Source organism: Amycolatopsis sp. GA6-003, from assembly GCF_046267895.1.
GTDB lineage: Bacteria > Actinomycetota > Actinomycetes > Mycobacteriales > Pseudonocardiaceae > Amycolatopsis.
The window spans coordinates 6,705,197-6,819,751 of the sequence record NZ_CP176499.1 but is presented as its reverse complement, the minus strand read 5'-3'; the positions used below and the strand labels follow the sequence as shown (position 1 = coordinate 6,819,751).

Genomic DNA, 114,555 nt, shown 5'->3' with positions numbered 1-114,555 from the left:
GGATCGCGATCCGGTCGGCGAGGTGTTCGGCCTCGTCCAGGTACTGCGTGGTGAGCAGCACCGTCGCCCCCTGTTCGGCGAGCTCCTCGACCGCGCGCCAAACGTCGTTGCGCGCCTGCGGGTCGAGCCCCGTCGTCGGCTCGTCGAGAAAAATGACCTGCGGGTTCCCGATCAGGCTCATCGCGAGGTCGAGACGACGGCGCATGCCGCCGGAGTACGTCGAGACCTTCCGCGCCCCGGCCTCGGTCAGCGCGAACCGCTCCAGCAGGCCGTCCGCGATCTCGCCGGGGTTCTTGAGGTGCCGCAGTCTGGCGACCAGCACCAGATTCTCGCGCCCGGTAAGGATTTCGTCGACCGCGGCGAACTGCCCGGTGAGGCTGATCGACTCGCGCACCTCCGCCCCCTGGGTCGCCACCGCGAACCCGTTGACCTCCGCCTCCCCCGCGTCGGCCTTGAGCAAGGTGGACAGAATCCGCACGACCGTGGTCTTGCCCGCCCCGTTGGACCCGAGCAGCGCGAAAATACTGCCGCGCGCCACCTCGAATTCAACGCCGCGCAGCACTTCCAGCTTGCCGTAGGATTTCCGCAGCCCCCGCACCCGGATCGCCGGCGCCGTCATGCCGCACCGCCCACCGCGCGGTCGATCGATTCGGTCAGCCGCGCCCGTTCCCGGGAAATCCAGTTCCCCTCGGGATAACTGCGGAGAAACTCCTCGGCGAATTCGACCGGCTCGCCGCCGACGATTTCCCGGACCGTCGTCCCGTTCGCCACGCTCTGCTCGAACAGGTCGATCAGATCGTCCAGCATCCGCAGATGCCCCTCCGCGGTGCCGGGCCCGAAGTACTGCACGTACCGGTGCAGCGCCTTGATCGCCGCCCGGTGATCCGGCGGCAGCTCCTCGACGCGGGCCTTGTACCGCCGGTACCGCTTTTTGTCCTCCAGCGGCCCGGTGACCACTTCCAGATAATGCAGATACCGGCTCTTTCCTTCATTCCCCATGTTCGATCCCCTCCTTGCGCAGCTGTTCGAGCCGGTCCGAGAGAAACCGCCAGTTCCGCCAGAACTCGTCGAGACTCGCCCTCCCTGAGGCGTTCAACGTGTACACCTTCCGCGGCGGCCCTTTTTCGGACGGCACTTTCTCGACGTCGACGAGCCCGCGCTGCTCGATCCGCACGAGCAACGCGTAAACGGTGCCCTCGGCGAGATCGGTGAACCCCCGTTCGCGCAACCAGGAGGTGATCTCGTACCCGTAGGCGGACCGCCAGGCAAGGATCGCGAGGACGATGCCCTCCAAGGTCCCCTTGAGCATCTCCGTCGCCTGCTTGCCCATCGAACGCCCTTTAGCTAGTCAGCGTTGCTGAGTACCAGTAGATAGTATCACTGACTACCGGCGACAGGGAGGGGCAAACGAGGAGAAGAGTCGAAACCGGATGAGCGAGCGGACTGGGAAGGTCAGCGAACCCCTTGTCTCGCACCAGGAACCCGCGCGGGTTCAGAACCCGCCGGGCAAGGCATCCGTACCGCTGAGGTTCAGGGCAGCTCGCGCCAGCGCAGGTCGCCCCAGCCGGCCGAGGTGACGTCGGCCAGTTCGGCCCAGCGGGTCGTGCCGGGACGGACGTGCGTGTCCGGGCCGATGGACCACTCGGGGGCTTCCGGCTCGACGTGGTCGAACTCCTCGACGCTGGCCGGGGTCCGCCACACCGCGGTGCAGGAATCGCACATCAGCACGACCTTGCCGTGCTCGGTGACGAGGGGGCGAATCAAGCCCTGATCCCAGAACGACGGACATTCGACCAGCCACATCGCGTCACCACCGCCTCGCGCCTCGAAAACCGCTGCGTCCGAGTGAGGCCGCAGCCTTTCGACAGCACAACACCGCTCAGTGAACGATCCGCTACCCCCATGCCAACTCGGCCGGAACAGGCGCGGACGACCCCTCTCCGCAACAGCCGGGAGGCCATCTCGAGGGCTGGACCCCATCACCGCGAAGACAACCGTCCGCAGGCCGACAGCGCAGGCACAGCTCAGCGAACCGAAGCAGCGGACCTCACTTGCCCAGCGCCTCCCGGCAAGCCGCCACCGCGGCGAGATCCGCCTCCGGGCCCCGGGCCCGGGCAGGCAGCAGCGCCAGCACCGAGGACTCCCCCGCCCGCACCACCGGATGGATCCGCGCGGCCTTGGCCAGCAGCTGCGACGGTCCCGTCTCCACCAGAACCCGCTGCCCCTCCGCCGAGAGCGGCGAATCCGCGCCCAGCAGCGTGCCCAGCGCGGGCCAGAACCGCACCGGTTCGACGGGGTGGGAAGCCCAGTACGAAGGGTCCGTCGCCTCGGTGTCGGTGAGCAGGCGGCCGGTGTAGCCCGAGACCATCGGGATTTTCGGCGGCGAAGGCTGTGCCGCGGCCACCGACGGGAGGCACCGGGCGGCGGCCTCGGCCAGGGCGGGGCTGTGGAAGGCCGACGTCGCGGGGACGGGCAGGCAGGTCCGGCCGTCGGCGCGCAACTTCGCCGCGGCCTCCGCCAACGGCGCTGCCGGGCCGGAGAGGATCAGCTGCCGGGGAGCGTTGATCGCACCGATCACTACCTCGTCGGTCAGGACCTCGGCGACGTCGTCGACCGTCGCGGCCACCGCCAGCATTCCGCCGGCCGGGGCGGACGCCAGTTCCTGCACTCGACGCCACATCAGCTCCGCGGCAGCCGGGACTTCGAAGACCCCGGCCAGGGTCGCCGCGGCTACCTCGCCGACGCTGTGGCCCAGCAGCGCGGCTGGCCGCACTCCCCACGAAAGGATCATCCGGCCCAGCGCGTGCCCGACGGTGAAGAGCAGGATTTGCGAGCGGGTCACGTGGTCCAGCGGGACGGCGGGCGAGTCGGTCAGCCAGTCGGCGCGGACTGCGGCGCCGTCGGGGCCCAGCGCCGCGAAGACCTCGTCCGCCGCGGCGGTGAAGACTTCGTCGTGCCCGTACAGGCCGGCGGCCATCCGCACGTGCTGCGAGCCTTGCCCCGGGAACAGCAGTGCGACCTCGGTCATGGAACGAAACTCCCTCCGCCCGGAAACAACCGGATCGTCCGGCACGGCGGTCGACGGCTGCTCGACCCCCGCTGGACCGGCAGGTCGAGCCCGTTCCCACAGGCTGTCGAGAGCCCGCCGGAAGGCTGGCCGGCATGAGATTCGACGGGCTGTACCTCGCCGGGCTCGGGAGCTGGCTGCCCCCGGCGACGACGACCGCCGAAGCGGTGCGGAGCGGGCAGTGCTCGGCCGAGACGGCGCGCAAAAGCGAGATGGAATCGGTCCTCGTCGCCCCGGAAGGGATCGCGCCGCCGGAGATGGCGGCCCGGGCCGCGCGGGTCGCCCTCGACCGGTCCGGGGTGGCGCGCGGCGACATCGCGGTGCTGCTGCACGCGACGTTGTTCCACCAGGGCTACGACCTGTGGTCGCCGGCCGCGTACGTCCAGCGGGCGGCGGTCGGCGGGACCTGTCCGGCGATCGAGGTGCGGCAGGTTTCCAACGGCGGCATGGCGGCATTGGACCTCGCGGCCAGTTACCTCCTGGCGGACCCGGCGCGCCAAGCCGCGCTGATCACCGCGGCGGATCGCTTCGACGGTCCCGATTTCGACCGCTGGCACAGCGATCCGGGCACCGCGTACGCCGACGGCGGGACGGCGCTGGTGCTCTCCAGCGTGCGCGGGTTCGCGCGGTTGCGCAGCCTGGCGGTGGTCAGCGGGCCGGAGCTGGAAGGCATGCACCGTGCGGGGGCGGCGTTCGGCGAAGTCGAGATGAGTGCCCGGCAGCTGGTCGATCTGGACGCGCACAAACGATCATACGTGTCCGAGGCCGGAATGGCACAGACGCTCTCGGCCATTCTCGACGGACAGCGCGAGGCGTTGAAACGCGCGCTGAGCGACGCCGAGCTGGAACTGTCCGATGTGGACCGATTGGTGCTGCCGCATTTCGGGCGGCGCCGGCTGGTGTCGAATTACCTGCGGCACATGGACGTTCCGCTGGAGCGGACCACGTGGGACTTCGACAGCAAGATCGGCCATCTCGGGGCCGGCGACCAGATCGTCAGCCTGGAACACCTGGTGCGGACCGGCGGGTTGCGGCCGGGACAGACGTGTCTGCTGATGGGCGTCGGCGCGGGATTCTCGTGGAGCAGCGCGGTGATCGAGCTGCTCGAAACACCCCGCTGGACTGACTAAAGCCGTGCGGGGAACCCCGAGGGAAGCTGGTTCCCTCGGGGTTCCCCGCACCGACTTTCAGCTACTCGACGATGGCGACCGCGCGAGCCCACCCGGCGCCGGCTCCGGCCAGTTTCACCGGGAAGCACGACAGCGTGAACCCGTGCGCCCGCGGCAGTTCGGCCAGGTTCGCCAGGCGTTCGATCTGGCAGTACTCCCGGTCGCGGCCGCGCATGTGCGCCGGCCACAGCACCGATTTGTCGCCGGTCCGCTGGTAGGTCTCGATGATGTGGGTGAACGGCGCGTCAAGGCTGAACGCGTCGGTGCCGATCACCCGGACCCCGAAGTCCAGCAACAGATCCAGCCCGGACTGGTCGAGGCCGACGAACTCGGTGAAGTACTTCGGCGTGCCGGCGTGCTGGTCGGCTCCGGTGTGGAGCAGGACGATGTCCAGTTCCTTCGGCTGGTAGTCCACTCGGGACAGTTCGGCGCGCACGTCGTCCGCCGTGATGACGCCCGGCGCGCGGCCGGTGAAGTCCAGGACCACGGCGGGACGGTGGAACCAGTCGACCGGCATCTGGTCGATCGTGCGCGGGGCCGAGCCGTACGACGTGGCGTCGCCGTAGTGCGCCGGCGCGTCGATGTGCGTGCCGGTGTGCGTGGTCAGCGACACCGTGTCGTTGGTCAGGAACTCGGCGTCCCGCAGCACTTCCGGGTCGAGTTCCATGCCGAAGTGCTCGCGCATTTCCGACACCAGGTGCTTGGCCCCGTCCTGGGCGGACATGGTGACCAGCGACAGCGGCTCGGGTTCCCAGCCCTGCGGGTCGATCGGCGAGGACAGGTCAATCAGCTGCAACGGAGTTCTCCTTGTCGTCAGGACCGCAGGCCGAGGCCGCCGTCCGCGGTGATCACCTGGCCGTGGATCCAGCTGGCTTCCGGCGCGCTCAGCAGCGCGACGACGTCGGCGACGTCGGCGGGCGTGCTCAGCCGGCCGGCCGGCGTCCGGGCAGCCAGCACCTGCACCATCTCGGGCTGGGTGGTCTCGTCGCCCTTGTCCAGCTTCGCGGTCGTGACGGCGTTGACCGTGATGCCGCGCGGGGCCAGTTCGACCGCCAGGTAGCGCACTAGCGATTCGAGCGCGGCCTTCGCGACGCCCAGCGCGACATAGCGCGGGATGACCCGCTGCGCGCCGGAGCTGGAAACGGCGAGCACGCGGCTGCCCGGTTTCAGCTGGTCGAGAAGCGCGGGAACCAAGCGCAGCAAGGGATCCACCGCGGTAGCCACGTCGGCGTGCAGGTCGGCGACCGAAGCCCCGGCGGCGGGCATCGGATGCCACGACGCGGCGTTGTGCACCAAGACGTCCAGGCCGCGACCGGCCGCCGAAACCGCGGCGGCCAGCTGTGCCGCACCGTCCTCAGTGGACGGATCGGCCCGGATCAAGGACGCCGAACCGGGCAATCCCTCAAGGCTCGCGAGCGCGGCCTTGGCAGCTTCGTCGTCGTGGGCGTAGTCGAGCAGCACGTGCGCGCCGCTCGCGCAGAATTTGCGGGCGATGGCCAGCCCCAGCCCCTTGGTGGCGCCGACTACCAGCACGCTGCGGCCGGCCAGCCCGAGATCGCTCACGCCGACGCCTCGGACACCGTCGAGTACAGGTCCGCTTCGACGTCCACCAGCTCGGCGAACTTCTTCACGTGCGCCTGGAATTCCGGGCTGGTCACGACGGCCTTGTGCGCGTTCGCGTCGACCCACTGGCCAATGTTCAGATACACCTTGGGATCGCGCAGCGACCGCACCATCTGGTAGGCGACGAACCCGGGCTGCGCGGCCATGTACTGCGCGTGCTCGGTGAAGACCTTCTCGAACTCTTCCGGCTCGCCCTTGACGGTGAACTTGCTGATGAACGTGACCACGGTATCGGCTCCTAGCAGTGCGGTTCCGGGATTCTGGCTGCCGCGCACGGAGGACAGCGCCTCGCGCAGCTCGCGGCGGACGAGCTTGCCGTTGGGCGAACGCGGGATCGCCCTGGTCAGCTCGACGTGCTCAACGTGCTTGTAATACGGCTGGGCGGCGTTGACCTCCTCGACGATCCCGGCGGCCCGCGGCACCCACTCGTCGCCGGCCGGGACGATCAGCGCGGCCGCCACCGCGCCGGCGAACTCGTCCGGCTGGTCGACCACCGCGCAGTCGGCCACGCCGGGGTGGCGCAGCAGCTCGGCCTCGATTTCGGTGGGCGAGATCAGCCAGTTGTCGCGTTTGAAGACGTCCTTGATGCGGTCGACCAGGAACAGGTACCCGTCGTCGTCCAGCCAGCCGACGTCGCCGGTCGGCAGCCAGCCGTCCGCGCCGATGCCGTCGCCGTCCGGGCGGCCGAGGTAGCCGCGCATCACCTGCGGGCCGCGTACCTCGACCTCGCCGCGTTCGCCTGCCGGCAGCGGTTGCCGAGTCGACAGATCGACAACGCGCACCTCGGTGTCGCGCACGACCTGGCCGACCGAACCCGGACGGGGCGCGGCCGGGCCGTCCGACAGCACCAGCGGAGCGGTTTCGGCGAGGCCGTAACCCTGCACGACCGGGATGCCGAACTGCGCGCGCAGCGTTTCCGCGTGTACCGGCGACAGCGCCGAACCGCCGGACAGGATGACCTCGCAGCCGGGCAGCTTGAGGTCCGCCAGCCGCGGGTCGGTGGCGAGCCGGGCCAAGCGGAACGGCATCGAGTAGTAATGCGTAACCCCGGCCGCGAGCGGGATCGTGGCGACCGGATCCGGTACCAGGCAGAGCACCTGGGTGGCTCCGGCGAGCAACGCGGAGTTCAGGTGCATCGGGTGGTAGCTGGGCAGGTGGTTGAAGGTCACCGACGTTCCGGTCACGCCGTGTGCCTCGGCGACCTGCACCGCGTTGACCGCGATGTTGCGGTGGGTGAGCCGTACGCCCTTCGACTGTCCGGTGGTGCCGCTGGTGAAGTGGATGCACGCGACCGCGTCCGGATCCAGCTTCACCGGCGCGCCGGCCGGGCCAGCCGCCAGCGCCGCGACCGAATTCGCCCGGTCCGGATTCCCGAAGCACAGCAGGTGTTCCGGCGTCGCGGAGGCGCGAGCGACCGCCGCGGTCATCGAATCGTTCAGCACCGCGGCCGCGGCGGAAGATTCGGTCAGCACCCGGCCGAGATCGCCTTCCCGCAGCAGCGGGCTCAGCGGCAGCACGACGTTTCCGCTGCGCAGCGTGCCGTAGTAGGCGATCGCGAACTCCGGGTGCAGCACCGAGGACAGCGCGACGACCGAACCCGCCGACCCGATCCGATCCGCCAGCGCGGCGGCGAACCCGGACGCGGCACGGTCGAGTTCGGCGAACGTCAACGCCGTCTCGCCGAGCCGCACCGCGACCTGGTCCGGGCTGTTCTCCGCAAGGATGCGCAGCGCGTCCGGGAGCAGCGGTGTGTCCGGCAGCGACGCGACCGGGAGGACACCGTCAGCCATTGGCGCGTTCCTCCGCCCAAGCCTTGGCGAGGTTCAGCGTCGCGGTGCTGTTGGTGCCCAGCGCATTGCGCACGAACGCCTTCGCGTCCTCGACCGTCTTTCCTTCGCCGAGGATCTTCTCCACCGCGTCCCGCTTGATCACCACGGTGTGCTCCGAAGTGGCCCGCACTCCGCCCTCTGGCCGCGGCACGATCGTCCAGAGTCCGTTGTGGACAGTCATCAGCGCGGGCAGCACCTGCTGCTTGTACGCGATGGCGTGTTCGTCGTCGAAGCACACGCGCACCGACTTCGTGGTGTGCACGGCGCCGGTCGCGGTCTTCGTGTCCATCTCCATGACCTGCAGGCCCGGCGTCTCCTCGGTCAGGTCGAGGCGCTGGACGTGCGGCAGCCGCTCCGGCCACAGGTCCGACCGGTAGAGGAACTCGTAGACCGCCGCCGCGTCCGCGTCGATGTCGACGCTGTCGGCGAACACCGTGGTGAGTTCTTCCGTCTCGGCAAGGCTTTCCGCGATGCCGCGCAGGTTCTCCAGCTCGTGCTCGCTGTTGCGGTCGACCGCCTTGCTCACCCACTCGACGTTCTCCGGCAGGTCGCGCACCGCGCTGAACGCGTGTTCCAGCACGACCGTGCACGAGTCCGGCCCGCCGGGCTGGATGTTCCACGCGCCGGTCATCGACGCGACCGGATGCTGCGAAACCTCCTGGCGGAAGTCGATGCGCAGGCCGTCCTCGTCGAGGTCGCGGCGCGAGGTCCAGGTTTTGGGCTCGCCGTTCGCGGTGGCCCACAGCCGGATCCGCTCGGTGGTGCCGTCGCGTTCGAGCTGGCGCGCGTGGACGGTCGGTCCGAAGTAGACCGGCCAGCGGGTCACGTCGGCGAGCAGCGCGTACACGGCCGAGGCGGGCGCGGCGATGTCGATCTTGTGTTCGGTCTCGTAGATCCGCAGTGGTGCAGCCACGTGCTCGGTCCTCTCAGTAGTTGCCAAGCCCGCCGCAGACGTTGATCGCCTGCCCGGTCATGGACGCCGCGGTGTCGGTGACGAGGTAGCCGACGAGGCCCGCCACCTCCTCCGGAGTGGAGTACCGGCCGAGCGGGATCTTCGCGGTGAACTTCTCCAGCACGGCTTCCTCGGTGGTGTTCCACGCCGCCGCGTACCGGCCGCGGATCGCCTGCGCCATCGGGGTTTCCACGTAGCCGGGGCACACCGCGTTGACCGTCACCCCGGTCTTGCCCAGTTCGAACCCGAGCGCCTTGGTGAAGCCGACGACACCGTGCTTCGACGCCGAGTACGGCGCGCCGAGCACCACGCCCTGCTTGCCCGCGGTGGACGCGATGTTGATCACCCGGCCCTTGTCCTTGGCCAGCATGCCGCCCTTGGTGAGCACCTCGCGGGTCATCAGGAACACGCTGTTGAGGTTCGTGTTGATCACGTCGAACCACAGCTCGTCCGGGATTTCCGCGGTCGGCCCGCCGCCGCTGCGGCCCGCGTTGTTGACCAGGACGTCGATCGGGCCGTACCGGTCCACCGCGGCCGCGACGAGCGCCTGGATGTCGTCCTTCTCCCGGACGTCGCAGGTGCTGCCGTCCACGTCCAGTCCCTCGGCGCGCAGGTCCCGCACCGTCTCGTCGACGGATTCCCTGGTGCGGGCGCAGAAGTACACCTGGTAGCCCTGCTGAGCCAGCGATCGGGTCACCGCGAGCCCGATCCCGCTGGTGCCGCCGGTGACCAGCGCTACGCCCCGGCTCTGTTCGGTCATCGTGTCCCTCCTGGGTTGCTCGGCGCGCGGAACAGGTCCGCGCGCACGTCGCGCGGGCGAGCTCCGAACGCGACGAGATTGAGGATCTTGCGGAAGATCGGGGTGTGCGGCAGCAGCTTCGCGACCACCGGCCGCACGGCGTCCACGATCCGGCCGGACGACAGCATTCCCTTGTTCTGCCTCGACTGGAGCGTGAACACGGTGTCCACCGCCGCGCGTCGCTCGGCCTCGAAGCGGGCCAGCGCGGCGGGCCGGTTGTCTTTCGCGGCTACGGCGGCGACCAGCTCGGGGTGCAGCGCGACGGCGTCCGCGATGGCCAGGTTGATGCCCTGCGCGCCGATCGGGCTGTGCGTGTGCGCGGCGTCGCCGATGAGCACGAGGCCCGGCCGGACCCATTCCCGCGCGCGGCCGGAGAAGACGTCCAACGGGGACAGCTCGGACAGCGCGGTCACCTGCTCGCGGATCAGGTCCGCGTGCTGCGGGACGGCGGCGACCAGCTGTTCCCGGACGTGCTCGATGCCCTTGGCGGCCACTGTTTTGTAGCTGCCCTTCGCCAGCGTCCAGCCGATCTGGACGCGGTCCGGATAGGAATCGTGCACCAGCACCGGATCGGCGGCGGTGCGATGGATGCGGACCGCGCCGGCCCGCCGGTCCGGGGCGAGCAGCTTGAACCACACGACGTCGTGCTCGAATTTCTCGAACTTGTCGTAGCCGATCCCGGCGAGCGAACGAGTCTTCGAGTACCGGCCGTCCGCGGCGACCACCCAGCGGGCCCGCACCCGCGTCTCGCCTTCACCGGAGCCGCAGCGTATCCCGGTCACCGCGCCGTTCTCCTCCAGCAACGCCCGCGTCGAGCAGCCGCTGAGCAGCCGGAAGCCCGGCGTCGCCTGGCATTCGTCGAGCAGCCGCTCCAGCAGGAGCCGCTGCGGCACGCTGAGCAAATGGTCGTACGGCGCGGGAAGCGTCGCGTAGTCGATGTCCAGCAGCGTGCGGTCTCCTTGCACCAGCTGGAAATGCCGCATCGGATAACCGCCGAGACCGGCGAGGACGCCGAGCTGGTCCAGCGTGCGCAACGCGCCGGGCTGGATGATCTCGCCGCGGTACTCGCGGTCCAGCGACGCGCTGCGCTCCGCGACGACGACGTCCACTCCGGACCGCGCGAGCAGCAGCGCCAGCACCAGACCCGCCGGTCCGCCACCGGACACGCACACGTCCGCTTCGATCTCGCGCACTCGATCCCTCCCGCTGTCGCACCGCCTCGGCACACCCTCCAGCGGCCCGGTCCAAAACGGCTCGACGGCCAGTCGGCCGTCCCGCGCGAGTGGTCCACGAGGGGACTTTGAGCCGGCCGCGCGACTGTCGGACAACACGCGGCCGACGAGGAGGAAACGGTGCCGACAACCGCGCACCCGCGGGTGGGAATGGAGCTGTACCACCAGATCCAGGCCTTCTACGCCAAGCAGATGCAGCTGATGGACGACGGCGAGGTGGAACCGTGGGCGCAGACGTTCACTGAGGACGCCACGATCGCGAACAACGCCAATCCGGCTCCGGCCTCCGGGCGGGAGCTGATCTTGAAGGTGGCCCGGAAGCTAGCCGCGGACGTTGCTTCGCGCGGGGTTCAGCATCGGCATTGGACCGGGATGCTGGTGGTCACCGAGGACAGTGCGGACCAGGTGCGGACGCAGCTTTACGCGATGGTCGCGGAGATTCCCGCTGGGGGCGAGGCGCGGTTGTGGCGTTCCACCTTCTGCCGGGACACGCTCGTTCGCGGGGCCGGCGGGTGGCAGGTTTCGAATCGCGTGGTGACGCATGACGATATTCAGGATTCTCGAGCGGAGGAACAGGCGTGACTGTGTCGGGCGAGTTGTATCAGGAGATTCAGCAGTATTACGCGTGGCAGATGCAGTTGCTCGACCAGGCTCGCACTGACGAGTGGGCGGAGACGTTTACCGAGGACGGGGTATTCGCGGCCAATGCCGCTCCGGCGCCGGTCAAGGGGCGGGCGGCGATTGCGGCTGCGGCGGCGGCTACGCATCGGCAGCTGGCTGAAGTGCATGAGTTGCGGCGGCATTGGCTGGGGATGCTGACTGTTTCCCCTGGGGCGAATGAGGATGAGCTGCAGACTCGGTGTTATGCGTTGATTATTGCTACGCGTAAGGGTGGGGAGCCGCGGATTCACTGCAGTACGTTGTGTGAGGATCAGTTGGTGCGGGTCGGAGATACCTGGCAGGTTAAGCACCGGGCGGTGTCTCGGGACGATATTCGCTGAACCGGCCTTCGGCCGGAAAAAGAGAGTTGCGCTGGGGCACCCCGAAGCCCAAGTGTGACTACGCGCGGAGAGGCTTGTCAAGGCTGGAAAGAGTACCTTGACAAGCCTCTCCGCGCGTGTGTTGGCTTCGTATCGGGGTGCGGGGGAGGTGTGGGTGCCTCGATGGGGTGTGTCTGTTGCCGTTGGTCCGGGGTTTAGCGGGTCATGTCCGAGCCGCCGTTTACCGAGACTACTGTGCCTGCGATGTAGGCCGCTTCTTTGCTGGTGAAGAAGGCCACTAGGGCTGCTACGTCTTCTGGTTCCGCTGCGCGGCCTGCTGGGATTCGCTTTTCGAAAGCGGAGAACCAGTCCGGTGGGGCCTCGCCTACGGCGTCGGTTCGGGTCAGGCCTGGGGAGACTACGTTCGCTACGACGCCGTGCGGGGCGCCTTCTCTTGCGGCGAACTTCGCGTAGGAGATCAGTGCGGACTTTGCCGCCGCGTGTGCGACCACGTCTGCTCCGACCGGGCCCTTGCTGGCTTCCGCGGCCAGGTAGACGAGGCGTCCGTAGCCCTGGTCCTTCATCAGCTGCCACACCGCGCGGGTGGGGTGGAAGGCCGCGGCCAGCTCGTCGTTCACCTTCGTGGAGAAGGTTTCCCACGGGATTTCCGCTATCGAGCCTTGCGCGAGGCCGACGTTCGCGTTGCAGACCAGCGCGTCCACTCGGCCGTAGGCTTCGACCGTCGCGTCCACCAGCGCTTGCGCGCCCTCGGCGGTGCGGACGTCGGCTCCTACCGCGATCGCTTCGCCGCCTGCCGTGGTGATGGCTTCCGCCGCTTCTTCCGCGGCCTCTTTGGACGTCAGGTAGTTGATCACCACCTGGTCGCCTCGTGCGGCCAGCCGTTCCGCGATGCCGCGGCCGATTCCGCGTGCCGCGCCGGTTACCACCGCGACGCGGCGTACCTGGTCTTCCACCCGCTGCTCCTCGGTTTCGGGCTCCCGGCTTCTCCGGGGGTGCCGTTTCCGCCAATCTATCCGCTGAAACCGTTGCCGCGACACCGCCTTCAGAGATCTTCGAGAACCTTTTGAACGGCGGCGGCGAGCATCGGACGACTGACCGAAACGGCGGAGGAGACTGACCCGGATGTCCGACGATCTCGCGCGCGCCCGCACGCCGCAGCTGGAGCTGATGAATCTCATCATCGGCGACTGGAAAGCCCGTGCCGTCTGCACGGCCGCCGAACTCGGCTGGCCCGACCGGCTCGCCGGCGGGCCCCGTACCGCGGCTCAGGTGGCCGCCGACTCCGGCACGGATCCCGTTGCCACCCAACGATTCCTGCGGTACCTTGCCGCACTCGGCGTGTTCCGCGAGGAGGACGGCGCGTTCGCCCTGACCGAACTCGGCGAGCTGTTGCGCAGCGACCGGGAAGACTCGCTGCGGCCGTACACGCTCATCGCGGGCTCCGAATTCCATCGCGCCTGGACTGACGTCGCCTCCGCCGTACGAACCGGACAAAATGCTTTCGAAGGCGCATTTCACTCTAGCTTCTTCGAGTATCTTTCGGCGAACCCCGAAAGGCAAAAGCTGTTCGACCGGGCGATGGCGGGCAATACGGCGTTGTTCGACGCGGTCCCCGGCGCCTACGACTTCGGTGCGCACCAGCGCTTTGTCGACGTCGGCGGCGGCAGCGGCGAACTGGCGGTGCGGCTGCTCGCCGCGCATCCACGCCTGCGGGGCACGGTCTACGACGCCGAACAGTCCGCGGAGAACGCGAAAAAGGCCATCGCGGACGCTGGCCTCACCGACCGGTGCGAGGTGGCGTCCGGGGACTTCCTGGAGTCCGTTCCCGAGGGCGGCGACGTCTATCTGCTCGCTCGAGTGCTGGTGAACTGGCCGGACGAGGACTGCGTCCGGATCCTGGCGAACTGCGCGGCCGCGGCCGCTCCGGGTGCGCGGCTGCTGCTGGTGGAACGCGTGTCCGGGCCGGGCGTGGACAACGCTTTGCTGCTGTCCCACGACACCTTGATGTACGTGCTCTTCGGCGGGGGCGGGATCCGCTCCAGCGCGGAAGTGACCCGGCTGCTCGAGGAAGCCGGGTTCGCGCTGGACGCGATCACTCCGCTGCCGCAGGAGTTCTCGCTGATCTCCGCCACCCGCCGAAGCTGAACGCCCCGGCCCGGGAACGCGTCAGGAAACCTCAGCCGCGCGCCGTTCCCGGGCCGGTACCACCACCAGCACGACAATCGCCGCCAGCACCGCGGCACCAGCGGCGGCGAGAGCCGTCGTCCGCATCGCGACCGTGAACGCGTCCGCGCCCGCGGCGAACAGCTCGGTGCCTTGGTTCCCGCCAAGCGCCGCCGCGGCGGCCTTCGTCGCTTCGATCGAATCGCCCGCCGCGACGCGCGACTGCGCCGGCAGCACTGACAACGCAGGCTCGACCCCGTTGCGGTACACGACAGTCAGCAGCGAACCCAGCACCGCGATGCCGATCGCACCGCCGATGCTGCGGCCCATGTTCGTCAGCGCCGAACCGACGCCCGCGCGCTCGCGCGGCACCGCCGACATGATCGTGGTGGTCGCCGGCGGCATCACGTTGGCCATCGCCAGACCGACCAGGAAGTCGGCGACGAACACCGGCCACAGCGGGCTGTTCTGGTCCAGCAGCGCGAAAATCGCCACGCCGATGGCGAGCAGCAGCAAGCCGCCGACGAGCACGTTCTTGGCCCCGAACTTCGCCGACAGCGCCGCCGAACGCGGCGAGAACACCGCCAGGGCCAGCGCCAGCGGAAGAATCGCCAGGCCGGTCATCAGCGGGCTCACGCCGAGCACGCTCTGCAGGTAGAAAATCAGGAAGAACGGCACGCCGAAGTTCACGAAGAACGCCAGCGTCACCGCGCTGGTCGCACCGGCGACGCGGCGGTCCGACACCAGCCGCAGATCCAGCGCGGGGGCCGCGGACCGCAGTTCCACCAGGATGAACACGACCAGCAGCAGCACGCCGAGCACCAGCGGGACGTACACCCGCGGATCGGCGACCGTGGCCAGGTTGCCCGCCTGGATGATTCCGTACACCAGCGCGGTGCTCCACGCGACCGACAGCACCACGCCGGGCACGTCGAGCTTGCGCGCGGTCGAAGTGGACTCCGGGACCAGCAGCACGGTCAGCACGATCGCGGCCAGTACGATCGGGCCGTTCACCAGGAAAATCGAGCCCCACCAAGCGAACTGGATGAGCACGCCGCCGAGCACCGGGGCCACCACGGCCGCGATGCCGGCGGCGGACACCCAGTACCCGATGGCGCGCGGGCGCTCCTTGTCGCCGAACACGTGCGAGATGGTCGCGAGCGTGGTCGGCGGGATCGCCGCGCCGCCCGCGCCCATCACGACGCGCCACAGCACCAGTTCGCCCGGGGAGTGCGCGAACGCCGCCAGCACGCTGGAAACGCCGAACACCACGAGCCCGATCAGGAGCACCTTCCGGTGCCCGAGCCGGTCCCCCAGCACGCCCCACGCCAGCAGCAGACCGGCGTAGACGAGCGTGAACCCGTTGACCACCCACTGCAGCTCGTCCGCGGACGCGCCGAGCCCGTCGACCGGATCGGCGAGCGCGCGGAAGGCGATCGTCACGATCGTCGCGTCCAGCACGGTGAGCAGAAAGGACGTCAGCAGCACCGCGAGGATCGCCCAGCGGCGCGGGTTCAGGGCAGGCTCGGACACCTGTCCTCCTTCGGAAGGCTTCGGCGGAATTCCCCTTACACCGCGGAACCGAGCCTGCTGTTCACCAGCTCGACCAGAGCGCGCGGCGTGTCGATGTCGACCACCGTTTCGTCCGGCAGCTCGACCCCGTAGTCGCGCTGGAGCATACTCGCGGTCTCCATCAGCGCGAGCGAGTCATAGCCCAATTCGGCGAACGGAATGTCGCGCGCGTCGGTGGTTTGTGCCATTTCGTCGCTCTCGCCGGCACAGCGGCGGATGATCTCCATCAGGTCTTCGTAGGTCAGCTCGCGCATGATCGCTCCTCCTGCCGCACGAAGGCGGCTATCGGTAGTTTTTCTTGCTGGACAAGGCTTTGCGGTTCGGCCGTTCGGGTGATCTTGAAACCGGCTCGCTCACACTCCGCGCAGCACCAGCGCGGCGTTGTGCCCGCCGATGCCGCGGGCGAGGACGACCGCGGCCCGCACCGGCGTTTCCCGCGCGGCACCGGTGACCAGGTCGATCCCGTGCTCCGGCACCGGATCCGAGACATTCGGCGTCGGCGGCACCACGCCGTGCCGGATCGCCAGCGCCGCGCACGCGACGTCCAATCCGGCCCCGCCCGCGGCCAGCCGGCCGACCCCGGCCTTGGGCGCGGTGACCGGGACCCCGCGTTCGCCGAACACCGCGCCGATCGCTTCGGCTTCCTCGCGGTCGAGCTTCGGATCCCCGGCCGCGTCGGCGAAAACGACGTCCACCTCGGCGGCCGAAAGGCCCGCGTCCGACAGGGCGAGTTCGATCGCCCGCCGCAGTCCCGGCGGACGGCCGCTGCCCGGTTTCGGGTCGAAAGTGGACGCATACCCGGCGATCTCGGCGTACGGCGGCTGCCGGTCCCGCGACGATTCCGCCGGTTCCAGCACGAGCACCGCGCCGCCCTCGCCGGGCACATACCCGGCGGCGGACCGGTCGAACGGCAGATACGCCCTCGCCGGTTCGCTGCTCTTGCTCAGCCGCCCGGAGGTCAACATCGCCGCCCAGCCCCACGGGCACAGCGCGCTGTCGATGCCGCCGGCCAACGCGACCGCGGTCCCGGAACGCACCGCGCGCCGGGCCTTTCCGATCGCGTCCAGTCCCCCGGCCTGTTCGGACACCACCACCGCACCCGGGCCGCGCATGCCGTGCCGGATGGAGATCTGCCCGGTGTTGACCGCGTAGAACCACGCGAACGACTGGTACGCGCTGACGTATTTGCCGCCCTTGCTCCACATGTTCTGCAGCTCGCGCTGGCCGAACTCGTAGCCGCCCGCCGAACTGGCGGTGATCACCGCGAGGTCGAACCCGTCGTGCTCCTCCGGGTCGACTCCCGCGTCGGCCAGCGCCCATTCCGCGCCCACGAGCGACATTCGAGTGGAGTGGTCGGTCTGCGGCAGCAACCGGCTCGGCAGGATGCCCTTCGCGCTGAACCCGGCGACCTCGCCGGCGAGCGTGCTCGGGTACCCCGAGGCGTCGAACCGGGTCACCGGACCGATTCCGCTGGCCCCTTCGAGCGTGGCTTCCCAGAACTGCTTGACCCCGCTTCCGGTCGGCGCGAGCACGCCGAGCCCGGTGATCACCGCGTTCATGCCGGACCGCCGACGTTGCCCGCGAGCACCATGGCGCTCTGGAAACCGCCGAACCCGGAGCCGACCGTCAGCACCGTGTCCACCTTGGCTTCTCGCGCCACCAAAGGAATGTAGTCCAAGTCCAGCTCCGGATCGGGTTCGGTGAGGTTGGCCGTGGGCGGCAGCAGCCCGTCGCGCATGGCGAGCAGGCTGGCGGCGATCTCGATCGAGCCGATCGCGCCGAGCGAATGCCCGACCATCGACTTGATCGAACTCACCGGGACGCGATAAGCGTGTTCTCCCAGCGAGTTCTTGAACGCCTGCGTCTCGTGCCGGTCGTTCTGCTTCGTGCCCGAGCCGTGCGCGTTGACGTAGCCGATCGACTCCGCCGGCACCCGCGCCTGGCCCATCGCCTGCCGGATCGCCTCGGTCATTTCCACGCCGTCCGAGCGCAGCCCGGTCATGTGGTAGGCGTTGCAGCGCGTGGCGAATCCGGCGATTTCGCCGTAGATCCGGGCGCCGCGGGCGAGCGCCCGGCCCAGTTCCTCCACCACGAACACCGCCGCGCCCTCGCCGAGGACGAACCCGTTGCGGGTGTTGTCGAACGGCCGCGACGCCGTCGCCGCCTCGTCGTTGCGCGGCGAGGTCGCCTTGATCGCGTCGAAGCACGCCACGGTGATCGGCGAGATCGGCGCGTCCGAACCGCCCGCGAGGACGACGTCCGCGCTGCCCTCGGCGATCAGGTCCCGCGCGTGGCCCACCGAGTCCAATCCGGACGTGCACCCGGTCGAGATGACCTGCACCGGACCTTCCGCGCCCGCCTCCCAGGCCACCTCCTTGGCCATCGAACTCGGCACGAAGTGGTCGAACAGATGCGGCACCGCGTACTCCGCGTCGACCTCCCACTTCCGGCCGCCGTCGCTCACCACGACGTACTCGCGTTCGAGGCTCATCGTCGCGCCGACCGCGCTGCCGATCGACACGCCGGTCCGGTACGGGTCCACATCGGACGGTGCGAGCCCGGCGTCGGCCATCGCCTCCCGCGCGCACACCACCGCGAACTGCGTCACCCGGTCCATCCGGCGCACCTGCTGCGGACCCAGCCCGGCCGCCTCCGGGTCGAAATCGCATTCGGCGGCGATCTGCGAGCGGAACTGGGAGGCGTCGAAAAAGGACACCGGCCGGGTGGCGGTCCGCCCGCCCGACACCATGTCCCAGAACGGTTCGCGCCCCGGTTTCCCCGGAGCCACCACACCTATCCCGGTGATCACCGCCCGGCGCGGACCTCCGCCGCCGTGCCGCGCCGGCACTCCCGCTGCCCCGGGGTGCCCTGCACTCGTACTCACTCCGTCTGCACCTGCCCTTCGCGCTCCGAGCGCCCGACGTCGCTGAAATCGAGTCTGGGCCCGGAGTGTCCAAGACGGATCGAAGCGGGGTCGAACGCGCTCCAGCCGGATTCGACCGGAACGACAGCGGATCGGCCCCGCCCCGGAGGTCAGCCCGTGGCGACCGCGGCTTCGCGTGCCGCGAGCTCGGCTTCCCTTGCCAGCAGGCGGCCCGCGAACGACGGAAGCCGGGGAACGCGGTACACCGCGTCCGAAACGGACGGACGCAAAATGTCTACATTGGACTCAGCGGCGCGGTACCGGTGCGGGCCCGAACCGCCGCGTTCGCCGATTTCCTCGGCCAGCCCGGCGGATTCGAGGTCCTCGAGCACTTCGCGCACCAGTTCTCCAGGGCGGCCAAGGATCTTGACCGCGTCCGGCACGGTGAACTCGTCGATGCTCGCCAGCCGCCGGAACGCCTCCTGCGCCGGTCCGCACAACGTCCGGTAACTCGCCCGGACGCTCGCGTCGACCGTGCCTTCCCCGCACGGCAACCGAAGCACCGCACCGGGATCGCGGGACAACCGCTCGTGCATCCGGCGCAACGACCAGGTCGGCCGGTAAGCCAGATACCCGCCGACCGCCGCGACGGCCAGCGGCAGCCTGCCGCACATCCGCACCAGCGCGCTCGCGCAGTCGAGGTCCTCCAGCATCCGCCGCCGTCCGATGAACTGGCCGAGCAGCTCCAGCGATTCGTTGACCGTCAGCGGCGGCAGATGCACCGGCGCGACCACGCCGCGCAAGTACAGCCGCCGTCTGCTCGCGACCAGCAGCAGGCTGCCCGGACCGCTGGGGCGCAACAGATCCACTTCGGACGACCGGGCGGCGTCGTCCACGACGACCAGCAGCCGCCGGGTGGCGGTGTAGTCGCGGTAGACGTTCACCAGCTCGGACATCGACGGCGACGGCGACAGCGGAACGCCGCACGCGCGCAGGCAGCCGGCGAGCACGTCGGCCATCGTCTCCTCGCCGCGGTGCACCGGAGTCAGCGACGCGAAGATCTGCCCGTCCGGGAACGTCGCGCGGACCCGGTGCGCGACGTGCACGAGCAGCGAGGTCTTGCCCGCGCCCGGCCCGCCGGTGATCTCCACGACGGCGCTGCCGCCGGTGAGCTTGGTGCGCGCGGCGGAACATCGCCGCACCAGCTCGCGGATCTCTTCTTCCCGGCCGACGAAATCGGGCACGTCCGACGGCAGGTGATTCGGGCCGCACGCCTCGGGCAGCGCCGGCCGCAGCGGGACCAGGTCACCCTCCGCATCCGGGCGCACCACGGAAACCACTTCGACGACACTGCTCTCAGTCACGGTGCCGTTGTCGTCGATACTCCGGACGACTGCATCCGCAGTCCGCTCGATTTGCCCGTTCTGTTTCGTTTGCCCGTTGTCTAGACCAGTTGTGGCCTCACTCACACTCCCGCCGCGCGGGACCGGAAGGGTGAGCGCGGGATCGTCCACCAGGATCTGCTGGTGCACCGAACGCAGCGTCGCCGACGGCTCGATGCCCAGCTGCGCGATGAAATCGCTGCGCACCCGGTGGTAGACGTCGAGCGCCTCGACCCGGCGGCCGCAGCGGTAGAGCGCGACCATCAGCTTCGCCGAATACGCCTCGTGGGTCGGATTCGCCTTGACCACCCCGGCCAGCTCGTCCACCACGCGGCGGTGCCGTCCCAGCGCCAGCTCGGCCTCGAACCGCAGGTCGAGCGCGGCTTTGCGGCTTTCCTCCAGCTGGGTCGCCCGCGCGGCGAGGGTCGGGCCGAGGGGAAGATCGGACAGCGCGGCCCCGCGCCACAGCGCGAGCGCCTGCCTGGCCAGTTCGGCGCAGGCTTCGAGGTCGCCGGCGTCGTGCCGGTCGCGGGCCTGGTCGAGCAGCGCCGAATAGCGCACCGCGTCGACCACGTCCGCCCGCGGCACCTGCAGTTCGTACCCGTGCGGACGGGTCAGCAGTACGGTCGCGCCCTCCTCGGCCGATCCGGCCAGCCGCAGCGACTTGCGCAGCTGGTAGACGTAGGTCTGCAACGTCGTGGCCGCGCTCGCCGGAGGGTTGTTCTCCCACAGCTCCTCGACGAACTGCTCGAAGTGCACCGCCCGGTTGGCGTTCAGCGCGAGCATGGCCAGCACGGTGCGGAGCTTCGGCGCGGACGGCGTCTTGCTCACCCCGTCCGCGCGCACGGCCAGCGGTCCCAATATCGCGATCTGCATCCGACCCCCAGATACCTGCCGAAAGAGCACGCCAGGCAGCGGCCTCGCGTGCTTCGCTTTCCCCCAGTGAGACGCCAGCGACGCTAGCAGAGAAACGGCTTCCTGATGCCGGGTGCGAAAAACTTAACGTCCGCCTGATACTTCTGCGAACTGCCCGTTCGTATTGCCGTTGGCGGCCGAACACAGGAACACTGCCAGTTGTGCGACATCACCCGGACAGCTCAATCGGCCACTGGGCGTGATGGCTCGCTCGCGCTCCAGCATCTCCTCCGGAACCTGTTGCGCAACACGGGGAGTAACGGTCAGGCCAGGCAGAATGGTGTTGACCAGCACTCCGTCGCGGCCGACGTCCCAGGCGAGGCTCGTGGCGAAACCGTGCAATGCGGACTTCACCGCACCATAAGCCTCGCGGCCCGGCTTGCCCGCGGTCGCCGCGCGCGACGAAATAAATGCGATCCGTCCCCATTTCTTCTCGCGCATACCGGGCAGCACCTTCGCCACCGTGTGGAACACCGGCGCGATATTCACATTGAGGAACGAAACGCAATCCTCCGTAGGTAGTTCTTCGAACAATTTTCCCGGCTTGCGCAGCGCGCCCGGACTGATCGCATTCGCGACCAGCACGTCCACCGGGCCCCAGTGCTCCCGCACGGCCTCGACCGCCGCGTCCACACTGGCCAGATCGGCCAGGTCGTAGTGCACCGCGAAGCCGCGGTCCGGACCGCATTCGCGCGCGACTTCTTCGGCCGCCTCGCGGTTGGCCCGGTAGGTCACCGCGACCTTGGCCCCTTCGGCGGCGAACGTGCGCGCGAGTTCGGCCCCGATCCCGCCGCTGCCGCCGGTCACCAGCACGACCTTGCCGGTCAGCCCCAGATCCACCTTCGCTCCTCGATGTTCTCTCAGTAGTGAGCGCGGCGAAGGTCCGGGAGGGGAACCCGCACGGAATCAGCTTCCCTCAGGATTCCCGTCCCGGACTTCCGCGCGGCCGTCGGACAGGGTCAGACAGAAAGGTGCGCGTGCCGCAGCACGGCGCGCACGACGGCGGCGGACATCCGGTCGCCGCGGTCGGCCACGTAGCCGTCCGGACGCGTCAGGATCCAGCCCGTCGCCGAAAGGCCGAGCGCCCGCCGCAACGCGCCGTCGGCGTCCGGCAGGTCCCCGCCCGGCCCCGCCACCTGCGGCACCAGCCAGCCGCCCAAGGACGGCAAGTCTTCTCGCGGGGCGTCCGGGCCGAGCACGAGCGTCCAGCCCGGTTCCCGCAGTTGCGCCAGCAAGGCCTGCCACGCCGGGGTTTCCGCCTCCGCACCGGTGACGGCCGACAGCCGTTCGCCCGGTCGCGGGCCCGGTCCGGCCGGGGCGGAACCGCCGCCGTAGGACAGGCCCAGCGCGGACATCCCGCCCATGATCTTGCGTTCCAGCTTGCCGCGCAGCACCGAAACGTTCCGCAGCACGCCGAACGCCACCGGCAGGACCGCGGCGACGTACGGATTTTTCAGCTGTACCAGGAAAGTCGCCTTCTTCGTGGTACGCAGCAGCTCCGCGCCCACCGGCACCCGCTCGCGCGAGTAGCTGTCGAGCAGCTGCTCGTCGGCATGCCCGTCGATGACCATCGCCAGCTTCCACGCGAGGTTGTACGCGTCCTGGATGCCGGTGTTCATGCCCTGGCCGGACGCCGGGCTGTGCACGTGCGCGGCGTCGCCGGCGACCAGACAGCGGCCGGACCGCATCGCCGGCACCATCCGCTGCTGGATGGAGAACACCGAAACCCACGTCGGCGGCGAAACCACGGTCGGCACGCCGGTCGCCGCGGACACCTTCTCCGAGAACCGCCGCGCTACCACCGCGTCGTCGCCGGAGCCGGAGTACTCGACGTCGCGAGTGTCGAGCAGCCGCCATTTGCCCTCGTCCGGGAACGGCACCATCATCACCGACCCACCCGGCGTCCGGATGAGATGGATGCTGTCGCGCGGCAACACGGTATCCGCCTGCGCGTCGGCGATCAGCCAAGTCTCCGACGAGTCGCCCTCGAGCTTCAGCCCCAGCTTCTTGCGCACCGCGCTGTGCCCGCCGTCGCAGCCGACCAGCCAGTCCGCCGTGGTCTCCTCGACCTCGCCCTCGCGTTCGAGCCGGACCTGGACGCCGTCCCCAGTGTCGGTGAAGTCCGCCAGCGCGACGCCCCACTCGACCTCGACGCCCTGTTTGGCCAGCGCGGTCCGCAGCACCTCCTCGGTGATGACCTGGTCGACCATCAACGTGAACGGCAACCGCGTCGGCAGCCGCGAGTAGTCCGCCCGGAGCCCGACCATTCGCTTGCCGCGCAGGTGAATGGTGAACGCGCGCACCTGCTGCCCGCGCGGCAGGAGATCGTCGAGCACGCCCATCTGGTCGTAGATTTCCAGCGAACGGGGATGCGTCGCCAGCGCCCGGCTGGTCACCGCCGGACCGGCCGCCCGGTCGACGATCCGCACCCGCACGCCGCGCCGGGCCAGTTCGTGCGCCGCGGTCAGCCCGACCGGACCGGCCCCGACGACCAGCGCCTGCGTGCTCACGGTTTCACCGCGACCACAACGGTGTCGTTGCCGCGCGGCAAGGTCGTGGCGGCACGGAATTCCAGCCCGGCCTCGTCCAGCCACTCGCGCAGCTGCGGCACGGTGTACTCGGAACCGCCGTCGGTGATCAGGCCGACGTTGATGCTGCCGATCAGGCTGCGCAGGTCCGGGTTCTCCGCGTCGAGGATCTGGTCGTACACCACGACCGCGCCCCCGCTCGGAATCGCGTTTTTGGCCCGCACCAACAGTTCCACGCGACGCTTCGGGTCCCAGTCGTGCAGCACGTGGCCGAACACGACCACGTCGGTCTCCGGCAGCGGCGTCTCGAAGAAGTCGCCGGCGTGGAACGTGACCCGGTCCGCGACGCCCAGCTCCGCCATCAGCTCGTCGAAGTGCGGTTCGATCGGCGGCAGCTCGAACACGCCGCCATGCAGATGCGGATGCGCCAGGCACAGCTGCGCCGCGACATTGCCGCGCGCGCCGCCGACGTCAACGAAGCTCTTGTACTCCGCCCAGTCCACGTGCTCGGCCAGCTGCGGCGCGACCAACGCGTTGTTCGCGTCCATGTGCACCAGGAAAGCCTTGGCGCGCACCGGATCCTCGTACAGTTTGGCGAACGCGCCGTGCCCGCCGATGTCCGCCTTCGGCTCGCCGTCGCGCAGCGCCTCGGACAACTTGCCCCACATCGCGTAGTGCCGCTCCGACGTCGTGCGGACCCGGGCGCCGAGGTAGCCGCTCCCGGACGCGCCCGGCACCAGCACCTCCGCGGCCGCCGGGGAGTTGCTGAACTTCTCGCCGTCGCGCTCCAGCAGCCCGAGCGCGGCGAGCGCCTGGACGAAATCGCCGGTGAACCGCTGGTGCAGCCCGAGTTCCTGGCGGATCTCGCCGATCGTCCTCGGCGCGGCCGCCAGCAGTTCGAACACGCCCAGCTCGACCGCGCTGTGCAGGATCTTCGACTGGGTGAACAGCATGTTGAGGCGGGCGATCGCCTGCGCGTCCACGGTGGTGTGGGCAGTCATCCCGGGCCGTACCTGCCTTCCGTTTCTGTGGTCCGCGGGCACGACAGCCGCGGAAAACCTCGTGTGCGGCGATGCTTCCGGCCGGGTCTCGAAGGGCCCTCGACACGCTCTCGACCTCCGCCGACGCCCCGCTCAGGCCGTCTCCGGCACCGTCCAAGACCGCTCGGCGAGCGCTGAATCCCCAGCACAGCGCGTATGGCCGCGAACCCGCGCGGCGCCTCAGGCTTGTCCGGACTGAAGACAGGCATGGACACATGGGGAGCACCGGGATGGATGTCGAGTACGACGTGGTGATCGTGGGCGGCGGCCCGGTCGGGCTGATGCTCGCGAGCGAACTCGGGCTGCGGCCCGGCCGGGTGCTCGTGCTGGAGCGGCTCGCCGAGCCGAGCGGGCAGTCCCGCGCGCTCGGCCTGCACTCGCGCACCGTCGAGGTGCTCGACCAGCGCGGCCTGCTGCCCCGGTTCAGCGAGGGCGCGCCGGTGTGGCCGAAGGGGCATTTCGCCGGCATGCGGCTGCTCGATCTCAGCAAGCTCAACGGACGGCACACCTACGCGCTGATGGTCCCGCAGTCGCGCACCGAGGCGATCCTCGAAGAGCGGGCGCGGGAACTGAACGTCGAGATCCGCCGCGGGCACCGGCTCACCGACCTGGAGAACGGGCCCGACGCGGTGGTCGCCACGGTGACCGGCCCGGACGGCGAATACCGGATCCGCTCCCGCTACCTCGTCGGCTGCGACGGCGGCAGCAGCCTGGTCCGCAAGCTGGCCGGCATCGATTTCCCCGGCACCGCCTCCAACATCGACGCGATGCTCGCCGACGTCCACCTCGACCAGGTGCCCGACGGCCCGCACCTGGCCCGCTGCAAGGGCGGCGTGTTCGGCACGGTTCCGCTCGGCGGCGACCTCTACCGCGTCGTGTCGGTCGAGTTCCGCCCGCCTACCGCGCACCGCGACGACCCGGTCGAACTGGAGGAACTCGCCGCCTCGGTCAAGCGGGTCACCGACCAGGAACTGCAGATGCGGGACCCGGTGTGGCTGTCGCGCTTCGGCGACGCGACCCGGCAGGCCGCGCAGTACCGCAAGGGCAGGGTCATGCTCGCCGGCGACGCCGCGCACGTGCACTTCCCGGCCGGCGGCCAGGGCCTCAACACCGGCATCCAGGACGTGGTGAACCTCGGCTGGAAGCTCGCCTCGGTCGTCAACGGCGGCCCCGAGGACCTGCTCGACACCTACCACGACGAACGCCATCCGGTCGGCGCGCGCGTCTGCTTCAACACCCAGGCCCAGCTCGCGCTGATGGACCCGCGCCCGGAGATCGGCCCGCTGCGCGAGCTGTTCGGGACCCTGATGGAGTTCGAGGAGGTCAACCGCTACCTCGCGGAGATGATCACCGCGCTCGACGTGCGCTACCCGGTCTTCCCCGCCTCCGACCACCCGCTGGCCGGGACCCGGGTCCCGGAGTGGTCGGTCGTCGTGGACGGGGCCGCGACGACCACGGTGAAGCTGCTGCACTCCGGCCGCGGCGTGCTCGTCGACCTCACCGACGGCCCCGCCGTCGCCCGCACCGCCGCGCCCTGGCTCGACCGGCTCGACCTCGTTTCCGGCTCCCCGTGCACCAGCGACGTCCCCGCCGCGTTCCTGCTGCGCCCGGACGGGCACCTCGCCTGGCTGGCCGAAAGCCCGGACACCGACCCCGCCGACCTGCGCGAGGCGCTGCGCGCGTGGTTCGGACCGGCACCCGTGCGCTCGCTGCCCGCCACGGCGAGCTGACCCCGGCCGCGCCGCGAGGGCCGAAGCCGCGGCCGCGGTGCGCGTGCGGCAGCCGCGCCGGGGCCGTGCTGTGGCCGTGCTGTGGTCGAGATCACCCCAAACCGGCCGGAGTGACGGCATTCGGCCCTTGCGACGCGTACGGTGGTCCCTGCTGTCTGTCAGGCTGGGCCTCTCAACCGATCCAGACAATGACCTGTCTCACGAGCGTCCAGGTGGCGTGTTTCAGGCCACCGGCAGGGGACTAGCCTGGCGGTCAGCAGATGCTTGTGATATCGGATCGAGAATGGATAGAGGCGAGAGCCAGCCGTGGCCAGCAGCAGTCCCGCATCGCAGTTCGGTGCCAATGAGTGGCTCGTCGAAGAAATGTACGAGCGGTTTCTCGCGGACCCCCAGTCGGTAGACGCCGCCTGGCACGATTTCTTCGCCGACTACAAGCCCACTCCGGGCGGCAACGGCACGCAGGCGGAAGGAAACGGGGAAGCCAAGACCGCCCCCGCCGCCAAGCCCGCCGCGCCGGCCGCGAAGTCCCCGGCGGCTCCGGCCGCCAAGGCCGCGCCCGCACCGGCGGCCAAGGCCCCGGCCGCCAAGCCCGCCCCGGCCGCGAAGCCGGCGGCCTCCGCGCCCGCCAAGACCGCTCCGGCGAAGGACGCCGAACCGGAGTCCAAGCAGCTGCGCGGCGCCGCGGCGGCGATCGCCAAGAACATGGACGCCTCGCTTTCCGTGCCCACCGCGACCAGCGTGCGCGCGGTCCCGGCGAAGCTGATGGCGGACAACCGCATCGTCATCAACAACCACCTCAAGCGCACCCGCGGCGGCAAGATCTCCTTCACGCACCTCATCGGCTACGCCATGGTGCGGGCGCTGAAGGACTTCCCGAACATGAACCGGCACTACCAGCTGATCGACGGGAAGCCGTTCGCGGTCACGCCGGAACACGTGAACTTCGGCCTCGCCATCGACATGAAGGGCAAGGACGACTCCCGCACGCTCGTCGTGGCCTCCATCAAGGCCACCGAGAACATGACGTTCATGCAGTTCTGGCAGGCCTACGAGGAAATCGTCAAGAAGGCCCGCACGAACAAGCTCACCGCGGACGACTTCGCGGGCACCACCATCTCGCTCACCAACCCGGGCGGCATCGGCACCAACCACTCGGTGCCGCGGCTGCAGGCAGGCCAGGGCGCGATCATCGGCGTCGGCGCGATGCAGTACCCGGCGGCGTTCGAGGGCACCAGCGAGAAGACCCTCGTCGACCTCGCGGTCAGCAAGATCATGACGCTGACCTCGACGTATGACCACCGCATCATCCAGGGCGCGGAGTCCGGCGAGTTCCTGAAGCGCATTCACGAACTGCTGCTCGGCGAGGACGGCTTCTACGACGACGTCTTCACCAGCCTGCGGCTGCCGTACGAGCCGATCCGCTGGGTCGCCGACATCCCGGACGGCCCGGTCGACAAGACCGCGCGCGTCATGGAGCTGATCGAGGCGTTCCGGATGCGCGGCCACCTGATGGCCGACACCGACCCGCTGAACTACCGCCAGCGCAGCCACCACGACCTGGACGTGCTCAGCCACGGCCTGACCCTGTGGGACCTCGACCGCGAGTTCGCCGTCGGCGACTTCTCCAGCCGCGAGCGGATGAAGCTGCGCGACATCCTCGGCGTGCTGCGCGACTCCTACTGCCGCACGGTCGGCGTGGAGTACACGCACATCCTCGACCCCGAGGAGCGGCGCTGGATCCAGGAGCGCGTCGAGGTCCGGCACAGCAAGCCGGAACCGTCGGTGCAGAAGTACATCCTGTCGAAGCTCAACGCCGCCGAGGCGTTCGAGACCTTCCTGCAGACCAAGTACGTCGGCCAGCGGCGGTTCTCGCTGGAAGGCGGCGAGACCCTGGTCCCGCTGCTGGACACGGTGCTCGACAAGGCCGCCGAGGCCGAACTCGACGAGGTCGTCATCGGCATGCCGCACCGCGGCAGGCTCAACGTGCTGGCGAACATCGTCGGCAAGCCGATCAGCCAGATCTTCCAGGAGTTCGAGGGCAACCTCGACCCGGGCCAGGCGCACGGCTCCGGCGACGTGAAGTACCACCTGGGAGCCGAGGGCAAGTACTTCCGGATGTTCGGCGACGGCGAGACCCGGGTGTCGCTGGCGTCCAACCCGTCGCACCTGGAGACCGTCGACCCGGTGCTCGAGGGCATCGTCCGCGCCAAGCAGGACGTCCTCGACAAGGGCGGCGAGGGCTACACCGTGCTGCCGGTCCTGATGCACGGCGACGCGGCCTTCGCGGGCCAGGGCGTCGTGGCCGAGACCCTGAACCTGGCGCTGCTGCGCGGCTACCGCACCGGCGGCACCGTGCACGTGGTCGTCAACAACCAGGTCGGCTTCACCACCGCGCCGGAGCACTCGCGGTCCAGCCAGTACGCCACCGACGTCGCGAAGATGATCGGCGCGCCGGTCTTCCACGTGAACGGCGACGACCCGGAGGCCGCGCACTGGGTCGCGAAGCTGGCGGTCGACTACCGCCAGGCGTTCCACAAGGACGTCGTGATCGACCTGATCTGCTACCGCCGCCGCGGCCACAACGAGGGCGACGACCCGTCGATGACGCAGCCGGCGATGTACGACATCATCGACACGAAGCGTTCGGTCCGGAAGATCTACACCGAATCGCTGATCGGCCGGGGCGACATCTCCGTCGAAGAGGCCGAGGCCGCGCTGCGCGACTTCTCCAGCCAGCTCGAGCACGTCTTCAACGAGGTGCGAGAACTGGAGAAGCACCCGGCGAAAGCGAGCCCGTCGGTCGAGGGCGAACAGCAGATCCCGGCGAAGGTCACCACCGCCGTGTCGCGCGAGGTCGTCGAGAAGATCGGCGACGCGTTCGTCAACCTGCCCGAGGGCTTCACCCCGCACCCGCGGGTCAAGCCGGTCATGGAGCGCAGGCACAAGATGTCGCGCGAGGGCGGCGTCGACTGGGCGTTCGGCGAACTGCTCGCGTTCGGGTCGCTGGCGCTGGAAGGCCGTCTCGTGCGGCTGTCCGGCCAGGACTCCCGGCGCGGCACCTTCACCCAGCGGCACTCGGTGTTCATCGACCGCAAGAACGGCCAGGAGTACTCGCCGCTGCAGCACCTGGCCGAGGGCCAGGGCCGCGTGATGATCTACGACTCGGCGCTGTCGGAGTACGCGGCGGTCGGCTTCGAGTACGGCTACTCGGTGGCGAACTCCGACGCGCTGGTGATGTGGGAAGCGCAGTTCGGCGACTTCGTCAACGGCGCGCAGACCGTGATCGACGAGTACATCTCCTCCGGCGAGGCCAAGTGGGGCCAGCGCTCGGACGTCGTGCTGCTGCTGCCGCACGGCCACGAGGGCCAGGGCCCGGACCACACGTCCGGCCGGATCGAGCGGTTCCTGTCGCTGTGCGCGGAAGCGTCGATGACCGTCGCGGTCCCGTCGACCCCGGCGAACTACTTCCACCTGCTGCGCAGGCACGCCCTCGACGGCATCCAGCGCCCGCTGATCGTCTTCACCCCGAAGTCGATGCTGCGCAACAAGGCGGCGACCTCGGCCGTCGAGGACTTCACCGGCCAGAGCCGCTTCATGTCGGTGATCGACGACGCCACTCAGGACCCGGCGAAGATCCGCAAGGTGCTGCTCACCTCGGGCAAGCTCTACTGGGAACTGGTGGCCGAACGCGAAAAGCGCGGCGCGGACGACGTCGCCATCGTGCGGATCGAGCAGTACTACCCGCTGCCGAAGAAGAAGCTGCTGGCCGCGGTGGAGCGCTACTCGAACGCGCAGAACATCACCTGGGTCCAGGAGGAGCCGGAAAACCAGGGCGCGTGGCCGTTCTTCGGCCTCAACCTGCCCCGGAAGTTCCCGGAGTTCTTCACCGGACTGGACGTGGTGGCGCGCCGCCCGATGGCCGCCCCGTCGGCCGGTTCGTCCAAGGTGCACGAGGTCGAGCAGAAGGCGCTGATCGCCAAGGCGTTCGACTGATCCTCGTTACCACCGGAGGCCGCCGCGGGAGTCATTCCCGCGGCGGCCTTCGCCGTGGTGGGGGTCGTGGCGCCGGTTCTAACCGGCAACGCCGCTCACGACCCCCTCCACCCGAAACACCGCGATCCGCCCCGCAGCCTCCGCCACCCCGTCCGGCGTCGGCGACTCCGCCAACCCCGTAGTCACGTACCGCCGCCCCACGCTCGGCGGCCCGCTCGCGACCACCTCCCGCAACACCGGCCCCCGCTCCGCGACCGGCAGCTCCGCGAACCGCACCCGCCGCGACCGCCGTCCCCGGGACAGCGTTCCCTCCCCGGCCGCGCGCACGTTCGCCACCCAGGCCGCCTTCGGGAACGCCTGGATCAGGTACTCCTCGCCCTGGACTTTCAATACTGCCAACGGAAACGTCCGCGGCTCGCCGCTGCGCCGTCCGGCGACGGTGAGCAGCTCCATCGGCCCGAACGCGAGCCCCGCGCGCTGCAGGGCGGTGATGACCCGGTTGATCGTGTTGACCTTGCGCCGGTATCCGGCTGCCTTGGCGTCCATGCCTCGAGCATACGCCAACTCGTACGAGTTTCATATTTTTTGAAAGCCATAGCTATACCCTCCGGGTATGCCCGGGGTGCCGGAACGGCAGTGGCGGCGCCGTCGCCGGACCCAGTTCACTGGGTGCCAAACACCCGAGGAGGGCTCGAGTGCACTACGACGTCGTCGTAGTCGGAGGCGGTGCTGGGGGTATCGCCTCCGCGGCCGGGGCGGCGCGGTCCGGGGCACGGGTGCTGCTGGTCGAGCAGTACCCGTACCTGGGGGGTGCGGCGACGATCAGTTCCGTGCTGACCCTCTGCGGATTCTTCGACCAGACCGGCGAACAGGTCGTCGCGGGCGTCGGCGAGGAGGTGCTGCAGCGGCTGCGCAGGCGCGGCGCCTACGAAGAAAAGACGATGGGCTGGACCGGCAACAAGATCGTCTTGCTCGACCTGGAAACCACCAAACTGGTCTACGACGAACTCGCCGCGGACGCGGGCGTGGACGTCCTCCTCCACACGAAACTCGTCGGCGCGAAGCGAACCCACGGCGTCGTCACCGAGGTCGGCCTGCACCATCGGGGCGGCCTCGAACGAGTCACCGCCGGCGCGTTCATCGACGCCAGCGGCGACGGCGCGCTCCTGGCCGCCGCTGGGGCCGCCGTCCGCGTCGCCCCGCTGAGCGAGCGGCAAACCAGCACGCTCGTCTGCCGCTTCTCCGGCGTCCCCGAAGACGCCGACCTCTCCCGCGAGGGGCTGCGCGCCGCGATCGCCGCGTACCAACGGGAAACCGGCGTCCAGCTGCCCCGCGATTACGGCATCGCCGTGCATCTTCCGTTGACCCGCAACGTCATCGCGCTCCTGGTGGACGAACAAACCGACGTCCTGGACGCCGCCTCGCTCAGCCGCGACGAAGCCAGCGCGCGCCGGCAAGCGTGGCAATACCTCGACGCACTGCGCAAACACCTGCCTGGCTGGTCGTCGGCCCGCCTTGAAGAAACCGGCCCCCAGCTGGGCATCCGCGAAGGCCGCCACCTGGTCGGCCGCGAACAGCTCACCGGCCGCGACGTGCGGACCGCCCGCAAACGCCCCGACGCGTCGATCGGCCGTTGCGGCTGGCCGATCGAAGACCACGCGGGCCCCGGCGTCACCCGCTACGAACCCATCGCCGGCCGAGGCTGGTACGACCTCCCCTACGGCGCGATCTGCTCCGCCGACACCCCGAACCTGTGGGCGGTCGGCCGCTTGACCAGCTCCGACGACGACGCGTACGCCTCAGTCCGCGTCATGGGCACCGCCTTCGCGACCGGCCACGCGGCGGGGATCGCCGCCGCCCAGTACGTCGGCGGCCGGGCCCACGACGTCCGCGCGATCCGCACCGAACTGCACCGGCAGGACGCTCTGGCTTGACCCGCACCGCCGGCAACGGGAACCTTCCCTGATCGTCTTCCCGGCCGAAGGAGCCCCCATGCCGAGCCGTTATCGCTGGGTCGTCCTGCTGCTCTGCTGGGCGGTGTTCACGATGACCTCGGTCGACCGGTCGACCTGGGGCCCGGCGTCCTCCGCGGTCAGCGATTCGCTCGGCGTCCCGCTCGCCGCGCTCGGGATTTTCGCCACCTGCTACTACATCGGCTACGTCGTCTCCAACACCGCGGGCGGCTTCCTCTCGGATTGGCTCGGCAGCCGCGCGGTCCTGGGCCTCAGCTCGCTGGTCGCCGGCGCGCTGATGGCGGGATTCGGCTCCACCACCTCCATCGCGTGGGGCTTGGTGCTGCAGGCTTTCCTGGGCCTCTTCGCGGGCGTCGACTTCTCGGCCGGGCTGAAGCTGATCACCACATGGTTCCGCCCCGAGGAGCACGGCTTAGCGAGCGGCATCTTCATGACCGCGACGTCGCTGGGCACGGTGGTAGCCAACGCCGTCGTGCCCACTCTGGTGAAAAACAGCGGCTGGCCAGTGTCGTACCACCTGTTCGGCGGCGTGACTGCCGCACTCGGCCTGTTGTGCCTGGCCTTCCTCCGCAACGGCACTGCCTCCGCGTCCACCGGCCGCGCTCTGCCGAACCCGCGCCCGCTCTTCCGCAACCGCGATTTACTTCTGCTGGGCTTGGCCGGTTTCGGCGGCCTGTGGGGCACCTACGGTTTCGTCACGTGGTCCAACACCCTGATGATCCGCGGCGAACACATCGACCCCGTACGAGCGGGCGTAGTCCTGGTGATCTTCTCCGGCACGGCGGTGGTGATCAAACCGCTGATCGGCTGGCTCACCGACAAAATCGGGCTGGGCAGGCGAATCCCCATCATCGCGGTCCTGATTCTCTTCGGCGCCGCGCTGCTGGTCTTCGGTTCCCTGAGCAGTTACGGCGCTTTCCTAGTGGTAGCCCCGATTCTCGGCATCGGCGCCTACGCCTACAGCCCGCTGACCGCCGCCATGATCCCCGCCCTGACCGGCACCCGGCTGACCGGTTCCGCCGCCGGCGCGGTGAACGCGTTCTGGCAACTGGGCAGCGTTGTCGTCCCCGCCGTGGTGGGCCTGGTCTTCCACGCGACCGGCTCGTTCTACTCAGCGTTCCTCACCCTGGCCGTAGGACCGCTCGTCGGCGCGGCCGTCCTCTTCTTCATGCGAGACGACCGCCCGGCGCGGGTCGCTCCGCGGGCAGCCACCGCTTGATCAGGGTGTTCCCGCGGGCACCCGGGCAGTGAACCCGCCGACGACGATGTCCACCGGACTGCACCGCGTCGAATTTCATTTCCCCTCAGACAGCCGCTCAGGGAAACTGGACGCATGCAGATCCGCCAGTCGACCGCCGACGACGCACCCGCCATCCACGCCTTGCACACCGCCGCGTTCCGCGTCCACAACCCGGACGTCACCGGCGAAATGCCGGAAGCGAAACTGGTCACCGAACTCACCGCCGACGGCGATCTGCTCCCCGCCCTCTCGCTGGTCGCGGTCCGCGACGGCGAAGTGATCGGCCACGCCTGCTCCAGCCCAGGCCGCCTCGGCGACGACGCGGAATCCGCCATCGGCTTCGGCCCGCTGGGCGTGCACCCCGGCCACCAGCGCAGCGGCGCGGGCTCCGCCCTGGTCCACGCCACGATCGGCGCCGCCAACGCACTCGGCTACAGCCTGATCATCCTCCTGGGCGACCCCGGCTACTACTCCCGCTTCGGCTTCGTACTGGCCGACACGCTGGGCATCACGCCGCCGGTACCGGAGTGGAAACCGCACTTCCAGGCCCTCCGGCTGGCCGCGTACCACCCGGGAAACCAAGGAGAATTCCGCTACTCCGCCGCTTTCGATCGGCTTTGAGCGAGGCGAGCGGCCAAACCACTCACGAGGATTTCAACCCGTTCCTCCGCAAAAACTCCTCAGCGACATCCTTCGCATTCCGCTTCTCATCCGTGTACTGCACGTTCAACTCAGTCAGCTGTTCCGTAGTCAACGCCGCCGAAACCCGGTTCAGCGCCGCCGTCTCGGCGGTGTTCAACGTGCCTCGGGCCACCAGCGGCACGATGTTCTGCGCCGGGAACATGTGCTTGTCGTCCTCCAGCGGCACGAAGCCGTTCGACGCGATAGTCGCCGAGGTGCTGAACAAATCCGCCACCTGCACCTCGCCCGATTTCAGGGCCGCCACCGTGACCGGGCCGCCGGTGTCCGTGGTGCGGATTTCCTTGAATTCGCATCCGTACAGCTGCTTGATCCGGTCCTTCCAGCGGGTGCTCCACTGGCCCGGCCCGCCCATCACCAAGTCTTTGCAGCGGGGTCCTAGATCGGAGAACGTCTTCACCCCGGTGGCCGCGAGTTCCTTGCCCACCACCAGCAAATCCTTGTCCTGCGCGGGCGACTGGTCGAGGACCTCGAAACCGCCCGGGATCTTTTGCTTGAGCTGCGCGTAAACATCCTCCGAAGTAGTCGCCGCGGTATTCTTGTCGAAGTAGCGCAGCAAATTCCCGGAGTAATCCGGCACCACCGACAAAGACTTGTCCTGCAACGCTTTCACCACGACTTCGCGACTGCCCACCGGCGGTCGCACCGTCACGTTGTGCGCGCCGACATTCCGCAGTGCCCCGGCGTAAATCTGGGCCAGCAAAGAACTTTCCCCGACATCGGACGCACCGATGATGATATCGCCGGTACTCCCGCCCTCGCCGCCGCCGGACAGCGGGTTTCCGCAGGCCGACGCCAGCAGCGCCAGCCCGGCCACCACAATCCCCCACCGCTTCACGCCGCTCCTCCCGCCGCCGCTGCCCGGCCGGACGCCGCCTGTGCGGCCAGCCGGACTCCCTTGGGCACCAAGGCCCGCTGCGCCGCGGCGAGCAGCAGGTCGACCACGATCGCCAGCAGCGCGGTGAGAATCGCGCCAGCGACGACCTCGGTGTAGTCCAAAATGGCCAGTCCGTCGAGCAGGAACCGGCCGAGGCCGCCGAGACCGACGTACGCGGCCACCGCGGCGGTCGCGATCAGCTGCAGCACAGCGTTGCGAATTCCGCCCAGCACCAACGGAAGCGCGATCGGCACCTCGACCTGCCACAGCCGTTGCCAGCCGGTCATTCCGATGCCCTGCGCGGCGTCCACGACGTCGTGTTCGGCCGCCTGCAAACCGGCGTACGTGCCCGCCAGCACCGGCGGGATCGCCAGCACCACCAGGCCGATGATCGTCGCCGTGGTGCTTTCGGTGAAGAGCAGGAACAGGAACGTGACGAGCCCGAGCGTCGGCAGCGCGCGGATCGCGTTGCCCGCACCGACGAGCACGACGCCGCCGCGGCCGGTGTGGCCGACGAACAGTCCGATCGGGATCGCCAGCACCAGCGCGATGACCAGCGCCAGCGCGATGTACCCGACGTGCTGGGCGAGCCGGGCGAGGATGCCTCCCGGGCCCTGCCAGTGCGCGGCGGTGGTGAACCACGCGAAAACGTCGCCGATCATCCCGCCACCTCCTCGGCCGGCGCGCGGCCCGCTCTCTCCCAGGGCGTCAGCAGATTGCGCAGCAGCACCAGCAGCAGGTCGACGAGCAATGCGAGCAGCATCGTCAGCACGATCCCGACGACGATCGGCGAGAAGTACTCCCGCTGGAATCCGTCGGTGAACAGCACGCCGAGCGCCCCGGTCCCGATCAGCGCGCCGACGCTGACCAGGCTGATGTTGCTCACCGACGCCACCCGGACCCCGGCCGCCAGCACCGGCACCGCGAGCGGCAGTTCGACGCTGAAAAACCGGCGCGGCGAGCGGTACCCGATCGCGGTGGCGGCCGCGACGATGTGCGGCGGCACGGCTTCCAGCGCGTCGAGCACCGGGCGCACCAGCAGCGCGGTGGTGTAGATGGTCAGCGCGACGAGCACGTTGACGCTGTCGAGAATCTTCGTGCCGATCAGGCCGGGAATAACCACGAAAAGCGCCAGCGACGGGATCGTGTACAGCAGATTCCCCACCACCAGCAGCACGCTGCGCGCGGGCCGCCAGCGATGTCCGAGCCAGCCGAGCAGGATCGCCAGCACGATGCCCGCGACCAGCGGCACCAGCGCGAGATAGATGTTGTCGAGCAGGTTGGCGAGGATTTCGCCGCGGTTGCTGGAACTCGACAGGTACCGGCCGAGTTCGCCGAAGAAGTCGCCCATCAGGACGCCTGCGGGGAGGCCTCGATCACATCCAGCACCTGGTGCGCGACCACCGTCCCGAGCACGCGGTTCTCGTCGTCCACCACGACGCCGAGGCTGGCCGGCGACGACAGCGCCGCGTCGAGCGCCCCGCGGATGGGCGTGCCCTGCACGTACAGCGAACCGCCTGCCACGAGGTCGGTTTCCGCCAACGGGCCGTCCACAGTGGAGCCCGGCGGCAGCCAGCCGCGCGGCTGCTTCTCGTCGTTCACCGCGAGCAGCCAGCCCTCCGACGGACCGTCGACCTTGCTGCCGAGGTCGATCGTGCGAGCCGGCGACACCTCGACGCCGCTGCCCGGAAGGAACGAAAGCCCGCGATACCCGCGGTCGCGGCCGACGAACGACGCGACGAAGTCGTCCACCGGATGCCGCAGCACGTCGGCCGGCGTGCCGTACTGCGCGAGCTTCCCGCCGACGCGCAGCACCGCGACCTTGTCCCCGAGCCGCACCGCCTCGTCGATGTCGTGCGTGACGAACACGATTGTCTTGCCCAGCTGGGATTGCAGCCGCAGCAGCTCGTCCTGCAGTCCTTCGCGGACCACCGGGTCGACCGCGGAGAACGGCTCGTCCATCAGCAGCACCGGCGAATCCGCGGCGAGCGCCCGGGCGACGCCGACGCGCTGCTGCTGCCCGCCGGACAGCTGCGCCGGGTACCGCTTCCCGAGTTCCGCGGGCAGACCGACCGTCTCGAGCAGCTCGGCCGCGCGGGCGCGCGCTTTCCGTTTGTCCCATCCGGACAGCAGCGGCACGGTCGCGACGTTGTCGAGCACTGTCCGGTGTGGAAAGAGCCCCGCGTGCTGGATCACGTAACCGATGCCGCGGCGCAGCACCGCCGGATCGCCTTCGCTGACGTCCTTGCCGTCCAGCAGCACGGTGCCCGACGTCGGCTCGACCATCCGGTTGATCATCCGCAGCGAGGTCGTCTTGCCGCACCCGGACGGGCCGACGAACACCGTGATCGTGCCGTCTTCCACGGTCAGCGAGAGGCCGTCGACCGCGACCGTGCCGTCCGGATAGCGCTTGACGACGTCTCGGAATTCGATGGTCACAGACTTCTCCCCACGTCCGGTACAGAGTCCGACGGTAGCCGACTCGCGCGGCCTTGGCAGCCTGTCCCGCAGGGTGGCCTACTACTCTCGGACCCCGTGACCGCCCTAGACGACGTCCTCGCCGCACACGGCGCCGCCGTCCGCCCGCTCTACGAAGTGCTCACCCTGCTGCGCAGCGGTTCGTACGAGCTGGCCGACCTGGTGCGCCTCACCGCCGCCCCTCGGCGAAGCGTCGAAGACCTCCTGTCGGCCCTGGAATCGGACCTGGAACGCTCCCCGGCCGGCGTCCGGATCGCCCCGGATTCGCGGTCCGCCTACGCGGCGTACTCCTTGCCCGCCCTGCCCGATCCCCTCGACGCGGCAGTCGCCGCCCAACCGGCCTTGCTCACCATGCTGGCCGAACGCATCGCCGCCGTCCCGCCGCCGCTGGCCGCGCTGGACCACGTGCAAGCGACCCCGGAGACGGTGCTGCGCCGCGCGTTGTGGCTGAACTCCCGCTACGACCTCCGCCGCGGCAAGGTCCTCTTCCTGGGGGACCACGATCTGACGTCGCTGGCCGTGCGCGCGGTGTGCCCGGAGGCCGATCTGTCCGTAGTGGACCTCGACGAACGCGTTCTGTCCTACCTGGACACCACCGGCGAACGCGGCATCTTCACCGCACACGCGGATCTGCGCGTCGGCCTGCCCCCGGCCCTGACCGGCAAAGCGGACCTGGTCTTCAGCGACCCGCCCTACACGCCGGAAGGAATGGGCCTCTTCGCCGCCCGCGCGGTGCAGGCTTTGCGGGAGCCCACCGAGGGCCGGATCCTGCTGGCCTACGGCTATAGCCCGCGCCACCCCGCCCTGGGCGCGCAGGTACAGCGTTCTCTGGCGACCCTGGGCCTGACCTTCGAGGCGATCCTCCCGGACTTCAACCGCTACACCGGCGCCCAGGCAATCGGCAGCGCGGCGGATCTGTACGTCTGCCAGCCGACCGCGAAGGCGAAGAAATCCTTCGCCCGCAAGGCAAGCTCCGCGATCTACACGCACGGCCCGCAATCCGTCGAATCGGCCGGCACCAAACCGGGCTTGTTCGCCGCCGCCAGGGAACTCGCCTCCGAAGGCGGCCTGGCACTGGAAACCCGCCCGGTAGGCTGGGCCACGTCCGCCCCGGAGGGCGACGCGGTCGCGATGGACCTCTCCGCCGACCCCGGCCCGTGGCTGCTGCGAACCCTGCTGGGCACGAACGCCCGCCGCCTGGCGCTGCTGCTGCCGAACAACCACCCAGACCTCGCCGACGCCGCCGCACAGTCGTCGCTCACCTCGCTGGTAGCGGACAAGTACCGCCTCCGCCTGCTGCGCAGCACCCCGGACAACCGCCACGCGATCGTTGTCGCCGACCTGGTGGACCACCCGTCAGAACTGCTCACCCGCGCCCACGCCCGCCTGGCGAACGCGGCTTTGCAGGTCCCGGAAGACTTGGCGGACCTGCGCCTGGTGGACGTCCCCCGGCACCGGCTGGCGGAGCTGCTTCCAGGCTGATCCCTCCCGCGTTCGCGGGGTGCCCGAGTGCAAGTTCTCGCGCCGCCGACCAGCGCAACCGCTTCTGGCTCGCCGACTCAGACCCTCGCGCGCTCACCGCCCCTGGCCAACGGCCGTGGGGGGAACCTCACGGGCATCTGGTATTTCCCCGTAACCACCTGCACCACGACATGATCCGTCCCAGCACTGAAATGCTCCCCCAGCCGACGAACAACCACACCCCGTACCCACGCAATCCGATCTTCATAAGCACCCCCGCGGCGACCAGGAAATGGACCGGAAAGTCCAAAAAAGCCCACAAAGAAAGGGCCCCCCAGCACAAGCCAGAGAGCCCTTCCCGGCAAAACCTCAGCCAGTGACACCGTCCTGCTCAGCCGCCTTCGCCACCGCGGCCGCCACCTCGGGCGCGACCCGCGGGTCCAGCGGGCTGGGCACGATCCGGTCCGGCCCCAGGTCGTCCGAAGCCACCGCCACGATCGCCTCCGCGGCGGCCAGCTTCATGTTCTCCGTGATCGCCCGGGCCCCCGCGTCCAGCGCGCCGCGGAACACGCCCGGGAACGCCAGCACGTTGTTGATCTGGTTCGGGAAGTCGCTCCGCCCGGTCGCCACGATGGCCGCGTGCTGGGCGGCGACCGCCGGGTGCACCTCCGGGTCCGGATTGGACAGCGCGAACACGATCGAGTCATCCGCCATCGTCGACAGCAGCGACGGGTCGATCGTCGCCCCGGACAGCCCGAGGAACACGTCCGCCCCGCGCAGCGCCTCGGCGAGACCGCCGGTGAGCCCGGCCTTGTTCGTGGTCTCCACCAGCTGCCGCTTGATCGGGTTCAGGTCGTCGCGTCCGGCGTGCACGATGCCGCGCGAGTCGAGCACCGTCACGTCCGCGACGCCGGCCGCGAGCAGGATCTTCGCGCAGGCCACGCCCGCCGCGCCGGCCCCGGACACCACGACCCGCTCGCCGGCGATGTCGCGGTCGAGCACCAGGTTCGCGCCGCGCAGGGCGGCGAGGGTGACGATCGCGGTGCCGTGCTGGTCGTCGTGCATGACCGGGCAGTCCAGCGCTTCCTTGAGCTTGTCCTCCAGCTCGAAGCAGCGCGGCGCGGAGACGTCCTCGAGGTTGACCGCGCCGAACGACGGGCGCAGCCGGACCAGGGTCTCGACGATCTCGTCGACGTCGGTCGTGTCGAGCACCAGCGGGATCGAGTCCAGCCCGCCGAAGGTCTTGAAGAGGACCGATTTGCCCTCCATGACCGGCAGCGACGCGCTCGCGCCGATGTCCCCGAGGCCGAGCACCGCGGTGCCGTCGCTGACCACTGCCACGAGCCGGTCCGCCCAGGTGTACCGCTTCGCCTTGGCCGCGTCCTCGGCGATCGCGCGGCTCACCTTCGCCACGCCGGGCGTGTAGGCGATCGAGAGGTCGCGCGGGTCGGAGATCGGCCGGGTCGCCGCCACGGAGAGCTTGCCGCCCTCGTGCCCGGCGAAGATCTCGGCGTCGGTCACGGCCGCGACGGTGCTGGCCTGGTCGGTCATCGGGGTTCCTGTCGTAGGAATGACGGAAGCGGGCGGATGGGTCTGGGTCATCGAACGTACTCCTGGGACTGCGAGCGGGGGACCACCTGGTCGACGGGTGCGAACGCGCGCGTCGAGAGTGGGAACTCGTCCTCCGGACGGCAGCCCAGCGCGGTAGCGCCGGCCTGTCGGCGAGGCGTCTGCGCGGCCATCCGATCCGTGGGGTGTGGCGATGGCCGCCGACGCTGCGGTCCGTCAATCATGACAGGCCCCCGGTCGGGCCCGACCCCTCGGTGCGGCTCATGTCACAGATTCGCGATTCCCAAGACGTCCGTCCGGTTTCGGAAGCAGTTCCGTTCCGGGTCCGGAAAACGCACTCGATAGGGTGGCCGCCATGGACTTCCGCCCGCTCAAGGTCTCCGGCGCTTTCGAGTTCGTCCCGCGCGTCTTCCCCGACGAACGCGGACTGTTCGTCGCGCCGTTCCAGGAGGAGGCGATGATTCGCGCGGCCGGGCATCCGCTGCGGGTCGCGCAGACGAACCACAGCGTTTCCCGCGCCGGCTCGATTCGCGGCGTGCACTTCGCCGACACTCCGCCGGGCCAGGCGAAGTACGTCTATTGCCCGGGCGGGTCGCTGCTGGACGTGGTGGTGGACCTGCGCGTCGGGTCGCCGACGTTCGGCGAATGGGACGCAGTGCGGCTCGACTCGGCCGAATTCCGCGCGGTGTACGTGGCCGAAGGAATCGGGCACGCCTTCATCGCGCTGGAGGACAACACCGTGATGGCGTATCTGTGCTCGGAGCCGTACAACCCGGCAGGCGAGCACGGCGTCAACCCGCTCGACCCGGCACTGGACCTGCCGTGGCCCGCCGATCTGGCACCCATTGTGTCCGAAAAGGACAAAGCGGCGCCGACCCTGGCCGAAGCGCTCGACCAGGGCCTGCTGCCGTCCTATGCCGATTGCGTGGCGTACTACGAAAAGCTGCGGTCAGCGCACCGCTAGGCGCGCACGCCGTCCTCGGCGATGACCCGTTCGATATTGCGCTCGGCCAGCGCGGTGATCGTCACGAACGGGTTCACGCCGGTGCTGCCCGGAATCAGCGAGCCGTCCGTCACGTACAGATTCCGGTACCCCTTCACCCGGCCGTAGTTGTCGGTCGCGGCGCCGAGCACCAATCCGCCGAGCGGGTGGTAGGTGAAGCGGTTCTCGAACGCCCGCGTGTCGCCGAAGAGGTCGTAGCGGTAGATCGTGGAGTTCGCCTTGTTGATCCGGTCGAACAGCGATTTCGCCGCGTCGATCGACGGCTGCCCCTGATCCGTCGTCCACTGCAGTTTCGCCGAATCGCTCGCGGCGTCGTAGGTGAAGTGGCCGCGTTCGGGGTTCTTGGTGATCGCCAGGTACAGGCTCGCCCACGTTTCGAGCCCGGCAGGCACCGGCGCGATCTCGGCGAACACCGGATGCGTCGGGTTGTCCCAGTCGTCGATGCCGAGCGCGGGCATTCCCGCCTCCAGGCTGCCGGTGGTGTCCCACACGTGGTTGGCGCGGCCGAGCATCACGTTCCCGTTGGTGCCCCACCCCTGCCCGACGGCCTCGGACAGCCGCGGCAGCCGTCCGGTGTCGCGGGCGCGCACCAGCAGTTCGGTCGAGCCGAGGCTGCCCGCGCCGAGGAACAGGTACTTCGTGGACAGATGCTTGGTGGAGAGCACATTGCCGAGCGCGTCGGACTCGCGCACGACGAGCGTGTACGTGCCGTCCGGCTGCTGGATGATCTCGCGGACCTCGTGCAGCGTCTGGATGGTCACGTGCCCGGTGCCGAGCGCGGCGGCGAGATACGTCTTGTCCAGCGAGCGTTTGCCGTGGTTGTTGCCGTAGATGACCTCGGACGCCAGCGCCGAGCGTTCGACCGTGCCGGCCTCTTCCTTCTTCAGGTACTCGAAGTCGTAGACGCTCGGCACGAACGTGGTCTTCAGGCCGGTTTTCTGCGCGGCTTTCCGGGAAACGCGCGCGAACTGGTAGGACTGGCAGGTCTCGAACCAGTCCGGGTCGATGTGGTTGACGCCGAGGCCGGCGTTGGCGCGCGGGTAGTACTTGCCGTACATCTCGTCGGCGTCCACCTGCGGCAGGATTTCCTCGAAGTACGAACGCTTCGGCTGCACCGCCATCGCACCGTTCACCAGCGACCCGCCGCCGACGCCGCGGCCGACGTACACCGACATCCCGCCGTAGTTCACCCGGTCCAGCACCCCGGCGTACGGATCGATGTCGTGGTTCGCGACGTCCAGCCACAGGAACGACGCCAGCGGCGCTTCAGTGCGCTTCTTGAACCACATCGACCGCCGGTCGGGCTTCAGCATGTCGCAGAAGACCTTGCCGTCCGGGCCCGGTTCGTTCCACAGCTGGCCCATTTCGAGCATCACCGTGGGCACGCCCGCCTCGCCGAGCCGCAGCGCGGTGACCGCCGCGCCGTACCCGGTGCCGATCACCACCGCGGGCGAATAGTCCGGCAGCTTCGCCACGGTCGCGGCGCGCGCGGAGGTCGCCGAAATGCTGGTCAGTCCAAGGGCCGCGGCGGAGTTCAGCGCGGCGAGGCCGAGAAATCGGCGACGGTTGAGGGAGGCCATGCCCGGCATGCTGACGCGGTGCCGCACACCCTGGCAAGGTTAAAACGAACGCAATTCGCATTTGCCCAGTAAACGGTGTTAAGTTTCACTCGGCCGGGGTAACGGGACGTCCGGCTTTCGCCGGTCAGGCGGCTTTCCGGGGAGTGACCCACACCGTGATCGTCGCGGTGACCACCTCGGTCCCGCGGGCGTCCACGATCCGCACCGGGACCGGAAGATCGAATCCCTTGTCTCCGAACTCGGGGATCTCCGGCAATTCGGCGATCGCCCGCAGTCCCGTTCCGGCTTTCGCGACGTAACTCACTTCCATGCCCTTGGGCAGCCACCGGTGCGTGGCCGGGACAGTGGCCTCGGCCAGCATGCCCATCGCGATCTCGGCGAGGTTGCAGGCGGCGATCGCGTGGAAGGTCCGGATGTGGTTGTGCACACCCCACCACTTCGGCGCGGTCACCGAGCAGTGGCCGGGACGGATCTCCCGGATGCTGGGCAGCACGGTGCCGAAGTAGGGCACGCGCAGGCACATCGCGGCGGAAAACAGCTGCTTGCCGCCCGGTTTGCCGGCCAGCTTGCGCCACAGCCCGTACGTCGACGGCGTACCCATCGGCACCTCCCAGGTGAAGTTACTCCCCAGTAGCCAAGCACACGACGAGCCTGCCGGGCAAACCCGCCCCGGCTATATTCGGCCGCGTGGCACATCGGCTCTTTCTTCTCCGGCACGGCCAGACCGAATGGTCGTCGAACGGCAAGCACACCGGGCGCACCGACATCCCGCTGACCCCGGCGGGCGAGGAACAGGCGCGCGCGGCGGGCGGCACCCTGCGGACCCTGCTCGGCGGACCCGGGCTGGTGCTGTCCAGCCCGCGCGGCCGCGCGCTGCGGACGGCGGAACTCGCCGGCCTGCGCGTGGACGAGGTCACCGAGGACCTGGCCGAATGGGACTACGGCGACTTCGAAGGCGTCACCACGCCGGAAATCCGCGAGACGGTTCCGGACTGGACGGTGTGGACGCATCCGGTGCCCGGCGGCGAAAGCGCGGCGGACGTGCAGGCACGCGCGGACAAGGTGCTCGACCGGGCCCGCCGCGAGATCGAGAACGGCGACGTCGTCCTGGTCGGGCACGGGCACTTCAGCCGCGTGCTCGTCGCGCGCTGGCTCGGCCTTCCCGGCGCCTCGGGTGTCCACTTCGGACTGGACCCGGCCGGGCTCGCGGTGCTCGGCGACGAGCGCGGCGAACCGCAAATCGAGCACCTGAACCTGCTGCCCGCGTTGGAGGGATGAAGTGACCGACCCCCGCGTACGGCGGATCCGGCCGGAAGACGTCGACGCCGTCGTGGAGCTCGTCTACGCGCTGGCCGAGTACGAACGCGCTCCGCAGGAATGCCATCTGACTTCCGAGCAGCTGCACGGCGCGCTGTTCGGCGAGGCCCCGGCGCTGTTCGGGCACGTGGCCGAAGTGGACGGTGAGATCGCCGGATTCACCTTGTGGTTCTTGAACTTCTCGACTTGGCGCGGCACGCACGGGATCTATCTGGAAGACCTGTACGTGCGCGAGGAACAGCGCGGTTCGGGCCTCGGCAAGGTACTGCTGGCGACGCTGGCCGCGGAATGCGTGGAGAAGGGCTACCACCGGCTGGAGTGGTCGGTGCTGAACTGGAACCCGGCGGTCGGGTTCTACCGGGCGCTGGGCGCGCTGCCGCAGGACGAGTGGTCGGTGTACCGGCTGACGGACGAGCCGTTGAAGGTGCTGGCCAAAGAGGCGTGAGTGCTGACCACGGTTCTCCCCGTGATCAGCACTCACGCGGTCTTTACGGCAACGGCAGCCCCGGCAGGCTCTGGTCCCGCGGCACCACCCCGTCGACCAGATACTTGTCGACCACCTCGTCCACCGCCTGGTTACCGCCAATCCCGTAAATCCCGTGGTCGCCTTCCCCGGTCACGGTCAGCATCCGCGAGTTCTGGAACGCGGCATGCGCCTTCCGCGCGCCCTCGATCGGCGTGGCCGGGTCGTGCTCGGACTGGACGAGCACCACCGGCGGCACGCCCTTGCCGTCCAGCACCGGCCTCGGCCGGGTCTGGCCCGGCCAGAACGCGCAGACCTGGAGTCCCATCCACAGCGAGCTGTGCAGGGTGATCCCGCGGTCGAGGTACTCCTGCGACCGGCGGATCAGCGACTGCCGGTCGCCCTTCCACGGCCCGTCGTTGCACAGGGTCGTGATCAACGTCGACACCATCGCGTCGTCCGCACCGGCCTGGACCGCCACGCCCATCGGACCGGTCTTCTTCGCCTCGGACAGCGTCTTGCCCAGCTTCGCGCGAGCGTCCTGCTTGGCCTCGGCCGAAGCCCGCACGTCGGTCAGCGTTTTGACCTGGACCAGCACCGCGGCGATCGCCGGGAACTGGCTCTTGGCCTTGAGCGCGCCGACGAGGAACGAATCCAGCTTGACCGCGCCGATCTTCGTGCCGTTCACCTCGACCGGCTCGCGGGTCAGCGCGTACCGGACGCTCTCGTAGGTCTGCCGGGCCGCCTCGCCGCTGGCGCCGAAGTGGTACTTGGCGTCGGAGCGGGCCAGCCAGGGCAGGAAATCCTGCCGCCAGCGGCGTTCGTAGCCCAGCGGCTGATAGTCGAACGACTGCTGCCAGCTGCCGGTGAACTGGGTCGCGGAATCGAGCACGAACCGGCCGGTGTGCCGCGGGAACTGCTGGGTGTAGTGCGCGCCGAGCCAGGTGCCCGCCGAGTACCCGATCCAGTTGATCCGGTCCCGGCCGAGCAGGGTGCGCAGCAGGTCGAGGTCCCGGACGTTCTGGAAGGTGCTGATCAGCTCCCCCAGCTCGCCGGCGGCCTGATGGCAGGCGGTCGCGAGGTACCGGGTCGCGTCGACGATCTGGTTCAGATTGCGCGGATCCCGGTCGCGCGGGTCGAGATCGGCCCCCGTGCTGGCCGCGCCGCCGCAGGTGACGTTAGTGCTGCGGCCGGTGCCGCGGGTGTCGATGCCGATGATTTCCTGATGCTCGCGCAGTTTGCGCTGGCCGCGCAGTTCGACCGGGAACCAGCGGCCGGGACCGCCCGGGCCGCCCGGGTTGGTGAGCACCGAAGCGGTTGTGGTGCCGGTGGACTTGAGCCTGCTGATCGCGATGGTCAGGTCCTGTCCGTCGCCCGGCCGGTCCCAGTCCCGGGGCGTGCGATACGTGGCGCATTCCAGCCCCGCGATATCGGTGCCCGGCGGCAGGTCGGCCAGCTCGTCCGGGGCGCAGGCGTGCCAGTCCAGGGGTTGGCCGGTGTAGCGGGCCGGGACCCGGGCGGTGTCCGCCGCTGCCGGCAACGCCGCGGCGAGCAGCCCGCACACGACCGCGGTGCTGGTCACGACGAGACGCAGTCTCCTCATGGGTTCCCCTCTTCGGAATTCGGGCGCATTCGGTTGCGCAGTCCCGATTCCATCGGCTGAGGGGTGCCGCTACCAGTGCCGCCGCGTCACTGCCCGCCATGACGTGACGTCACTGTCGCTCAGTCCTGTTCGCGCCGCTCCCGCTCGGCCCGCCGTCCCGCGAGACCACCGCGTTCGGCGGCTTCTTCCTCGGTTTCGCCGTCGTGCATTCCGAGCGCCCACGCCCGCGAGGGACGGCGGAACAACAGCACCAGGGCGGCCAGCCCGCACAGCCCGATCGGCACGCCCCACAGCGGCTGCCCGGACGGCCCGAGGAGGTACCAGCCGACCCCGATCAGCATCAGCGCGACGACGACGCCCGGCGAACGCGCCCACGTCTGCCCGAGCAGCAGCCCGACCGAGGCGGCGAGGAAGATCAGCGCCAGCACCGCGTACGTGCCGAACTCGGCCCACACGTTGTTGCCCGGGATCGGCGGGGTCGACAGTCCGTGCACGAGCAGCACCACGCCGAGGACGAGCAGGCCCAGCCCGGGCAGTCCGGTCAGGACTCCGGCGAGGCGGACCTCGAACGGGGTGGGCGGCGGGTTCTCGGGATGCGACACAGGCGCTGCCCTTTCAGCTGCGGGGCGGGGGAACGTGCGGGGCGCGCACAGCCACCCGACCAGCGCGAGTCACCGTGCGTGAGCACTACTGATCGTATGCCACCCGGTCGGCCGTTTTCCCGGGGCGGCGGCCGAAGAGAAAATCGGGGCAGTCGTCGATGAGCGGGCGGTCGGCCCGGGTGCACTTGTCACGACGCGCGGAGTTTTCGCCGTCTGCGAAGGAGGACCGCCCGCCACAGGGTTGCCACAGGTCACCGGGACAGGACGGCGTGCGCAAGCGGCTGAGCTTCGCGTCACCATGTGGCGCTGGAGGTACGTCCGCCGGGCGAAAAGCACTTACCCTGCGGTAGTGCGCGCCATCCTCGTCGTGAACCCCCAGGCCACCTCGACCACCGCGGGCGGCCGGGACGTGCTGGCGCACGCGCTGGCCAGCCAGGTGAAGCTCGACGTCGTCGAGACCGACTACCGCGGGCACGCGCTCGCGGTGGCCCGTTCGGCGGCGCGCGACGGCTACGACCTGGTGGTGGCGCACGGCGGCGACGGCACGGTCAACGAGGTCGTCAACGGCCTCCTCGCCGATTCCGCGGGCGCTCCCGGACGCTCCGGGTCCGTTCCGATGCTCGGCGTCGTGCCGGGCGGCTCGGCCAACGTGTTCGCCCGCGCGGTCGGTCTTCCCGCCGATCCGGTCGAGGCGACCCACCAATTGCTCACCGCGCTGGAAACCGAACGGACCCGGCGGATCGGCCTCGGACTGGCCGACGGGCACTGGTTCACCTTCAACGCGGGCCTCGGCTGGGACGCCGACGTCGTCGGCCGCGTCGCGAAACGGCGCGGCAAGCAAACCAGCGCGGGCCTGTATCTGCGGGCCGCGGTGCGCTCCTACTTCCGCCCGCCGCTCGGGCGGCCGACGCTCACCGTCCGGATCCCGGGCGAGGAACCGGCCGAGGCGGTGACGGCGTTCGTGTCCAACACCGATCCGTGGACTTACCTCGGGGAACGCCCGGTCCACCTCAACCCGGGATGCTCGTTCGAGACCGGATTGGGCCTGTTCGCGTTGAGCGGTCTGCGATTGCCCACCGTGTTCACGCATGTACGGCAAGCTCTGCTCACGGAGAGCGATCAGCACGGCCGCCGTCTGCTCCGCCGCGACGATGTGCCTCTGATCCGCATCGACGCAGCTGAACCGGTCAACTTCCAGGTCGACGGGGACCTCGTCGGACAACGCACCCGGGTCGAGTTCCAGAGCGTCCCGGATGCACTCACCGTAGTCGGATAGCCCGGCGACCGCTGATCGCCCGCGGCAAAGTGCGTTCTGCCGCTCGGCGACGCAAACCCTCCGTTCACCGCACGACCCTTCCGGCGAGCGGAGCTTTTCAGAACGAAACCGCAGGTCAGAGGCATAGCTCGGCCGGGTGAGCTGACTCACCGATCTTGTCGAAACCCTTGTCGAACGCGGTGCTTCGTGAAAGCATTCACAAGCACCCAAAAACACGACCGCCACTACTGTGGCGCGGCCCTCCCGCGTCACTGTGAAGGAGCTCACGAACATGGACTGGCGCCACGACGCGGCCTGCCGAGACGAGGACCCCGAGCTGTTCTTCCCGGTGGGAACCAGCGGTCCGGCTCTGTTGCAGGTCTCCGAGGCGAAGGCCGTGTGCCACCGCTGCCCCGCGGCTTCCGACTGCCTGGCCTGGGCTCTGGCCAGCGGCCAGGACGCCGGCGTCTGGGGCGGAATGAGCGAAGACGAGCGACGCGCGCTCAAGCGCCGCCGTACGCACATCGGCACGCGTACCACCGCCTGAGTCTTTCGACTCAGCTGTAGCACCCAGAATCAGCTGCACCACCTCGGACCGGACTTTCGCCCGGCGGGCATTCGCGTGCCCGTGCCGCACATGGCGACACATACCCGGTACGAGCGTAACAACCGAGGTCGGCCACCCCGCATCCGGGTGCCGCCTCGCCCAGGACTATCCCAGTCCTCCCGCGGAACGTTGAACGGGCCGGTACCGCCACGCTTGACTGGTACCGGCCCTTCACCGTGTCTGGAGTCCGATGTGGACACTCAGACTTCGCGCACCCAGCGCATCTTCGGGGTGAACCCGGCGCGCTCGAAAGCCCGGGGGCTCCGGAAGCTCTCGCCGAATCAACGGTGAGGCTGGCTTGGTCGTACCCGTGTTCGGCGGCAGCCCGCGACGACCGTGCTGGCCAGTCCGTGGTTTCCGGTAGCAGAAAACTGATCTCGCACTGGAGCGGGCGGGGCCGCACCCCATTGGTCCGGAAAGGACTCGTTGCGGACCAATGGGGTGCGGCGTCCACTGTTCGGTCCGAAATCCGTCCGGGAGCGCCGGCTCGCCGACCGTCCCAAGTGGATGTTCCCTGCGCTGGAAGCAACGGGCGGCGAAAAGCCTTGCGCGGCAAAGAGTTCTTCCGTCCGGACGGACTCCGCCGTCGAGCAAAACTCGATGGACCTTCTCCGGGGTACTGCTTGTGCCGGGCCTTCACATTGCCGGCCATCCGGTCGCCGTCGGAGAACGGGTCGATTTCTAGAGCCGCCGCGACAACGGAATCCGCAGCGCGGCTTCAGTGCCGGGAACCCGGTTGCCCGCCTCGTCGGTCCGGACCTGGCGCAGCGAAAGCGACCCGCGCAGCTCCGATTCCACGAGCGTCCGCACGATCTGCAGCCCCAGCCCGTCGCTGCGTTCCAGCGAGAACCCGGACGGCAGGCCCCGGCCGTTGTCGCGGATCAGGATGTCCAGCCAGCGCGCCGACCGCTCCACGATCAGCTCGACCTTGCCCGGCCGCCCCTGCGGGAACGCGTGCTCGATCGCGTTCTGCACCAGTTCGGCGAGCACCATCACCAGCGGCGTCGCGATCTCGGCCACGACCACGCCGAACGAACCCGTGCGGCTCATCCCGACCTTCGATTCCGCGGTGGCGACCTCGCCGACCATCGGGAGCACGTTGTCGAGCAGTTTGTCCAGGTCGACCCGCTCGTCGACGGAGATCGACAGCGCCTCGTGCACCATCGCGATCGACGACACCCGGCGCACCGATTCGCCCAGCGCCAGCCGGGCCTCTTCGCTCGTGGTGCGCCGCGACTGCAGCCGCAGCAGCGCGGCGACGGTCTGCAAATTGTTCTTCACCCGGTGGTGGATCTCGCGGATCGTGGCGTCCTTCGACATCAGCGCGCGGTCGCGGCGCTTGACCTCGGTGACGTCGCGGACCAACACCAACGCGCCCGCGGGCTGTCCGGCCGGGCGCAGCGGCAGCGCACGGAAGAGCACGACCGCGCCCCGCTTCGAATCGGCCTCGGTGCGCGTGGACGGTTTGCCGTCGAGGGCCTCGATGATCCGGTGCGACACCTCGGTGGCGTCGAACGGGTCGCGGATCAGCGACCGGGTGAGCGGGGCCAGCCGCTGCCCGACGAGGTCGGATTCGTGCCCCATCCGGTGGTAGGCGGACAGGCCGTTCGGGCTGGCGAACACGACGGTGCCGGCCTGGTCGAGCCGGACGAGACCATCGCCGACGCGCGGGCTGGTGTGCGTGTCGGTCTGGTTGCCGCCGGCGGGCGGGAAGGTGCCGTCCACGATCATCTGGCACAGGTCGCCCGCGCTGCCCAGGTACGCGATCTCCAGCGGGCTCGGCACGCGCGGCGCGGCGAGGTTGGTCTCGCGGCTCAGCACGGCGATCACCTCGCCGCCGAAGCTCACCGGCACCGCTTCGCGGCGCATCGGCAGGTCGCGGTACCAGTGCGGGTCTTCCTCGCGGCAGATCTTGACCTCGCGCATGGCCTTGGCCAGCTGCGGGTGCTCGTCCACGGTGAACCGGGTGCCGACGACGTCCTCGGGATGCGCGGTGGGCGCGGTCGTCGGCCGGGCGTGCGCGACGCACACGAAATCGCCGCCGTCGGGCTGGTGCTCGGCGGAAACCGGAACCCAGAGCAGGAAGTCGGCGAACGAAAGGTCGGCCAGCAGCTGCCACTCCGCGACGACGGTCTGCAGGTGGTCGGCCGCTTCGCCGGGGAGGCCGGTGTTCTCGGCGAGCAGGTCGGAAAGGGTCGACACGGCTACCGGCCGCCCTCGAATGCGGTGGGTTCGTTCATGCCTGCGCACCTCCTGAGTCCATCCAACCAGAGCGTAGGCGCGGGTGCCGCCGAGGAGCGCGGGGGCCGCATGACACACTGGAACGGTTGACCCGTTCCCGGTCGGTGTGTCGAACCCCGCCCCGGGACATTCAGCGGACACCCGAGGAGAGAACATGTCGAAGCGCGCCCGCAAGCGTCGCGACCGCAAGAAGAACGGCGCCAACCACGGCAAGAAGCCCAACGCCTGAGTCCGCGCCCGGACGTGACACGGCCCCCGCACCGGAACCGGTACGGGGGCCGTTGTCGTGAGCGGGGCTCAGTCGCTGGTGGTGCGCTGCTCCACGGTGATCTCGGTGCGCTCAGTGCGCTCTATGGTGACGCCGCCCTGCGTGGCGACGGTCTGCCGGATCGAGGCGCGCAGCCTGCTCTTCAGCTCGGCCGGGGCGAGGTCGCCGCCGCACTTGCGGGCCAGCAGGTGCTTGATCTGCTCGTCGATGCCGTATTCCTCCAGGCACGGCGGGCAGTCCTCGATGTGCCTGCGCAGCTCGGCGTCCCGCTCCGGACTGCATTCGCGGTCCAGCAGCAGGTAGATCTCCGCGAGCGCGTCCTCGCAGGGCATCTTCTCCGCCGGCACGTCTTCCGAGCTCATCGTTTCGCCACCTCCTCGCGGGTCCCCCGGATGAAGCCGCGCTCGCGCGCGACGTCGGCCAGCAGGTCGCGCAGCTGGGCGCGGCCGCGGTGCAGCCTGGACATCACGGTGCCGATCGGAGTGTCCATGATCTCGGCGATCTCCTTGTACGCGAAGCCCTCGACGTCGGCGAGGTAGACCGCGAGCCGGAACTCCTCGGGCAGCTTCTGCAGAGCGGCCTTGACGTCGGTGTCCGGGAGATTGTCCATCGCCTCGACCTCGGCCGAGCGAAGGCCGCCCGAGGTGTGGCTTTCCGCCCGGGCGATCTGCCAGTCGCTGATCTCGTCCGTGGGCTGCTGCACCGGCTGCCGCTGACGTTTGCGATAGCCGTTGATGTAGGTGTTGGTGAGGATGCGGTACATCCACGCCTTGAGGTTCGTTCCCGCCTTGAAGGACGCGAACGCCGCGTACGCCTTCAGGTAGGTTTCCTGGACCAGGTCCTCGGCGTCGGACGGGTTGCGGGTCATCCGCATCGCGGCCGCGTATAGCTGGTCGAGCAGGGGCATCGCGTCGCGCTCGAAGCGCTCCGCGAGCTCCAGTTCGTCGGCCGCCGTCTCCGGCGCGGAGTTGGGGGTGCTCGGCAAACCGTTCCCTTCCCGTTCGGCGTCGATGCGCGTCTGCGCATACGGCAGCACCGAGTTTACGCGGGGGTTGCCGAAGCCGGTCCCGGGACGGCTCCTGCCGGGGCGGGGAATGGCGAGCGTCGTGGTCACGATGTCTACAACAGAGCGTGCCGACCGGGCATTCCCGGCCGCTTCGTAGACTCGTTCGCATGGCGGGCAAGGGCACTCCGGCGACGGCGCTGCTGCAGAAGCAGAAGGTCGCGCACACCGTGCACACCTACGACCACGATCCCCGCGCGGAGTCGTTCGGCCTCGAGGCGGTGGAAGCGCTGGGCCTGGAGCCAGGGCGGGTGTTCAAAACGCTGGTCGCGGACGTGGACGGGAAACTCGTCGTCGGCGTGGTGCCGGTCACCGGCCAGCTGGACTTGAAGGCGCTGGCCGCGGCGGCCGGGGGCAAGAAGGCGAAAATGGCCGACCCGGCGGCGGCCCAGCGGGCCACCGGATACGTGCTCGGCGGGATCTCGCCGCTCGGCCACCGCAGCCGCCTGCCGGTCGTGCTGGACGGTTCGGCGCTGGACTACCCGACGATGTTCTGCTCCGGCGGACGCCGCGGCCTCGAGGTGGAATTGGACCCGGCCGAGCTGGTCCGGCTGACTGGTGCGGTGGTGGCCGCGATCGCGGCGGGTTAACCGGCTTCGAGCACGAAGAACAGGAAGCAGAGGAAAGCTTCCTTGCCCTGCATTTCGTCGGGGAACTTCTCCTTCGCCCCCTCGGCCGGATAGGGCTCGCTGAGCACCGACACGCGGAACCCGGCTTGGGTGAACGCGTCGGTCATCGCGTGCAGCGGGCGGTGCCAGTACGCGAGCACGCCCTTTTGGCCGTTGAAGGTGTATTCCTCGGACCATTGCTCGACGGCGAAGTAGTTTCCCTCGGGGCGGACGAATTTGTAGATGTGCGGGTGATTCACGGCCAGGATCAGCCGTCCGCCGGGCCGGAGGATCCGCCGCAGTTCGGCCAGCGGGGCGGTCCAGTCCTGCAGGTAGTGCAGCACCAACGCCACGATGACGTCGTCGAACTCCTGGTCGGCGTAGGGCAGCGGCTGGCTGAGGTCGGCCACCCGGAGGTCCGCGTCCTCGCCGAGCCTTTTGCGGGCCAGGTCGACCATGGTGGCGCTGAAATCGAAGCCGCTCACCTGCGCGCCGCGGTCCCGCAGCGAAGCGAATAGCGGTCCGGCGCCACAGCCCGCGTCGAGGATCTTCCGGCCGCTCACGTCGCCAGCGAGGTCGAGAATCGCCGGGCGGGTGTAGTAAGCGTTGATGAGGCTGTGCTCGGTCTCGATCGCGTAGGCCTCGCCGAAAGTGTCGTAGTCGTTGGCCGTCATGGGATCCACCCTGGCACGACCTTCGATCAGGCGGTCGCGCGCCAATAGCGTTTCAGGACCTCGAGCTGGAGGGTGCACTCGACAGCGGTGACGTCGTCGCTGCCGGGGAAACCGCCGCTGACGAAGTCGGCCAGGTCGGCTTCGCCGCGGAAGACGCCGTCGTAGACGAAGGTGGACGACGCCGCGGTGAGCGCGAGGTACCGAGTGGTCGGATGCGCGGCGATCGCGGCACCGAGGCGAGCCGTCGCGGACGGCGGGCAGGAAATGCCGATGACGGCCTCGACCCGGTAGCCGAGCTTTCCCGGCTCGATCTCGACGCGAGGCCGCAACAGCCCGGAACCGAACATCGCGGTCGCGACCCGGCGAGCGCGGGATTCGGAAATGTCGAGCACGCGCGCGACGTCCGAGTACGGCGTCCGGGCGTCGTCGCGCAACACCGCCGCGACTTCGCGCTCCAGCGGGCCTAGCTCCGCGCTGGATTCCTCCACCGCGGTCCCGGCGAGCATCTCCTCTTGCTCCCGGGTCAGCCTGCGCAACCGCCACGCCGCGGAGCTGGTGAGCCGCCGTAGCGCCGACTCCGTGCGCACCGAGCGGATGCCGGGCATGGCGGGGATCTCGTCAACCAGCGCGCGGGCCGTCGCGGCGCGGGTCATCCCATGGACCACCGCATAAACCTCGCCACGGCCCGCGGCGAGCGCGACGTGCGTGGTGTCGTCGCGCCGCACCAGCGCCTCTGCCACCTCGCGAGCGCGACCGGGTTCGGTGCCGAGCCAGACGTGCGCGGGCGGTCCCTCGGCGAGCAGCGACCAGTCGACCTCGCAGATGACGCGCAGCAGGCCGTCGTCGAGCATCCGGCTGTAGCGCCGCCCGACCGTGCGCGCCGAACTGTCCAGGACGCGGGCCAGCACGTCGAACGGCGCGCGAGGCGCGTGCTGCAGCGCGGCGACCAGGTCGAGGTCGATGTCGTCGAGGACGCCGTCGTCGGCCACCGTCGCCTCCTTCAGGTTCGGCAGCAGCCTACCCAAGCTCGATGTTGACTGAATCAGGCGTATTCTTACTCTGGTTGAATGAATACGGCGTTCCATGCTGGAGTTTCGCAGAAACCAGTCAACCAAGCCTGGTTTGGAGGGAGAGCTGCTTGACCGCCACGATCGCCTTGGGCTCCGTGACCGCGACCCGCGTCCTGGAGTACGAAGGAACCACCCGCCCGCCCGAAGCGATGTTCCCCGGCCTCGCCGAAGGAACGTGGCAAGAGCACGAATCCCGGCTGCCCGCGGATTCCTGGGACCGCGAGTCCGGGCTGCTGCGCACCTGCGTGCAAACCTGGGTGCTGCGCAGCGAAGGCGCCACGATCCTGGTCGACACCGGAGCCGGCGACCGCAAGGACCGCCCCGGAACCCCAGCGTTCCACCAGTTGCGCACCGGCTTCCTGGACCGGCTGGCCGCGGCGGGCGTCGCCCCCGAAGACGTCGACGTCGTGGTGAACACCCACCTGCACGCCGACCACGTCGGCTGGAACACCCGCCTCGACAATGGCGAATGGCGCCCGACCTTCCCGAACGCGACGTACCTGCTACCCCGCGCCGACCACGATTTCTGGAACCCAGCCGGCCCGCACCGGCCGAAAATGGCCCACACGAACGAGAACGTCTTCGCCGACAGCGTCGCCCCGATCGTCCACAGTGGACAGGCGCGGCTATGGGAGGACAGCTACGACATCGACTCCGCCCTCCGCCTGGAACCGGCCCCCGGACACACCCCCGGGTCCTGCGTGCTGACCGTGCGCTCCGGCACCGCCCGCGCACTGTTCGTCGGCGACCTGCTGCACCACCCGCTGCAATTCGCCGAACCCGACCTCAACAGCTGCTTCTGCGAAGACCCTCCCCTGGCGGCCACGACCCGGCACCGGCTGCTGGGCCAAGCCGCCGACGAGCACGCACTGGTCTTCCCCGCCCACATCGGCTCCGCACCAGCGGCCGAGATTGTCCGGGAGGGATCGAAATTCACCGTCACTCGATGGGGGATCGACGCATGACCGCCGTTTCCAGCACCGACCAGACGCTGCCCCTCGGCAGCCCACTCCCCTCCACCAAACCCAGCTCCCAGGGCCGCTCCCGCGAAATCCCGACGCGCGCCGCTGCAACTCAGTCCGCCGCCACTCAAGGGGCCAACACATGACCACCGCCCCCAGCACCAACCACACGCTGTCCCTCGCCAACCCCTCCCCTCCACCAAACCCAGCCACAGCCGCTTCCCCGAAACCCCGACGCGCGCCGCTGCAACTCAGTCCGCCGCCACCCAAGGGGCCAACACATGACCACCGTCCCCAGCACCAACCACACGCTGCCCCTCGCCAACCCGCGCCCCTCCACCCAACCCAGCTCCCAGGGCCGCTCCCGCGAAATCCCGACGCGCGCCGCTGCAACTCAGTCCGCCGCCACCCAAGGGGCCAACACATGACCACCGCCCCCAGCACCAACCACACGCTGCCCCTCGCCAACCCGCGCCCCTCCACCCAACCCAGCTCCCAGGGCCGCTCCCGCGAAATCCCGACGCGCGCCGCTGCAACTCAGTCCGCCGCCACCCAAGGGGCCAACACATGACCACCGCCCCCAGCACCAACCACACGCTGCCCCTCGCCAACCCGCGCCCCTCCACCCAACCCAGCTCCCAGGGCCGCTCCCGCGAAATCCCGACGCGCGCCGCTGCAACTCAGTCCGCCGCCACCCAAGGGGCCAACACATGACCACCGCCCCCAGCACCAACCACACGCTGTCCCTCGCTAACCCGCTCCCCTCCGCCAACCTCCACAGCCGCTTCCGCGAAGCCCCAACGCGCACGGCCTCAACCCGGCCCCACCCGCTCAGCCAAACCACCGAAATCCCCGGCAACTCTCAGCTCACCGTCACCCGATGGGAGTCCCCCGCATGACCGTCGTTTCCACGGCCTCCGGACGAGTCCGAGGCACCACGGCGAACGGAGTGCACACGTTTCGCGCCATTCCCTACGCCGCACCGATGTCCGGCCCCGCGCGGTTCCAGGCGCCCGCACCGGCACCGCGCTGGGACGGGGTGCGCGACGCCACCCGGCCGGGTCCGACCGCTCCGGCCGCGCGGCGGGATTTCGGCGGCGTCGACCTTCGTCCGGTCCTGGGATCCGGCTGGGTTCCCGGCGCGGACTACCTGTCCGTGACAGTCAGCACGCCCGATCCGGGGACCAGCGGACTGCCCGTGCTGGTCTTCTTCCACGGCGGCGGGTTCACCGCGGGCACGGGACAGTCCGAGCTTTACGACGGCGACACCTTCGCCCGCGACGGCGTCGTCCTCGTCACGGTGCAGTACCGCCTCGGGGTGGCCGGGTGGTTGCGGCTTCCGGACGCCCCGGCCAACCGTGGGCTGCTCGACGCACTAGCGGCTCTGCGCTGGGTCGCCGAGAACATCGCGGCGTTCGGCGGCGACCCTGGCAACGTCACGGTCGCCGGGCAGTCCGCTGGAGCCATGCTGGTCTCCGCCCTGCTCGTGAACCCGGGTGCCGCGGGCTTGTTCCACCGGGCGATCAGCCAGAGCGGCAGCGGCGAATGCGCCTTCCCCGTCGAAAAGGCAGACCTGATCACGCGCGCGACTGCCGACGCGCTCGGCGTGGCACCCACCGCAGCCGCGCTGAGCGAGCTGTCCGACGAGCGGCTGGTCTCCGCACCGGCCGCGATGCCGGCGGCGGCGATCGCCGGATTCCGCGATACGTCGCTGGGCACCAGCGCGTACAAGCCAGTCCTGGACGCGGAGACCCTGCCGGCCCAGCCCGCATCCGGGAACACGGCCCCGGTCAGCCTCCTGATCGGCACGAACGCCGACGAGGCGAACCTGTACACCGCGAACCTGGACGACGCCGGCCTCCACGCCGCGGCGGCTCGCCGGTTCCCGGACCCCGCCGCGGCCGTCGCCCGCGTCCGCGAGCGGCACCCCGGCGCGTCCCCCGCCGAGCTGGCCGCGCGCTTGATGACCGAGGCGTACGCAGCGAGCAACCGGCTCCTCGCGGACGCGCACAGCAGCGCCGGAAACCCCACCCACGTCTACGAATTCGCCTGGCCCCCGCCCGGGCCGGACCATCCGCTGGGAGCGTGCCACTGCGTCGAGCTGCCGTTCGTGTTCGACCACACCGCGCTGCCGGGCCTCTACGGCCAGCCGGGCCTGCTCGGCATGGAACGACCGGATCCCGCATTGGCCGCCCGCACCCACGCGGCCTGGGTCTCCTACGTCACGAACGGCGACCCGGGCTGGCGGGCCTACCGGCCGGACGCGCCCGCGATCATGCACATCGCCGAAGATTGGTACCTCAAGTCCTGACTCCGCTGCCCAGCCTACCCGGCACACGCGCCCCGGACCCGGCCTCCGCGCCAGTTGCCCACAGGCCACCCAAGTTGTGGACAACTCCGAAGAAAGAACCCTGACCAGCGGAAATGCCTTCAAGAACTATCCACAGCCAGCACCGTCACAGATGCGGCCGGACCACCCGCCGCAACCACTCCGCGGCGGCCCGCGCCACCGCGTCCAGATCCGCCGACAACGTATGGTCCCCCGCCACCACGACGACCTCGTGGTGCGGAGCCGCCGAAGGCCGCCCGAACGGATCCCGCTCCCCCTGGATCACCAGCGCGGGCACCTCGACCGCGTCCAGCTCGGCCTGCCGCGACTTCTCCGGCTTCCCCGGCGGATGCTCCGGAAAAGCCAAGCACAGCACCGCGACGGCTTGCCCGGCCGAAGCCGTCCGGCAGGCCACCCGGGCACCCGAGGACCGACCCCCGAACACCAGCGGCAAGTCGTCGAACCGCGCGGAAATCTCGTCCGCCACCGTCAGCCACGCCGTGTCCAGCTGCTTGGCCGGAGCCGGAGCCCGCCGGCCGGCCACCCGGTACGGCTGTTCCACCAGCGCCACATGCATCCCGGCCGCCTTCGCCGCCTGGGCCACCGCTACGAGATCCTTCGCCCCGATGCCGCCACCCGCGCCGTGGCCGAGCAGCAGCACCGCGTCGCCGTCGGGCGCGCAGTGCAGTTCGGCTCGCGCGAGTCCGTGTTCGGTGTCGATCTCGAGCGTGGTCATGGCACGTCGAACAGCGAGTCGACGGGCTGCTCGGTTTCCGCGCGGCGCAGCAGCTCGGGGCCGTTGTTGCGGACGTTGTTCACCAGGCTCGACACCGGCCGCAGCTCCAGCGATTCGACGAGGTCGGGCGGCGTCGGCGTCATCAGTTCGTCCACTTCGGACCGGTCCGGGTCGAGCCAGCCCGCCCAGTGGTCGCGCGGCACGATCAGCGGCATCCGGTGGTGGACGTCGGTGAGCTGGCCCGCCGCGTCGGTCGTCAGGATCGAGAAGGTGATCAGCGGTTCGGCGTCCGCGTCGTCCTTCGGCCGCCAGCTTTCCCAGATTCCGCCGAAGGCGAGCGATTTCCCGGAGGGATCCGTCATGTAGAACGGCTCCTTCTCCTTGCCCGTGCGCCGCCACTCGAACCAGCCGTCGGCGGGAACCAGGCAGCGCCGCGACGCGAGCGCGCGCTTGAACGCCGGCTTCTCCTTCGCGGTTTCCGCGCGGGTGTTGATCATCCGCGAACCCACTGAAGGATCCTTGGCCCAGAACGGAACCAGGCCCCACCGCATGATCCGCAGCGAGCGTTCCGCGGGCTCGTCCTCGAGGACCAGGCCGTCGGCGTCGCGGGGATGCCGCTGCACCACGGTCACGACGTTCTTGGTCGGCGCGACGTTGTGGTCCACTCGCGCCCGGCCCTCGGTCAGGTCGACCGCGGCGAACTCCTCGACCAGCTTCGCCGGGTCTTTCGTCGCGGCGTAACGGCCGCACATGCCAACCTCCTCCGACTGCCTCGAGCGCCATGGTCGCACGCAAACCGGGCGCGGCGCGACCGGCATGGGATCATTCGACCAGGCAAAGAGCGACCGGGAGGACGTGGACGGCTTGGGGCGAGGCGACTGGAGGCGGCTGGACGAATCCGACGTGCGGGTGCGTCCCGGCAAGGGCACCAGGCCACGCAGCAAGCGCAGGCCCGAGCACGCCGACGCGGTCGCCGCGATGGTGATCGGCAAGGACCGCGGCCGCTGGACCTGCGCGGTCGACGCCGATCCGGACCGCGTCGTGATGGCCATGCGGGCCCGCGAAATGGGCCGCGTCTCGGTGGTCGTCGGGGACCGGGTCGCGCTGGTCGGCGACGTGTCGGGCAAGCCGGACACGCTCGCCCGGATCGTCCGCGTCGACGAGCGCACCAGCGTGCTGCGCCGCACCGCCGACGACACCGACCCGTACGAACGCGTGGTCGTCGCCAACGCCGCGCAGCTGCTGATCGTCACCTCGCTGGCCGATCCCCCTCCCCGGCCCGGATTCATCGACCGCTGCCTCGTCGCGTGCTACGCGGGCGGCCTGGAACCCGTGCTGTGCCTCACGAAAGCCGACCTCGCCAGCCCGGATTCGCTGCTGGCCGGCTACGCGGGCCTGGACGTTCCCGCCGTCGTCACCCGGCACGACGAGGAACCCGAGGGCCTGCGCGAACGCCTCGGCGGCCGGATCACCGCCCTCGTCGGGCACTCCGGAGTCGGCAAGTCGACATTGGTGAACCGGCTGGTGCCCGCCGCCGAACTGGCGACCGGCGACGTCAGCTCGGTCGGCAAGGGACGGCACACCTCGGTCGCCGCGGTGGCGTTGCCGCTGGCCGGCGGCGGCTGGGTGGTCGACACGCCCGGTGTCCGGTCGTTCGGGCTCGCGCACGTGACCGCGGACGACATCGTGAACGCCTTCGAGGAGTTCGCCGAGGCCGCCGAGGAATGCCCGCCGAACTGCGGCCACCTCGGCCCGCCCGAGGACCCGGACTGCGCGCTGGACGACGTGGTCGCCGACGGCAACGCCGGAGCGGAACGGCTGGCCTCGCTGCGCAGGCTGCTGGTGTCCCGGGCGGGCGGCGGCGGGGAAATTCGTCCCGAATCGTGACCTGGAAACGGTAACTTCGCGCGGCCCCCGCCGATACGGGGGGCGAGTGCCCCGGCGGGGACGAACCGGAGGAAAATTCCTCCGTCCGGAGGGAACCTTTTCCCGCCGGACGGCGTCACAGAAGCAACCTCGCGGAGTCACCCCGTCAGTGGCCCGCGCGCCGGACCGCAAGGACGCGGCTCGAGGCCGCCCGGCGACAACGCAGGTGCAAGACCGATTCCTTCCTAGGGGGAGAACCATGCGCAAGACCACGACGTTCGCCGTCGCCGCCGGTGCGGCGCTGGCGCTGGTGCTGACGGGCTGCGGCTCGAGCGCCGAGAACGGCACCGCGGCTCCGGCGGGCCAGGCCGGCCAGTCCAAGGACGGCGGGTCCGGCCTGGCCTCGCCGTTCAGCGACGCGCTCAAGCTGGCCGACGCGGCCAAGCAGGGTACGGAGAAGGCCAAGTCGGCGAAGATGTCGATGGACATGGCCGGCCAGGGCAAGGCCGAAGGCTCGATGCGCTTCGACGGCGAGAACTCGGCCATGGCCATGACGATGGAGAGCCCCCAGGGCCCCACCGAAATGCGCTACATCGACAAGACCCTCTACATGAAGGTCCCGGCCTCGCAGGCCAAGCAGATGGGCACCGACAAGGCGTGGCTGAAGATCTCGCCGGACGCCAGCGACCCGCTGTCGCAGACGTTCAGCAAGACCATGGCGCAGTCGACCCAGCAGAGCGACCCGACCCAGATCCTCGACCAGGTCTCGAAGACCGGCCAGATCGTCTCGGCCGACCAGGTGGAGCTGAACGGGGAGAAGGTCAACCACTACAAGGTGGAGCTGGACGTCAGCAAGTCCATCGAGACCTACGCCAAGGGCATGCCCGCCGAGGTCCAGTCCCAGATGAAGAAGATGCTCGAGGGCAAGAACATCAAGATCCCGGCCGAGATCTGGATCGACAAGGACCAGCTCCCGGTGCAGATCATCATGGACCAGTCCGAGATGATGAAGCAGCTCGGCGCGTCGACCGGCTCTCCGGCCGCGGCCGCCGCGGGCGGCAAGATCACCGTCAAGTACACCGACTGGGGCAAGCCGGTCGACGTGGCCGCGCCGCCCGCCGACCAGGTCGCCGACTTCGGCGAGATCATGAAGAAGATGGGGCGCTGACCCCCGGAGCTTTTCGCGGGCCCCGAGCCACTCCGGCTCGGGGCCCGTTTTTGTGGGCTACTGCCGGTAGCACGCGTTCCCCCGAACGGGTCGCCGTCGCCCGTTGTGCTTGGCTTGAAGCACCTTACGGCCGGTCAGAGAGGGTTTTCGGATGCGCAGGACGGCCGTGGCGGGTGCCGCCGCGCTGCTGGCGCTCGCCTCGGCGGGTTGTTCCAGCACCCCGGAACCGCAGCGCTTCACCGACGCCCGCGCGCTCGCGGACGCTGCTTCCGCGGCGACCTTGGCCGGGCACACCGCGAAGTTCACCGCTGACGTCACCACCGGCACGCACGTGTCGCACGGCCAGGGCCAAGCGAAATTCGACCCCGCCGGGACGGCGCTGTCGATGACGACGGACTACGTCGGCGAGCCGTTCGAACTGCGCCTGGTCGACAAGACGCTGTACGCGAAGGTCCCGGAAAGCGCGCGGGACCAGGTCACCGACCACAAGGCGTGGGTGAAGGTGTCGCCGGACGGCACCGATCCGCTCTCCCAGGTGCTGGGCGGCAGCCTGGCGCAACTGGCCGAGCAGAACGACCCGGCGCGCACGCTGGCCCAGGTGCGCACGGCGGGGACGGTGACCTCCAGCGAGGAAACCACCCTCGACGGAGCCCCGGCCGAGCACTACCACCTGACCGTCGACCTGGCGAAACTCGGCTCCGAACTGCCCGGCGGCCTGCCCGCCGAAGCGCTGACCCGGCTAGGCGACCGCGGCAAGACGGTCCCGTTCGACCTCTGGCTGGACGCGCAGCACCGGCCGATGCAGCTGGTACTGGACCTGACGCCGGTCATGCAGGCCACCGGGCAGACGGGCGTCGCCACGGTCAAGGCGCACTACACGGACTGGAACTCCCCGGTCACCGTCGAGGCTCCCGCCCCAGCCGAGATCGGCATCCTCACCGGCGGCTGACGTGCCGCTACAGCAGTTCGAGCAGGAACGGCAGCTCCTGCGGCGCGTACCACGCCAGCTCGTGGTCTTCCGCGTCACCGAGCGTGAACTCAGCGTCCTCATCCCCCAGATCGGCGGCGTCGATCACCGCCGCAGCGGCCGTCACCGCCTCCTCCGCCTCGGCCGCGTCCACGTGGATCGCCGCGATCTGGGACTTCGGCACCGGGCCGGCGAGGCGCACGACGGCCGCGTCCAGGTCCGGCCGCAGGGTCGCGTCGTCGACGTCCACCGACACCACCGCCCGCCGCGGTTCGGCCTTTTCCTCAGCCGCGATCAGGCGCAGCGATGCCCGAGCCGCGTCCAGCAAAGCCGCGTATTCCAGTTCCTCGTCGGAACCGCTCGCATACGCCTCGCGCAGGGCGGGCGTCAGCGCGAAACCGGTGCCGCTGCGAGCGCGGAACTCGCCATTGGCCTCCAGGTCTCGCAGCATCGCGATCGTCGCGGGCAGATAAACCCTCACCAGTGCGCACCCTTCAGCTCTTCAAGCGCTTCTTCGATCATCCCGCCGAGCAGCCCGACGTCGAACGCGGCCTTGCGGTCGCCGTTGAGTCCGAAGTAGACACCGCCGTGGTAGGAGGTGACCCCGATCGCCAGCGCCTGCGTGCGCATCAGCGGCATCACCGGGAACATCTCCACCAGTCTCGCCTCTCCGGCGTACATCGGCACCTGCGGCCCCGGCGAATTCGTGATCATCAGGTTGAAAATCCGCCCGGACAGCGATCCGCCCGCCCGCGCGCCGAGCGAATGCAGCGTCGCCGGCGCGAAGCCGCTCACCTTCAGCAACCCGCGCGCGGCCACGGATCTTCCCGAATTCAGGTGCTCGGCCATCGCGTGGCCGATGTGCTGCAGCCGCAGCACCGCGCTCGGCTCGCCGACCGGCAGGTCGATCAGGTACGCCGCGACCTGGTTGCCGACCAGCGCGGGCGTGGCGAACTCGGCGGTTTCGGCGTCGGCGACCGCCATCGGCACAAGCGCGCGCACGGTCTCGGTCGGCGTGAGGTTCTCCCCGCGCGACAGCAGCCATTCCCGCAGCGCGCCGGTGATCGCGGCGAGAATGACGTCGTTGACCGTGCCGCCGTGGTCCGCGCGGATCTTGCGGTAATCCTCCAGCCGCGTGCGCACGACCGAGAACACGCGGCCGCCGGACACCCGGACGTTCAACGGCCCCGGCGGCGCGGGACGGGTGATCGTCGCCGCGACGTCACCGAGCGTCTCAACAGCCTTGCTCACCGTGGTCACCGCGTCGCCGGCGATCGAGCGCACGTTCTCGATCAGCTCGCCGGGCCGTTGCACGGTCTCGCTCATCGCGTCGAGGACCAGTTGCGCGCGGCTCGGCTCGCGCCGCGGCGTCCACAAGTCCTCGAACGGCTCGGGCGGTTCGGGAACCTCGTCGAGGATCAGCTGGCCGAGGTCGATCGTGCCGACACCGTCCACAACGGACTGGTGCGTTTTCGTCACCATCGCGACCCGGTCGCCGGCCAGCCCCTCGACGAAATACGCCTCCCACAGCGGGCGTTCCGGCGCGAGCCGCCGCGACATCAGCCGCGCGACCAGGTCGAACAGCTGGTCGTCGCTGCCCGGCTGGGGCAGCGCGGAGCGGCGGACGTGGTAGTTCAGGTCGAAGTCGACGTCGTCCACCCACACCGGGCGCGCGAGGTGCCCCGGCACGCCGAGCACGCGCTGGCGGTAGCGGGGCAGGAAGGCCAGCCGCGCGCCGACGAGGTCGAGCACCTGCTCGTAGGTGAATCCGGACGACGGCCGTTCGAAGATCGCCACGCCCCCGACGTGCATCGGCGTCGTCTGGTCCTCGACGTACAGGAACGAGGCGTCCAGCGCGGACAGGCGGTCGGGCATGAGCCGATCCTTACACAATGCGAGACTGACCGGTGTGGGTGATGAGCTGGCGGGTTCGCCGAAAGACCGCTTCCTGACCGTTTACGGGCGCAAGCCCGTGCTGGAGGCACTGGGCGATCCGGACCTGCGCGTGGACAAGGTGATCCTCGCCGACACCGCGCGCGGCCCCGCCGCCGCGGAGATCCAGCGCGCCGCGAAAGCCGCCGGGGTGCCGGTGCAGCGAGCGAGCGCGCACCGGGTGAAAGTGCTGGCCGGCAACGGAAAACAGGACCAGGGCGTACTGGCCGACGTCGTCGCGCCGCGCATGCGCGCCCTCGCCGCGGCCCTCGACGACCGCCGCCCGCCCGCCCGGCTGCTGCTCCTCGACGGCATCACCACCCCGGCCAACGTCGGCATGATCCTGCGCACCGCGACGGCCGCCGGACTGTCCGGCGTGATCGTGCCGCGCCGGGGGGTCGCCGCGCTGGACCCGATGGTGGTCAAATCCTCGGCGGGCGTTGCCTTCCGGGCACCGGTACTGCGCTGCGGCTCGGCGCGCGAAGCGGCGGAAATGCTGGTGGAGGCCGGATACAGCCTGTTCGCGCTGGGTGCCGCGGCGTCGACGTCGATATTCGACGTGGAACTGCCGCAGCGAACCGCGTTCGTGCTGGGCGGCGAAACGGAAGGCGTCGGCGAGGCGGTGGCTGAGCTGGTGACGGAGTGGCTGTCGATCCCGATGCCCGGCGACGTCGAATCGCTGAACGTCTCCGCCGCGGCCGCGGTGCTGTCGTTCGAACTCGTGCGGCGCGGGGTCAGCTGAACAACGCCGCCAGTTCGTCGAGAGTTTCGGCGACAGTGCGGTGATGCACGCCGACCATCCCCGCGGCGACGGCCCCGCGCACGTTCCGCTCAGCGTCGTCCACGAACACGCAACTGGGCGCGGCCAGCCCGATCCGCTCGGCCGCGACGAGGTAGATCTCGCGATTCGGCTTGGCCACGCCGACCTCGCCGGAGAAGACGAGAGCGTCAAAGTATTGCGCCAGCTCGGTTTTCGCCCCCGGCGCGGCTCCCGGCGCGTTCGAGACCAACGCGGTGCGGGTGCCGTTCGCGCGGACGTCGCGGAGGTATTCGTAGAGCAACGCGGCGTCCGGGTCGGTAAGCACTCCGGCGTAGTCGACGAGCAAGCCTTTCAGCACTTCGCCAGCCTATCCCGCTGGCCTGAGTTCAGGCCGCGATCGCTACGTCGGGCTCACTGACGCCTCGGCCAGCCGCACCTAGCCGCCAAGGGCTTTTCGCCCGCAAGCGTCGGCGTCTCCACCGCGGTCAAGAGCGCCCGCAGCCGCGGCGGTGAAGGCCCCATTAGCGCATCGGCCAGTTCCCGTCCGTTCCGTTCTGCCCTTTTCGCCGGATCAGGCGCTCACCGTCCCGTCACTCTCCGGATGGAGGCACTAATTCGCGGGTGGACGTCCATGTTTCGGGGAGGGAACTCAATGACGAACCACAGCCTCCGGCCGTTGTCTGCCGTTCCGGGGGTCAGGGGCCGACGTGTGCACCGGCGCAGCGCGTGGCCCTCGCCGTACGACCTGCCGCCTGCTGGGCATCGGTTGCTGCGGCTTACCGATCCTCCTACCGCGCAGCGGCTCAGTCAGCGGCTCAACGCCATCCTCGAAGTCCTCGCCGGCCGGCGTGCTCCGGGACAGATCCGGCCGCTCGTGGACGAGGCGTTGTTCTCCCGGCTCAACAGTCAGGGATTGATGCCGGGCATCCGCCACCACGTCGCCGGGGAGCTGCGGGTTTGCCGTCCGGCCGAAACCGCGTTGGAGACCAGCACGATCATCCATTCCGGGCCTCGCGTGCTGGCGTTGGCGGCCCGCTTCGAGCGCACTCGGACGGGGTGGGTGTGCACGCGGTTTCACGTGCTCGCGCCGCGAGCCGAGAGCGCGCAGGCCGGGCGGCCCTCAGTAGCCTGATCGGGACGCGTGTCCTAAACCTTAGGACATCCCGCCGGATCCAGTGTGGACGCAGAAAAAGAACGGCAGCACGAGGGTTCGTGCTGCCGTTCTCAGGTTCGACCATCCACAGTGGACGAGTCAGGGGCGCGTCAGCGACGCGGTCCCTTCTTGCCCTTCTTCGCCTGCGCCCGCTCAGCGGCCCGCCGTTCGCGCCGGGTTCCGCCCGCGGCTCCCGAGTCCGAGTCGTTCGCACTGTCCGAATGGGACTCGACGCCGCCGCCCTCGGAAGGGCCGGACATCGTCAGTCCGGATTGGACACCGCCGCCGAGTCCCTTGCCGCGCAAGGCGGACGGGACCGAATCGGAGTCGGTGGCCGGGGGCTGCGGCGGGGCCGGGCGGGCGTGCTTGCCCTCGGCCTCGCTCTTGGCCCCGAAGGCACCGGCCGCCGCGGCGGTCGCGGACGTGACCCCGCCCGGCAGCGCCGACGGTTCCGGCTGCTGCACGGGTTCCGGCTCGGCGCGCTCGACCTGCAGGTTGAACAGGAAGCCGACGGCCTCCTCCTTCAGCGAGTCGAGCATCGCGCGGAACATGTCGAAGCCCTCGCGCTGGTACTCGATCAGCGGGTCGCGCTGCGCGAGCGCCCGCATGCCGATGCCCTCCTTGAGATAGTCCATCTCGTAGAGGTGCTCGCGCCACTTGCGGTCCAGCACGGTCAGCATGACCTGGCGCTCGAGGCGGCGCATCGAGCCTTCCTCGCCGACCAGCTCGTCGATCTCGGCCTCGCGCTTGGCGTACGCCGCGAGCGCGTCGTCGACCAGCGCCTGGCTGAGCGATTCCGCGTCGAGGTCGCCGTCCTCGATCAGGTCGTCCCAGTCGAGGCTCACCGGGTACAGCGTCTTCAGCGCGGTCCACAGCTGCTCGTGGTCCCAGTCCTCGGCGTAGCCCTGGGAGGTCGCGCCCGCGACGTACGCCTTCACCACGTCGATGATCATGTGCTCGATCTGCTCGCGCAGGTCCTCGCCCTCGAGCACGCGGTGGCGCTCGGCGTAGATCACCTTGCGCTGCTCGTTCATGACCTCGTCGTACTTGAGGACGTTCTTGCGGGTCTCCATGTTGAGCTGCTCGACCTGGGTCTGCGCGCTCTTGATCGCCTTGGAGACCATCTTGTGCTCGATCGGCACGTCGTCCGGCAGCCGCATGGTGGTCATGATGCGTTCGACCAGCACCGCGTTGAACCGGCGCATCAGGTCGTCGCCCAGCGACAGGTAGAACCGCGATTCGCCGGGGTCGCCCTGCCGGCCGGAACGACCGCGCAGCTGGTTGTCGATGCGCCGCGACTCGTGCCGCTCGGTGCCGAGCACGTACAGCCCGCCCGCCGCGCGGACCTCTTCGGCTTCGGCGCGCGCCTCTTCCTTGATCTCCTCGAGCACCTTCGGCCACGCGGCCTCGTACTCCTCGGAGTTCTCCACCGGGTCGAGGCCGCGCTCGCGCAGCACCTCGTCGGCGATGATGTCCGGGTTGCCGCCGAGCACGATGTCGGTACCGCGGCCCGCCATGTTCGTGGCGACGGTGACCGCGCCCTTCCGGCCGGCGCGCGCGACGATCAGCGCTTCCTTGTTGTGGTACTTCGCGTTCAGCACCTCGTGCGGCACGCCCAGCTTGAGCAGCAGCTTCGACAGGTGCTCGGACTTCTCCACGCTGGTGGTGCCGACCAGCACCGGCTGGCCTTTTTCGTGCCGCTCGGCGATGTCCTCGGCGACGGCCTCGAACTTGGCCTGCTCGTTCTTGTAGATCAGGTCGGCGCGGTCCTCGCGGATCATCGGCCGGTTCGTCGGGATCGGCACCACGCCCAGCTTGTAGGTCTGGTGGAACTCGGCGGCCTCGGTCTCGGCGGTACCGGTCATGCCGGACAGCTTCTTGTACAGCCGGAAGTAGTTCTGCAGCGTGATCGTGGCGAGCGTCTGGTTCTCCGCCTTGATCTCGACGCCTTCCTTGGCCTCGATCGCCTGGTGCATGCCCTCGTTGTACCGGCGGCCGACGAGGATGCGCCCGGTGAACTCGTCGACGATCATGACCTCGCCGTCGCGGACGATGTAGTCCTTGTCCTTGTGGTAGAGCTCCTTGACCTTCAGCGCGTTGTTCAAGTAGCCGACCAGCGGGGTGTTCGCCGCCTCGTAGAGGTTCTCGATGCCGAGCTGGTCCTCGACGAACCGGACGCCCTTCTCGGTGACCGCGACGGTGCGCTTGCGGACGTCGACCTCGTAGTGGTACTTCGAGTTGATCAGGTTGGCCTTCTCGACCCGCTCGCGCGTGCCCATGGTGGTGGTGTCGATGCCCTGCATCAGCGGCGCGAGCCGGGCGAACTCGACGTACCACCGCGACGACTGGTCCGCCGGGCCGGAGATGATCAGCGGGGTGCGCGCCTCGTCGATGAGGATCGAGTCGACCTCGTCGACGATCGCGAAGTTGTGCCCGCGCTGCACGCACTCGTCGAGCGACCAGGTCATGTTGTCGCGCAGGTAGTCGAAGCCGAACTCGTTGTTCGTGCCGTAGGTGACGTCGGCGTTGTACTGCTTGCGGCGCTCCTGCGGGTCCTGCTCGGCGATGATGACGCCGACCTCGAGGCCCAGGAACCGGTGGATGCGGCCCATCCACTCGGCGTCGCGCTTGGCGAGGTAGTCGTTGGTGGTGACGACGTGCACGCCGTCCCCGGGGATGGCGTTCAGGTAGGCCGCGAGGACGCAGGTGAGCGTCTTGCCCTCGCCGGTCTTCATCTCGGCGACCTGGCCGAGGTGCAGCGCGGCGCCGCCCATCAGCTGGACGTCGTACGGCCGCTGGCCGAGCACCCGGTGCGCGGCTTCCCTGGCGACGGAGAACGCCTCCGGCAGGAGCTCGTCCAGGGATTCGCCCTTGCCGTACCGCTCGCGGAACTCGTCGGTCTTGGCCCGCAGTTCGGCGTCCGACAGGTCCTTCACGTCGTCTTCGAGGGTGTTGATGTGATCGGCGATGTTGCGCAGCCGCTTCACCATCTTGCCCTCGCCCGCGCGGAGCAGGCGGTTCAGCACCATCCGGTCGACCTCACTAGCTGATCATGATCGCGCCCAGGCCGTTCCCGGGCAGTAAATCGCCACGGCTGGCGCCCGTGTGCGCCGCCGCCGTCTCCCCATCGTAGGGAACGCGGGCTGGTCCGCGCACGCACGTCGTCGCAGAAGGTCACGAGAGGTTTGCACAGGTCCCGACGAAGGTCGTGCCGCGAGTCGCGCTCCGGGCACGCGGACGGCCCGCACGCCTTCGCGTGCGGGCCGCCGGTGAGGTTGTTCCGGGAGGGGTCAGCCCAGCCGGATCACGCCGTAGTCGAAGCCCTTTCGCCGGTAGACGACACTCGGCCGGCCGGCCTCGGAGTCGTTGAACAGGTAGAAGTCGTGGCCGACCAGCTCCATCTCGTAGAGAGCCTGGTCCACCGTCATGGGGTCCGCGGCATGTTGCTTCTCGCGGACGACGCGGCCGGGCTGATGGCCCAGGTCCTCGTCTTCCCAGCGCCCCTGCCGGGGAATGTCGCCCGCACTCGTCGCCGCGAAACCGTCCGCCATGGATTCGGTCGCGTCGGGTGCGTCCAGGACGGCCGTGCCCATCGCGGGCCCGGCGACCGCATCGGATCCGCCGGCCATCGAGGTCGCCTCGGCGACCGACTCCGGACGGCTGCGCCCGTAATGCACGCGCCTGCGGTCGTGTGTCCGCCGAAGCCGGTTTTCCAGCTTGGTGACGGCGGAGTCGAGCGCTGCGTAGAAGTCGGCTGCGCTCGCTTCGGCGCGAACAGCCGGACCGCGGCCCTTCCCGGTGATCTCGACGCGCTGGCAGCTCTTGGCCTGCCTGCGGTTGGGCTCGTGGAAGAGCTCCACGTCGTAGCGGATGACCTTCTTGTCGTAGCGCTCAAGGCGGGCCAGCTTTTCGCTGACAAGCGCCCGGTAATGCTCGGGCACCTCCACGTTGCGGCCCTTAACGACGATGTCCATACACGACCTCCCTCGCTGAGGAAACTGCGAGCTGTTGTGTTCTCACGGCACCGGTGCTGCAGCGGCTGCTGCACGGGTTCGGCGGACTGAAAAGAATTCGGCGACCGGATCACGACGTCTCGTGGCGGAAGCGCGAACGCGGACTCAGCGGGCCGCCGGTGCCAGGGACATGGGCTGCACACCTCCCTGCCTGCGGGTTTTGCTGATAGCGGAGCACGTTAGCTTCATCACGCCGTCCGCAACAGCCCCCGAGCCGGGGGATGTCACGATCCGGGAACCCGTCACGGGGCGCAGTGAATCATGCGTGCGCAGCCCGGAACCGCAGCCCGGAAGGCCGAGCGCGCGAGCCCAAGTTTCACGCGGACGGCTCAACCCGGCGACACCCCGGACGCCGAGGGTGACCGCCCCGCCCAGCACAGCCGCCACCTCGGCGAACTGCCCCGGCTCGGGGGTGATTCCGGCCCTGACCCTCATGCCCGGACAACGGGCGACGACGGTGAGAGGTTCCCTCTTGACATCACTCGTGTAGGTGACACCTGGCGGTAGTGGACGTTCGAGCGAGAGTTGCCTCCCTGGCGGGAATTGGGGCGGATGTTTTCGGGGGACGGTTTTTGGAATCGTTCTGATTCAGCGGGGTTGCGGAGTGGACGATCGGTTTCCGGGGAACCGGATTCCGGTTTCGGGACCGCGCTTGCGGGCGCGGTTTCTCGGACGCGGCGGATTCGCGGGCTGGGGGCAGGGCTCGTTCGGGTTTGGGGCGCGGTTGCTGGAGCTGGCCCGCGACGGAACCCGCGCAGCGAACCAGCTCAGGACCGCCCGGGCCCAGCGGCGACCCAGACTCGGCACACCGGCTCACGCAGCGCACCGGCCCGGGGACGCGCAGGACCCGGACAAAGCCATCGGACCTGGCCCGCGAGGGAACCGAGCAGCGGACCGGCCCAGCACTCAGAAAAAGCCACCGGCCCGGCCCGAGACAGAACCGCAGCGAACCAGCCCAGGATCGCCCGGGACCCAGACAAGCCACCAGACCCGGCCCGCGACGGAACCCCACCGCGAACCAGCCCAGGACCAGCCGAGCCCCGGACCCCAGCGCGCAAACTCGCACAGCGCCCCGGCCCTGCACCCAGCCAAAGCCACCGACCCGGCTCGAGACAGAACCGCAGCGAACCAGCCCAGGCCTGCCCGGGACCCCGGACGAACCCACCGGGCCCGGACCGCGGCGGTTCCGCGGAGTCAACCGGGCCCATCGGCGTTCAGGTTTCGGACGTGGGACGGACTTCCTCTCAGACTGTCGCCAGCAGGGCGAGTACCGCCACCACCGGCACGCCCGCGTTTTTCAACGCCGTTACGCATGCGGCGGACGTGACGCCTGTGGTGAGCACGTCGTCCACCACCACGACCCTCGTGCCCGGCGGTGGACGGCCAGCCTCGGCGAAGCGCAATCGGCCTTTCAGGTTGGCCACGCGTTCCGCCCGGCTCAGGCCGACCGCGTCTTGTCCGCCCTTCAGCACCAGGGCAGGAGCGACGTAAGCCCCCGTCAGCCGGGCGGCTTCCCACGCGATTCGCTGGACGTGCGGGCCGCCGCGGACTCGCGAAGCGGTTCGTCGGCTCGGGGCTGGGACGAGGCACCACGGACTGGCGCGCGGACCGCCGGAAGGCAACGCCAGCAGACCGGCCGCCAGCGCTCGGCCCAAAAACGGAGCGACATCGCGACGGCGGCGCTCCTTGTATGCGATCAAGGTTCGTTTGGCGACGCCCGCGTAGCGCGCCAAGGCGTAAGCCGGGGCCAACGTCGCCAGCGGCGCGCGAAGTACCGCAGTGGGGGACCCCCAGATCTTGGAGCAACCGGCGCACACGGGCGCGCCGCGGGTTTCACAGCCTGCGCAGTAGGTCGGCAGGAGCAGGTTCAAGAGCAGTCTCAGCACCATGACTCTTAGTGTGCACCCGACCACCGACAGTTTTCTGGGCCTCGCGAGCGCAACACGAGCGCGGAGGGGCAAAAGGGTCCTCGGCAGGTGCCAACAGTCCCCGTGCTGACCGGACTCGGGAACCAGCCCACAACCGCCGCATTACCCGGACAGATGAGCGCGGAGCGGCAAAAGGTCCTCAGCAGCTGCCAACTGTCCCCGTGCTGACCGAACGCGGCAACCGGCCCACAACCCCGCATCACCCCGGATGGATGAGTGCGAAGGGGGCAACGGGGTCCTCGGCAGGTGCCACCAAAAGCTGTGCTGACCGAACGCGGCAACCGGCCAACAACCGCCGCATCACCCCGGATAGAACGGGTCCGCGTTCTGCACCGAGTGCGCCTGCGGCCGCCACACCTCGCCCAGTTCGGTGGCCGTCCACAGGCCTCCGGCGTCCGCGACCACGATCGGCTGGCTCGGGGCCGCCGCCACGGCTCGTACCGGTGCGGTGAGGTTCGAGCTGTTGTAGGCGTCCATTCGCCGTCCGTCCACCGACAGCCGCTGGACTGGCTGCGAGGGCGAGGACGTCGCAGCCACCAGGGTGTCCGGCGTCGAGCCCCAGTCCACGTCCAGCACGTCCGTCAAGACCCCGGGCTGCAGCACTCGCGGCTCGCGCAAGGTGACTGTGTCGCCGCTGCGCACCACCGATGCCACGACCAGCTGGCCGTTCACCGTCGCGGCCACGCGGGCGCCGTCGCGGGAAAGCCGCAGGACGCCGATCGAGCCCAAGGCCAGCAGGTCGTTCGCGTTGACGCTCTGGCGCAGCCAGTGGCCGTTCGGGTCGAGGACCATCCGCGCGATGATCGAGTGGTCCACGACCGTCCACACCTCGTTCGACGGGCCGGCCCCGGACTGCGCCGGACGCCAGGTCGGGCGGCTCAGCGATCCGCCGCCGAGGTCGACCGTCGGCAGGTCGCGGCCGAGGTCGCCGATGCGCAGCCGGACGCGGTCGCCGTCGTGCTCGACCACCGCGAGGCGTTTGCCGTCGATCGACTGGGCCGCGCTCACCACCGGGTACGCGCCGTTGCCCACCGCGCCCGCGATCGGCGCGCCGTCGCTGAGCGAGCGGACGCGGCCGCCGACCGTCATCAGTCCGTTCGGCGACGAGGAAGCGTTGTACGAGGGCAGATCGCTGCTGCGCCAGTATTCGTGGCCGGCCACGAGCGGCGCGCCGTCGGCGAGCAGCCGGATCCGGGTGGACGTGACGGTCTGCATCGACAGCACGATCTGCGCGGCGATCAGCGACCGCGTGTCCGGGCCGACCCCGGTGAGCCCGCTCAGCTGCACGGTCAGCGAGCCGTCGTCGTTGTTCTTCACGTTGTTTTCGAGCGACACCCCGTCGCCGAACAGGTTTTTCACCGCGCCGGTGAGTCCGGCCGACGGTCCCTGCAGGATCAGGTCCATCACCCGCCCCGGCATGCCGGACTGCGGTTTCGCCGGGACGTAGCGCAGGTCCGGCGCGAAGGAGCCGGAGTCGGCGGAGTAGAAGCTCACCGAGACCGGGTTGTAGTTGCCCTCGAACTCGTCGTCGGTCACCAGCAGCACCGGCGGGGGCGGGCTGGAGATCCGCCACTGCCCGTCGGCCTGTTTGTGCACCTGGAAGGTCTGCTCGGCCGGGCCGCTGCCGGGAATGAACGCCGAGTCCGCGCTCAGCGTGCCGAGCACTGAACCGCGCACGGTGACGGTGCGGACGTTCGGGTCCGGCGCGGCCGACGACGGAGTGGGCGTGGTGGTGGCGCCAGTGCTGGCCGCGGTGTCGTAGACCGTGCTGAAGGTCTTGTCGATGATCGTGAACGAGCGGTTCGGCCGCCACGCGCCGCGTTGTTTCTCGTCGAGGAACGCCCGCGAGGCCGCGTTTCCCGACCGCGGATCGGCGTTGGCCTTGATGAACAGCCGCACGATGTCCAGCGGTTCGGCGTTGGCCGGCGGCTCCGGCGCGTTGTTGGCCTGCTGCGGAGCCTTTTCGACGGACACCACGACCGGCAGCGATTCCTGCGGAACGTTCGCGCAGCTCACGAGCACCAGTGCGCAGGCGAGAAGGACGAGCACTCGCCTCACTGACCGACCTCCTCCCGGTCCGGGGCCGGATCGGCCAGGATCGCCTCCGGCGCGGGGTGCAGTTCGGCGACCGACGACGGCGACAGCGTGATTTCCGAAACCGCGTCGGGCGGCGGCAGCACCAGCGGGCTGTCCGCGATCGGCACGCCTTGCCGCCGCGGCACCACGAGGCGGAAGCACGCGCCGTGCCCCGGCTCGCCCCACGCGTCGAGCACGCCGCCGTGCAGCCGCGCGTCCTCCTGGCTGATCGCGAGGCCGAGCCCGGTGCCGCCGGTGCGCCGGTTGCGCGACGGGTCGGCGCGCCAGAACCGGTTGAACACCAGCTCGGCCTCCCCCGCGCGCAGGCCGACGCCGTAGTCCCGGACGGTGATCGCGACCGCGGACTCGTTCACCGCGACCGTCAGCACCACCGGTTTGCCCTCGCTGTGGTCGACGGCGTTGGCCAGCAGATTGCGCAGGATCCGTTCGATCCGCCGCGCGTCCACCTCGGCGGAGGCGTCCTCGTCCGGCAGCACCAGTTCGACCGCGCTGCCCGCGGTTCCGGCGAGCACCCGCACCTGCTCGACCGCGCGCGTCGCGATCGGCCGCACGTCGATGTACTCCGCGGAAAGCTCCTCGACCCCCGCGTCGAGCCTGCTGATCTCCAGCAGGTCGCCGAGCAGCGCCTCGAACCGGTCCAGCTCGTCGACCAGCAGCTCGGTGGAGCGGGCGAGGCCGGGCGGGAACTGCTCGCGGGACGCGTGCAGCACGTCGGCGGCCATCCGCACGGTGGTCAGCGGGGTGCGCAGCTCGTGCGACACGTCGGAGGTGAACCGGCGCTGCAGGCCGCCGAATTCCTCGAGCTGGCGGATCTGGTTCTGGATGCTGGCCGCCATGCCGTTGTAGGACACCGCGAGTTTGGCGAGGTCGTCCTCGCCCACGACGGCGAGCCGCTGGTCGAGGTCGCCGCCGGCGAACTGCTCGGCCGCCGCGACGGCTTGCCGGACCGGCCGCACCACCTGCCGGACCACCAGGTTCGTGATGCCGGCGAGCAACAGCAGCAGCACGATCCCGGCGACGAACAGCGTGTTCTGCACCGTCGACACGGTCGTCTGCTCGCTGGTGAGCGGGAACAGCAAATAGAGCTGCAGCGGACTGGCCGCGGTCGCCAGCGGGGTGCCGACGATCAGGTAAGTGGTCCGTACCCCGTTCTCGTCAACGGTGTGCTCGAGCCGCGCGAGATGGTCGGCCTCGACGAACTGGCGCAGCCGTTCCGGCACCGCGGCGAAGGGCCCGACGAACACCGGGTCGGCGTCCGACTGACCGCGCCCGACGCTGGCCAGCACCGGTTCGAAGGTGCCCGCGGTGGAACCCGCGCGCGACGAGGACGTGGTCGAGATCTTCTTGAGCGCGTTCTGCAGCCGCGTGTGCAGCGCTTCGGCGGACTCGCCCCCGACGCCGACCAGCTCCCGCGCGGCGGTGTCGGCCAGCGCCTGGGTCTGCTCGATCGCGGCCCGGCGTTTGGTGTCCAGCAGCCGTTCGGTGATCTGGTTCTGCAGGACCATGCCCAGCACGAACACCACGGCCGAGGACAGCGCCAGCGTCGAGATCGTGACGCGGAACTGCAGCGAGTGCTTCCACAGCTCGTTGAACGCCACCGCGCGGCGGCGGGCGAAAACCACGATCCGGCCGGAAAGCCGGGCCGCGGCGCGGACGGCGGCGCGCAGCCGCCCCGCGAAACCGGTCATCGCACGCTCACGGCGGGCCGGCCTTGTACCCGACTCCGCGCACCGTCAGCACCACCTCGGGGTGCTCCGGGTCCTTCTCCACCTTCGAGCGCAGGCGCTGGACGTGCACGTTCACCAGCCGGGTGTCGGCCGCGTGCCGGTAGCCCCACACCTGTTCGAGCAGCACCTCGCGGGTGAACACCTGGCGCGGCTTGCGGGCCAGCGCCACGAGAAGGTCGAATTCGAGCGGGGTCAGCGGGATCGCCTTGCCGTCGCGGGTGACCTCGTGTCCGGGAACGTCGATCGCGAGATCGCCGATGGTGAGCGATTCGGCGGGCTCGGCCTCGGTGCGGCGCATCCGGGCGCGCACGCGGGCGACGAGTTCCTTCGGCTTGAACGGCTTGACCACGTAATCGTCGGCTCCGGACTCGAGCCCGAGCACGATGTCCACGGTGTCGCTCTTCGCGGTGAGCATGACGATGGGCACGCCGGACTCGGCGCGGATCGCCTTGCACACGTCGATGCCGTTCATGCCGGGCAGCATGAGGTCGAGCAGGACCAGGTCCGGTTTCAGCTCCCGCAGCGCGGGCAGCGCCCGCGAACCGTCCGCGACCACCGCGGTGTCGAACCCCTCGCCGCGGAGCACGATGGTGAGCATCTCCGCCAACGCCGGGTCGTCGTCGACCACCAAGACACGTGCCTTCATGACCACATGTTCGCACTACCGCCCGCACCCGTGCGCACGACCCGCGCGTTTGACCACCGGAAAGATCAAGATCACCGGCCCGGTTGGGCCATCCGGACGCCTCCGGCGTCCGGCGGCGGCCGGATTCGCCCGCTCAGCCGAACAGATCGCAGCCGAACGGTTACTGTTGCGCTATGCGGAACCAGGACTCGGGAAACGCAACGGGAAGCGCGGTGCAGTCCGTCGACCGGGCGATCACGGTCCTGGAGCTGCTGGCCCGCAACGGCGAAACCGGCATCACCGAGATCGCCGGAGAGCTAGGCGTGCACAAGTCGACCGCTTCCCGGCTGCTGAGCGTGCTGGAGGCGCACGGGCTGGTCGAGCAGCTGGGCGAACGCGGCAAGTACGCGATCGGCTTCGGCGTGGTCCGGCTGGCCGGCGCCGCGACCGGCCGGATGGACCTGGCGAAGCTCGGCAGGCAGACCTGCCAGACGCTCGCCGAGGAGCTGGGCGAGACGGTCAACATCGCGATCGCCGACGACGGCGTCGCGATCAACATCAGCCAGGCCCGCGGGTCGGCCGCGATCACCACGCAGAACTGGACCGGACAGCGCACGCCGCTGCACGCCACCTCCAGCGGCAAGGTGCTGCTGGCCGCGATGGACGAGGCCGAGCGCAAGCGGATGCTCGCGCACGAACTGGAGCAGTACACGCCGCGCACCACGGTCGACCGCGACGAGCTGGCGGCCGAGCTGGACCGCGTCGCCGAGGACGGTTACGCGGCCTCGTTCGAGGAGCTGGAACTGGGCATGCACGCGGTCGCGGTGCCGGTGCGCGGCCCCGGCGGCGAGGTGGTCGCGGCGATGAGCGCGTCCGGTCCGTCCTACCGGCTGTCGAAACAGCGGATCCGGCAGATCGTCGCGCCGATGGCCGAGGCGGCCCGGGAGCTTTCCGCTCAGCTTGGCTACTTTTCCGCCTGAGGCCCGCTCCCTTGACAGCGCGCCCGCGATCCCGCAATTTGTGAGTTGCAGCAGACGGAACATCGATCTCCATCCGCAACGCTTCCGATCCCCGGCGGGGGCGTTCCGGCATGCCTGTCTCGTCCCGAGCCGGGCCGTCCGCGCGACGGCCGGCAGGCAGGAGGTACCTCGCGATGGCAGTGCGACCGCGGGTGGTTGTGCTCGGCGGCGGGCTCCTCGGCTGCGCGGTCGCCGACGAGCTGACCGAACGGGGCTGGACCGACGTCACCGTCCTCGAACCGGAACCGGTGCTCGTTTCCGCCGGGCCGGGACTGCTTTTCCGCACGCACGCCGACCGCACGGCGTCCGAGTTCGCCAAATACACCGCGGAGAAGTACAGCGGGCTGACCGTCGACGGCGGCTGGTGCTTCCAACCGGTCGGAAGCCTGGAACTCGCGACCACGCCGGAGCAGCTTTCCCAGCTGCGGCAACGGCTTGGCTGGGCGACGTCGTCCGGCGTGCGCGGCTATCTGCGCGAACCGGGCGAATGCGCCCAGCTGCATCCGCTGCTCGACTCCGCGAAAGTGTCCGGCGGCCTGCACCTGCCCGGCGACGGGCTGGTCAAACCGGCCCGCGCGGCGCTCGCACAGGCCCGCCGGGCCAAGGAGCGAGGCGCGAAATTCCTTACCGGGCAAGAGATTGCCGAGATCGTGCGCACGGCGGGCCGGGTGACCGCGGTGGCGACGGCGACCGATCGGTTCCGTGCCGACGTCGTCATCTCGTGTGCCGGAGTGCGCGCGCCGCAGTTCGGCCGGCTGGTCGATCTCCCGGTGCCGGTGGTGCCGATCGCCGTCGACCACGCACGCACCACGCCGCTGGCGCAGCTCGCCGGGGACAACGATCACTTCACCGAGGCGGACAAACCGATCCTGCGCGCGGGCGGCTTGTCGCTGCGCGAGCACGTCGACCGGCTGGGCATCAGCGCGCTGGGTCCGGTCGAAGCCGACGCCGCGTTCGCCCCGGCGGGCTTCGAGGAGTCGTGGGCGGCCGCACTCGGGTTGGTGCCCGCGCTCGCCGACGCGAAGGTCGAGGAGGGAGCCCGGCAATTCGTCCCGGGTACGCCGGACGGGTTGCCCCTGCTGGGCGAACATCCGGATCTCGACGGGTTCTGGGTCGCCGAAGCGCTGACCTGTGCTTGGTCCGCCGGGGTCGCGCGAGAGCTGACGCGCTGGCTCATCGAGGGGCAAGCGCATCTCGACCTGCACTCCGTCGACCTCGCCCGGTTCGATCGGCTGCAGCTCGCGCCTGGCCGCGTTCGGGAGCGGAGTTTGGCGGCGGCGGGTCACCAGCGCGCGGCGACGGAACTGCTGCGCACCTCGCCCTGCTACGAACGCGAAGTCGCGCTGGGCGCGGAGTTTCGCGAGGAAGACGGCTGGGCGCGGCCTCAGCGGTACTCCGCTGGCGGGCGCGCGGAAGCGATCGCGGCTCGGAGCGGGGTGGCGTTGTTCGACCTGACCCCGCGGCGACGGCTGGAGATCACCGGCCGCGGCGCGCTGCCGTTCCTGCAGACGATGACCACGAACCAGCTCGACCGTCCGCCCGGCTCCGTCACCAATACGTTGCTGCTCGGCGAAGACGGCGGCGTCCGCAGCGACCTCACCGTCGCCCGGCTCGGCGTGGAGCAGTTCCACGTCGCCGCGCGCCATCACCGGGACGTGGCCTGGCTGCGCCGTCACCTTCCCGGCGACGGCTCGGTCCAGCTGCGCGAAACCACCGGCGGCACCTGCTGCCTCGGCCTGTGGGGACCGCTCGCCGAGCACGTGCTGCCCGAACTGTCCACATCGGACTCCCGGGTCTGGCGGACGTACGTCGGCGACGTGCCGGTGACCGTGCTGCGCGGGTCTGACGTGGGCGAACCCGGCTGGGAGCTGCACACCGGCGCGGAGCTCGGCCGGGCGCTGTGGGACGCGGTCTGGGCGGCTGGCCGGCCGTACGGGATCGTCGCGGCCGGCGAGGACGCGCTGCGCAGCCTCCGGATGGAGGAGGGGCACCGGAACTGCGGCGTGGACGTGACCACCGAGCACGATCCGTACGAGGCCGGCCTCGGGTTCGCGGTGCGGATGGACAAGGGTTACTTCCTCGGCCGGGACACGCTTCTCCACCGTTCTCCTTCGACGGTGCGCCGGAAACTGGCGTGCTTGGTGGTCGACGACGCGCATTCCGTGATGCGCGGCCGGGAACCGGTGTACGTCGACGGCCGCCCGGCGGGATACGTCACGAGCGGCGCTTACGGTTACACCATCGACAAAAACCTGGCCTACGCCTGGCTTCCCGTGGAGGACGCCCGGCCGCGGACGCCAGTGGACATCGAGCACTTCGGGAAACGGCTCGCGGCGAAGGTGGCCGCGGAGCCGTTGAGGAGCGGTGAATGACGCATTACGACGTGATCGTGGTCGGGCTCGGCGGAATGGGCAGCGCGGCTGCCTACCGGCTGGCGCGACGGGGCCAGAAGGTGCTCGGGATCGACCAGTTCGCGCCGGTGCACAACCTCGGTTCGAGCCACGGCGGTTCGCGGATCACGCGGCAGGCATACCTCGAAGGCCCGGATTACGTGCCGCTGCTGCTGCGCGCCCACGAGATGTGGGACGAACTCGAACGCGACTCCGGCCGCTCGCTGTTCACCCGCTGCGGTGCGGTGATGGGCGGACCGCCGGAGTCGCGCACGATCGCGGGCAGCACGCTTTCCGCGGAGAAGTTCGACATCCCGCACGAAATCCTGGACGCGGCCGAGATCCGGCGCCGGTTCCCCACCATCACCCCGGCCGAGGACGAGGTGGCGCTGTGGGAGCCGGGCGCCGGTTTCGTGTCGCCCGAAGGAAGCGTCGCCGCACACCTGCAGCTCGCCGCGCGCCACGGTGCCGAACTGCACCACGAGGAGCAGGTTTTCACCTGGACCAGCACGGAAACCGGGGTGCGCGTCGGCACCGCTTCGAGTTACTACACCGCCGAGCGGCTCGTGCTGTGCCCGGGCGCGTGGGCACCGGTGCTGCTCGCGGACCTAGGCGTCGATTTCGAGGTGCGCCGTCAGGTCCAGTACTGGTTCGAACCGGAGGACGTGCGGCCGTTCGTCGATCATCCCGTCTACGTCTGGGAAACCGCGGAAGGCGGCCAGTTCTACGGATTTCCCGCGCACACCTCGCAAGGCATCAAAGTCGCCGTGCACCTCGGCGGCACGCCGTGCACCGCCGACACGATCGACCGGCGGATCCACGACGACGAGGTACGCGCAGTCGCGGACGTCGTCGGCTCCCGGATGCCGACGCTCCCGGCGACCTTCCGCCGCGCGGCGACCTGCCTCTACACCAACACGCCGGACGAGCACTTCGTGATCGCGCCGCACCCGAAGCATCCGCGAGTGGTGGTGGCGTGCGGGTTTTCCGGGCACGGCTTCAAATTCGTGCCGGTGGTCGGGGAAATCCTCGCCGAGCTGATCGTCGACGGGACGACGCGGCATCCGATCTCGCTGTTCGATCCGGCGAGGTTCACGCCGTAGCGAAGTAGTGCTCTTCCGCCAGGTCTTCAAGCAGGCCCGGGTGTTCCGGCTGCCAGCCGAGGAGTTCACGGGTGCGCGCGGCGGACGTGGGAGCGTCGGCCTGCACCATCGGGGCCAGGAACGCGAAGTGCGCCGCGGCTTCCTCCGGCGGGATGGACTTCGCCGGGACCCCGAGCCGCGCGCCGATCGTCTCGGCGATCTGCCGGAGCGAGACGGCTTCGTCGCCGATCGCGTGCAGCAGGCTTCCGGCCGGAGCGCTCTCCAAGGCCAGCCGGTAGAGCCGGGCCACGTCGAGCGTGTGTCCGGCGGACCAGCGGTTGGCCCCGTCGCCGACGTACGGCGAAACCCCGGCCGCGCGAGCGAAGCGGATCATGGTCGGGACGAATCCGTGCTTGTCGAGCGAACTGTGCACCGACGGCGGCAGCCGCACGACTGACGAGCGGACGCCGTCTTCGGCAAGCCCGAGCACGTAGTTTTCCGCGTCGACGCGCGAGCCGCCGGGAAGGCGGTCGTCCTCGGTCCCGGTGCGGCCCAGCCCGGCGAGCATCAAGGTGCCGGAGGTCGAGACCAGCGGCTTGCCGGTGCCGGCGAGAGCTTCGCCGAACGCCTTCAGCGCGGCGAGGTCCGCTTCGACCGCGCCGGCGAACTCGCCGCTGGCCATCAGGTCGTGCTTGAACGCCAGGTGCACGACGCCGTCCGCTTCGGCGGCCGCCTCGCGCAGGCCGTCGAGGTCGTCGAGATCGCCGCGCCGCACCCGCGCCCCGCGTTCGGCGAGCGCCGCGGCGGAGGCCTCCGACCGGGCAAGGCCGACCACCTCGTGCCCGGCGGAGAGGAGTTCGGGAACGAGGGCCGAGCCGACGTGCCCGCTGGCCCCGGTGACGAAAACCCGCATGGCTGTCCTTTCAAGGTTGATGACACCTAGTGCCATCACTGTACGCCTGATGTCATCAGGTGTCATCACCTAGACTGGACGGCATGGGCCGCTGGGAACCGAACGCACGGCAACGCTTGGCGCAGGCCGCGCTCGACCTGTTCACCGAACGCGGCTACGACCAGACCACGGTCGCCGAAATCGCCGAGCGCGCCGGGCTCACGAAACGGACCTTCTTCCGCTATTTCGCCGACAAGCGCGAGGTGCTGTTCGGCGGACAGGAGGAACTGACCCGGCTGTTCTCCGAAGGCATCTCCGGGGCGCCAGCGGACGCGACGCCGTTCGAAGCGGTCGGCGGGGCATTGGATGCCGTGGCGGCGGTTTTCACCGGCGAGCGGCTGGCTCAGGCCCGGGCCCGGCAGCCGGTCGTGGCGGCGAACAGCGAACTGCTCGAACGCGAATTGCTCAAGCGCACCAAGATGGTCGCGGCCATGCACGACGCGCTCGCCACACGCGGGATCAAGGAGCCGACCGCGCTCATCGCGGCCGAATTGGGCTGCCTCGCGTTCACGACGGCCTTCCACCGGTGGGTCGAGGCAGGCAACCGACGGGAGTTCGGCCCGCTGGCCGTCGAAGCGCTCGCCGAGGTGCGCACCGCCACCGCGGCACTGGGCTAAGCCAGCAGGGACTTCGCCAGCATCGGCAAATCAACCCCAGCCACGCCGTCCAGCACATGCCACGGCGCGAGCCACGACGCTGCGGCCAGCTCGTCGTACACCGCGGCACAACGCTGCTGCAGCGAATCGTCCGACTCGAACGCATCGCGCGCCCTTGCCGCGTCCGACTCCGCTCGGCGGACTGCTCGCTCGGCAGCGACCTCCGGGCTCACCCGCAGCAGCAGGTGCGCGTCCGGACGCGGCAGGCCGAACCGCATGACCTCGAGGTCCCAAACCCACTGCACCACAGCGCCATCCGCGTGCTCGCGCAGCCGTGCGGCGGCGTACGCGGCGTTCGAGGCGACGTAGCGGTCCAGCAGGACCACGTCGTTGGCCGCGAGCAGCGCGCGGATCTCGTCGGCCGCACCGCTGCGGTCGAGGGCGTAGAGCAGCGCCATCCCGTACACCGAGTCGGCGAGGTCGCCGTGCCCGCGGTGCAGCGCTTCCCGCACCAGATCCGCGTGCACGCTGCGGCCGTAACGCGGGAAGGCCAGAGTGCCGACGCTCGCGCCGGCGTCTTCCAGCGCAGCAGTCAGCCCCTCGGACAGCGTCCGCTTGCCCGCGCCGTCCAGACCTTCGATTACGACCAGTCGCCCCACCTGGTCGAAGATACTTGGTGGGGTGCTCAGGCCGTCTCGCGGCGCGCGCGGACGTAGCCGAGGTAACCCACCGGCACCGCGATCAGCAGGCCGGCGATACAGAGCAGCGGAATCCAGTCGTCGCCGTGCGGCTGGGCCGGCGTGCTCTGGCCGTCCCTCGACACCACCTCGGCGCGCGGCGCGGACGTAAGGTGGGCGTTGCCGGCGCCGGCGGGCTGCGCCGCGCCCGCGCCCGGAGCCGACACCGGCAACGCCAGGCCCGTGAACGCCACGAGGAGCAGCAAGCGTCCGACGTGCCTTCGGCAAGTGGTCGAGGACCGCCGGACCCGCCCGGCAGTGCTCCCCACGTGATTCGGTTTCCCCAGACCCACGACGCACCTCCCGCCTAGACGTGGCCAGTGGTGGTCACCACGGTGAACCGGTCGATCACTCGGAGCAAGATGCCCGTCCGGCTAGGAGGGTGTTCCGGGTCCGCCGTGGAACACGGAACGGTTACCCTTCCGTGGCCAAGCACACCAAACGGGGGCCGGACCCGTGACCGCGCGCTGCTAACGTGAACGTTCCGCGGCATTCACGCCCAGCGCACGGGCGGCGTTGAAGGGACAGCGGTGGCACGAGACGGGGATGGCCCACTGATCATGGAACCTGGCCGGCGCGGCGCGGGTGAACTGCCGCCCGAGCTAGGCGAAGCACTGCGATCCGGAGAATTCCACCAGGCGCTGCGGCTCGCGATCGCGCATCGCGGCCTGTCGCTCGCCCGGCTGCGGGCGCATCTCGCGCTCCGCGGCGTCCACATCGGACAGTCGACGCTGAGCTACTGGCAGCGCGGCCTGCGCCAGCCGGAGGTGCCGAAGGCGCTGCCCGCGGTCCGCGCGCTGGAATCGGTGCTGCAGCTGCCCGCGGACTCGCTCGTGGTGCTGATCGGCCCGCGCACCGCGCGCCCGCGCGGGCACCAGGCCGCGGCGTCGTTCCACGACCTGCGCTCGGGCGAGATGGGCGCGATCGTCGAGCAGCTGATGAGCGACCTCGGCGCGGCGCCCGCGTCCCGGCAGTCCAACTCCGACCTGGAAATGCTGTCGGTGCACGACCAGATCACCATCGACGAACACAAACATCAGGTGAAATTTCGCACCCGGCTGGTCACCCGCGCGCGGCGGCACGGACCGGACCGGTACGTGGCGGTCTACAACGGCGATCCCGGCTGCCGGATCGACGACGTCGAGCTGATCACCGCGGAAGGCTGCCGCGTCGGCCGGATCCGCAGGCATCCGGCGCGCGAGACGATGGCGACCGAGCTGCTTTTCGACCGGAAGCTCGCCGAGGGCGAAATCCATGTCTTCTGTTTTGAAATCCACGACAATTCCGCGGTGACGTTCCCCGGTTACTACCGGATGCTGCGCGACCAGTGCGCGAGCTATCTGCTGCAGCTGCAGTTCGCGCCCACCGCGATGCCCGCCCGGATCACCCGGGAGGTCCGCGCCCGCGACGACGCCCTTCCGGTCGAGGCGGAGGAATTGCCGTGCGACACCGGCGGCGTGACGAGCGGGTATTTCCGCGACACCGGACCAGGGCTGGCCGGCATCGCGGTGGAATGGAACTGAGCTTTACCCGTCCACCCGCATCGGCGTGCCCTTGGTGATCCGGACCAGTTCGTCGAACGTCGTCGGGAAGACGGCGTTCGGCGCACCGGCCGCGGCCCACACCCGCGAGTACTGCCGCAACGCCTCGTCGACCACCGTTTCCAGCGGAGCCGGATGCCCGACCGGCGACACGCCGCCGATCACCTGGCCGGTGGCCGCGCGCACCTCGTCCGGCTTGGCCCGGCGGATCCGGCCGCGCCCGAGCCGCGCGGCGAGCGCCTCGACGTCCACCCGGTGCGCGCCGCTGGTCAAGACCAGCAGCGGGGCGTCGTCGGCCACGAAGACCAGACTGTTCGCGATCGCGCCGACCTCGCAGCCGAGCGCCTCCGCCGCCTCGGCCGCCGTCCGCGTGGACTGCGGGAGCGTCCGCGCCCGTCCTTCGACGCCCGCCTCGTCGAGCGCGTCCTGCACGTTGTGCACTGCCGACATCCGCACACCTCCAGCTGTTCTGTAAACAGAACACTAGACTAGGCCGGGTGTCGACGTCACCCGCCCCGGACGGCCGCGCCCTCGCCGCGGCGGTCGGTACCCGCATCCGCACGCTGCGCACCCGCGCGGGCGTCGGCCTGACCACGCTCGCCACCGACAGCGGCCTCGGCAAGGGAACGCTGTCGGAACTGGAAAACGGCCGCCGCAACCCGACGCTGGACACGCTGTTCGCCATCGCCACCGCGCTGTCGATCCCGTTGAGCGACTTGCTCTTCGGCGACGACGGCGTGGCCGAAGCCCACGGCGACAGCGTGGCCGCGACCCTGCTCGGCCGCTGGGAGGACCCCGACGGCGTGACGGAGGTGTACCGGCTGACGATCCACGAGCTGGTCCAGGTTTCGCAGCCGCACCGCCCTGGCGTGCGGGAAGTGCTGACCGTGCTCACCGGAACGGCGGAGGTGGGGCCGATGGACGCGCCGGTGACGGTTTCCGCGGCCGGGACGCATACGTTTATCGCGGAAACGGAGCATGTTTACCGCGGAATTGGCGGACCGGCCACTGCGGTGCTGACGATGCGGTATCCAAGTTAGCGGACGAGGAGTCCGCTGGCTTTTGCCCATTCTCCCCGAGTCCGGTCGAGCGCGTTTTCAATTGCAGACAAAAGCCGCCCCGAAACGAATTCCGGGGCGGCTTCGAGGTCAGCGATCAGTAACGGTAGTGCTCCGACTTGAACGGGCCCTCGACGTCCACGTCGATGTATTCCGCCTGTTCCTTCGACAGCTTCGTCAGCTCGCCGCCGAGGGCTTCCAGGTGGATGCGGGCGACCTTTTCGTCCAGCTTCTTCGGGAGGCGGTAGACCTCCTTGTCGTACTCCTCGGTCTTGGTGAAGAGCTCGACCTGCGCGATGACCTGGTTCGCGAAGCTGTTCGACATCACGAAGCTCGGGTGCCCGGTCGCGTTGCCCAGGTTCAGCAGGCGACCCTCGGACAGCACGAGGATGCTCTTGCCGTCTGGGAACACCCACTCGTCGACCTGCGGCTTGATGTTCACGCGCCGCACGCCGGGGTAGCGGGCGAGGCCGGCCATGTCGAGTTCGTTGTCGAAGTGGCCGATGTTGCCGACGATGGCCTGGTGCTTCATCCGCGCCATGTGCTCGACCATCACCACGTTCTTGTTGCCGGTGGTGGTCACGTAGATGTCGCCCTGGTCCAGCACCGACTCGAGGCGCTTGACCTCGTAGCCGTCCATCATCGCCTGCAGCGCGCAGATCGGGTCGATCTCGGTGACGATCACCCGGGCGCCCTGGCCGCGCAGCGATTCCGCCGCGCCCTTGCCGACGTCGCCGTAGCCGCAGACCACCGCGACCTTGCCGCCGATCAGCACGTCGGTGCCGCGGTTGATGCCGTCGATCAGCGAGTGCCGGATGCCGTAGCGGTTGTCGAACTTCGACTTGGTCACCGAGTCGTTGACGTTGATCGCCGGGAACAGCAGCTCGCCCGCGGCCGCCAGCTGGTACAGCCGCAACACGCCGGTGGTGGTTTCCTCGGTGACGCCCTTCACGCCCTGCCCGATGGCGGTCCACTTGCCCGGCTCCGCCGCGACCGAAGCGCGCAGCAGCTCCAGGAAGACCTTCCATTCCTCGGGGTCCTCGTCGTCGGCGGGCGGAACCACGCCCGCCTTCTCGTATTCGGTGCCCTTGTGCACCAGCATGGTGGCGTCGCCGCCGTCGTCGAGGATCATGTTCGGGCCTTCGCCCTCCCACGTGAGCATCCGCTCAGTGCACCACCAGTATTCCTCGAGCGTTTCGCCCTTCCACGCGAACACCGGGACGCCCTTGGGCTCCTCGGGCGTGCCGTGCGGCCCGACGACGACCGCGGCCGCGGCGTGGTCCTGCGTGGAGAAAATGTTGCACGAGGCCCAGCGCACCTCCGCGCCGAGCGCCACCAGCGTCTCGATCAGCACCGCGGTCTGCACGGTCATGTGCAGCGACCCGGCGATTCGCGCCCCGCGCAGCGGGTAGACCTCAGCGTATTCGCGACGCAGCGCCATCAGGCCGGGCATCTCGTGCTCGGCCAGCCGGATCTCCTTCCGGCCGAACTCGGCGGCCTCGAGATCGGCGACGGCGAATTCGATGCCGCCCCGGGTGTCGTGCCGCTTGACAACGCTTTCGGGGGTCATAGTGCGGTTCCTCCAAGGTTTGATGGCACCTGAACAGTACCGTTGTCGGCTCGACCCTGACTCGAACGGATGAGGAGAGAACCACCGTGCCCGCCCCGCTCCCCGGCCCTGACACCCGCATCGTCGAAATGAGGGTGTCCGGACTCGTGGGCACGAGCGGCGAGACGCTCCTCGACACGGTCCAGACCGTCGACGTCGCCGGCGACGAACTCGGCCGCGTGGTGCGCCCGGCCGACCGGCTGCGGCGTCCGGCTCCCGGTCCGGTGGTGCCCGCGCTCGGCCGGTCGATCCCGCGCACTGTCGAAGGCTACCTGTGGAGCGGCATGACGTCCGGCGGCGTCGCGAAGGCCGCCTGGGCGCTGCTGTTCCCGTTCTCGCTGGCGAACGTCGCGTTCTGGATGCTGCCGCCGGTGCACCGCGGCCGCTGGCTCGGCGGACTGTGCCGCGGCCTGCTGCGGATCGCCGCGGTGCTGCTCACCATGCTGCTGGTCAGCCAGGTCGCGGCGGCGGTGCTGGACCTCGTCGCGACGCAGTGCCTCGCTCCCGGACGCGGCTGCCTCACCTGGGTGACCCCGGAACTGCGCAAGGGACCGCTGCGGATCGGCATCGGCGTGGCGGTGCTCCTCGCGCTGGTCTACGCCCTGCACCGGATCTCGTCCACGAACTGGCGGGTGCGCCCGCCCGAACATCCGGTCCGCAAAGGCGCTCCGATGCGGTTGCGCGCGGATCCGGAAGCGCCCGGAATGTCCGCGATCCACGCGGTTGCCGCGCTCGCCTGCATTGCCTTGCTCTTGCTGGGCGGACCATTTCACGTGCCCACGAAAATCCCGCAATTGATCGGCTGGATTTGCACGCTCGCGCTGGTCCTCGCCGTTTTGGTCGCGGGCGCGATCGGCAGCGACGCGGGCGCCATCGCGCGCCGGACCTTGATCACCTTCGCGACGCTGCTGGTCGTCTACGCCACGGTGCTGGCCGTCCCGGTCGACAACCGGCTCCCCGGCGTCGACACCACCGTCGAAGGACTCGGCGGCTCCCTGCTGGTAGTCACCCTGCTGTTCGCCCTCGCGCTGATCCCGTCGGCACTGCTGGCCCGTTCCGCCTGGCGCGACCGCCCCCGCCGCCTCCGCCCGTGGCTCGGCGGCTGGGCAGCGGCTCCGGTACTCGCACTCGCCGGACTCCTCGGCGGCGGTTTCGGCGCCGGCTTGGCGATCGCCGTCCGAAAACTGCTCCGCGCCGACAAGCTTGCCCTGCCCACGACGTACGACCTGGTCACCGTGCTGTGGGGCGGCGGACTGGGCCTGATGGCCCTGCTCGCCATCGCCGGATACGCCATCGCCGTCCCGCTGCGCCGCCGCCGGCGCGGCATCCCGCCCATCGTCGAACTGATGGAACACGACGAACAACAGGAACAAGACGCTGCCCGGGCTTGGGCGCGTTCCGCGTGGGAACGCCGCCACCTGCACCACCTGGCCGTGATCGTCGCGCTCGGCCTGTGTGTCGGCGCGATCGCGCTGCTGGTCGTCCGCTTCGGGTTCAACCTGCAGCCAAGCTGGTTCACCACAGTCTCGGCGATCGGCGTATTCGCATTGGGCGCGCTGGCCGCCGGTCTGCTGCGAGTGGTCTACTCCGCGGCCCGTTCGCCGCAACGAAGCCGCCACCTGGGCGCGCTGGCGGACCTTGTGTCTTTCTGGCCCCGCGCCGCCCACCCCGGCGTACCGCCTTGCTACGCGCTCAAAGTTGTCCCCGAACTGGCCGCGCGAGTCAAGGAACACCTGGCCGAACCCGGCACGCGAGTCGTGTTGTCGGGCTTGAATTTGGGCAGCGTCCTGACCGTGCTCACCGCCGCCCAACTCTGCGCCGAACTCCCGCCGGACGAACGCGACCGAGTCGGCCTCCTCACCGCGGGGTCCCCGCTGCAGTGGGGCTACCAACGCGCCTTCCCGGCTGTGCTGCCCCAAGACTCGCTGGCAGAGCTGTTCTCCGCACTGGACGGCCGCTGGCGCGCACTGTGCCGGGGAACAGACATCTTCGGCGGCGGCGTAACCACCTGGCGCCACCAAACGAGCAACGGCCACCTGCTGGGCGAGGGCTACCTCCCGGATGGCAAATGGGGAGCCCTGGAAGCAACCCCGGACGACGCGGGAGTCCTGGTCCTCGGCGGCGACCACTGGGTCCCAGACCCCCTGCGCAACCCCGACGGCCGCCACCGCTGGGCCCCAGGAGTCCTCAAACACACCGAATATCTGGCCGACCCGGAATGGGACAACGCCGTGGCCATGGCCGCGGGCCTGGGCCGCCCGAACGGCCGAGCAAGGACACTAGGCGAACAAGGCTCCCTCTTCGGCGACCTGCCTCGCCCGCGCTAGGCCGCCAGACGCGCCCAGCGCCTCCCCCGCACTCCGATGCGAAGCCCCCGCAGTTCGGGGGTGTTTGCCAAGGCATCTCCCCCGCCTTGGCAAACACCCCCAACTGTCAGTTAGTACCCCGGCGACGCAGCTTCAGCAGCACCAACAACCCGCCACCGGCGACGATCAACACCCCGGCCACCCAGAACAACCAGGCATTGTCGAACCCAGTGTTGGCCAACCCGCCGCCAGTCCCGTTCTGATTCCCCGCCGGAACCGCGGCCGGAGCACTGGTCGTAGCAGGAGCGGAGGTCGCCCCGCTCGGAGCCGACGAGGTCGCCGGCGTCCCCGGCGTCGTGGTCGGAGCTTCCGAAGTCGGCTGCTCCGGAGTCGTGGTCGGCGTCTCCGAAACCGGCGGCTTGGTCGGCGCGGTCTTGGTGCCGCACGCGAACCAGTGGCTGATCGTCGGCAGCTGGTCGCCGCGGTTGAACGGCGAGCGCAGCTTCTCCCACGGCGGCGTGGCCGACAGGCCCTTCTTGCCCGGTACGTACACGTTGAAACCGGGGCCGCCCTTGACCACGATCGCGGTGACCGTGACGCCCTCGCGCACCGCCGTGACGTTCAGGTACTGGTCCGTCTTCGTGCCGCCGGTGACGGTGAGGTCGCCCGCGGCGAGCAGCTCGCCGGGCACTTTCGCCTCGGCGCACGTGCTCGCCTTGCCCTCGACCGGCTTCGCCCGGTCGTCGTCCGTGGTGCAGGCGAGCGCCGAGGTCGCGGTGCCGAGCAGAGCCAGTCCGGCCACCGCGGCGACCGTGAAACCAGCGCGAAGTCTGGTGCTGATGGGCATGGAGTTGCTCCTCAAGGAAAAATCCGAACGGGGGATAAGACACGCGGAGAACTGCGACCCTCCGTAGGAACCCCGACCACTGTTCGTGCGAATTACCCGAGAGTGATTAACCCGTCAGAGGGAAGACGACGCGGAGGGTATCGCACCCTCCGTCGGCCTTCCGTGGTGGGCCCGAGCAGCCGCCCGAACTGAGATTCGCGAGTTGCGCATCCGTGACCACCTGCTGGCCCAGCACGCGAAATGGCCCGCCGCCCACGACGGGCGACGGGCCGCTGAGCAGCGAAAACCGGTCAGTCGACCGGCGGCGCGGAGCCGGAGACCACTCCGCCCTGGTCCACCCCCGACTGGCGCTTGCCGAGCAGCGAGTGCCGGCGGCTGTAGGCGAAGTAGATGACCACGCCGAGCACCATCCAGGCGACGAACCGCAGCCAGGTCAGCACGGTCAGGTTCAGCATCAGCCACAGGCAGGCCAGGATCGCCAGCGGCGCGATGACCCACACGCCCGGGACGCGGAACGCCCGCGTCAGGTCCGGACGGGTCTTGCGCAGCACCAGCACGCCCGCGGACACCAGGATGAACGCGAACAGCGTGCCGACGTTGACCATTTCCTCGAGCTTGTCGGCGGGGAAGAACGTCGCGCCTGCCGCGACCAGGGCGCCGACCACGAGCGTGGCGCGCTTCGGCGTCCCGCGGTCGCTCGTCCTGGCCAGCGCGCGCGGCATGAGGCCGTCGCGGGACATCGCGAAGATGATCCGCACCTGGCCGAGCATCAGGACCATGACGACGGTGGTGAGCCCGGCCAGCGCGCCGACGGAGATGACGTTCGCGGCCCAGTCGACGCCGTTCGCGGAGAACGCGGTGGCGAGCGTCTTGTGGCTGCCGTCGCCCGCCGAGGTCGACAGGTCGGTGTAGGGCACCATGCCGACGACCACGAGCGACACCGCGACGTACAGCACGGTCACGATCGCCAGCGAACCGAAAATGCCGCGCGGCACGGCCCGCTGCGGGTTGCGGGTCTCCTCCGCGGTGGTCGCGACGATGTCGAACCCGATGAACGCGAAGAACACGATCGACGCCCCGGCCAGCAGGCCGAAGATGCCGAAGGTGCTGCTGCCGCCGCCCGCGATGAGCGAGAACAGCGACTGGTCGACGCCGCTCGACCCGGATCCGGCGGGCTTGCCCTCGGGGACGAACGGCGTGTAGTTGCTGGCCTTGATGTAGAAGAAGCCCAGGATGACCACGAACAGCACGACGGCGACCTTGATGCCGGTGATCACCATCGAGAACCGCGACGACAGCTTCGTGCCGAGCACCAGCAGCGTCACCAGCGCGGCCACGACGATGAACGCGCCCCAGTCGATGCCGAAACCGCCGCCGAGATCGATCGACGTCTTGGTTCCCTTGCCGAAGATGTACTCCAGCACCGTCTGCAGATAGGACGACCAGCCCTTGGCCACCGCGGCGGCGCCGACGGCCAGCTCCAGGATCAGGTCCCAGCCGATGATCCACGCCATGAACTCGCCGAAGGTGGCGTAGGAGAACGTGTACGCGCTGCCCGCGACCGGGACGGTGGAAGCGAATTCGGCGTAGCACAACGCGGCGAGCGCGCAGGCGATCGCCGCGATCACGAACGCGACGGACACCGACGGCCCGGCGAAGTCGCCCGCGGTGCGCGCGGTGAGCGTGAAGATGCCGGCGCCGATGACCACCGCGACGCCGAAGACCGTGAGGTCCCACGCGCTCAGGTTCCTGCGGAGTTTCGTCTCCGGTTCATCGGTGTCCGAAATGGACTGCTCGATTGATTTGGTGCGCCACAACCCAGTGCCGGGCAACGTTGACCTCCTGCGGTGACCTTCGTGGGGACCGGGCGCCACCCTAGCGTGTCAGTTGGGCGCCAGCTGTCCGGACAGTCAGCGCGCCGCGCGGTCGAGGTCGGGCTCCAGGTAAATCAACGTCGCGACGGGGACCTTCGCGCGCACGCGGGCCTCGGCGTCGTCGATCGCGGTGGCGATGGCGGCGGTGTCGAGTCCGGGCACGAGCGCGAGCTTCGCGGCGACGAGCAGTTCGTCCGGGCCGAGGTACTGGGTGCGGATGTGGATGACGCGCTCGACCTTGCCCGCGGCCAGTTCGTCCACAATGGTCGCGAGGTCGGTCTCGGTCGCGCCCTCGCCGATCAGCAGGCTCTTCATCTCGACGATCAGGATGATCGCGATGACGCCGAGCAGCACGCCGATGAAGACCGTGCCGATGCCGTCGAACACCGGGTCGCCGGTCAGCACCGAAAGCCCGACGCCGAGCAACGCGAACACGAGGCCGAGCAGCGCGCCGGAGTCCTCCAGCAGCACGACCGGCAGCTCGGGCTCCTTGGCCTGGCGGATGAACCGCCACCAGCTCGCGTTGCCCTTGATCTTGCGGGATTCCCCCATCGCGGTGAGGAAGCTGTAGCCCTCGAGACAGATCGCGACGACCAGGATGGCCACCGCGACGACCGGCGTCTCCAGCGGCTGCGGCTCGATGATCTTGTGGATGCCCTCGTAGAGGGCGAACGCCGCGCCGAGCGTGAAGAGCATCAGCGCGACGATGAAGGAGTAGAAGTACCGCTCGCGGCCGAACCCGAACGGATGCTCCCGGGTGGCGCGCCGCTTGGAGGTCTTCTGCCCGAGCAGCAGCAGCCCCTGGTTCGACGTGTCGGCCAGCGAGTGCACCGCCTCCGCCAGCATCGACGACGACCCGGTGACCAGGAAGCCGACGAACTTGGCCACCGCGATCCCGGCGTTGGCGGCGAGCGCCGCGATGATCGCCTTGGTTCCCCCGCCAGCTGACACTTCCCGCTCCCTGCTCCGCGCCCGAATTGCCCGGTGGGAGCCTAGAGGAGCCTTGGCGGCGGGGAGCGCTGGGCCTGACAATCAGCTGGTCAGCTCACAACTCGCAAGATCCGGCGGTAGCCCGGAACAGCTGCGACTTCTCCCCGCCCAGCGGACGCACTCGCACCGCCGGGTCCGCGGCGGGCAGCCAGACCGACTGGCCCCTCCGCAATTCCACCCGTTCCCCGTCCGAAGCGAGCACCAGAAGGTCCCCCTCGGTGCACAGCAGGATCTGCGGTCCGGCCGAGTCGACCTCCAGCTCGGCGTCGTCCCCGGCCGCCCATTCCATGCGCGACAGTTCGAATTCCGGGGCGTCCGTGTGGTACACCGCCATTCGCTGGCCGGCGCATTCTCCGTGCTGCACCGGCATTTCCCCGCACGCGAAGTCGACCACGCGCAGCAGCTCCGGCACGTCCACGTGCTTCGGGGTGAGGCCGCAGCGCAGGATGTTGTCCGAGTTCGCCAGGATTTCCACCGCGGTGCCGTGCAGGTACAGGTGCAGGTTCCCGGCGGGCAGGTAGATCGCCTCGCCGGCGCGCAGGGTCAGGCGGTTGAGCAGCAGCGCGGCCAGCACGCCGGCGTCGCGCGGGTGTGCCTCGCCCAGTTCCAGGATCGTGCGGCATTCCGTCGCGAACTCGCCGTGGTCCTGGACGTGCCGGACGCACGCGTCGAGCACCTCCGGCAGCAGTTCGTCCAGCGCGGACTGCGGCAGCGTGATCCAGGTGGTGAACAACGCACGCAGGCCGGCCGGGTCCGGTTGGGCTTCCAGCAGGCCGGTGTACTTGCCCAGCCCGGGCGTCTCGATCGCCTTCAGCAGCTTGACCGTGCGGTTCGGGTCGCGGAACCCGGCCAGCGCGTGGAACTCCGTCAGCGCGCAGACCAGCTCCGGCTTCGCCGTCGGGTCCGGGTAGTTGCGGTTCGCGGCGTCGCGCGGGATGCCCAGCTTCTCTTCGCGGGCATGGCCTTCCGCGGCCTGCGCCGCCGACGGGTGCGCCTGCATCGACAGCGGTTCTTCCGCAGCGAGGATCTTCAGCAGGAACGGCAGCCGGTTGCCCCAGCGCCGCGCGCAGTCCTCGCCGAGCTGGCCGACCGGATCGGCGTCGACGAGTTCGAGCAGGCTCAGTTCGGTGCCGTCCGGGCCGAGCACGTGCGACGGGTCCCCTGGGTGCGCTCCCATCCACAGCTCTGCCTCGGGGTGCGGCGCCGGCACCGGACGTCCCTGCAGCTGCGGGATGGCCGTTCGCGATCCCCAGGCGTAGGGCCGTACGGCGTTGCGCAACAGCTCCACTGTCAACTCCCAATCCTTCCCGTCGGCACTGAGCCGACGCACGCGGCGGCGGAACCGCCTGCCCGCGTTCCCCCCTGCTCCCTCAGGCGGAGGCCGGTTCGTATCTCCCGGCCCCGCCGATGCTGCCCGCCGCCAGCCCCAGGTACACCGCGGCCAGCTCGAACCGCAGCGCCAGCACCGCGGCGCGGACGATCTCGTCGGCCTCGATCTCCTCGGCGGGCGCGATCAGGTCCGCACCGGGCAGGAACTCCTCGGCCTGGTACCGGGCCGCCTCGGTGGCCGGACCGGTCCGCACCGACAGCAGCAGCACCCGCGTCGCGACTCCACCAGGAGAGTCGTCTGGATCAGCGAAAATGTCTCGCTCCGCACCGCCGGACTGGGCGGCCCGGCGCAGGGCCGGGCGGGCCAGCGCCTGCCGGAAGTCCTCCACGTCGCACACCAGCGCGGCGTGCGCGGCGAACGCGTGCGCCGCGTGCTCGCCGACCGCCACCGCGACCGGGTCGAGCCCCCACAGCAGCGGCACCCGGTCCGCGACCCGCAGCGCGAGCGCCTTCGCCGGATTGGCGAACGACTCGCGTGCCAGGTAGTCCTTCTCCGCCTCGAGGTCGAGCTGGTCGGCGAGCGCCTGCACGTCCGCGACCAGCAGGCCGAGCGCGTTCGCGGTGAGCAGGCCGGCGGCCAGCCCGCGCGGGAACGCCAGCTCCGGCGGCACCGGAACGCGCGGCGCGAGCAGCACGCCCTTGCCCGCCACCGCCGCCGCGACGGGCCCGTCCGCCGGCGCGGACAGCACCACCGACGCGCCGAACCGGGCGGCGCGCTCGAGCGAGGCGGCCAGCTCGCGGTCGCCCGCGTCGTCGGTGTGCGCGAACACCACGTCCAGCGCGCCGATCCAGGCCGGTACCGATTCGGCCACCACGACCGGCACCGGGCACGACGGCGTGAGCAGCGCGGCCAGCAGGCGGGTGAGCGTGCGGCTCACCCCTGGCCGGTCGATGAGCACCAGCGAACGCGGACGCCCGACGTCCAGCCGCTCGCTCAGCTCCAGTTCTGCCGCCGCCTCGGCGGTGGCCCGCACCTGCGCGCCTGCCATCGCGGCGGCGCGCAGCAACCCCGCGCGGTCGGCGTCGGCCAGCCGCGCGGAGTCGTCGAGCAGGGAATCGTCAAGCATGGTCAAGCACTGTCGCCGTGATCAGCGTCGGGCCCGGACGGACCGGGCAGCGTCGCCTCGTCGAGCAGCAGCACCGGGATCCCGTCGCGCACCGGGTACACCCGGCCGCATTCGGTGCAGGTCAGCGCGTCGGCCTCGGCGTCGTCCGGCGTGCCGGGACGCAGCGGCGCGTGATCCGGCGACGGGCACGCGAGGATCTCCAGCAGCTGTGCGTCAAGCGTGATGGCCATAGTTCCTCCATACCACGCGTCGTTGGGGTGTTGAGGGCGCCTTCCGGACACAATCCGGCGCCAGCCGGTCAGGCCCGGACAATGGCCAGCACCTCGGCGGTGAGCGCCTCGACCGCGGCCCGGTCGGCGGCCTCCACGTTGAGCCGCAGCAGCGGTTCGGTGTTGGAGGGGCGCAGGTTGAACCACGCGCCGCCGGGCAGCTGCACGGTGAGGCCGTCCAGCTCGTCGATCTCGACGCCGGACTTGCCGGCGTACGCGTCCTTCACCGCGATCATCCGCGCGACCTGGTCGCTGACCGTCGAGTTGATCTCGCCGGACGCCGCGTAGCGCGAGAAGTCCTGGGTGAGCGCGGACAGCGGACCGTTCTGCTCGCCGAGCGCGGCGAGCACGTGCAGCGCGGCCAGCATGCCGGTGTCGGCGCGCCAGAAGTCGCGGAAGTAGTAGTGCGCGGAGTGCTCGCCGCCGAAAATCGCGCCGGTGCGGGCCATCTCGGCCTTGATGAAGGAGTGCCCGACCCGGGTGCGCACCGGCTTGCCGCCGTGCTCGGCGACGATCTCCGGCACGCCCTTCGACGTGATCAGGTTGTGGATGACCGTTCCGCCCGGCTCCTTGGCCAGCTCGCGCACCGCGACCAGCGCGGTGATCGCGCTCGGCGACACCGGCTCGCCGCGCTCGTCCACGACGAAGCAGCGGTCCGCGTCGCCGTCGAACGCCAGCCCGGCGTCCGCGCCGACCTCGCGCACCTTGGCCTGCAGGTCGACGATGTTGGCCGGGTCGAGCGGGTTGGCCTCGTGGTTCGGGAAGGTGCCGTCGAGCTCGAAGTACATCGGCACGATCTCGATCGGCAGGCCCTCGAAGACGGTCGGGACGGTGTGCCCGCCCATGCCGTTGCCCGCGTCGACCACGATCTTGAGCGGCCGCGAACCGGACAGGTCGACGAGATTGCGCAGGTAGGCGGCGTAGTCGCCGAGGACGTCGCGCTCGGAGACGGTGCCGCGCTGCCCTTCGAAGGCGGGAACGCCCTGCTCGACGGTGTCGCGGATCTCCGCGAGGCCGGTGTCCTGCCCGACCGGCGAGGCCCCGGCGCGGCACATCTTGATGCCGTTGTACTTCGCGGGGTTGTGGCTCGCGGTGAACATCGCGCCCGGCAGGTTGAGCGAGCCGGAGGCGAAGTAGAGCTGGTCGGTGCTGGCCAGGCCGATCGACACCACGTCAAGGCCCTGCGAGGTCACCCCGTCGGCGAACGCCGCGGCCAGCTCCGGCGACGAATCGCGCATGTCGTGGCCGATCACCACGGCCGGCGCCTCGGGTTTGATGAGCAGCGCGAACGCGGCCCCGAAGTCCCGGACGAGGGCGGCGTCGAGCTGTTCGCCGACCACGCCGCGAATGTCGTAGGCCTTCACGATGCCCGAAAGGTCTGGCACGCCTTCTCCCCGCCGCTAGTTCCGTGGCGACGCCACTCGCGCCGCGGGCGAAAGCCTACCGGTCGGGAGGACGGCTCAGGCGCGCCCCGGGAGGACGCGCAGATGGCCGCGCCTGCCGGAGGGTCCTTCGGGCTCGGGCTGCGCGGGCGGGACGTCGGAGCGACCGGCCTCGCGCACCGCCTCGGCCAGCGCGGTCAGCTCGTCGGCGGACTGCTCCGGAGCGGCGAAGGCCCCCTCGTGCCGGACGACTTCCCAGCCCTTCGGGACGGTCAGCCGCAGCGCGTGGGCCTCGCAGAGGTCGTAGGAGTGCGGTTCGGAAGCGGTGGCCAGCGGCCCGACGACCGCGGTCGAGTCCTGGTAGGCATACGTGAGCGTGGCGACAGCGGGTTCGAGGCAACCCGTTCGCGAACATTTCCGTACGCTCCGCACGATCCGAAACGATAGCGTGTCGCCGCAAGCGAGTACCGGCGACACGCGCGTTGCCCTGGCGACCGCATAGACTTGGCCGGTGGCGACGGCTCGTGACTACCGACAACGGCAGCGGCTGCGACGGGACCGGCACGGCCGGGGCCTGCGCGGAACGCTCTATCCGGCGTCCCTGCCCGCGGCGGCGAGCCGCGCGGAACGCTTCGACGCGCTGGTTCTGGACGCTCTGGAGCCCATCGAAGCACGCTGGCGGCACGAGCTGACGAAACTGGACGTAGCGGTAGACGACGTCCCCGAAGTCCGCATGGACGGCCGCGCCCCAGCAGACGGCGTACTGCACGACGGCACCGTCCCCCTGTCCCGGCTGGTACCCGCCGGCGTCGACCGGACCGGCCTGCCCACCCGCGCCCGGATCGTCCTGTACCGCCGCCCGCTGGAAGCACGCGCGAAAGACCCGTCAGAACTAGCGGACCTGGTCCACGACGTCCTGGTAGAGCAGGTCGCGGGCTACTTAGGCGTAGAACCAGACGTAATCGAAGGCGACTGACCCGCCCCGCGATCGAAGCACCCACACCGCCCCCAACCCCGATCCGAAGCCGCTCTGCGGTTCGGGGGTGCTTGTCAAGGCATCTTTCCCGCCTTGACAAGCACCCCCGAACCGTCAGCACAATTGGCGTTCGGGGTGGGGGGCGCGCACCCGAGCGCAATGTCGCCGCCAGGCGACGAGCCGCCCCTACCGCCTCCGAGACGGAATCGCCGTCAACGCGGTAAACAACACCGCCGCCAACTGCACCAGCAGCAGCAACCCTCGCTCAGTCCCAGGAAAAACCACCGACACCTCCGAAGGCTGCGCAGGCACCGACACCGCCACCTGATGCCCCCAAGCAGGCACGATCGGCACCGCCTTCCCCCCGACACTGGCCTGCCACCCGGCCTCCTGCTCGGCCGCCAGCACCAGCAACCGCCCGGTCGGCCCCTCCGAAGCCCGGACCCGGACCTCCGGCAACCGCGCGGCCACCGGCGAAACCCCCGGATTGGTCCCCGGCGCTCCCCCGCCGGTCACCGCCTGCTTGGCCAGTTCCGGCGAAATCAACGCCACCTCCCCGGATTTGGGCAGCAACCGCAACACCGGCCGCCCGTCCGACATCGGCGCGGCCACCGCAGCAAGATCACTGGCCGCCGCGGCAAAAGCCCGCGCGTCCGTCCCCAAAGGCAACACCACGTACTGCACCCCGGCAGCCGCAGCCGCCGCGAACACCCGCTTCAGCGCCGCGACATCCCCTTGCCCGAGCCCGCGCCGCCAGTCAGCCAACCGCTCCGGCGTTCCCTTGACCGGCGCGAGCTCGTCATCCCCGAAGAGCGCCAGCCGCCCTCCGGTCTGCCGCACCTGCCCAGCGCTGACGTCCAGCACAGACCGTCCCGTAGCAGCGACATCCGCCGCCACCTCAGGCGCGAGCTGCGGCCGTGCCGCCGCCGTCAACGGCCCCTCGGACCCGGTCGCGACCGCCCCCGCGGCCAGCGCGGCCACCACCACGACCCCAGCCACCGCCAACACCTTCGGCAGCCAAGCGACCGGCACCGCCGAACCACCCTGCTGCCAAGTAGCCAGCACCGCCCACAACAGCCCAGCCCCGACGACCAGCAACGGCACCCCGGCATACCCCGACGCAGGGGCCCCGCCCTGCATCGGCGTCAACTGCACCTGCCGGACCATCACCACGCCGACCAGTCCCAGCACCGCCAACGACAGCCCGCCGACGACCTGCTTCCGCGGCCGGACCACGAGCGCCACGAGTGTCGCTGCGAGCACCACCACCCCGGTCGGCCACGCCCCCGGCCCGCCCGGCGTCAGCCCGGCGAGATCGGTAGCCGACGCCGGCGCGGCCGGACCGCCGAGACCCTGCAGCAGCAGTTCCGGATGCCGCAGCAGCACAGTCGGCCACGGCAGCAACAGCACCAGCGGCAACAGCACCACGATCCCGACCGACGCCACCCGCCGAGCCAGGCCGGACGGCGCGGGCAGCACCACGAACCCGACCAGCAGACCCACCAGCGCGAGCCCGTGCGCGAGCGGCGAAAACGCCCCCAGCAACGCGACCCCGAACGCGGACAACGCCGAGACGTGCAGCCACCGCGTCCCCGGCCGGGTCAGCAACCGGACGATGCCCGCGACCACAAGCGGCAGCACGAGATGCACCACAACCACGTCCAGCCGCCCTTGCGCGACCGACGCCGTCGCGGCAGGCAGCAACGCGTACGTCGCGGCCACCGCAGCGCGCACCCAGCGGCGCACGGCGAGCTTGCGAGTGGCCACGTACGCGCTCAGCGCGGCGAGCGGGATGTCGCCGATGAGCAGGATCGCCACGAGCGCGGCCGGGCCGCCGATCGGAGCGAAGAGCGCGCCGAGCGTCCCGAGCACCGGGAGCGTCGCGGGAGCGGGCGCACCGGTGCCTCCGGCGACCGAATGCCACGGCGACAGGTACGTCGACCAGATCTCGCCCAGCCCGCCGACCGGCAGCAGCTGGCCGCCCCACAGGTCGAGACCGAGCCGCCCGCGGTTGAGCACCAACGCCAGCGCGGTGAGCAGAACGACCAGCACCACCGGCGGCGCGAAGACGGTCGCGGCGAGCACGCGGCGCCGGTTGACCTCCACGAACACCAGATCCGGTTCCGGCGGGGCCGGTTGCGGACGGGGCGACGGCGACGGATAGGAGGCGGTCTCCTCGACCGGTTCAGTGTCCTCTTCGGACACTGGCGCTTCCGGAAGCGTGACCGCGACAACCGTGCCCGGCCGGCGCAGCCCCCGGCCGCGAGTGCTCAACCCGCGCAGCGCACCGGCGGGCAGGGCGTCCGGCCCAACCGGCCGTGCCCCGGACGCGGCGAGCGCCTCGGGCGGAATCCACGCCGACTCCTGCTCGACGCTTTCCGGCACCGTCCCGAGTGCTACCTCGCTCTGTACCCCGCGCCGGACCAGGCCAACCACCCCGGCGCTGATCGCGTTGCGCAGCCGCATGATCCGGCTCGTGAAGAGCCCGCGGACAGTGCCCGGCCGCGGCTGGCCGCGGCGCCACGCCCGGGCCGCGCGGAGATTTCCCTTGCCCCCGCACAGGTATCCGAGCGCGGCCAGTTCCGCGCCGGCCTCGGTGGTGCGCCGCAGCACGAAGAACACGATCGCGCGCAACAGCAGCAGGATCGGCAGCCGGACGAGCCCGAACCAGAACGACGGGGTCGAGCAGTTGACGAGAAAGACGCGTACGCCGTGCGAACGGTTGAGCGCGGCGAGCGGACGCCCGGCCGCGTCCGGGGTGCGCTGCCCGGTGGACAGGGCGCGAGCGTGCCGGACGCGCGCCGCGGGCACCGACAGCACGAGCGAGCCGGCCGCGTTGGCGCGCCAGCCGAAGTCGAGATCCTCGCGCAGCAACGGGAAGTCCTCGTCGTAGCCGCCGAGGGCGTCCCAGAGTTCCCGCCGCACCAACGATCCGGCGCTCGGCACGGCGAGCACCTCGCTGGGTTCGCCGTCCGGCGCGGCCATCTGCTGGCGGTGCCCGGAGGCGTCGGTGGACAGCCCCGCTTCGACGATCAGCCGCGGATCGGTCCAGTCCGTGCCGAGCGGACCGAGCACCTTCGCCGAAGGGTTTTCCTCCGCCGCGCGGAGGAGCTGGCCGAGACAGCCGGGTTCGGGGGCGCAGTCGTCGTGCAGGATCCACAGCCACGTTCCCGGGTCGCCCCACCGCTCCACCGCGTGCGCGACGGCCGCGGCGACCGCCTCCGCGAACCCGGTTTCACTCGGCAGAGTGACAACTGAAGACAGCACGGGCTCCTCGGCGGCCGCGCCCGGCTGCGCTGCGTCGGCGAGCAGTTTCGGGGTACGGTCTGTCGATCCGGTGTCCACGGCGAGCACGTGCCGCGGGCGGACTGTGCTGCGCCGCAACGCGGAAAGCGCCAGCGGCAGCCATTCTTCGCCGTCGTGACAGACCACAATGGCCAGAACGGGCAACGTCCGCACAGCGGGCGGAACGACGGTGCGAGACAAGAACGGCTCCTGCTCGGACGGGACGACGGGTGCGGTCACCCTACGGCGTGCGCCGACGCGCGGACACCGGCCCACGCCGTGCGTCCGGCGGATCCCACCGCGTGGACCAACCGAGCACAAGAGAAATCCCGCGCGGGCGCGAACCGGCGCGCTCACGCGGGAACGGCACCCCGAGCGAGAGATCCGCGGCACACCGGGGATCTCGTGAGCGGAAGACGAAGATCACAAAGAGAACCGCGGCACAGCAGCGGTTTTTCCGGCCGCCGCGACGGCAGTTTTACCCTCCCGGCTCCGCCGGATCAGACCGCGCGGATCCGGCGAACGTGCCCGGCGCCACCTCGGCGAGGACTCCCATCCCGCCGCGGCGCACCGGCCGCACCGCTCGCGTCGCCGCCGGACCGGCGGCGAGGCTCGCCCCCGGCCCGCGTGGACCGGGGGAACCGAAACCCGTTCAGACAGCCCGTTTCTTCAGCTTGCGACGTTCCCGTTCGGACAGTCCGCCCCAGATGCCGAAGCGCTCGTCGTGCGCCAGCGCATACTCGAGACAGTCGTCCTTGACCTCGCAGCCAAGGCAAATCCGCTTGGCCTCGCGGGTCGAGCCGCCCTTCTCGGGGAAGAACGCCTCCGGGTCGGTCTGCGCGCACAGGGCGCGCTCCTGCCAGTCCTGCTCCTCGGGGACGTCGAAAAGGTCGGTCAGATCCCCGAGCTGCTGCTCCGGGTTCTCTCCCCAACCCACGACGTGCCCCCATTCCCTGTTGTCCGCTTCCAACCGCACGTCCGCCTCCTCGCTCCTACGCACTCCCCAGGCTGGCGGTGGTGAAACGACACCCGCTGCCCCCTCCGACAGCGAATGACATCACTGTGATTACACCTGTGTAGTGCGGCCAGGTCAAGCCGAGTAGCGAGTTCGGGGGATCTCCGCGCCCCGGTGCGCAAGGGGACACGCCGAAGACTTCACACCGGGCATACGGAAGACTGGTGGGGTGCAGAGATCAGCAGTGCGTCCGAGCCCGATCTTCCTCGGCATCCTCGCCGTCGCCGTCGCCGGTGGTTTCCTGGCTGCATACGGTGATTCCACGACTCTTCTCGGTTCCCGCGACCCGATGTTCATCGCCGGCGTCGTGCTCCTCGTCGCGGGCGGCTGGATGACGTCGCTGACGCTCCACGAGTTCGGGCACGCCTTCGTCGCCTTCCGCGGCGGTGATCACGAGATCGCTCACAAGGGGTACCTCTCGCTGGACGTCCGGCGCTACGCCGACCCCGTCCTGTCCTTCGTCCTCCCGCTGATCTTCTTGCTGATCGGCGGCATCCCACTGCCCGGCGGCGCGGTGTGGATCAACCGCGGCGCGCTGCGCAACCGCGCGACGGCGTCGTGGACGTCGCTGGCCGGCCCGCTCAGCAACCTCGCCGTCGGCGCCGCGCTGTGCCTGGCGACGATGCTGATCCCGATGGCGGCCGGCCTCTTCTACGCGATGTCGTACCTCGCGCTGCTGCAGATCATGACGTTCCTGATCAACATCTTGCCGGTGCCGGGGCTGGACGGCTGGGGCGCGCTGGAGCCGTATCTCTCGCCGCAGGCGCGGGCGTTCGGCGCGCGGGTGCGGCCGTGGGCCCCGCTGGTGCTGTTCGCGCTGTTCTTCCTTTTCCGGCCGGTGTCGGATCTGCTCTGGAGGATCGCCGGAGCCATCTACGAACCGCTCGGCGGCAACGCGGGCGCTGCCTACATCGGGCAAGCGGCGTTCCTCTTCTGGCACTGAGCGGGTGTGGTGGAACCTGGGCGGTTCGTCGTGGTGATCTTGGGCTAAGCGGCGGGCGGCTTCGGTTTCGACGGGGCCGTCAGCGAGGCGCGCGGACCCGATACGCCGTGGTTCACAGCGCGAGAGCACACCGCACCGAACACCAGGTTCCCCAACACCCTCCGCGGGCTCAGGCCCACTCCCGGTGGGCCATGAGCCACGCGTGCGCGCGCTTCCAGACCTTTTTGAGCCCGGAGCGCTCGCCGAGGTAGTCGCCCGCCGCGCCGACCACCGGCAGCATTCCGAGCACCCGGTGGATCCATCGGCCGCGCGGGCGCTTCTCGAGTTCGCCGGTGATCCCCCACAGCGACTTGCCGAGGTGCCAGAGCGTGCTCGCGACGGCTTTCGCGGTGACCTTGCCGTGTTTGCGGTGAGATTCGTCGAGTTCCTCGGTGAGCCGCGCGGTCTCGCTGTCCTCCGCGGACTTCGCGGATTTGTCGTGGCTGGCTCCCGCCGCGAGGTCGGCGTCGATCTCGCGCTGGAACAGCACCGAGGCGATCAGCCGGACGCGGCTGCCCACGTCGGTCACGCCGTACTCCCCGGCGATCGCGCACAGCACCAGTCCCTGCGACGCCGCGCCGAGGGTGTCCTGCACCGGCAGCCGGTCGGCGAGCGCTCCGCCGAGTCCGGGAATCGAGGTCAGCAGCGAGGTGAGCCTGCCGACGCGGTTGACCCACCAGCTCGCGCGCTGGTCGATGTCCATCGCCGCCCAGCCCGCGGTGCCCGGCAGCTTCACCGTGGACAGCGCATGGAGCATTTTCTTCTTGAGCCCGGCGTCGGCGAATTCGTCCTCGCCGCGGCGGGCCCGCGCTTGCATACCGAACGGGTCGGCCTCGCGCAGCGCGTCGATCACCGGCGCGCACGCACGCACGAACGGTCGCAGAATCGCCACGACCTGACGGTCCGAAATGGCCTCAGACACGGACACCTCCCTTCGCCGCGGCCCGGCCGAGCCCGCCGCCGAGGACCAGTGCGGCGGGCAGCGCGCTCGCGCCGAGCAGAAGCAGCGCGCGCCAGTCCTGGACCAGCACGACGTCGCCGCCCGGACCGAACAGGCCGACCCCGAACACGACGAGTACCCACACCAGCAACGGCACGAACGACAAACCGGGCCGCACGAGCTTCCCCGCGGTCAGCACGAGCCACGGCGTGGTGACCGCTCCGACCACCGCGGTGACCGGCAGCGGCACCTCGCCGAGCGGACCGAGCCGCAGCGGGAGGAAGAACAGTTCGAGCAGCGCCAGCACGACCGCGTCGACCGCCAGCAGCACCAGCATCAGCCGCTGGTCGCGAGTGAGCGGGGCGGACACGGTCACCACCCTCCGAAGAGATCGGTCTCGGCGCCGGCGGCGTCGCCGTGGGCGAGCACGAAGTACTCGGCGGACGGGATCGGCTGCGCGATGCTGTTGGTCAGCGCGAAGTGCGGCACCGCGCCGTCGACCACGGTCAGCTGGGTTTCGTGCGCGCGCAGCGCCGCCAGCTTCGCCTGCCGGTGCGCGGAGATGTCGACCACGGTGGTGATTGTGCCGTCCGGAGTGGACGGAAGCTCGCCATCGGCGGCCACCCGGAACGGTGATGTCCCGTCCGCACGCAGTTCGGCGAGCCCGACGGCGAGCGCGGCCTCGGACTGGACCACGTGGAAGACCCGCCGGACCGAGGGGGCGTCCGGAGCCGCCGCCATGGTGATCTCGTGCGCGCGGATGTGGTCGGGATGGCCGTAGCCGCCGAAGGAGTCATAGGTGACGACGACCTGCGGCGCGAAATCGTCGATGAGTTCGCGCAGCTGCGCGGCCTGCTCCTGCGCCGAACCGCCGGTGAACGCCCGCGGGTGCTCGGCCGACGGCGTGCCCGCCATGCCCGAATCGCGCCAGCGGCCGATGCCGCCGAGGTACTCGTGCCGGGACAGGCCGAGCTCGGCGGCCGCGGCGGCCATCTCCCCGGACCGGTACCCGCCGAGCTGGTCGGCCTCCGCCGCCACGAGCTGGGCCAGCCGCGGCGGGACGATCTCGCCCTCTTCGCCGAGCGTGCAGGTCACCACGCACACCTCGGCGCCCTCGGCCGCGTACCGGGCGATGATTCCGCCGGTGGCGATGCTTTCGTCGTCCGGGTGCGCGTGGACCAGCAGCAGCTTCCGCTTCACGCCCTCAGATTAATGACCACCCAGTCCGCGCCCGGGACGCCGACCCCCGGCGCGGCGTTCCGGAACCGGGAAACCGCGCCGTGCACGGGAAAATGCATTCGCATCCCACGACGTCGGACCAGCGTCCCGGCTCGTGGGCGTTCCCTTCCGCGGAACGTTCCGCGGTTCGGAATGCGCGGACGAGGACGCAAGATGCTCGGAACACCCACCGAGCACCCGCCGCCGCCCGGGCGTTTTCGCCCGTGCCCGGCGGCGGGCGCATTGTTTCGCTTCACGAGATCGGACCAATTTCTTGTCACTTCGGGTTCGTCGCGACCGCGGGACTGCTCCATTAGCTGGGGTACCGCATACGGAACGGGGCGGTTATTGTCCGCCGGGCCGGTTGGCCCGCTGGGCCGAATTGCCACCCGAACCGGTCGGGAGTTCCCGTGATCAACTACTGACCGTAGTCGATCAAGTGCGGAAATCACGGCGCAACCAGGGGGCACGAGATATCTGTTCCGCAACGATCTCACTGAGAGTGTCCGGATCGATAGGTTTGGCGTCTGTCCAATGCCTAAGTTTCACGGCTACGGTGAGCAACGCGATACCGATCGGTGCTTGCGCGTCAGGAAGAGTCGCCTCGCAAACCCGCGACGGCGTCGAGCAAGGAGAATGAATGTTAGTGACGACTAGGTCGCGCGCCGCGAAGCTGGGCGCGTTCGTCGCGGGCGCGGCCCTTCTGCTCTCCGCATGCGGTGGTGGCGGGGGCGGCAACAGCGCGGTGCAGACCGGGCAGGCATTCGCCGACTGCGACAAGAACCCGAACACCTGCAACTCGGCGCAGGCCGATCAGCTCCAGCAGGGCGGCGACGTCACCTTCGCGATCGAGAAGAACGTGCCGAACTGGAACGTGACCTCGGCCGAGGGCAACGTCTTCGAAACCGGCATGGTCACCAAGGGCATCCTGCCCTACACCTTCTACGCGACGCCGGACCTCAAGCCGGTCCTGAACAAGGACTTCGTCGAGTCCGCCGAGCTGACGAACCCGACGACGATCGTCTACAAGATCAACCCGAAGGCGGTCTGGTCCGACGGCACTCCGCTGTCGGCCGACGACTTCATCTACAACTGGAAGGTGCAGAACGGCAAGGACTGCCCGGACTGCTCCCCGGCCGACACCTCCGGCTACGACCAGCTGACCTCCGTGGTCGGCTCGGACGGCGGCAAGACGGTGACCGCCACCCTCGCCAAGCCGTTCACCGACTGGAAGAAGCTCTGGGGCTCGTCCGGCGCGATGTACCCGGCGCACCTGGCCAAGCAGCACGGGGACACCAACACCCCGGCCGGCCTCGCGTCGTCGTACAAGTGGTTCGGCACGACCGTCCCGACCTGGACCGGCGGCCCCTGGAAGATCTCGAAGTTCGTCAACAACCAGTCGATCACCGAGGTCCCGAACGAGAAGTACTGGGGCGAGAAGCCGCGGCTGAACAGCGTCATCTTCCGCATCATCACCGACGCGACGCAGGAGCCGACCGCACTGCAGAACAACGAGGTGCAGGTCATCTACCCGCAGCCGCAGGTCGACCTGATCAACCAGGTCAAGAACATGCCGAACATCTCCTCCTACATCGGCCTCGGCCTGACCTGGGAGCACTTCGACTTCAACCTCAAGAGCCCGGCGCTGGCCGACAAGACGCTGCGCCAGGCACTGTTCACCGCAGTCAACCGCAAGGACATGATCGCCAAGACCGTCGGCCAGTTCACCAACAAGGTCGAGCCGCTCAACAACCACAACTTCATGCCGCAGCAGCAGGGCTACAAGGACGTGGTGAGCGCGACCGGCCAGGGTTCCGGTGACATCGAGAAGGCCAAGAAGATGCTGACCGACGCGGGCTACAAGCTGGCCAACAACCAGCTGTCCGACCCGAGCGGCAAGCCGATCCCCGAACTGCGCATCCGCTACACCGTCGGCAACCAGATCCGGCAGAACGAGTGCGAGCTGTTCGCGCAGACCGCGGCCCAGCTGGGCATCAAGGTGAAGGTCCAGTCCACCGACGACCTCGGCCAGACCACCACCAGCGGCGACTACGACGTCATCGTCTTCGCCTGGGTCTCCTCGCCGTTCCCGTTCGGCGGCGCGAAGCAGCTGTGGGGCACCGGCCAGGGCAGCAACTACGGCAAGTACAGCAGCAAGCAGGTCGACGACCTGATGGAGCAGGCCAACGCCGAGAACGACCAGACCAAGGCGGCGGACCTGCTCAACCAGGCCGACAAGATCATGTCCGAGGACGCGTACGTGCTTCCGCTGTACCAGAAGCCGACCTTCATCGCCTCGTCGGACAAGATCGCGAACATCCGCAACAACTCGACGCTCGACGCGCCGGTGTACAACATGGCGGAGTGGGGCATCCGGAAGTGATCAACGACCGGTAGATTCCCGCAGGAGCACCGGTGAAGGGCCGGCCGCAAAGCCGGCCCTTCACCGTATCCGCGAACAATTGCCCTTTTAGTTCCCGAACACCACGATTGCCCCGTTACGCCGCCAAGGCCCTGCCACCACGAGCGGCGGGCGCCGGCAGAACACCGTCCAGAGCAGGAAGACCTCCATGCTTGCCTTCGCACTGCGCCGGCTATTCGTTTCGGTGCCGATCCTCATCGTGTCGACGTTCGTCGTCTTCGTGATGGTGTCGCTCTCGGCCAACCCGTTGACCCCGCTGATCGCGAGAAACCCGCCGCCGCCCCCTCGCACCATCGAACTCGAACGCATCCGGCTGCACCTCGACCAGCCGATTCTCGAGCGGTACTGGCACTGGATCACCGGCGTGCTGCACGGTGATTTCGGCCCCTCGGTCCAGTCCACCATGAACATCGGCAGCGAGGTGTTCGGCCGGTTCGGCGTGACGCTGCGGCTCATCGTGCTCGCCATGGTGGTGGCGCTGATCCTCGCCGTGCTGATCGGCGTGATCAGCGCGTCGCGGCAGTACTCCAAGTTCGACTACACCGCGACCTTCTTCGGCTTCCTCTTCCTGTCGATGCCGTCGTTCTGGTTCGCGCTGGTGCTGAAGCAGGTCGGCATCGGGATCAACGAGTCGGTGGGCGACCAGGTGTTCTACACCATCGGTTCCTCCTCGGTGGTCGCCGCGGGCGGGTTCTGGGCCCAGTTCGGCGACGTGCTCGGCCACCTGATCCTGCCGACGATCTCGCTCGCGCTGACCAGTTACGCGGCCTGGAGCCGCTACCAGCGCGCGTCCATGCTCGAGGTGCTCAACAGCGATTACGTCCGCCTCGCGAGGGCCAAGGGCCTGCCGCGCTGGACGGTGACGCGCAAGCACGCGCTGCGCAACGCGCTGATCCCGCTGACCACGGTGACCGCGCTCGACATCGGCTCGATCCTCGGCGGCGCCGTCGTCACCGAAACCGTGTTCCAATGGCAGGGTGCGGGCGCTTTCCTGCTGGACGCGATCAAGCGCAGCGACGTGTACGCGGTGGAGGCGTGGCTGCTCATCGCGGCGACGTTCATCATCCTGCTCAACCTGATCGCCGACCTGCTCTACGGCCTGCTCGACCCGAGGATCCGCTATGCCTAACGACGCAATCCCCACTCCGCCCACCACCCTGGGCGGCGCTCGGTTCGCTCCGGACGACCCGCAGACCCCGAAGGGCGCGCCGGAACGCGAGTTCACGGTCAAGGAGCGCAGCCAGGCGCAGCTGGTGTTCCGGCGGTTCCTGCAGCACCGGCTCGCGATGATCAGCCTCGTCGTGTTCGTGCTGATCATCCTGTTCGCCTACGTGGGCGCGGCGATCTGGAAGTACGACGCGGGAGCCATCACCGACCAGAACTCGGCCCCGCCCTCGGGCGACCACCCGTTCGGCACCGACGCGGTCGGCCACGACACGCTGGCGCAGGTGATGCGCGGGACGCAGATCTCGCTGCAGATCTCGATCCTCGTCGCGATCTTCGCGACCGTCGTGGGCACCATCTGGGGCGCGGTCGCCGGTTACTACCGCGGCTGGCTCGACACGGTCTTCATGCGCATCGCCGACCTCGTGCTCACGCTGCCGCTGCTCGCGGTGGCCGCGGTGCTCGGCCACCAGTCCGGCGGCACGTGGTGGCTGATCGCGGTCGTCATCGGCGGCCTCTACTGGGCGTATGTCTCCCGGGTGGCGCGCGGCGTCGTGCTTTCCTTGCGCGAGAAGGAGTTCGTCGAGGCGTCGAAGGCGCTCGGCGCGAGCGACAGCCGGATCATCTTCCGGCACCTGGTGCCCAACGCGCTCGGCGCGATCATCGTCAACCTGACGATCCTGGTGTCGATCGCCATTCTGCTCGAGACGGCGCTGTCGTTCCTCGGCTTCGGCGTACAGCCGCCGGACACCTCGCTCGGGCTGCTGGTGAGCAGCGCGCAGACCGCGATCGACACGCGGCCGTGGCTGTTCTACTTCCCGGGCATTTTCATCATCCTGATCGCACTGACGATCAACTTCATCGGGGACGGCCTGCGGGACGCGTTCGACCCCCAGCAGACGAAGGTGCGCGCATGACCCAGAACGGCTCGCAAGGACGCGGCGGCGATCCCGTCCTCGTCGTTGAGGACCTGACCGTGCAGTTCCCGACCAGCGAGGGCGTGGTCAGCGCCGTGCGCGGCGTGAACTACCAGCTTCGCCGCGGCGAGGTGCTCGGCATCGTCGGCGAATCCGGCTCCGGCAAATCGGTGACCTCGCTCGCGGTGATGGGCCTGCTCCCGAAGACCGCGAAGGTGTCCGGCTCGATCCGGTTCGGCGGGCAGGACCTGCTGAAATCGAACGAGAAGGAACTGAACAAGGTCCGCGGCAAGGGCATCGCGATGGTCTTCCAGGACCCGATGACCTCGCTGAACCCGGTGTACACCGTGGGCGACCAGATCGCCGAGGCGATCACCGCGCACCACGACGTGCGCAAGGACGTCGCGAAGAAGCAGGCGGTCGAACTGCTCGACCTGGTCCGCATCCCGAATCCGAAGCAGCGCGCGGACGAGTACCCGCACCAGCTGTCCGGCGGCATGCGCCAACGCGTGGTGATCGCGATCGCGATGGCCAACAACCCGGACGTGATCATCGCGGACGAGCCGACCACCGCGCTCGACGTGACGGTGCAGGCGCAGATCCTCGAGGCGCTGCAGGCCGCGCAGAAGGAAACCGGCGCGGCGATGGTGCTGATCACCCACGACCTCGGCGTGATCGCCGGCCAGGCGGACCGGGTGCACGTGATGTACGCGGGCAAGGTCGTCGAGTCCGGCACGGTCGACGACATCTTCTACCACCCGCGGATGCCCTACACGCTGGGCCTGCTCGGCAGCCTGCCGCGGCTGGACGTCAAGACCGACCGGCTCACGCCGATCACCGGTTCGCCGCCCGCCACCCAGAACATGCCGCCGGGCTGCCCGTTCAGCCCGCGCTGCCCGCTGTCGCAGCCGATTTGCGACGAGGAGGAGCCCGCGCTCGTCGCCGGCCCGAACGGGCAGCACGCGGCCTGTCACTTCACCGAGCAGGTCGTCGGGAAGGACCCGGCCGAGCTGTTCAGCGCCACCTCGGCCGACGCGGCAGCCGTCCCGGTCGCCGTGGACGCCATCGCGACCGACACGGAGACGAACCGATGAGCGAGGCCACGGCGGGACAGGCACCCGTCCTCTCCGCGCAGAACCTGGTCAAGCACTTCCCGATCCGCGGCGGCGGCATCCTGCGCCGCGTTTCGGGGGCGGTGCAGGCGGTGTCGGACGTGTCGTTCGACATCTACCCGCACGAGACGCTCGCGCTGGTCGGCGAATCCGGCTGCGGCAAGTCGACCACCGCCCGGGTGGCGCTGGCGCTGCAGCCGCTCACCGGCGGCAAGGTCACCTACGAGGGCAAAGACCTCGCGACGATGGGCAAGCGCGAACTGCAGCGGCTGCGGCGCAGCATGCAGATCGTGTTCCAGGACCCGTACGCCTCGGTCGACCCCCGGCTGCCGGTGAACGAGATCATCGCCGAACCGCTGCGCATCCACGGCCTGTACGAGAACGGCGGCAAACAGCAGGTCCGCGACCTGATGAAGACCGTCGGCCTGCGCCCGGAGCACGGCAACCGGTTCCCGCACGAGTTCTCCGGCGGGCAGCGCCAGCGCATCGGCATCGCCCGCGCGCTCGCGCTGAAGCCGAAGGTGCTGGTGCTGGACGAGCCGGTGTCCGCGCTGGACGTCTCGATCCAGGCGGGCGTGCTGAACCTGCTGAAGGATCTGCAGGCGGAACTCGGGCTGTCGTACCTTTTCGTGTCGCACGACCTTTCCGTGGTGCGGCACGTGGCGGACCGGATCGCGGTGATGTACCTCGGCAAGATCGTGGAGACCGCGCCGTCGGAGGAGCTGTTCGAGAACCCGGCGCACCCGTACACGCAGGCCCTGATCTCGGCGATCCCGGTGCCGGACCCGCGCAAGGAGCGGACGCGGCAGCGGATCGTGATCACCGGTGACGTGCCCAGCCCGGCCAATCCGCCGTCGGGCTGCCGGTTCCGCACCCGGTGCCCGAAGTTCGCCAACCAGCTGGACGACGCCGGACGCGAGAAGTGCAAGACGGAGGAACCCGCCTTGATCGACCGCGGGCAGGCGCATCCGGTGGCGTGCCACTTCGCGGAGAGTCTGCAGTTGATCTGACGCGGCAACGAAAAGGGGCCTCGCACTTGTTCGTGCGAGGCCCCTTTCGCGTACCGGATCAGGTCGCGCCGCGGGTCCAGTTCACCGCGGATCCGAACGGACCCTGCATCGGCGGGCCGGGCGTCAGGCCGGAGATTCCCTTGCCCACCGCCAAAGTCTCGGCTTCCTGGAACAGCGGGATCACGACGTTTTGGGACCACAACTGCGGTTCCAGCGTCTTGAGCGAATCCGCGACAGTCGCGGAGCCAGTGAGGGCCGAGTCGATCGTCGCTTGCAAGCCCTGGTCGCACAAACCCGCGGGATTAGCTGGCACCACGGGTTTCGTCTTGTCCACGGGCGTGGGCTCGGGCGCGCAGCCGTAGCTCGACGCGAGGACCGTCGCCGGGTCGCCGCCGACGGGTTGGCCTACTACGGCGATATCCACGCCGACCGTGCTGTTCGAATCCGGGCTCGCCTGCTGTTTCCCGTTCACCACCGGCATCGCCAGCAGGGACGAATACAGGTCGCGCGGCTGCGGTTTGATCTGGTTGACCTCGATGCCGCCCGCGACCAGCTCCGATGCCAGTTCCTTCGCGATCGACGCGTACGGTTCCTGTTCGCCGGGCGACGCGAGCACTATCGACAGCGTCTTGTTTCCCTTGCGCCACACGCCAGCTTCCTTTTTGTACCCGGCGGCGGTGAAGTACTGCTCGGCCTTGGTCGCGTCCGGCGCGGCCGGCGGGCCTGCCGGAATGGTGGCCGCGTAACCCTTCGCCGAGGGGGGCAGGACTTGTGCGTCCGCTTTCAGCGTGGCGGACGGGCCGCCTTTCGCCCCGGCGGAGATCAGTTTTCCGCGGTCCAGCAAGGCGGCGATGCCCGCGCGGACTTGCGGTTCGGAAAGCGTCGCGCTCACCGGGCGCAGCAGCACCGACGCGGTCAGCGGACGCGGCAGCGTGTGCAATTTGACCGCCGAGCCCAGGTCGTTCAGCAGCTGCAGCCCGGTGGAATCGGTGCGGGTCAAGGAGAATTGGTCGTTGCCGCTGCGCAGTGCGGTCGCGATGCCGGACGCGTCGGAGCGGCGCAGGATCAGGGTGTCGACCGCGGCGGGCTTTTCCCAGTACCGGTCGTTGCGCTGGAGAGTCGCTTCGCCGCGGGCGGTGTCGATGGTCTTGATCGCGAACGGCCCGGCTACCGCGGGGAAGCTCGTCGCGAGGGCATTCGCCCAGCCGCCCGGCGAATCCTTGAGCAGGTGTTGCGGGAGCAGATTGTCGAACAGCGTCTGCCAGGCCGGGTACGGCTTGCTGAAGGTGACCTCGACGCCCTTGCCGCCGTCGCGGGATTCGATGTCCGAGATCAGCCGGTAGCCCGCCGGTTCGATCACGCCGGGGTTCGTCTTCATCGCGTTGGCGAGGTAGATGAAGTCCTCGGTGGCGATCGGGGCCCCGTCGGACCACGAGGCGTCCGGGCGGATCACGTATTTCACCGTGAACGGCACCTGCGAGACGACCTCGGCCGAGACCATCAGCGTCTTGTCGAGCGTGCGCGTGCCGTCCTCGGACTGCCGGAACACCGAAGGCAGCAGGAGCTGCGAGAGCGCGGTGGTGATCGTCGACGCGTCCGCGATGCTGTGCGGGTTGTAGCCGCCGACCACGTCG

At 69.8% G+C, this 114,555-nt stretch carries 103 protein-coding genes (2 of these 103 only partly in view); 38 read left to right on the top strand and 65 right to left on the bottom strand.

What is annotated here, in order from left to right; genetic code table 11:
* The 5 genes from F9C12_RS30940 to F9C12_RS30920 form a co-directional block, all read right to left on the bottom strand.
* On the bottom strand, positions 1 to 619 hold the 5' portion of the coding sequence (locus F9C12_RS30940; protein WP_409462701.1) for an ABC transporter ATP-binding protein. 152 nt of this gene lie to the left of the window's left edge; only the first 619 of its 771 coding nucleotides appear in the window; its start codon is at positions 617 to 619; its stop codon lies beyond the left edge, outside the window.
* Positions 616 to 999 carry a DUF1048 domain-containing protein gene (locus F9C12_RS30935; protein WP_409185280.1) on the bottom strand — a complete coding sequence of 128 codons (384 nt, stop codon included), beginning with the start codon at positions 997 to 999 and terminating at the stop codon, positions 616 to 618. Before F9C12_RS30935 ends, F9C12_RS30940 begins: the two co-directional genes overlap by 4 nt.
* On the bottom strand, positions 989 to 1,330 hold the full coding sequence (locus F9C12_RS30930) for a PadR family transcriptional regulator (RefSeq protein ID WP_409462700.1): 342 nt from the start codon (positions 1,328 to 1,330) through the stop codon (positions 989 to 991). The genes F9C12_RS30935 and F9C12_RS30930 overlap by 11 nt, the downstream gene beginning before the upstream one ends.
* Positions 1,331 to 1,530: 200 nt before the next feature.
* Positions 1,531 to 1,803, bottom strand: coding sequence for a hypothetical protein (locus F9C12_RS30925; protein WP_409185278.1), 273 nt, complete (start codon positions 1,801 to 1,803; stop codon positions 1,531 to 1,533).
* A 244-nt stretch (positions 1,804 to 2,047) separates the two neighbouring features.
* On the bottom strand, positions 2,048 to 3,028 hold the full coding sequence (locus tag F9C12_RS30920) for an acyltransferase domain-containing protein (RefSeq protein ID WP_409462699.1): 981 nt from the start codon (positions 3,026 to 3,028) through the stop codon (positions 2,048 to 2,050).
* A gap of 134 nt (positions 3,029 to 3,162) precedes the next feature.
* On the opposite strand from F9C12_RS30920, the gene F9C12_RS30915 reads away from it, so the two are divergent.
* Positions 3,163 to 4,197, top strand: coding sequence for a ketoacyl-ACP synthase III family protein (locus F9C12_RS30915; RefSeq protein ID WP_409462698.1), 1,035 nt, complete (start codon positions 3,163 to 3,165; stop codon positions 4,195 to 4,197).
* Between the two features lie 61 nt (positions 4,198 to 4,258).
* Here F9C12_RS30915 and F9C12_RS30910 read toward each other — a convergent pair whose 3' ends face one another.
* The 6 genes from F9C12_RS30910 to F9C12_RS30885 are packed head-to-tail and all read right to left on the bottom strand — an operon-like array spanning position 4,259 to position 10,632.
* Positions 4,259 to 5,032: a cyclase family protein gene (locus F9C12_RS30910; protein WP_409185275.1), complete on the bottom strand. Its 774-nt coding sequence runs from the start codon at positions 5,030 to 5,032 to the stop codon at positions 4,259 to 4,261.
* A 17-nt stretch (positions 5,033 to 5,049) separates the two neighbouring features.
* A complete protein-coding gene (locus F9C12_RS30905) occupies positions 5,050 to 5,799 on the bottom strand; it encodes an SDR family oxidoreductase (protein WP_409185274.1) in 750 nt (249 codons plus the stop codon).
* Positions 5,796 to 7,649, bottom strand: a complete 1,854-nt coding sequence (locus tag F9C12_RS30900) for an AMP-binding protein (protein WP_409462697.1) — start codon at positions 7,647 to 7,649, stop codon at positions 5,796 to 5,798. The genes F9C12_RS30905 and F9C12_RS30900 overlap by 4 nt, the downstream gene beginning before the upstream one ends.
* Entirely contained in the window at positions 7,642 to 8,601 is a 960-nt protein-coding gene (locus F9C12_RS30895; protein ID WP_409185272.1) for an aromatase/cyclase, read from the bottom strand. The genes F9C12_RS30900 and F9C12_RS30895 overlap by 8 nt, the downstream gene beginning before the upstream one ends.
* Positions 8,602 to 8,614: 13 nt before the next feature.
* Positions 8,615 to 9,400, bottom strand: a complete 786-nt coding sequence (gene fabG / locus F9C12_RS30890) for a 3-oxoacyl-ACP reductase FabG (RefSeq protein WP_409185271.1) — start codon at positions 9,398 to 9,400, stop codon at positions 8,615 to 8,617.
* Positions 9,397 to 10,632 (bottom strand): FAD-dependent monooxygenase, encoded by a 1,236-nt coding sequence (locus F9C12_RS30885; RefSeq protein ID WP_409462696.1) that lies wholly within the window; start codon positions 10,630 to 10,632, stop codon positions 9,397 to 9,399. The genes fabG and F9C12_RS30885 overlap by 4 nt, the downstream gene beginning before the upstream one ends.
* A 159-nt stretch (positions 10,633 to 10,791) precedes the next feature.
* On the opposite strand from F9C12_RS30885, the gene F9C12_RS30880 reads away from it, so the two are divergent.
* Together F9C12_RS30880 and F9C12_RS30875 are read left to right on the top strand one after the other, a co-directional pair.
* Positions 10,792 to 11,253 (top strand): nuclear transport factor 2 family protein, encoded by a 462-nt coding sequence (locus tag F9C12_RS30880; RefSeq protein WP_409185269.1) that lies wholly within the window; start codon positions 10,792 to 10,794, stop codon positions 11,251 to 11,253.
* A complete protein-coding gene (locus F9C12_RS30875; protein ID WP_409462695.1) occupies positions 11,250 to 11,672 on the top strand; it encodes a nuclear transport factor 2 family protein in 423 nt (140 codons plus the stop codon). Before F9C12_RS30880 ends, F9C12_RS30875 begins: the two co-directional genes overlap by 4 nt.
* Before the next feature lie 194 nt (positions 11,673 to 11,866).
* Here F9C12_RS30875 and F9C12_RS30870 read toward each other — a convergent pair whose 3' ends face one another.
* The gene (locus F9C12_RS30870; RefSeq protein ID WP_409462694.1) at positions 11,867 to 12,625 is read right to left on the bottom strand and encodes an SDR family NAD(P)-dependent oxidoreductase; all 759 of its coding nucleotides are present in this window, start codon (positions 12,623 to 12,625) and stop codon (positions 11,867 to 11,869) included.
* Between the two features lie 169 nt (positions 12,626 to 12,794).
* Between F9C12_RS30870 and F9C12_RS30865 the strand changes: the two genes are divergently transcribed.
* Positions 12,795 to 13,817 (top strand): methyltransferase, encoded by a 1,023-nt coding sequence (locus tag F9C12_RS30865; protein ID WP_409462693.1) that lies wholly within the window; start codon positions 12,795 to 12,797, stop codon positions 13,815 to 13,817.
* Positions 13,818 to 13,838: 21 nt separating this feature from the next.
* On the opposite strand, the gene F9C12_RS30860 is transcribed toward F9C12_RS30865, so the two are convergent.
* From F9C12_RS30860 to F9C12_RS30825, 8 genes are all read right to left on the bottom strand, one after another.
* Positions 13,839 to 15,368 (bottom strand): MFS transporter, encoded by a 1,530-nt coding sequence (locus F9C12_RS30860; RefSeq protein ID WP_409462692.1) that lies wholly within the window; start codon positions 15,366 to 15,368, stop codon positions 13,839 to 13,841.
* 35 nt (positions 15,369 to 15,403) lie between these two features.
* Entirely contained in the window at positions 15,404 to 15,661 is a 258-nt protein-coding gene (locus F9C12_RS30855; protein ID WP_037817205.1) for an acyl carrier protein, read from the bottom strand.
* Positions 15,662 to 15,760: 99 nt separating this feature from the next.
* Entirely contained in the window at positions 15,761 to 16,966 is a 1,206-nt protein-coding gene (locus F9C12_RS30850) for a ketosynthase chain-length factor (protein WP_409185264.1), read from the bottom strand.
* Complete coding sequence (locus F9C12_RS30845) at positions 16,963 to 18,195, bottom strand: beta-ketoacyl-[acyl-carrier-protein] synthase family protein (protein ID WP_409462691.1); 1,233 nt, start codon at positions 18,193 to 18,195, stop codon at positions 16,963 to 16,965. The genes F9C12_RS30850 and F9C12_RS30845 overlap by 4 nt, the downstream gene beginning before the upstream one ends.
* Positions 18,196 to 18,440: 245 nt before the next feature.
* The gene (locus F9C12_RS30840; RefSeq protein ID WP_409462690.1) at positions 18,441 to 20,528 is read right to left on the bottom strand and encodes a BTAD domain-containing putative transcriptional regulator; all 2,088 of its coding nucleotides are present in this window, start codon (positions 20,526 to 20,528) and stop codon (positions 18,441 to 18,443) included.
* Positions 20,529 to 20,651: 123 nt separating this feature from the next.
* Positions 20,652 to 21,374 (bottom strand): SDR family NAD(P)-dependent oxidoreductase, encoded by a 723-nt coding sequence (locus F9C12_RS30835; RefSeq protein WP_409185262.1) that lies wholly within the window; start codon positions 21,372 to 21,374, stop codon positions 20,652 to 20,654.
* A gap of 152 nt (positions 21,375 to 21,526) precedes the next feature.
* Positions 21,527 to 23,077, bottom strand: a complete 1,551-nt coding sequence (locus F9C12_RS30830) for an FAD-dependent oxidoreductase (RefSeq protein ID WP_409462689.1) — start codon at positions 23,075 to 23,077, stop codon at positions 21,527 to 21,529.
* A complete protein-coding gene (locus tag F9C12_RS30825) occupies positions 23,074 to 24,096 on the bottom strand; it encodes a methyltransferase (RefSeq protein WP_409185260.1) in 1,023 nt (340 codons plus the stop codon). The genes F9C12_RS30830 and F9C12_RS30825 overlap by 4 nt, the downstream gene beginning before the upstream one ends.
* Positions 24,097 to 24,350: 254 nt before the next feature.
* Between F9C12_RS30825 and F9C12_RS30820 the strand changes: the two genes are divergently transcribed.
* Positions 24,351 to 25,865, top strand: coding sequence for an FAD-dependent monooxygenase (locus F9C12_RS30820; protein ID WP_409462688.1), 1,515 nt, complete (start codon positions 24,351 to 24,353; stop codon positions 25,863 to 25,865).
* 306 nt (positions 25,866 to 26,171) lie between these two features.
* Complete coding sequence (locus F9C12_RS30815) at positions 26,172 to 29,858, top strand: multifunctional oxoglutarate decarboxylase/oxoglutarate dehydrogenase thiamine pyrophosphate-binding subunit/dihydrolipoyllysine-residue succinyltransferase subunit (RefSeq protein WP_409185258.1); 3,687 nt, start codon at positions 26,172 to 26,174, stop codon at positions 29,856 to 29,858.
* Between the two features lie 78 nt (positions 29,859 to 29,936).
* Here F9C12_RS30815 and F9C12_RS30810 read toward each other — a convergent pair whose 3' ends face one another.
* A complete protein-coding gene (locus F9C12_RS30810) occupies positions 29,937 to 30,404 on the bottom strand; it encodes a nitroreductase family deazaflavin-dependent oxidoreductase (protein ID WP_409462687.1) in 468 nt (155 codons plus the stop codon).
* Positions 30,405 to 30,553: 149 nt separating this feature from the next.
* On the opposite strand from F9C12_RS30810, the gene F9C12_RS30805 reads away from it, so the two are divergent.
* The 3 genes from F9C12_RS30805 (at position 30,554) to F9C12_RS30795 (ending at position 33,692) form a co-directional block, all read left to right on the top strand.
* On the top strand, positions 30,554 to 31,792 hold the full coding sequence (locus F9C12_RS30805; RefSeq protein WP_409462686.1) for an FAD-dependent oxidoreductase: 1,239 nt from the start codon (positions 30,554 to 30,556) through the stop codon (positions 31,790 to 31,792).
* A gap of 58 nt (positions 31,793 to 31,850) precedes the next feature.
* Positions 31,851 to 33,050 (top strand): MFS transporter, encoded by a 1,200-nt coding sequence (locus F9C12_RS30800; protein WP_409462685.1) that lies wholly within the window; start codon positions 31,851 to 31,853, stop codon positions 33,048 to 33,050.
* 114 nt (positions 33,051 to 33,164) lie between these two features.
* A complete protein-coding gene (locus F9C12_RS30795) occupies positions 33,165 to 33,692 on the top strand; it encodes a GNAT family N-acetyltransferase (protein ID WP_409462684.1) in 528 nt (175 codons plus the stop codon).
* Positions 33,693 to 33,714: 22 nt separating this feature from the next.
* On the opposite strand, the gene F9C12_RS30790 is transcribed toward F9C12_RS30795, so the two are convergent.
* The 4 genes from F9C12_RS30790 to F9C12_RS30775 are packed head-to-tail and all read right to left on the bottom strand — an operon-like array spanning position 33,715 to position 37,086.
* A complete protein-coding gene (locus tag F9C12_RS30790; protein ID WP_409462683.1) occupies positions 33,715 to 34,608 on the bottom strand; it encodes an ABC transporter substrate-binding protein in 894 nt (297 codons plus the stop codon).
* Positions 34,605 to 35,309 (bottom strand): ABC transporter permease, encoded by a 705-nt coding sequence (locus tag F9C12_RS30785; protein ID WP_409462682.1) that lies wholly within the window; start codon positions 35,307 to 35,309, stop codon positions 34,605 to 34,607. The genes F9C12_RS30790 and F9C12_RS30785 overlap by 4 nt, the downstream gene beginning before the upstream one ends.
* Positions 35,306 to 35,998, bottom strand: a complete 693-nt coding sequence (locus F9C12_RS30780; RefSeq protein WP_409462681.1) for an ABC transporter permease — start codon at positions 35,996 to 35,998, stop codon at positions 35,306 to 35,308. Before F9C12_RS30780 ends, F9C12_RS30785 begins: the two co-directional genes overlap by 4 nt.
* Positions 35,998 to 37,086 (bottom strand): ABC transporter ATP-binding protein, encoded by a 1,089-nt coding sequence (locus F9C12_RS30775; RefSeq protein WP_409185251.1) that lies wholly within the window; start codon positions 37,084 to 37,086, stop codon positions 35,998 to 36,000. Before F9C12_RS30775 ends, F9C12_RS30780 begins: the two co-directional genes overlap by 1 nt.
* Positions 37,087 to 37,182: 96 nt before the next feature.
* Here F9C12_RS30775 and F9C12_RS30770 point away from each other — a divergent pair, with 96 nt between their 5' ends.
* A complete protein-coding gene (locus F9C12_RS30770; RefSeq protein WP_409185250.1) occupies positions 37,183 to 38,607 on the top strand; it encodes a bis-aminopropyl spermidine synthase family protein in 1,425 nt (474 codons plus the stop codon).
* A 348-nt stretch (positions 38,608 to 38,955) separates the two neighbouring features.
* Here F9C12_RS30770 and F9C12_RS30765 read toward each other — a convergent pair whose 3' ends face one another.
* A complete protein-coding gene (locus F9C12_RS30765; RefSeq protein ID WP_409462680.1) occupies positions 38,956 to 40,137 on the bottom strand; it encodes an NADP-dependent malic enzyme in 1,182 nt (393 codons plus the stop codon).
* Positions 40,138 to 40,510: 373 nt separating this feature from the next.
* On the opposite strand from F9C12_RS30765, the gene F9C12_RS30760 reads away from it, so the two are divergent.
* Positions 40,511 to 41,119 carry a dTDP-4-dehydrorhamnose 3,5-epimerase family protein gene (locus tag F9C12_RS30760; protein WP_409185247.1) on the top strand — a complete coding sequence of 203 codons (609 nt, stop codon included), beginning with the start codon at positions 40,511 to 40,513 and terminating at the stop codon, positions 41,117 to 41,119.
* Here F9C12_RS30760 and F9C12_RS30755 read toward each other — a convergent pair.
* A complete protein-coding gene (locus tag F9C12_RS30755) occupies positions 41,116 to 42,738 on the bottom strand; it encodes a GMC oxidoreductase (RefSeq protein WP_409185246.1) in 1,623 nt (540 codons plus the stop codon). The two genes, F9C12_RS30760 and F9C12_RS30755, sit on opposite strands and share 4 nt — an antisense overlap.
* Positions 42,739 to 42,862: 124 nt before the next feature.
* Entirely contained in the window at positions 42,863 to 43,339 is a 477-nt protein-coding gene (locus F9C12_RS30750) for a hotdog fold domain-containing protein (RefSeq protein ID WP_409185245.1), read from the bottom strand.
* An 86-nt stretch (positions 43,340 to 43,425) separates the two neighbouring features.
* Between F9C12_RS30750 and F9C12_RS30745 the strand changes: the two genes are divergently transcribed.
* Both F9C12_RS30745 and F9C12_RS30740 read left to right on the top strand, forming a co-directional pair.
* Positions 43,426 to 44,016 (top strand): acid phosphatase, encoded by a 591-nt coding sequence (locus F9C12_RS30745; protein WP_409462679.1) that lies wholly within the window; start codon positions 43,426 to 43,428, stop codon positions 44,014 to 44,016.
* A 1-nt stretch (position 44,017) separates the two neighbouring features.
* Positions 44,018 to 44,500 (top strand): N-acetyltransferase family protein, encoded by a 483-nt coding sequence (locus tag F9C12_RS30740; RefSeq protein WP_409462678.1) that lies wholly within the window; start codon positions 44,018 to 44,020, stop codon positions 44,498 to 44,500.
* Between the two features lie 43 nt (positions 44,501 to 44,543).
* Here F9C12_RS30740 and F9C12_RS30735 read toward each other — a convergent pair whose 3' ends face one another.
* The gene (locus F9C12_RS30735; RefSeq protein ID WP_409462677.1) at positions 44,544 to 46,121 is read right to left on the bottom strand and encodes an alpha/beta hydrolase; all 1,578 of its coding nucleotides are present in this window, start codon (positions 46,119 to 46,121) and stop codon (positions 44,544 to 44,546) included.
* Between the two features lie 119 nt (positions 46,122 to 46,240).
* Positions 46,241 to 46,723, bottom strand: a complete 483-nt coding sequence (locus tag F9C12_RS30730) for a hypothetical protein (protein ID WP_409185242.1) — start codon at positions 46,721 to 46,723, stop codon at positions 46,241 to 46,243.
* A gap of 349 nt (positions 46,724 to 47,072) precedes the next feature.
* Here F9C12_RS30730 and F9C12_RS30725 point away from each other — a divergent pair, with 349 nt between their 5' ends.
* Together F9C12_RS30725 and F9C12_RS30720 are read left to right on the top strand one after the other, a co-directional pair.
* On the top strand, positions 47,073 to 47,999 hold the full coding sequence (locus F9C12_RS30725; RefSeq protein WP_409185241.1) for a diacylglycerol/lipid kinase family protein: 927 nt from the start codon (positions 47,073 to 47,075) through the stop codon (positions 47,997 to 47,999).
* A gap of 271 nt (positions 48,000 to 48,270) precedes the next feature.
* Positions 48,271 to 48,525 carry a WhiB family transcriptional regulator gene (locus F9C12_RS30720; protein WP_009082948.1) on the top strand — a complete coding sequence of 85 codons (255 nt, stop codon included), beginning with the start codon at positions 48,271 to 48,273 and terminating at the stop codon, positions 48,523 to 48,525.
* 741 nt (positions 48,526 to 49,266) lie between these two features.
* On the opposite strand, the gene F9C12_RS30715 is transcribed toward F9C12_RS30720, so the two are convergent.
* Positions 49,267 to 50,787, bottom strand: coding sequence for a sensor histidine kinase (locus F9C12_RS30715; RefSeq protein ID WP_409185239.1), 1,521 nt, complete (start codon positions 50,785 to 50,787; stop codon positions 49,267 to 49,269).
* 193 nt (positions 50,788 to 50,980) lie between these two features.
* On the opposite strand from F9C12_RS30715, the gene F9C12_RS30710 reads away from it, so the two are divergent.
* The gene (locus F9C12_RS30710; protein WP_098515123.1) at positions 50,981 to 51,055 is read left to right on the top strand and encodes a 50S ribosomal protein bL37; all 75 of its coding nucleotides are present in this window, start codon (positions 50,981 to 50,983) and stop codon (positions 51,053 to 51,055) included.
* Positions 51,056 to 51,123: 68 nt separating this feature from the next.
* Here the strand turns inward: F9C12_RS30710 and rsrA are convergent, their stop codons facing one another.
* Both rsrA and F9C12_RS30700 read right to left on the bottom strand, forming a co-directional pair.
* Positions 51,124 to 51,456 (bottom strand): mycothiol system anti-sigma-R factor, encoded by a 333-nt coding sequence (gene rsrA / locus F9C12_RS30705; RefSeq protein ID WP_409462676.1) that lies wholly within the window; start codon positions 51,454 to 51,456, stop codon positions 51,124 to 51,126.
* A complete protein-coding gene (locus F9C12_RS30700; RefSeq protein ID WP_409186901.1) occupies positions 51,453 to 52,079 on the bottom strand; it encodes a sigma-70 family RNA polymerase sigma factor in 627 nt (208 codons plus the stop codon). The genes rsrA and F9C12_RS30700 overlap by 4 nt, the downstream gene beginning before the upstream one ends.
* A 188-nt stretch (positions 52,080 to 52,267) precedes the next feature.
* On the opposite strand from F9C12_RS30700, the gene ybaK reads away from it, so the two are divergent.
* Positions 52,268 to 52,747 carry a Cys-tRNA(Pro) deacylase gene (gene ybaK / locus F9C12_RS30695; RefSeq protein WP_409185237.1) on the top strand — a complete coding sequence of 160 codons (480 nt, stop codon included), beginning with the start codon at positions 52,268 to 52,270 and terminating at the stop codon, positions 52,745 to 52,747.
* Here the strand turns inward: ybaK and F9C12_RS30690 are convergent.
* Together F9C12_RS30690 and F9C12_RS30685 are read right to left on the bottom strand one after the other, a co-directional pair.
* Positions 52,744 to 53,439, bottom strand: coding sequence for a class I SAM-dependent methyltransferase (locus F9C12_RS30690; protein WP_409462675.1), 696 nt, complete (start codon positions 53,437 to 53,439; stop codon positions 52,744 to 52,746). The genes ybaK and F9C12_RS30690 overlap by 4 nt on opposite strands.
* A gap of 26 nt (positions 53,440 to 53,465) precedes the next feature.
* Entirely contained in the window at positions 53,466 to 54,428 is a 963-nt protein-coding gene (locus tag F9C12_RS30685; protein WP_409462674.1) for an Lrp/AsnC family transcriptional regulator, read from the bottom strand.
* Between the two features lie 149 nt (positions 54,429 to 54,577).
* On the opposite strand from F9C12_RS30685, the gene F9C12_RS30680 reads away from it, so the two are divergent.
* Both F9C12_RS30680 and F9C12_RS30675 read left to right on the top strand, forming a co-directional pair.
* Complete coding sequence (locus F9C12_RS30680) at positions 54,578 to 55,474, top strand: MBL fold metallo-hydrolase (RefSeq protein ID WP_409462673.1); 897 nt, start codon at positions 54,578 to 54,580, stop codon at positions 55,472 to 55,474.
* Positions 55,475 to 56,366: 892 nt separating this feature from the next.
* Positions 56,367 to 57,782: a carboxylesterase/lipase family protein gene (locus F9C12_RS30675; RefSeq protein WP_409462672.1), complete on the top strand. Its 1,416-nt coding sequence runs from the start codon at positions 56,367 to 56,369 to the stop codon at positions 57,780 to 57,782.
* A gap of 145 nt (positions 57,783 to 57,927) precedes the next feature.
* Here F9C12_RS30675 and F9C12_RS30670 read toward each other — a convergent pair whose 3' ends face one another.
* Both F9C12_RS30670 and F9C12_RS30665 read right to left on the bottom strand, forming a co-directional pair.
* Positions 57,928 to 58,536 (bottom strand): alpha/beta family hydrolase, encoded by a 609-nt coding sequence (locus F9C12_RS30670; protein ID WP_409185232.1) that lies wholly within the window; start codon positions 58,534 to 58,536, stop codon positions 57,928 to 57,930.
* Complete coding sequence (locus tag F9C12_RS30665; RefSeq protein WP_409462671.1) at positions 58,533 to 59,288, bottom strand: SOS response-associated peptidase; 756 nt, start codon at positions 59,286 to 59,288, stop codon at positions 58,533 to 58,535. Before F9C12_RS30665 ends, F9C12_RS30670 begins: the two co-directional genes overlap by 4 nt.
* Positions 59,289 to 59,400: 112 nt before the next feature.
* On the opposite strand from F9C12_RS30665, the gene rsgA reads away from it, so the two are divergent.
* From rsgA to F9C12_RS30650, 3 genes are all read left to right on the top strand, one after another.
* Positions 59,401 to 60,423 (top strand): ribosome small subunit-dependent GTPase A, encoded by a 1,023-nt coding sequence (gene rsgA / locus F9C12_RS30660; RefSeq protein WP_409186900.1) that lies wholly within the window; start codon positions 59,401 to 59,403, stop codon positions 60,421 to 60,423.
* Between the two features lie 238 nt (positions 60,424 to 60,661).
* A complete protein-coding gene (locus F9C12_RS30655; protein ID WP_409462670.1) occupies positions 60,662 to 61,570 on the top strand; it encodes a hypothetical protein in 909 nt (302 codons plus the stop codon).
* Between the two features lie 151 nt (positions 61,571 to 61,721).
* A complete protein-coding gene (locus F9C12_RS30650; RefSeq protein WP_409185229.1) occupies positions 61,722 to 62,519 on the top strand; it encodes a hypothetical protein in 798 nt (265 codons plus the stop codon).
* Between the two features lie 7 nt (positions 62,520 to 62,526).
* On the opposite strand, the gene F9C12_RS30645 is transcribed toward F9C12_RS30650, so the two are convergent.
* Positions 62,527 to 63,018 (bottom strand): DUF6912 family protein, encoded by a 492-nt coding sequence (locus tag F9C12_RS30645; RefSeq protein ID WP_409462669.1) that lies wholly within the window; start codon positions 63,016 to 63,018, stop codon positions 62,527 to 62,529.
* Positions 63,015 to 64,412: a WS/DGAT/MGAT family O-acyltransferase gene (locus tag F9C12_RS30640; protein WP_409185227.1), complete on the bottom strand. Its 1,398-nt coding sequence runs from the start codon at positions 64,410 to 64,412 to the stop codon at positions 63,015 to 63,017. Before F9C12_RS30640 ends, F9C12_RS30645 begins: the two co-directional genes overlap by 4 nt.
* A gap of 34 nt (positions 64,413 to 64,446) precedes the next feature.
* Here F9C12_RS30640 and F9C12_RS30635 point away from each other — a divergent pair, with 34 nt between their 5' ends.
* A complete protein-coding gene (locus tag F9C12_RS30635) occupies positions 64,447 to 65,211 on the top strand; it encodes a TrmH family RNA methyltransferase (RefSeq protein WP_409462668.1) in 765 nt (254 codons plus the stop codon).
* Here F9C12_RS30635 and F9C12_RS30630 read toward each other — a convergent pair.
* Positions 65,204 to 65,587: an HAD-IA family hydrolase gene (locus F9C12_RS30630; protein WP_409185225.1), complete on the bottom strand. Its 384-nt coding sequence runs from the start codon at positions 65,585 to 65,587 to the stop codon at positions 65,204 to 65,206. The two genes, F9C12_RS30635 and F9C12_RS30630, sit on opposite strands and share 8 nt — an antisense overlap.
* 351 nt (positions 65,588 to 65,938) lie before the next feature.
* On the opposite strand from F9C12_RS30630, the gene F9C12_RS30625 reads away from it, so the two are divergent.
* Positions 65,939 to 66,361, top strand: a complete 423-nt coding sequence (locus tag F9C12_RS30625; RefSeq protein ID WP_409462667.1) for an Rv3235 family protein — start codon at positions 65,939 to 65,941, stop codon at positions 66,359 to 66,361.
* Between the two features lie 131 nt (positions 66,362 to 66,492).
* Here F9C12_RS30625 and secA read toward each other — a convergent pair whose 3' ends face one another.
* The 6 genes from secA to mtrA form a co-directional block, all read right to left on the bottom strand.
* Complete coding sequence (gene secA, locus F9C12_RS30620) at positions 66,493 to 69,411, bottom strand: preprotein translocase subunit SecA (RefSeq protein WP_409185223.1); 2,919 nt, start codon at positions 69,409 to 69,411, stop codon at positions 66,493 to 66,495.
* A gap of 261 nt (positions 69,412 to 69,672) precedes the next feature.
* Positions 69,673 to 70,356, bottom strand: coding sequence for a ribosome hibernation-promoting factor, HPF/YfiA family (gene hpf, locus F9C12_RS30615; RefSeq protein ID WP_409185222.1), 684 nt, complete (start codon positions 70,354 to 70,356; stop codon positions 69,673 to 69,675).
* A 1,283-nt stretch (positions 70,357 to 71,639) separates the two neighbouring features.
* Positions 71,640 to 72,284 (bottom strand): ComF family protein, encoded by a 645-nt coding sequence (locus F9C12_RS30610; RefSeq protein ID WP_409462666.1) that lies wholly within the window; start codon positions 72,282 to 72,284, stop codon positions 71,640 to 71,642.
* Between the two features lie 339 nt (positions 72,285 to 72,623).
* Positions 72,624 to 74,381, bottom strand: coding sequence for an LpqB family beta-propeller domain-containing protein (locus tag F9C12_RS30605; RefSeq protein WP_409462665.1), 1,758 nt, complete (start codon positions 74,379 to 74,381; stop codon positions 72,624 to 72,626).
* Complete coding sequence (mtrB, locus tag F9C12_RS30600) at positions 74,378 to 76,108, bottom strand: MtrAB system histidine kinase MtrB (protein WP_409185219.1); 1,731 nt, start codon at positions 76,106 to 76,108, stop codon at positions 74,378 to 74,380. Before mtrB ends, F9C12_RS30605 begins: the two co-directional genes overlap by 4 nt.
* 7 nt (positions 76,109 to 76,115) lie before the next feature.
* Positions 76,116 to 76,793 (bottom strand): MtrAB system response regulator MtrA, encoded by a 678-nt coding sequence (gene mtrA / locus F9C12_RS30595; protein WP_037355684.1) that lies wholly within the window; start codon positions 76,791 to 76,793, stop codon positions 76,116 to 76,118.
* A gap of 173 nt (positions 76,794 to 76,966) precedes the next feature.
* On the opposite strand from mtrA, the gene F9C12_RS30590 reads away from it, so the two are divergent.
* The 3 genes from F9C12_RS30590 to solA all read left to right on the top strand — a co-directional run bounded on the left by F9C12_RS30590 (position 76,967) and on the right by solA (position 81,284).
* On the top strand, positions 76,967 to 77,752 hold the full coding sequence (locus tag F9C12_RS30590) for an IclR family transcriptional regulator (RefSeq protein ID WP_409462664.1): 786 nt from the start codon (positions 76,967 to 76,969) through the stop codon (positions 77,750 to 77,752).
* Between the two features lie 173 nt (positions 77,753 to 77,925).
* The gene (locus F9C12_RS30585; RefSeq protein WP_409462663.1) at positions 77,926 to 80,163 is read left to right on the top strand and encodes an FAD-dependent oxidoreductase; all 2,238 of its coding nucleotides are present in this window, start codon (positions 77,926 to 77,928) and stop codon (positions 80,161 to 80,163) included.
* Positions 80,160 to 81,284: an N-methyl-L-tryptophan oxidase gene (gene solA, locus F9C12_RS30580; RefSeq protein ID WP_409462662.1), complete on the top strand. Its 1,125-nt coding sequence runs from the start codon at positions 80,160 to 80,162 to the stop codon at positions 81,282 to 81,284. The genes F9C12_RS30585 and solA overlap by 4 nt, the downstream gene beginning before the upstream one ends.
* Here solA and F9C12_RS30575 read toward each other — a convergent pair.
* Positions 81,274 to 82,176 carry an SDR family oxidoreductase gene (locus tag F9C12_RS30575; RefSeq protein WP_409462661.1) on the bottom strand — a complete coding sequence of 301 codons (903 nt, stop codon included), beginning with the start codon at positions 82,174 to 82,176 and terminating at the stop codon, positions 81,274 to 81,276. The two genes, solA and F9C12_RS30575, sit on opposite strands and share 11 nt — an antisense overlap.
* Before the next feature lie 83 nt (positions 82,177 to 82,259).
* Between F9C12_RS30575 and F9C12_RS30570 the strand changes: the two genes are divergently transcribed.
* A complete protein-coding gene (locus F9C12_RS30570; protein ID WP_409462660.1) occupies positions 82,260 to 82,832 on the top strand; it encodes a TetR family transcriptional regulator in 573 nt (190 codons plus the stop codon).
* Here the strand turns inward: F9C12_RS30570 and F9C12_RS30565 are convergent.
* Together F9C12_RS30565 and F9C12_RS30560 are read right to left on the bottom strand one after the other, a co-directional pair.
* Positions 82,829 to 83,470 carry a dTMP kinase gene (locus tag F9C12_RS30565; RefSeq protein ID WP_409185213.1) on the bottom strand — a complete coding sequence of 214 codons (642 nt, stop codon included), beginning with the start codon at positions 83,468 to 83,470 and terminating at the stop codon, positions 82,829 to 82,831. The genes F9C12_RS30570 and F9C12_RS30565 overlap by 4 nt on opposite strands.
* Positions 83,471 to 83,496: 26 nt before the next feature.
* The gene (locus F9C12_RS30560) at positions 83,497 to 83,742 is read right to left on the bottom strand and encodes a hypothetical protein (protein WP_409462659.1); all 246 of its coding nucleotides are present in this window, start codon (positions 83,740 to 83,742) and stop codon (positions 83,497 to 83,499) included.
* A gap of 366 nt (positions 83,743 to 84,108) precedes the next feature.
* Here F9C12_RS30560 and F9C12_RS30555 point away from each other — a divergent pair, with 366 nt between their 5' ends.
* Complete coding sequence (locus F9C12_RS30555) at positions 84,109 to 85,071, top strand: hypothetical protein (RefSeq protein ID WP_409185211.1); 963 nt, start codon at positions 84,109 to 84,111, stop codon at positions 85,069 to 85,071.
* A 3-nt stretch (positions 85,072 to 85,074) separates the two neighbouring features.
* On the opposite strand, the gene F9C12_RS30550 is transcribed toward F9C12_RS30555, so the two are convergent.
* The gene (locus F9C12_RS30550) at positions 85,075 to 85,539 is read right to left on the bottom strand and encodes a YbaK/EbsC family protein (protein WP_409462658.1); all 465 of its coding nucleotides are present in this window, start codon (positions 85,537 to 85,539) and stop codon (positions 85,075 to 85,077) included.
* A gap of 47 nt (positions 85,540 to 85,586) precedes the next feature.
* Between F9C12_RS30550 and F9C12_RS30545 the strand changes: the two genes are divergently transcribed.
* A complete protein-coding gene (locus F9C12_RS30545) occupies positions 85,587 to 86,129 on the top strand; it encodes a helix-turn-helix domain-containing protein (protein ID WP_409462657.1) in 543 nt (180 codons plus the stop codon).
* A gap of 115 nt (positions 86,130 to 86,244) precedes the next feature.
* Here the strand turns inward: F9C12_RS30545 and ahcY are convergent, their stop codons facing one another.
* A complete protein-coding gene (gene ahcY, locus F9C12_RS30540; RefSeq protein WP_409462656.1) occupies positions 86,245 to 87,717 on the bottom strand; it encodes an adenosylhomocysteinase in 1,473 nt (490 codons plus the stop codon).
* A 128-nt stretch (positions 87,718 to 87,845) separates the two neighbouring features.
* Between ahcY and F9C12_RS30535 the strand changes: the two genes are divergently transcribed.
* Positions 87,846 to 90,083, top strand: coding sequence for a hypothetical protein (locus tag F9C12_RS30535; protein WP_409467103.1), 2,238 nt, complete (start codon positions 87,846 to 87,848; stop codon positions 90,081 to 90,083).
* A gap of 106 nt (positions 90,084 to 90,189) precedes the next feature.
* Here the strand turns inward: F9C12_RS30535 and F9C12_RS30530 are convergent, their stop codons facing one another.
* The 8 genes from F9C12_RS30530 to F9C12_RS30495 form a co-directional block, all read right to left on the bottom strand.
* Positions 90,190 to 90,909 carry an LPXTG cell wall anchor domain-containing protein gene (locus F9C12_RS30530; protein ID WP_409185207.1) on the bottom strand — a complete coding sequence of 240 codons (720 nt, stop codon included), beginning with the start codon at positions 90,907 to 90,909 and terminating at the stop codon, positions 90,190 to 90,192.
* A 290-nt stretch (positions 90,910 to 91,199) separates the two neighbouring features.
* Positions 91,200 to 92,741: an amino acid permease gene (locus tag F9C12_RS30525; RefSeq protein WP_409462655.1), complete on the bottom strand. Its 1,542-nt coding sequence runs from the start codon at positions 92,739 to 92,741 to the stop codon at positions 91,200 to 91,202.
* Positions 92,742 to 92,819: 78 nt separating this feature from the next.
* Positions 92,820 to 93,734 (bottom strand): cation diffusion facilitator family transporter, encoded by a 915-nt coding sequence (locus tag F9C12_RS30520; protein WP_409185205.1) that lies wholly within the window; start codon positions 93,732 to 93,734, stop codon positions 92,820 to 92,822.
* 94 nt (positions 93,735 to 93,828) lie between these two features.
* Positions 93,829 to 95,061 carry a mannose-6-phosphate isomerase, class I gene (gene manA / locus F9C12_RS30515; protein ID WP_409186898.1) on the bottom strand — a complete coding sequence of 411 codons (1,233 nt, stop codon included), beginning with the start codon at positions 95,059 to 95,061 and terminating at the stop codon, positions 93,829 to 93,831.
* An 82-nt stretch (positions 95,062 to 95,143) separates the two neighbouring features.
* On the bottom strand, positions 95,144 to 96,229 hold the full coding sequence (locus F9C12_RS30510; RefSeq protein ID WP_409185204.1) for a hypothetical protein: 1,086 nt from the start codon (positions 96,227 to 96,229) through the stop codon (positions 95,144 to 95,146).
* Between the two features lie 2 nt (positions 96,230 to 96,231).
* The gene (locus F9C12_RS30505; protein WP_409185203.1) at positions 96,232 to 96,459 is read right to left on the bottom strand and encodes a Trm112 family protein; all 228 of its coding nucleotides are present in this window, start codon (positions 96,457 to 96,459) and stop codon (positions 96,232 to 96,234) included.
* A 68-nt stretch (positions 96,460 to 96,527) separates the two neighbouring features.
* Positions 96,528 to 97,883: a phosphomannomutase/phosphoglucomutase gene (locus tag F9C12_RS30500; protein WP_409462654.1), complete on the bottom strand. Its 1,356-nt coding sequence runs from the start codon at positions 97,881 to 97,883 to the stop codon at positions 96,528 to 96,530.
* Positions 97,884 to 97,958: 75 nt separating this feature from the next.
* Positions 97,959 to 98,312: a DUF3499 domain-containing protein gene (locus tag F9C12_RS30495; protein ID WP_037718335.1), complete on the bottom strand. Its 354-nt coding sequence runs from the start codon at positions 98,310 to 98,312 to the stop codon at positions 97,959 to 97,961.
* 79 nt (positions 98,313 to 98,391) lie between these two features.
* Between F9C12_RS30495 and F9C12_RS30490 the strand changes: the two genes are divergently transcribed.
* Positions 98,392 to 98,856, top strand: coding sequence for a metallopeptidase family protein (locus tag F9C12_RS30490; RefSeq protein ID WP_409185201.1), 465 nt, complete (start codon positions 98,392 to 98,394; stop codon positions 98,854 to 98,856).
* Positions 98,857 to 99,042: 186 nt separating this feature from the next.
* Here the strand turns inward: F9C12_RS30490 and F9C12_RS30485 are convergent, their stop codons facing one another.
* Positions 99,043 to 102,342, bottom strand: a complete 3,300-nt coding sequence (locus tag F9C12_RS30485) for a glycosyltransferase (protein WP_409462653.1) — start codon at positions 102,340 to 102,342, stop codon at positions 99,043 to 99,045.
* 451 nt (positions 102,343 to 102,793) lie between these two features.
* A complete protein-coding gene (locus F9C12_RS30480; RefSeq protein ID WP_037355639.1) occupies positions 102,794 to 103,117 on the bottom strand; it encodes a WhiB family transcriptional regulator in 324 nt (107 codons plus the stop codon).
* A gap of 223 nt (positions 103,118 to 103,340) precedes the next feature.
* Here F9C12_RS30480 and F9C12_RS30475 point away from each other — a divergent pair, with 223 nt between their 5' ends.
* Positions 103,341 to 104,099, top strand: coding sequence for a site-2 protease family protein (locus tag F9C12_RS30475; protein WP_409186897.1), 759 nt, complete (start codon positions 103,341 to 103,343; stop codon positions 104,097 to 104,099).
* A gap of 169 nt (positions 104,100 to 104,268) precedes the next feature.
* Here the strand turns inward: F9C12_RS30475 and F9C12_RS30470 are convergent, their stop codons facing one another.
* Genes F9C12_RS30470 through mshB form a run of 3 tightly spaced genes read right to left on the bottom strand, consistent with a single transcriptional unit; the run spans position 104,269 to position 106,278 of the window.
* Positions 104,269 to 105,060: a hypothetical protein gene (locus tag F9C12_RS30470; RefSeq protein WP_409185199.1), complete on the bottom strand. Its 792-nt coding sequence runs from the start codon at positions 105,058 to 105,060 to the stop codon at positions 104,269 to 104,271.
* Positions 105,053 to 105,454 carry a hypothetical protein gene (locus tag F9C12_RS30465; RefSeq protein WP_409185198.1) on the bottom strand — a complete coding sequence of 134 codons (402 nt, stop codon included), beginning with the start codon at positions 105,452 to 105,454 and terminating at the stop codon, positions 105,053 to 105,055. Before F9C12_RS30465 ends, F9C12_RS30470 begins: the two co-directional genes overlap by 8 nt.
* Positions 105,451 to 106,278 carry an N-acetyl-1-D-myo-inositol-2-amino-2-deoxy-alpha-D-glucopyranoside deacetylase gene (gene mshB, locus F9C12_RS30460; RefSeq protein WP_409462652.1) on the bottom strand — a complete coding sequence of 276 codons (828 nt, stop codon included), beginning with the start codon at positions 106,276 to 106,278 and terminating at the stop codon, positions 105,451 to 105,453. The genes F9C12_RS30465 and mshB overlap by 4 nt, the downstream gene beginning before the upstream one ends.
* A gap of 658 nt (positions 106,279 to 106,936) precedes the next feature.
* Here mshB and F9C12_RS30455 point away from each other — a divergent pair.
* From F9C12_RS30455 to F9C12_RS30435, 5 genes are all read left to right on the top strand, one after another.
* The gene (locus F9C12_RS30455; protein WP_409462651.1) at positions 106,937 to 108,679 is read left to right on the top strand and encodes an ABC transporter family substrate-binding protein; all 1,743 of its coding nucleotides are present in this window, start codon (positions 106,937 to 106,939) and stop codon (positions 108,677 to 108,679) included.
* Between the two features lie 187 nt (positions 108,680 to 108,866).
* Entirely contained in the window at positions 108,867 to 109,847 is a 981-nt protein-coding gene (locus F9C12_RS30450; protein ID WP_409185195.1) for an ABC transporter permease, read from the top strand.
* A complete protein-coding gene (locus F9C12_RS30445; RefSeq protein WP_409185194.1) occupies positions 109,840 to 110,799 on the top strand; it encodes an ABC transporter permease in 960 nt (319 codons plus the stop codon). The genes F9C12_RS30450 and F9C12_RS30445 overlap by 8 nt, the downstream gene beginning before the upstream one ends.
* Entirely contained in the window at positions 110,796 to 111,893 is a 1,098-nt protein-coding gene (locus F9C12_RS30440; RefSeq protein WP_409185193.1) for an ABC transporter ATP-binding protein, read from the top strand. The genes F9C12_RS30445 and F9C12_RS30440 overlap by 4 nt, the downstream gene beginning before the upstream one ends.
* Positions 111,890 to 112,921, top strand: a complete 1,032-nt coding sequence (locus F9C12_RS30435; protein WP_409185192.1) for an ABC transporter ATP-binding protein — start codon at positions 111,890 to 111,892, stop codon at positions 112,919 to 112,921. The genes F9C12_RS30440 and F9C12_RS30435 overlap by 4 nt, the downstream gene beginning before the upstream one ends.
* Before the next feature lie 58 nt (positions 112,922 to 112,979).
* Here F9C12_RS30435 and F9C12_RS30430 read toward each other — a convergent pair whose 3' ends face one another.
* Positions 112,980 to 114,555: the 3' portion of an ABC transporter family substrate-binding protein gene (locus tag F9C12_RS30430; RefSeq protein ID WP_409467102.1), read on the bottom strand. It continues 128 nt past the right edge of the window; only the last 1,576 of its 1,704 coding nucleotides appear in the window; its start codon lies off the right edge, out of view; its stop codon occupies positions 112,980 to 112,982.

Excerpts from the sequence above, each read along its gene's own strand:
- F9C12_RS30850 (WP_409185264.1), bottom strand. The coding sequence starts at position 16,966 with ATGAACGCGGTGATCACCGGGCTCGGCGTGCTCGCGCCGACCGGAAGC.
- F9C12_RS30690 (WP_409462675.1), bottom strand. The coding sequence starts at position 53,439 with ATGACGGCCAACGACTACGACACTTTCGGCGAGGCCTACGCGATCGAG.
- F9C12_RS30865 (WP_409462693.1), top strand. The coding sequence starts at position 12,795 with ATGTCCGACGATCTCGCGCGCGCCCGCACGCCGCAGCTGGAGCTGATG.
- F9C12_RS30750 (WP_409185245.1), bottom strand. The coding sequence starts at position 43,339 with ATGGGTACGCCGTCGACGTACGGGCTGTGGCGCAAGCTGGCCGGCAAA.
- ahcY (WP_409462656.1), bottom strand. The coding sequence starts at position 87,717 with ATGACCCCCGAAAGCGTTGTCAAGCGGCACGACACCCGGGGCGGCATC.
- F9C12_RS30800 (WP_409462685.1), top strand. The coding sequence starts at position 31,851 with ATGCCGAGCCGTTATCGCTGGGTCGTCCTGCTGCTCTGCTGGGCGGTG.
- F9C12_RS30570 (WP_409462660.1), top strand. The coding sequence starts at position 82,260 with ATGGGCCGCTGGGAACCGAACGCACGGCAACGCTTGGCGCAGGCCGCG.
- F9C12_RS30455 (WP_409462651.1), top strand. The coding sequence starts at position 106,937 with ATGTTAGTGACGACTAGGTCGCGCGCCGCGAAGCTGGGCGCGTTCGTC.
- F9C12_RS30900 (WP_409462697.1), bottom strand. The coding sequence starts at position 7,649 with ATGGCTGACGGTGTCCTCCCGGTCGCGTCGCTGCCGGACACACCGCTG.
- F9C12_RS30935 (WP_409185280.1), bottom strand. The coding sequence starts at position 999 with ATGGGGAATGAAGGAAAGAGCCGGTATCTGCATTATCTGGAAGTGGTC.
- F9C12_RS30930 (WP_409462700.1), bottom strand. The coding sequence starts at position 1,330 with ATGGGCAAGCAGGCGACGGAGATGCTCAAGGGGACCTTGGAGGGCATC.
- ybaK (WP_409185237.1), top strand. The coding sequence starts at position 52,268 with ATGGCGGGCAAGGGCACTCCGGCGACGGCGCTGCTGCAGAAGCAGAAG.
- F9C12_RS30915 (WP_409462698.1), top strand. The coding sequence starts at position 3,163 with ATGAGATTCGACGGGCTGTACCTCGCCGGGCTCGGGAGCTGGCTGCCC.
- F9C12_RS30655 (WP_409462670.1), top strand. The coding sequence starts at position 60,662 with ATGCGCAAGACCACGACGTTCGCCGTCGCCGCCGGTGCGGCGCTGGCG.
- F9C12_RS30825 (WP_409185260.1), bottom strand. The coding sequence starts at position 24,096 with ATGACTGCCCACACCACCGTGGACGCGCAGGCGATCGCCCGCCTCAAC.
- F9C12_RS30675 (WP_409462672.1), top strand. The coding sequence starts at position 56,367 with ATGACCGTCGTTTCCACGGCCTCCGGACGAGTCCGAGGCACCACGGCG.
- F9C12_RS30555 (WP_409185211.1), top strand. The coding sequence starts at position 84,109 with ATGGAACCTGGCCGGCGCGGCGCGGGTGAACTGCCGCCCGAGCTAGGC.
- mtrA (WP_037355684.1), bottom strand. The coding sequence starts at position 76,793 with ATGAAGGCACGTGTCTTGGTGGTCGACGACGACCCGGCGTTGGCGGAG.
- hpf (WP_409185222.1), bottom strand. The coding sequence starts at position 70,356 with ATGGACATCGTCGTTAAGGGCCGCAACGTGGAGGTGCCCGAGCATTAC.
- secA (WP_409185223.1), bottom strand. The coding sequence starts at position 69,411 with ATGGTGCTGAACCGCCTGCTCCGCGCGGGCGAGGGCAAGATGGTGAAG.
- F9C12_RS30855 (WP_037817205.1), bottom strand. The coding sequence starts at position 15,661 with ATGCGCGAGCTGACCTACGAAGACCTGATGGAGATCATCCGCCGCTGT.
- F9C12_RS30735 (WP_409462677.1), bottom strand. The coding sequence starts at position 46,121 with ATGAGGAGACTGCGTCTCGTCGTGACCAGCACCGCGGTCGTGTGCGGG.
- F9C12_RS30610 (WP_409462666.1), bottom strand. The coding sequence starts at position 72,284 with ATGGTGCTGAGACTGCTCTTGAACCTGCTCCTGCCGACCTACTGCGCA.
- F9C12_RS30650 (WP_409185229.1), top strand. The coding sequence starts at position 61,722 with ATGCGCAGGACGGCCGTGGCGGGTGCCGCCGCGCTGCTGGCGCTCGCC.
- F9C12_RS30445 (WP_409185194.1), top strand. The coding sequence starts at position 109,840 with ATGCCTAACGACGCAATCCCCACTCCGCCCACCACCCTGGGCGGCGCT.
- F9C12_RS30450 (WP_409185195.1), top strand. The coding sequence starts at position 108,867 with ATGCTTGCCTTCGCACTGCGCCGGCTATTCGTTTCGGTGCCGATCCTC.
- F9C12_RS30925 (WP_409185278.1), bottom strand. The coding sequence starts at position 1,803 with ATGTGGCTGGTCGAATGTCCGTCGTTCTGGGATCAGGGCTTGATTCGC.
- F9C12_RS30795 (WP_409462684.1), top strand. The coding sequence starts at position 33,165 with ATGCAGATCCGCCAGTCGACCGCCGACGACGCACCCGCCATCCACGCC.
- F9C12_RS30755 (WP_409185246.1), bottom strand. The coding sequence starts at position 42,738 with ATGGCCTCCCTCAACCGTCGCCGATTTCTCGGCCTCGCCGCGCTGAAC.
- F9C12_RS30785 (WP_409462682.1), bottom strand. The coding sequence starts at position 35,309 with ATGATCGGCGACGTTTTCGCGTGGTTCACCACCGCCGCGCACTGGCAG.
- F9C12_RS30440 (WP_409185193.1), top strand. The coding sequence starts at position 110,796 with ATGACCCAGAACGGCTCGCAAGGACGCGGCGGCGATCCCGTCCTCGTC.
- F9C12_RS30535 (WP_409467103.1), top strand. The coding sequence starts at position 87,846 with ATGAGGGTGTCCGGACTCGTGGGCACGAGCGGCGAGACGCTCCTCGAC.
- fabG (WP_409185271.1), bottom strand. The coding sequence starts at position 9,400 with ATGACCGAACAGAGCCGGGGCGTAGCGCTGGTCACCGGCGGCACCAGC.
- F9C12_RS30760 (WP_409185247.1), top strand. The coding sequence starts at position 40,511 with ATGGACTTCCGCCCGCTCAAGGTCTCCGGCGCTTTCGAGTTCGTCCCG.
- F9C12_RS30720 (WP_009082948.1), top strand. The coding sequence starts at position 48,271 with ATGGACTGGCGCCACGACGCGGCCTGCCGAGACGAGGACCCCGAGCTG.
- F9C12_RS30765 (WP_409462680.1), bottom strand. The coding sequence starts at position 40,137 with ATGACCGACCAGGCCAGCACCGTCGCGGCCGTGACCGACGCCGAGATC.
- F9C12_RS30670 (WP_409185232.1), bottom strand. The coding sequence starts at position 58,536 with ATGACCACGCTCGAGATCGACACCGAACACGGACTCGCGCGAGCCGAA.
- F9C12_RS30820 (WP_409462688.1), top strand. The coding sequence starts at position 24,351 with ATGGGGAGCACCGGGATGGATGTCGAGTACGACGTGGTGATCGTGGGC.
- F9C12_RS30510 (WP_409185204.1), bottom strand. The coding sequence starts at position 96,229 with ATGCTTGACGATTCCCTGCTCGACGACTCCGCGCGGCTGGCCGACGCC.
- F9C12_RS30640 (WP_409185227.1), bottom strand. The coding sequence starts at position 64,412 with ATGCCCGACCGCCTGTCCGCGCTGGACGCCTCGTTCCTGTACGTCGAG.
- F9C12_RS30575 (WP_409462661.1), bottom strand. The coding sequence starts at position 82,176 with ATGCGGGTTTTCGTCACCGGGGCCAGCGGGCACGTCGGCTCGGCCCTC.
- F9C12_RS30590 (WP_409462664.1), top strand. The coding sequence starts at position 76,967 with ATGCGGAACCAGGACTCGGGAAACGCAACGGGAAGCGCGGTGCAGTCC.
- F9C12_RS30840 (WP_409462690.1), bottom strand. The coding sequence starts at position 20,528 with ATGCAGATCGCGATATTGGGACCGCTGGCCGTGCGCGCGGACGGGGTG.
- F9C12_RS30585 (WP_409462663.1), top strand. The coding sequence starts at position 77,926 with ATGGCAGTGCGACCGCGGGTGGTTGTGCTCGGCGGCGGGCTCCTCGGC.
- F9C12_RS30530 (WP_409185207.1), bottom strand. The coding sequence starts at position 90,909 with ATGCCCATCAGCACCAGACTTCGCGCTGGTTTCACGGTCGCCGCGGTG.
- F9C12_RS30780 (WP_409462681.1), bottom strand. The coding sequence starts at position 35,998 with ATGGGCGACTTCTTCGGCGAACTCGGCCGGTACCTGTCGAGTTCCAGC.
- solA (WP_409462662.1), top strand. The coding sequence starts at position 80,160 with ATGACGCATTACGACGTGATCGTGGTCGGGCTCGGCGGAATGGGCAGC.
- rsrA (WP_409462676.1), bottom strand. The coding sequence starts at position 51,456 with ATGAGCTCGGAAGACGTGCCGGCGGAGAAGATGCCCTGCGAGGACGCG.
- F9C12_RS30550 (WP_409462658.1), bottom strand. The coding sequence starts at position 85,539 with ATGTCGGCAGTGCACAACGTGCAGGACGCGCTCGACGAGGCGGGCGTC.
- mtrB (WP_409185219.1), bottom strand. The coding sequence starts at position 76,108 with ATGACCGGTTTCGCGGGGCGGCTGCGCGCCGCCGTCCGCGCCGCGGCC.
- F9C12_RS30810 (WP_409462687.1), bottom strand. The coding sequence starts at position 30,404 with ATGGACGCCAAGGCAGCCGGATACCGGCGCAAGGTCAACACGATCAAC.
- F9C12_RS30920 (WP_409462699.1), bottom strand. The coding sequence starts at position 3,028 with ATGACCGAGGTCGCACTGCTGTTCCCGGGGCAAGGCTCGCAGCACGTG.
- F9C12_RS30435 (WP_409185192.1), top strand. The coding sequence starts at position 111,890 with ATGAGCGAGGCCACGGCGGGACAGGCACCCGTCCTCTCCGCGCAGAAC.
- F9C12_RS30505 (WP_409185203.1), bottom strand. The coding sequence starts at position 96,459 with ATGGCCATCACGCTTGACGCACAGCTGCTGGAGATCCTCGCGTGCCCG.
- F9C12_RS30665 (WP_409462671.1), bottom strand. The coding sequence starts at position 59,288 with ATGTGCGGCCGTTACGCCGCGACGAAAGACCCGGCGAAGCTGGTCGAG.